99 protein-coding genes, 2 pseudogenes and 1 riboswitch (1 of these 102 running past the window's edge) are annotated in these 115343 nt (G+C 43.9%); of the genes and pseudogenes, 11 read left to right on the top strand and 90 right to left on the bottom strand.

The genetic code is table 11. The features are described from left to right. From AC04Q6_RS02585 to ptsP, 59 genes and pseudogenes are all read right to left on the bottom strand, one after another. On the bottom strand, positions 1-1900 hold the start of the coding sequence (locus AC04Q6_RS02585) for a leucine-rich repeat domain-containing protein (protein ID WP_147343298.1). The gene continues 3545 nt to the left of window position 1, outside the view; only the first 1900 of its 5445 coding nucleotides appear in the window; its start codon is at positions 1898-1900; the stop codon falls past the left edge of the window. Then, positions 1901-2074 carry a response regulator gene (locus tag AC04Q6_RS02580; RefSeq protein ID WP_476389507.1) on the bottom strand — a complete coding sequence of 58 codons (174 nt, stop codon included), beginning with the start codon at positions 2072-2074 and terminating at the stop codon, positions 1901-1903. Positions 2075-2396: 322 nt separating this feature from the next. After that, a pseudogene (locus AC04Q6_RS02575) lies at positions 2397-3113 on the bottom strand (sensor histidine kinase); the annotation flags it as partial. Between the two features lie 840 nt (positions 3114-3953). After that, positions 3954-4553: a bifunctional phosphoserine phosphatase/homoserine phosphotransferase ThrH gene (thrH, locus tag AC04Q6_RS02570; protein WP_476389526.1), complete on the bottom strand. Its 600-nt coding sequence runs from the start codon at positions 4551-4553 to the stop codon at positions 3954-3956. A gap of 229 nt (positions 4554-4782) precedes the next feature. After that, positions 4783-6174 (bottom strand): alanine/glycine:cation symporter family protein, encoded by a 1392-nt coding sequence (locus tag AC04Q6_RS02565; protein ID WP_118168571.1) that lies wholly within the window; start codon positions 6172-6174, stop codon positions 4783-4785. A 209-nt stretch (positions 6175-6383) separates the two neighbouring features. Next, on the bottom strand, positions 6384-7505 hold the full coding sequence (locus AC04Q6_RS02560) for an ISAs1 family transposase (RefSeq protein WP_118064820.1): 1122 nt from the start codon (positions 7503-7505) through the stop codon (positions 6384-6386). Between the two features lie 177 nt (positions 7506-7682). After that, the gene (gene mgtE, locus AC04Q6_RS02555) at positions 7683-9077 is read right to left on the bottom strand and encodes a magnesium transporter (RefSeq protein ID WP_118064150.1); all 1395 of its coding nucleotides are present in this window, start codon (positions 9075-9077) and stop codon (positions 7683-7685) included. 615 nt (positions 9078-9692) lie between these two features. Beyond that, positions 9693-10256 (bottom strand): Fe-S-containing hydro-lyase, encoded by a 564-nt coding sequence (locus tag AC04Q6_RS02550; RefSeq protein WP_021652987.1) that lies wholly within the window; start codon positions 10254-10256, stop codon positions 9693-9695. A gap of 1 nt (position 10257) precedes the next feature. After that, positions 10258-11100 (bottom strand): fumarate hydratase, encoded by an 843-nt coding sequence (locus AC04Q6_RS02545; protein WP_092068932.1) that lies wholly within the window; start codon positions 11098-11100, stop codon positions 10258-10260. Positions 11101-11150: 50 nt separating this feature from the next. Further along, positions 11151-12761: an FAD-dependent oxidoreductase gene (locus AC04Q6_RS02540; RefSeq protein WP_022426050.1), complete on the bottom strand. Its 1611-nt coding sequence runs from the start codon at positions 12759-12761 to the stop codon at positions 11151-11153. A 13-nt stretch (positions 12762-12774) separates the two neighbouring features. After that, on the bottom strand, positions 12775-13488 hold the full coding sequence (locus tag AC04Q6_RS02535; protein ID WP_330383239.1) for a 2Fe-2S iron-sulfur cluster-binding protein: 714 nt from the start codon (positions 13486-13488) through the stop codon (positions 12775-12777). A gap of 233 nt (positions 13489-13721) precedes the next feature. Next, complete coding sequence (locus AC04Q6_RS02530) at positions 13722-14576, bottom strand: FAD/NAD(P)-binding protein (RefSeq protein ID WP_119247937.1); 855 nt, start codon at positions 14574-14576, stop codon at positions 13722-13724. Continuing rightward, positions 14569-15606: a 4Fe-4S dicluster domain-containing protein gene (locus tag AC04Q6_RS02525; RefSeq protein WP_118071370.1), complete on the bottom strand. Its 1038-nt coding sequence runs from the start codon at positions 15604-15606 to the stop codon at positions 14569-14571. Before AC04Q6_RS02525 ends, AC04Q6_RS02530 begins: the two co-directional genes overlap by 8 nt. Positions 15607-15609: 3 nt before the next feature. Continuing rightward, positions 15610-16584 (bottom strand): 4Fe-4S dicluster domain-containing protein, encoded by a 975-nt coding sequence (locus AC04Q6_RS02520; protein ID WP_118071371.1) that lies wholly within the window; start codon positions 16582-16584, stop codon positions 15610-15612. Continuing rightward, positions 16572-17015 carry a hydrogenase iron-sulfur subunit gene (locus AC04Q6_RS02515; RefSeq protein ID WP_015524686.1) on the bottom strand — a complete coding sequence of 148 codons (444 nt, stop codon included), beginning with the start codon at positions 17013-17015 and terminating at the stop codon, positions 16572-16574. The genes AC04Q6_RS02520 and AC04Q6_RS02515 overlap by 13 nt, the downstream gene beginning before the upstream one ends. Then, on the bottom strand, positions 17006-18994 hold the full coding sequence (locus AC04Q6_RS02510) for a CoB--CoM heterodisulfide reductase iron-sulfur subunit A family protein (protein ID WP_059085575.1): 1989 nt from the start codon (positions 18992-18994) through the stop codon (positions 17006-17008). The genes AC04Q6_RS02515 and AC04Q6_RS02510 overlap by 10 nt, the downstream gene beginning before the upstream one ends. Before the next feature lie 4 nt (positions 18995-18998). Continuing rightward, positions 18999-19388 (bottom strand): 4Fe-4S dicluster domain-containing protein, encoded by a 390-nt coding sequence (locus AC04Q6_RS02505; protein WP_015524685.1) that lies wholly within the window; start codon positions 19386-19388, stop codon positions 18999-19001. Beyond that, positions 19385-20179: a CoB--CoM heterodisulfide reductase iron-sulfur subunit B family protein gene (locus AC04Q6_RS02500; RefSeq protein WP_021978211.1), complete on the bottom strand. Its 795-nt coding sequence runs from the start codon at positions 20177-20179 to the stop codon at positions 19385-19387. The genes AC04Q6_RS02505 and AC04Q6_RS02500 overlap by 4 nt, the downstream gene beginning before the upstream one ends. 434 nt (positions 20180-20613) lie before the next feature. Next, a complete protein-coding gene (locus tag AC04Q6_RS02495) occupies positions 20614-22053 on the bottom strand; it encodes a L,D-transpeptidase family protein (protein ID WP_119247936.1) in 1440 nt (479 codons plus the stop codon). Between the two features lie 217 nt (positions 22054-22270). Then, the gene (locus tag AC04Q6_RS02490; protein ID WP_021652999.1) at positions 22271-23515 is read right to left on the bottom strand and encodes a 3-isopropylmalate dehydratase large subunit; all 1245 of its coding nucleotides are present in this window, start codon (positions 23513-23515) and stop codon (positions 22271-22273) included. Positions 23516-23534: 19 nt separating this feature from the next. Next, positions 23535-24026, bottom strand: a complete 492-nt coding sequence (locus AC04Q6_RS02485; RefSeq protein WP_021653000.1) for a LeuD/DmdB family oxidoreductase small subunit — start codon at positions 24024-24026, stop codon at positions 23535-23537. 44 nt (positions 24027-24070) lie between these two features. Continuing rightward, positions 24071-25321 (bottom strand): 3-isopropylmalate dehydratase large subunit, encoded by a 1251-nt coding sequence (locus AC04Q6_RS02480; protein WP_118071372.1) that lies wholly within the window; start codon positions 25319-25321, stop codon positions 24071-24073. Positions 25322-25324: 3 nt separating this feature from the next. After that, on the bottom strand, positions 25325-25807 hold the full coding sequence (locus tag AC04Q6_RS02475) for a LeuD/DmdB family oxidoreductase small subunit (protein ID WP_021978214.1): 483 nt from the start codon (positions 25805-25807) through the stop codon (positions 25325-25327). A 139-nt stretch (positions 25808-25946) separates the two neighbouring features. Beyond that, positions 25947-27083, bottom strand: a complete 1137-nt coding sequence (gene fliB, locus AC04Q6_RS02470) for a flagellin lysine-N-methylase (protein ID WP_118063591.1) — start codon at positions 27081-27083, stop codon at positions 25947-25949. 140 nt (positions 27084-27223) lie between these two features. Continuing rightward, the gene (locus AC04Q6_RS02465; protein ID WP_334292212.1) at positions 27224-28606 is read right to left on the bottom strand and encodes an MATE family efflux transporter; all 1383 of its coding nucleotides are present in this window, start codon (positions 28604-28606) and stop codon (positions 27224-27226) included. Between the two features lie 126 nt (positions 28607-28732). Continuing rightward, positions 28733-29275 (bottom strand): collagen-like protein, encoded by a 543-nt coding sequence (locus tag AC04Q6_RS02460; RefSeq protein WP_476389506.1) that lies wholly within the window; start codon positions 29273-29275, stop codon positions 28733-28735. A 122-nt stretch (positions 29276-29397) separates the two neighbouring features. Next, positions 29398-30479: pseudogene (locus tag AC04Q6_RS02455) on the bottom strand (tetratricopeptide repeat-containing glycosyltransferase family 2 protein). A 104-nt stretch (positions 30480-30583) separates the two neighbouring features. After that, a complete protein-coding gene (locus AC04Q6_RS02450; RefSeq protein ID WP_186292804.1) occupies positions 30584-31231 on the bottom strand; it encodes an HAD family hydrolase in 648 nt (215 codons plus the stop codon). A gap of 18 nt (positions 31232-31249) precedes the next feature. Then, complete coding sequence (gene ribH / locus AC04Q6_RS02445; protein WP_006427673.1) at positions 31250-31723, bottom strand: 6,7-dimethyl-8-ribityllumazine synthase; 474 nt, start codon at positions 31721-31723, stop codon at positions 31250-31252. 29 nt (positions 31724-31752) lie between these two features. After that, complete coding sequence (locus AC04Q6_RS02440) at positions 31753-32970, bottom strand: bifunctional 3,4-dihydroxy-2-butanone-4-phosphate synthase/GTP cyclohydrolase II (RefSeq protein WP_021977316.1); 1218 nt, start codon at positions 32968-32970, stop codon at positions 31753-31755. Positions 32971-32988: 18 nt separating this feature from the next. Beyond that, positions 32989-33642: a riboflavin synthase gene (gene ribE / locus AC04Q6_RS02435; RefSeq protein ID WP_021977315.1), complete on the bottom strand. Its 654-nt coding sequence runs from the start codon at positions 33640-33642 to the stop codon at positions 32989-32991. Further along, positions 33624-34751: a bifunctional diaminohydroxyphosphoribosylaminopyrimidine deaminase/5-amino-6-(5-phosphoribosylamino)uracil reductase RibD gene (gene ribD, locus AC04Q6_RS02430; RefSeq protein ID WP_119247933.1), complete on the bottom strand. Its 1128-nt coding sequence runs from the start codon at positions 34749-34751 to the stop codon at positions 33624-33626. The genes ribE and ribD overlap by 19 nt, the downstream gene beginning before the upstream one ends. 269 nt (positions 34752-35020) lie before the next feature. Then, positions 35021-35135, bottom strand: a riboswitch (FMN riboswitch). 189 nt (positions 35136-35324) lie between these two features. Further along, entirely contained in the window at positions 35325-35591 is a 267-nt protein-coding gene (locus tag AC04Q6_RS02425; RefSeq protein WP_021977313.1) for a hypothetical protein, read from the bottom strand. Between the two features lie 305 nt (positions 35592-35896). Then, positions 35897-36835 carry a translation elongation factor Ts gene (tsf, locus tag AC04Q6_RS02420; RefSeq protein WP_119247932.1) on the bottom strand — a complete coding sequence of 313 codons (939 nt, stop codon included), beginning with the start codon at positions 36833-36835 and terminating at the stop codon, positions 35897-35899. Positions 36836-36871: 36 nt separating this feature from the next. Next, complete coding sequence (rpsB, locus tag AC04Q6_RS02415; RefSeq protein WP_021977311.1) at positions 36872-37615, bottom strand: 30S ribosomal protein S2; 744 nt, start codon at positions 37613-37615, stop codon at positions 36872-36874. 179 nt (positions 37616-37794) lie between these two features. Further along, positions 37795-38562, bottom strand: a complete 768-nt coding sequence (locus AC04Q6_RS02410) for a pseudouridine synthase (RefSeq protein ID WP_119247931.1) — start codon at positions 38560-38562, stop codon at positions 37795-37797. Further along, positions 38562-40745, bottom strand: a complete 2184-nt coding sequence (locus AC04Q6_RS02405; protein WP_476389505.1) for a hypothetical protein — start codon at positions 40743-40745, stop codon at positions 38562-38564. The genes AC04Q6_RS02410 and AC04Q6_RS02405 overlap by 1 nt, the downstream gene beginning before the upstream one ends. After that, a complete protein-coding gene (locus tag AC04Q6_RS02400; protein ID WP_021650396.1) occupies positions 40720-41622 on the bottom strand; it encodes an ABC transporter ATP-binding protein in 903 nt (300 codons plus the stop codon). The genes AC04Q6_RS02405 and AC04Q6_RS02400 overlap by 26 nt, the downstream gene beginning before the upstream one ends. Then, positions 41615-41989, bottom strand: coding sequence for a GntR family transcriptional regulator (locus AC04Q6_RS02395; protein ID WP_015524662.1), 375 nt, complete (start codon positions 41987-41989; stop codon positions 41615-41617). Before AC04Q6_RS02395 ends, AC04Q6_RS02400 begins: the two co-directional genes overlap by 8 nt. A gap of 329 nt (positions 41990-42318) precedes the next feature. Then, entirely contained in the window at positions 42319-43113 is a 795-nt protein-coding gene (locus tag AC04Q6_RS02390) for a CPBP family intramembrane glutamic endopeptidase (protein ID WP_418721266.1), read from the bottom strand. Positions 43114-43145: 32 nt separating this feature from the next. Then, positions 43146-43793, bottom strand: coding sequence for an HAD family hydrolase (locus AC04Q6_RS02385; protein WP_021977307.1), 648 nt, complete (start codon positions 43791-43793; stop codon positions 43146-43148). 45 nt (positions 43794-43838) lie between these two features. Then, positions 43839-44798: a hypothetical protein gene (locus AC04Q6_RS02380; protein WP_021977306.1), complete on the bottom strand. Its 960-nt coding sequence runs from the start codon at positions 44796-44798 to the stop codon at positions 43839-43841. Then, complete coding sequence (locus AC04Q6_RS02375) at positions 44785-46017, bottom strand: serine/threonine protein kinase (RefSeq protein ID WP_021977305.1); 1233 nt, start codon at positions 46015-46017, stop codon at positions 44785-44787. Before AC04Q6_RS02375 ends, AC04Q6_RS02380 begins: the two co-directional genes overlap by 14 nt. A 312-nt stretch (positions 46018-46329) precedes the next feature. Then, a complete protein-coding gene (gene argS / locus AC04Q6_RS02370) occupies positions 46330-48096 on the bottom strand; it encodes an arginine--tRNA ligase (protein WP_021977304.1) in 1767 nt (588 codons plus the stop codon). A 39-nt stretch (positions 48097-48135) separates the two neighbouring features. Continuing rightward, complete coding sequence (locus AC04Q6_RS02365) at positions 48136-49005, bottom strand: DegV family protein (protein ID WP_021977303.1); 870 nt, start codon at positions 49003-49005, stop codon at positions 48136-48138. A gap of 106 nt (positions 49006-49111) precedes the next feature. Then, on the bottom strand, positions 49112-50326 hold the full coding sequence (locus AC04Q6_RS02360; RefSeq protein WP_021977302.1) for a M15 family metallopeptidase: 1215 nt from the start codon (positions 50324-50326) through the stop codon (positions 49112-49114). A gap of 265 nt (positions 50327-50591) precedes the next feature. Then, complete coding sequence (locus AC04Q6_RS02355) at positions 50592-51860, bottom strand: zinc ribbon domain-containing protein (protein WP_119247925.1); 1269 nt, start codon at positions 51858-51860, stop codon at positions 50592-50594. Between the two features lie 98 nt (positions 51861-51958). Beyond that, positions 51959-53116: a glycoside hydrolase family 3 protein gene (locus AC04Q6_RS02350; protein ID WP_118063519.1), complete on the bottom strand. Its 1158-nt coding sequence runs from the start codon at positions 53114-53116 to the stop codon at positions 51959-51961. After that, positions 53109-53996, bottom strand: a complete 888-nt coding sequence (locus AC04Q6_RS02345) for a lectin-like protein (protein ID WP_021977299.1) — start codon at positions 53994-53996, stop codon at positions 53109-53111. Before AC04Q6_RS02345 ends, AC04Q6_RS02350 begins: the two co-directional genes overlap by 8 nt. 18 nt (positions 53997-54014) lie before the next feature. Then, positions 54015-54563: a hypothetical protein gene (locus AC04Q6_RS02340; protein WP_021977298.1), complete on the bottom strand. Its 549-nt coding sequence runs from the start codon at positions 54561-54563 to the stop codon at positions 54015-54017. Positions 54564-54611: 48 nt separating this feature from the next. Then, the gene (locus AC04Q6_RS02335) at positions 54612-56180 is read right to left on the bottom strand and encodes a M48 family metalloprotease (protein WP_118063515.1); all 1569 of its coding nucleotides are present in this window, start codon (positions 56178-56180) and stop codon (positions 54612-54614) included. Positions 56181-56221: 41 nt separating this feature from the next. Then, the gene (locus AC04Q6_RS02330; RefSeq protein WP_119247924.1) at positions 56222-59728 is read right to left on the bottom strand and encodes a hypothetical protein; all 3507 of its coding nucleotides are present in this window, start codon (positions 59726-59728) and stop codon (positions 56222-56224) included. An 11-nt stretch (positions 59729-59739) separates the two neighbouring features. Further along, the gene (locus tag AC04Q6_RS02325; RefSeq protein WP_021977295.1) at positions 59740-61194 is read right to left on the bottom strand and encodes a TRAFAC clade GTPase domain-containing protein; all 1455 of its coding nucleotides are present in this window, start codon (positions 61192-61194) and stop codon (positions 59740-59742) included. Positions 61195-61212: 18 nt separating this feature from the next. Next, a complete protein-coding gene (locus AC04Q6_RS02320) occupies positions 61213-61857 on the bottom strand; it encodes a hypothetical protein (RefSeq protein WP_118063510.1) in 645 nt (214 codons plus the stop codon). 14 nt (positions 61858-61871) lie between these two features. Continuing rightward, on the bottom strand, positions 61872-63797 hold the full coding sequence (locus AC04Q6_RS02315; RefSeq protein ID WP_476389504.1) for a hypothetical protein: 1926 nt from the start codon (positions 63795-63797) through the stop codon (positions 61872-61874). A 67-nt stretch (positions 63798-63864) separates the two neighbouring features. After that, on the bottom strand, positions 63865-64056 hold the full coding sequence (locus AC04Q6_RS02310) for a hypothetical protein (protein WP_476389503.1): 192 nt from the start codon (positions 64054-64056) through the stop codon (positions 63865-63867). Between the two features lie 9 nt (positions 64057-64065). Further along, positions 64066-68100: a tubulin-like doman-containing protein gene (locus tag AC04Q6_RS02305; protein WP_476389502.1), complete on the bottom strand. Its 4035-nt coding sequence runs from the start codon at positions 68098-68100 to the stop codon at positions 64066-64068. Positions 68101-68154: 54 nt separating this feature from the next. Continuing rightward, positions 68155-70872 carry a VWA domain-containing protein gene (locus tag AC04Q6_RS02300; RefSeq protein ID WP_476389501.1) on the bottom strand — a complete coding sequence of 906 codons (2718 nt, stop codon included), beginning with the start codon at positions 70870-70872 and terminating at the stop codon, positions 68155-68157. A 292-nt stretch (positions 70873-71164) separates the two neighbouring features. Next, entirely contained in the window at positions 71165-72781 is a 1617-nt protein-coding gene (ptsP, locus tag AC04Q6_RS02295; RefSeq protein WP_021977290.1) for a phosphoenolpyruvate--protein phosphotransferase, read from the bottom strand. A gap of 301 nt (positions 72782-73082) precedes the next feature. Here ptsP and AC04Q6_RS02290 point away from each other — a divergent pair, with 301 nt between their 5' ends. Continuing rightward, complete coding sequence (locus AC04Q6_RS02290; protein WP_118063583.1) at positions 73083-73325, top strand: ATP-binding protein; 243 nt, start codon at positions 73083-73085, stop codon at positions 73323-73325. 113 nt (positions 73326-73438) lie between these two features. On the opposite strand, the gene AC04Q6_RS02285 is transcribed toward AC04Q6_RS02290, so the two are convergent. Genes AC04Q6_RS02285 through AC04Q6_RS02270 form a run of 4 tightly spaced genes read right to left on the bottom strand, consistent with a single transcriptional unit; the run spans position 73439 to position 78906 of the window. Next, entirely contained in the window at positions 73439-74701 is a 1263-nt protein-coding gene (locus AC04Q6_RS02285) for an ABC transporter permease (protein WP_021977289.1), read from the bottom strand. A gap of 17 nt (positions 74702-74718) precedes the next feature. Continuing rightward, a complete protein-coding gene (locus tag AC04Q6_RS02280) occupies positions 74719-76785 on the bottom strand; it encodes a hypothetical protein (protein ID WP_118071392.1) in 2067 nt (688 codons plus the stop codon). A gap of 4 nt (positions 76786-76789) precedes the next feature. After that, on the bottom strand, positions 76790-77461 hold the full coding sequence (locus AC04Q6_RS02275; protein ID WP_118063498.1) for an ABC transporter ATP-binding protein: 672 nt from the start codon (positions 77459-77461) through the stop codon (positions 76790-76792). Further along, entirely contained in the window at positions 77458-78906 is a 1449-nt protein-coding gene (locus AC04Q6_RS02270) for an efflux RND transporter periplasmic adaptor subunit (RefSeq protein WP_021977286.1), read from the bottom strand. The genes AC04Q6_RS02275 and AC04Q6_RS02270 overlap by 4 nt, the downstream gene beginning before the upstream one ends. Before the next feature lie 218 nt (positions 78907-79124). Between AC04Q6_RS02270 and AC04Q6_RS02265 the strand changes: the two genes are divergently transcribed. Then, positions 79125-80375: a hypothetical protein gene (locus AC04Q6_RS02265; RefSeq protein WP_021977285.1), complete on the top strand. Its 1251-nt coding sequence runs from the start codon at positions 79125-79127 to the stop codon at positions 80373-80375. A gap of 114 nt (positions 80376-80489) precedes the next feature. Here AC04Q6_RS02265 and AC04Q6_RS02260 read toward each other — a convergent pair whose 3' ends face one another. From AC04Q6_RS02260 to AC04Q6_RS02185, 16 genes are all read right to left on the bottom strand, one after another. Then, positions 80490-81245 carry a TSUP family transporter gene (locus AC04Q6_RS02260; RefSeq protein ID WP_021977284.1) on the bottom strand — a complete coding sequence of 252 codons (756 nt, stop codon included), beginning with the start codon at positions 81243-81245 and terminating at the stop codon, positions 80490-80492. 5 nt (positions 81246-81250) lie between these two features. After that, positions 81251-83053, bottom strand: coding sequence for an aspartate--tRNA ligase (aspS, locus tag AC04Q6_RS02255; RefSeq protein ID WP_021977283.1), 1803 nt, complete (start codon positions 83051-83053; stop codon positions 81251-81253). A gap of 75 nt (positions 83054-83128) precedes the next feature. Next, on the bottom strand, positions 83129-84382 hold the full coding sequence (gene hisS / locus AC04Q6_RS02250; RefSeq protein WP_021977282.1) for a histidine--tRNA ligase: 1254 nt from the start codon (positions 84380-84382) through the stop codon (positions 83129-83131). Continuing rightward, positions 84315-84950, bottom strand: coding sequence for an HD-GYP domain-containing protein (locus tag AC04Q6_RS02245; protein WP_255820951.1), 636 nt, complete (start codon positions 84948-84950; stop codon positions 84315-84317). Before AC04Q6_RS02245 ends, hisS begins: the two co-directional genes overlap by 68 nt. A 21-nt stretch (positions 84951-84971) precedes the next feature. After that, a complete protein-coding gene (gene hemZ / locus AC04Q6_RS02240; protein ID WP_118071393.1) occupies positions 84972-86525 on the bottom strand; it encodes a coproporphyrinogen dehydrogenase HemZ in 1554 nt (517 codons plus the stop codon). Next, the gene (locus AC04Q6_RS02235; protein ID WP_021977280.1) at positions 86473-87102 is read right to left on the bottom strand and encodes an MBL fold metallo-hydrolase; all 630 of its coding nucleotides are present in this window, start codon (positions 87100-87102) and stop codon (positions 86473-86475) included. The genes hemZ and AC04Q6_RS02235 overlap by 53 nt, the downstream gene beginning before the upstream one ends. Before the next feature lie 22 nt (positions 87103-87124). Beyond that, entirely contained in the window at positions 87125-89455 is a 2331-nt protein-coding gene (locus AC04Q6_RS02230) for a RelA/SpoT family protein (RefSeq protein WP_021977279.1), read from the bottom strand. 77 nt (positions 89456-89532) lie between these two features. Beyond that, positions 89533-90057: an adenine phosphoribosyltransferase gene (locus tag AC04Q6_RS02225; protein WP_021977278.1), complete on the bottom strand. Its 525-nt coding sequence runs from the start codon at positions 90055-90057 to the stop codon at positions 89533-89535. Positions 90058-90204: 147 nt separating this feature from the next. Further along, complete coding sequence (gene recJ / locus AC04Q6_RS02220) at positions 90205-91923, bottom strand: single-stranded-DNA-specific exonuclease RecJ (protein WP_118071394.1); 1719 nt, start codon at positions 91921-91923, stop codon at positions 90205-90207. Between the two features lie 182 nt (positions 91924-92105). Further along, on the bottom strand, positions 92106-94523 hold the full coding sequence (secD, locus tag AC04Q6_RS02215; protein WP_118071395.1) for a protein translocase subunit SecD: 2418 nt from the start codon (positions 94521-94523) through the stop codon (positions 92106-92108). Between the two features lie 15 nt (positions 94524-94538). Beyond that, a complete protein-coding gene (scfB, locus tag AC04Q6_RS02210; RefSeq protein WP_021977275.1) occupies positions 94539-95903 on the bottom strand; it encodes a thioether cross-link-forming SCIFF peptide maturase in 1365 nt (454 codons plus the stop codon). A gap of 143 nt (positions 95904-96046) precedes the next feature. Next, positions 96047-96187: a six-cysteine ranthipeptide SCIFF gene (gene scfA / locus AC04Q6_RS02205; protein WP_015524633.1), complete on the bottom strand. Its 141-nt coding sequence runs from the start codon at positions 96185-96187 to the stop codon at positions 96047-96049. 82 nt (positions 96188-96269) lie between these two features. Then, complete coding sequence (locus AC04Q6_RS02200) at positions 96270-96620, bottom strand: TIGR04086 family membrane protein (RefSeq protein WP_021977274.1); 351 nt, start codon at positions 96618-96620, stop codon at positions 96270-96272. Positions 96621-96677: 57 nt separating this feature from the next. Continuing rightward, positions 96678-98372: an ICP22 family protein gene (locus AC04Q6_RS02195; protein ID WP_118071396.1), complete on the bottom strand. Its 1695-nt coding sequence runs from the start codon at positions 98370-98372 to the stop codon at positions 96678-96680. Between the two features lie 208 nt (positions 98373-98580). Then, entirely contained in the window at positions 98581-99174 is a 594-nt protein-coding gene (locus AC04Q6_RS02190; protein ID WP_021977272.1) for a YdcF family protein, read from the bottom strand. Between the two features lie 140 nt (positions 99175-99314). Beyond that, the gene (locus tag AC04Q6_RS02185) at positions 99315-100079 is read right to left on the bottom strand and encodes an N-acetylmuramoyl-L-alanine amidase (RefSeq protein ID WP_021977271.1); all 765 of its coding nucleotides are present in this window, start codon (positions 100077-100079) and stop codon (positions 99315-99317) included. Positions 100080-100346: 267 nt separating this feature from the next. Here AC04Q6_RS02185 and AC04Q6_RS02180 point away from each other — a divergent pair, with 267 nt between their 5' ends. The 3 genes from AC04Q6_RS02180 (at position 100347) to AC04Q6_RS02170 (ending at position 103125) form a co-directional block, all read left to right on the top strand. Further along, positions 100347-101324 (top strand): ABC transporter substrate-binding protein, encoded by a 978-nt coding sequence (locus AC04Q6_RS02180; RefSeq protein ID WP_021977270.1) that lies wholly within the window; start codon positions 100347-100349, stop codon positions 101322-101324. An 89-nt stretch (positions 101325-101413) separates the two neighbouring features. After that, entirely contained in the window at positions 101414-102328 is a 915-nt protein-coding gene (locus AC04Q6_RS02175) for an ABC transporter permease (protein WP_118071397.1), read from the top strand. 2 nt (positions 102329-102330) lie between these two features. Continuing rightward, complete coding sequence (locus AC04Q6_RS02170) at positions 102331-103125, top strand: ABC transporter ATP-binding protein (protein ID WP_021977269.1); 795 nt, start codon at positions 102331-102333, stop codon at positions 103123-103125. A 93-nt stretch (positions 103126-103218) separates the two neighbouring features. Here AC04Q6_RS02170 and AC04Q6_RS02165 read toward each other — a convergent pair whose 3' ends face one another. The 6 genes from AC04Q6_RS02165 to AC04Q6_RS02140 all read right to left on the bottom strand — a co-directional run bounded on the left by AC04Q6_RS02165 (position 103219) and on the right by AC04Q6_RS02140 (position 107769). After that, positions 103219-104151 carry a DUF5688 family protein gene (locus tag AC04Q6_RS02165; protein ID WP_021977268.1) on the bottom strand — a complete coding sequence of 311 codons (933 nt, stop codon included), beginning with the start codon at positions 104149-104151 and terminating at the stop codon, positions 103219-103221. A gap of 273 nt (positions 104152-104424) precedes the next feature. Then, positions 104425-104892 (bottom strand): low molecular weight protein-tyrosine-phosphatase, encoded by a 468-nt coding sequence (locus AC04Q6_RS02160; protein ID WP_118071398.1) that lies wholly within the window; start codon positions 104890-104892, stop codon positions 104425-104427. 215 nt (positions 104893-105107) lie between these two features. After that, positions 105108-106322: an integrase DNA-binding domain-containing protein gene (locus AC04Q6_RS02155; RefSeq protein WP_476389500.1), complete on the bottom strand. Its 1215-nt coding sequence runs from the start codon at positions 106320-106322 to the stop codon at positions 105108-105110. A gap of 104 nt (positions 106323-106426) precedes the next feature. Beyond that, positions 106427-106648 carry an excisionase gene (locus AC04Q6_RS02150; RefSeq protein WP_021650362.1) on the bottom strand — a complete coding sequence of 74 codons (222 nt, stop codon included), beginning with the start codon at positions 106646-106648 and terminating at the stop codon, positions 106427-106429. A 424-nt stretch (positions 106649-107072) separates the two neighbouring features. Continuing rightward, positions 107073-107345: a helix-turn-helix domain-containing protein gene (locus AC04Q6_RS02145; protein WP_015541278.1), complete on the bottom strand. Its 273-nt coding sequence runs from the start codon at positions 107343-107345 to the stop codon at positions 107073-107075. Beyond that, positions 107332-107769, bottom strand: coding sequence for an RNA polymerase sigma factor (locus tag AC04Q6_RS02140; RefSeq protein WP_005426505.1), 438 nt, complete (start codon positions 107767-107769; stop codon positions 107332-107334). Before AC04Q6_RS02140 ends, AC04Q6_RS02145 begins: the two co-directional genes overlap by 14 nt. Positions 107770-108273: 504 nt before the next feature. Here AC04Q6_RS02140 and AC04Q6_RS02135 point away from each other — a divergent pair. Further along, positions 108274-108633, top strand: a complete 360-nt coding sequence (locus AC04Q6_RS02135; RefSeq protein WP_015524620.1) for a helix-turn-helix domain-containing protein — start codon at positions 108274-108276, stop codon at positions 108631-108633. A 63-nt stretch (positions 108634-108696) separates the two neighbouring features. On the opposite strand, the gene AC04Q6_RS02130 is transcribed toward AC04Q6_RS02135, so the two are convergent. Beyond that, entirely contained in the window at positions 108697-109032 is a 336-nt protein-coding gene (locus AC04Q6_RS02130; RefSeq protein WP_005426510.1) for a hypothetical protein, read from the bottom strand. Between the two features lie 171 nt (positions 109033-109203). Here AC04Q6_RS02130 and AC04Q6_RS02125 point away from each other — a divergent pair, with 171 nt between their 5' ends. From AC04Q6_RS02125 to AC04Q6_RS02115, 3 genes are all read left to right on the top strand, one after another. After that, positions 109204-109467: a helix-turn-helix domain-containing protein gene (locus AC04Q6_RS02125; RefSeq protein ID WP_015541275.1), complete on the top strand. Its 264-nt coding sequence runs from the start codon at positions 109204-109206 to the stop codon at positions 109465-109467. A 94-nt stretch (positions 109468-109561) separates the two neighbouring features. Next, positions 109562-109735, top strand: coding sequence for a hypothetical protein (locus AC04Q6_RS02120; RefSeq protein ID WP_005426514.1), 174 nt, complete (start codon positions 109562-109564; stop codon positions 109733-109735). Continuing rightward, the gene (locus tag AC04Q6_RS02115; protein ID WP_019162149.1) at positions 109722-110060 is read left to right on the top strand and encodes a type II toxin-antitoxin system RelE/ParE family toxin; all 339 of its coding nucleotides are present in this window, start codon (positions 109722-109724) and stop codon (positions 110058-110060) included. Before AC04Q6_RS02120 ends, AC04Q6_RS02115 begins: the two co-directional genes overlap by 14 nt. 47 nt (positions 110061-110107) lie before the next feature. Here the strand turns inward: AC04Q6_RS02115 and AC04Q6_RS02110 are convergent, their stop codons facing one another. Beyond that, positions 110108-110467 carry an MmcQ/YjbR family DNA-binding protein gene (locus tag AC04Q6_RS02110; RefSeq protein WP_019162150.1) on the bottom strand — a complete coding sequence of 120 codons (360 nt, stop codon included), beginning with the start codon at positions 110465-110467 and terminating at the stop codon, positions 110108-110110. Between the two features lie 400 nt (positions 110468-110867). Between AC04Q6_RS02110 and AC04Q6_RS02105 the strand changes: the two genes are divergently transcribed. Further along, positions 110868-111209 carry a MobC family plasmid mobilization relaxosome protein gene (locus tag AC04Q6_RS02105; RefSeq protein ID WP_118063470.1) on the top strand — a complete coding sequence of 114 codons (342 nt, stop codon included), beginning with the start codon at positions 110868-110870 and terminating at the stop codon, positions 111207-111209. Beyond that, positions 111158-112537 (top strand): relaxase/mobilization nuclease domain-containing protein, encoded by a 1380-nt coding sequence (locus AC04Q6_RS02100; protein ID WP_118071399.1) that lies wholly within the window; start codon positions 111158-111160, stop codon positions 112535-112537. Before AC04Q6_RS02105 ends, AC04Q6_RS02100 begins: the two co-directional genes overlap by 52 nt. A gap of 23 nt (positions 112538-112560) precedes the next feature. Here the strand turns inward: AC04Q6_RS02100 and AC04Q6_RS02095 are convergent, their stop codons facing one another. From AC04Q6_RS02095 to istA, 3 genes are read right to left on the bottom strand one after another with little or no spacing between them, the layout of a single operon-like run. Further along, on the bottom strand, positions 112561-112812 hold the full coding sequence (locus tag AC04Q6_RS02095; protein WP_330636743.1) for a winged helix-turn-helix domain-containing protein: 252 nt from the start codon (positions 112810-112812) through the stop codon (positions 112561-112563). Between the two features lie 33 nt (positions 112813-112845). Next, positions 112846-113586 (bottom strand): ATP-binding protein, encoded by a 741-nt coding sequence (locus AC04Q6_RS02090; protein ID WP_235816130.1) that lies wholly within the window; start codon positions 113584-113586, stop codon positions 112846-112848. Further along, on the bottom strand, positions 113583-115208 hold the full coding sequence (istA, locus tag AC04Q6_RS02085; protein WP_118071400.1) for an IS21 family transposase: 1626 nt from the start codon (positions 115206-115208) through the stop codon (positions 113583-113585). The genes AC04Q6_RS02090 and istA overlap by 4 nt, the downstream gene beginning before the upstream one ends. Positions 115209-115343: the final 135 nt, after the last annotated feature.

The raw sequence follows: 115343 nt of genomic DNA, 5'->3' as shown, positions 1-115343 counted from the left end.
CAGCATCTTTTGACAGGCCATCGAAACATCCCTTTCCCAGTGTTGTGACGGTTGCCGGGATTTCCACATTTTTTCTTCCTGCCGGAACTGACAACAGTGTTTTTCCGTCCCTGCTGTAAAGAATACCATCAGAAATACTGAGATCCACATGGAGTTCATCTCCGTCTGCCACCTGATACTCCTGCAGATCCGGCAGATTCTCACTGATTGAGGAGATATCCATTTCCTGTACACCCTGTGTAATGGCAAATGTTTTTACGGATGTGTTTTTCTCATTTAACTTTACTTTGGTAACTCCCATGGGAACTGTCAGCACAGAATCTGTACCTGTGTACTTTTCCAGGACCTGATCTGCTGTATACTGCACTGTTCCTTCATTCTCTGTCACACGGCGGATCTTATATCCATCCGGAACCTCGCTGATATAATCCACCACATTTCTGGTTAAATAATCCCAGTTTGCGACAGGATAATAGAGGTACGCTCTTTCTGTATCCATCAGGGTATTGGAAGATGTCCACCGGAATCCCTGGAGCATATTTGTAAGATAACCATCTTTATTCTCAAGAAATACAATATTTTTGTAGTTGGCACTGATATTCTGCGCTTCATCGCTGTGAAAAGCTGTTTGGATCGCAGGATCTCCCAAGACCGCAATATACCGCTTATGTACCTCCACAAGATCTACATACTTTCCCTTCTTGGCATAATTATATGGAACTTCTGTATATTTCTTCAGAGCACTGTAAAACTCCTCTCCTTTGCTGTTTTCGAGCATTGTTCCCGGAAAATTCTGGGAATAGATCTTATTATCATTGGAATAGCTTACCATATAATTGAGTACCAGATTACTTTTCAATACGGTATAATATGCGCTTGCAGACATTCCTCTGTAAGAAAATGTAGCAAACCGTCCTCCTGCCTCAACCGTGGGAAGCGTTACACTATATCCGTCAGGGCCTCCATAATTCAGAACTTTTTCTTTTGTTTTGCCGTCTTTTTTAAAGGTTGCTGTAACTATGCCGTCTTCTGCCTGATAAGTTTCTCCGAAAGTATAATATTCTTTTGTAATTTCCGCACTCAGCTTAACAAGTTCTCCATCTTCCGTTATTACTGTATCTTTATCCGTCTTCCACGGATTTGGAGTTGGCGTTGGCGTCGCAGGCACTGGTGTTGGTGTCTCAGGAGCCTGTGTTGGCGTTGGTGTCGCAGGTATGGGAGTGGGCTCTGCCGGAGTTGGTTCTGCCGGAGCCTGTGTTGGCGTTGGCGTTGCCGCAGGCGTTGGTGTTGAAACCGGCGCACTGGTGGGAGCTGGCGTTACCGTGGGAGTTCCTCCGGTACCTGGAGTCGGTGTAGGAGTACCTGTAACTTTGGTCTGTGAGTTTCCTCCACCACTGCCGTTTCCATCGGAGCCGTTTCCATTCCCTGCCTTGTTTACAAAACTGCCATTTCCGTTGGCGCCATTACTGTTCTGGATCGTTTTCTCTGTGTTATCTGTATTATCGGCCTGAGAAAGTTCCACACCATTTGCAGCATTTTCATTATTCTGTGAATCTGCGGAATCATCTTGTTTCTGATCATTTGCACTATCTGTGATCCCAAAACTGCTGTTGTCCTTCAGATCTCCATTTTCCTGCTTTTTCAGCTGAAGTACCTGAAGATCGTCTCCGCTGGTTTTTTGCTTATCCTTTACATTATCACCGGCAATGTCTGTTTCTTCTCCATCACCGGCCACATAATCATATTCTTCTGATTTATAATTATTTTCGAATTTTTCGAATTTACCGGGGTTGAATACCGAATCCAGTTTTGATCCATTTATCAAAGCAGCTGCGGCAACTCCAATAACCGTAGCTCCTGTTACAGCCGTTAACGTTTTCTTTTTTGTTATTTTTTTCATTTAATGGCTCCTTACTGCCCAAAGCTGTTCCCCGATGATCCTGCGTACTTCATCGTAATCTACCGGTTTGCTGATGTGTCCATTCATGCCGGATTCCAGAGATTTTCTCCGGTCTTCCAGAAAAGCGTTGGCTGACATGGCAAGGATCGGAAGATCGGAATCTTCCCGTTTCATCTTCCGGATCACCCTGGTCGCTTCCCATCCGTCCATATTCGGCATCTCGGATATCCATGAGGATCACATCAAAAGTATATGGCCTACTTTCTTTAAACATTTTTACAACTTCCGCGCCATCGCAGGCTCTTGTAAGAACTGCACCTTCCATGGCCAGGATCTCCATTGCGATCTCTGCATTGATATCATTATCTTCCGCAAGAAGGATCCGGACTCCTTTCAGTGTGAATGCTTCTATCGCACGTGTCTTCGCAGGATCTTCCGCTTCCGTTATCTCCGTGCCCTCATTCTGTTCCTGCACTTCTGCTATCGGCAGGGAAAGATATACACTGAACTCGGTTCCCTTTCCCTCTTCACTTTCTACCAGAATCTGCCCGTTCATCAGACGTACCATGCTGTCTGCAATGGCCATTCCAAGACCACTTCCACCATAGTTATGTGCCGTAGATGCATCCTCCTGCTCAAACGGCCGGAAGATCTTGCTGAGGAAGTCTTCTTTGATTCCCTTTCCCGTATCACTGACACGGATCATAAAATGAAGATCATTTCCAATCCGGTCCATCTGCCGAAACAGAACCTCTACCGTTCCTCCAGGCGGAGTAAATTTATTGGCATTGGAAATGAAATTGATAATAACCTGACTGAGACGCATCTCATCACCAATCACGTATTTTACATCAAAATCCTGCATCTCGATCTTCCAGTTGATACCCTTGGCTTCTGCAGTACTGCGGAACATGGAATCCAGTTTATCAACCAGCTGTTCCAGCGAAAAGGGAATTTCTTCCAGCTGAACCTTGCCGCTTTCGATTCGGGACATATCCAGGATATCGTTGATCAGAGTCAGAAGAAAATGTGACAGATTTTCTGTTTTTGCAAGATATTCCTCTGCCGCTGCCGGCTGATTTAAATGGGTTTTCAGAAGGCTCAGCATACCCAGGATTCCATTCATCGGTGTACGGATTTCGTGAGACATCTGAGAGAGGAAGTCCGTCTTGGACTGACTTTCCTTTTGGGCAATAATAAGTTCCCGTTCCATTTCCTGGCGTTTTTCATATTCTTCTGTAATATCCGAAAGAATCAGAAGATAACCGCCATCCTTTTCACAGTACAGGATCTGTATCTGTCCACGCCGCAGTTCTTTCTCTCCGCTTCTGTGATAATTCACTTCACTGGAAAATTCCTGTTCTTTATTCCAGGCATTCAGCTGTTTTGCAATCTCTCTGGCTTCTTTTCGTACAATGAGACCTGTCATAAGTTCTGTATCCGTTTTCAGATCATCCGGTCGGATTCCTGTTACCAGCTCCAGATTCGGTGTCGCGTACAGCACCTTTCTGTTCTTCTCACTGACAAAAACATAAGCTATCTTCCGGTTGTTTTCGAAAGAGCTGTAAAATTTCTTTCCACCCCTCAGTTCTTCTCTGGCCTTTCTCGCCGCCTTCTTTTCTCTTCGGTAGAGATTCCAGAAAACAGCTGCCAGGATCATCACGCCCCACAGTACGATCATATAGATCAGATTGTTTTCAGTGTATTCCAGTACTGTTCTCATACAGTTTCTGCCCCGCCTCTTTTTCACTTTTATTGTTTTTTAAAATAAACCTATTTTATACAATTATACTCTTCTCTAATATAAAAAGCAAAAAAAGCAGGCACAAAATCGACATTATTTTTCTCTTCGTCGATTCTTCGCCTGTTTTTGGATCAAGCGGATATTCGCAATCCGCTTCGCTACGTAGCTCTACACCAAATAACTGCTCCGCAGTTTATCAGGAGGAGCTTGCACTCCTCCTGATACAAGCAAGTCCCCACCCACTGCTTATTGCTTTTCGCAACCCCGCAGGGGACTTACTTGATTTGGTTAAATGAGTTATTCTGAATATTATTTCATTGCATCTCTGATCGCGGCAAGCAGTTCATCATACTCCTCATAGGCCGGAATTTCCGGATGATCTGCACGAATCTGCTCTGTACTGCGGAAAAGAAATCCCGCTTTACTTGCCTGGATCATTCCAAGATCATTGTAGGAATCTCCGCTCGCAATGGTGTCAAATCCCATAGACTGCAGTGCTTTTACAGTCGTAAGCTTGGATTTCTCACAGCGCATCTTAAATCCTGTGATCTCTCCGTTCTCTGCCACTTCCAGAGTGTTACAGAAAAGTGTGGGACGGCCAAGTTTCTCCATCAGGGGAGTTGCAAACTGTGTAAAAGTATCACTGATCAGGATCACCTGGGAAAAAGATCTCAGCTCATCCAGGAATTCCTTTGCTCCCGGGAGAGGATCGATCTTTGCGATGGTCTCCTGGATCTCTTTCAGACCAAGGCCATGCTCTTTCAGGATGCCAAGTCGCCAGTTCATCAGTTTATCGTAATCCGGCTCATCACGGGTTGTTCTCTTAAGCTCCGGGATTCCGCTTGCCTCTGCAAATGCGATCCAGATCTCCGGTACCAGTACACCTTCTACGTCCAGCAGATGTAATATACATTTTCATATCCTCCTCTTCATCCAGCTGATCGCTGGTATTCACAGAGCCTGATCTATGTCTTATCCACATTACATATACACAACGTATATATGCATAGCCATCAGAACTCTTTATTCTTTTATCGCTTTACTTTGATATATTACCATATAGTTTCCGGGTCTGTAAACAGTTTTCTGGCGGACCATGACATTTTTCTGTCACAGTCCGCCGGACTTTTTATCTGTTTTATTTTTTCTTTTTCTCTGCTTCGTAAATCTTCAGTTCTTTCAGTGCTTTTTCCCCAAGAGGATATAACATGAAAATATTAAAGATCGTCATCAGACCAATTCCCACATCTCCCAGATCCCACACAAATGTATAGGCTGCGATCCCGCCGATAAACAGCATCACAAGGGCCAGTACTTTATACCCTGTCTGGGATGCCCAGTTGTCACCGAAAAGATAGGCCACATTGCCTCTTGCATAAAACAGGATTCCCAGGAATGTGGAAAAGCTGAACATAAACAGTGTTGCAGCAATAAAGATCACTCCAAACTGTCCCAGGTGATAATGCATGGCTGTCTGAAGAAGTTCCATTCCGGCAAGTCCCTGGACCAGATCTTCCGGGGCCAGAAGCATGATCATAGCTGTACAGCTGCAGATCACGATCGTATCCACAAATACACCCAGGGCCTGGACAAATCCGGCTTTTACCGGACTGTCACATTCTGCTGCCGCTGCTGCACAGGGAGCGGAGCCGCTTCCCGCCTCATTGGAAAAAAGACCTCTTTTTACTCCGTTCATCAGAACGACGCCAAATCCGCCGGCAGCAGCCTGACGTAATCCGAAAGCTTCTTCAAAGATCCGTTTAAATACTCCCGGCATACTTCCGAGATTTGTAAATATAATAAACAGCGTGATCACAAAATAAAGCACTGCCATTACCGGCACCAGAAGATCCAGAACTTTAACCGTTGCATTCTTCCGAAGCACGATCACAGCTGCGATCACTACCAGCACGATGGTAGTATACAGCGGTGGAATATCAAAAGCATTTTTGAAAGACGCTGTGACGGAATTGCTGATAACCTGACTGATCCCACACCAGCAGATCAGGCCGGAAATGGCAAACAGAACGGAAAGCAGAATCTTTTTTCGTTTTCTGCCCTGTTTTTCTTCCCAGTAGCGGTGGATATAGTAGGCAGGACCGCCCCTGTAGCCACCATAAAGAGGATCCTTTTCTTTATAGAGCTGTGCCAGGGTCGCTTCGATAAAAGCAGTGGAGGAACCGATCAGCGCCGTGATCCACATCCAGAATACCGCTCCTGCACCTCCTGCCGAGATCGCAGCTACCACACCGACCAGGTTTCCCATTCCCACACGGGTAGCTGTAGATACGATCAGCGTCTGAAATGCTGAAAGATTATTTTTGTCACTTTTCTTTTCTGACAGGGCTCGTACCATATCCGGAAAAAGACGGATCGGCAGAAGCTTTGTCCTGATGGTAAAATAGATACCGGTCGGAATCAGAAGCAGGATCAGAAGTGAGATTCCCAGCGTACTTCCTCCCGGAAGCGGAATCTTTACCAGATCTCCCCACAGAAATGTATAGACCTTTTCGATCATTGTTACTATCATGTTACTGTTTCCTTTCCCCAATCACCCCATGTGATCGTTTTGTTCTCTTTTTCTGCCCGTTGTTTGTATTTATTTCTGCAACGTTTTAAACGGGCAAAGCGTATCTTTTATTATAATAGCTTTCTGTTTGTATGTAAAGAAAAATCCCGAATCTTTCACGACAAACGCATGAATGGTTAGCAACTGCAAATTCTATTTTTTTCTACTTTTTAAGCTTCTAAAAGCTCTTCTAAATACTTAATTGGACGCAAACTTACTACGAACCTTTTCTTTCTCATTGACAACTTATGTCTTGATAGTTCTGCTGGTTTCAAAATACTCAGGCTCCATTTTCTTATAATGTTCAAATTTTGTGCCGCCATTTTATCGATTGTCGTATTTGCATCCTCCCGAAATGTTACATCCAAATGCCAATGCATACTTTCTATACTCCAATGACCTCGCACCGCTCGGCTGACTTCGTTGATATCCGTTTTTAAACTGCTTATAAAATATCGATATTCATACGTTATCTTTCCTGCTTTTTCTATTCGTTTCTTCTCCATTACAATGCTTCTCAGGCCTTTCCAATTCTTCTTTTGGCTCAGCCACCGGATATCTTCCGTCTGATAATACTCTCGGATCTCAATTTGCCCATGGGCTTTCTCACGGGTCTTCTTATATGCCCCCTTTTCGCGCATTTCTTTTTGAAACTCCTCATTCGAAAAGTATTCTTTTACATCTTCGTACATTGTGTATTGATTTTTCTTCAATGCCAGAACATAATCCGCTCGTTTCTGCCTGATTTTTCCTGCGATCGCTGTCTGCGTTCCCATTGCATCAATCGTAATGATCTGACCCTTTATCTGGATTTTTTCCAACAGCTCTGGAATCGCTGTTATTTCATTGCTTTTTTCTTTGACTGCTTTCTGTCCCAGACAAAATCCATCTTCCTTACTCCATGCAGAAACAATGTGACTTGCTTTTTCTTCTCCACGTTTATTCGAACACATCGTTTTTCCATCTATGCAGATGATCTTCTTCAACAGTTCTCCATCATTTTTATCCAGCCGCTCCTGCCATTTTCCATAGAGCTGCTGCAGAATTTCGGGCGATATCATCCCCATGACACGCCGGATCGTATCATGAGAGGGGATTCCGTTTTTTAGTTCAATATACTTTCGAAGATAATCCTGATAGCTTTCTGCAAACAATGCCATCTCAACCCAGTCATCCGCATTCGCAAGAGTTGCAAACAACACAATGACAAGAATATCCTTCAACGTATGACGAACCTTTGTCTGCTGACGAGTATCTTCAATGTATTCCATCCACTCTAATAATTCCTGCATAAATAACACCCCTTTTTCTTTTATTTTACTAGAAAAGGGGTGTGTTCACAATTTATTTACTCATGCGTTTGTCGTGCGAATCTTTCGATCCGGAATTTTTTTGTATCGGTAACTTTTCTGTTATCCGACAGATTTCTGATATCTGTCTGTTTTTATAAGCATAGCTGCATTTTACTCTCAGCCAGCCAGGTGGAACATCTCGATCAGGAAGATCCAGCTCATTCCATAGTATGTTATCACGGCTACAAGATCGTTCACCGTAGTGATCAGCGGACCTGAGGCTACTGCCGGATCCACACCAACCTTTTTGAAAAACAGCGGTATGCAGGTTCCCACTGCACTGGATACCAGCATGGCCACCAGCAGGGATAATCCGATACAGCCGGATACCGCATAGGCAAATACGAGAGTTTTTCCTTTGAATAAGAAAATATACAATCCGATCAGTACAAAAGACAGAATTCCGAGCAGACCACCGTTGCAAAGGCCGATCCGCATTTCCTTCAGCACAAGCTCTGCTTTCTGTCTGCCCGTCAGTGTCTCATCCATCAGTACACGGATGGTTACAGCCAGGGACTGGGTTCCAACATTTCCTGCCATATCCAGGATCAGAGACTGGAAACACATGATGATCGGCAGACAGGTAACTACTTTTTCAAATATTCCCACAACAGAAGATACCACCATACCAAGACCCAGAAGAACGATCAGCCAGGGCATTCTTTTTTTCATGCTTTCAAAAAGAGGTTCTTTCAGATCTTCCTCTGCAGTCAGACCAGCCAGCTTTGCATAATCCTCTCCCATCTCATCGTCTACCAGATCGATGATCCCTGCGGATGTGATCACTCCAAGGAAACGATTGTCATCGTCCAATACAGGAATAGAATCTTCAGAATAATCCTTCAGCCGTTCCATACAGTCGTCGATCTGCTCAGTACCATACACATATGGATAGGAAGTTACGATCAGCTCTTCCATAGGATGGTCCTGTCTTGCTGTGATCAGGTCCTTCAGATCTAGAGCTCCATAAAACTCCCCTCTGTCCGTCACTGCAAAGATCGTAGAAATATTATCATTATCTGCCGCCTGGGAAACCAGCTCACTCATAGCCTGCTTTACGGTCAGGTTTTCACGGATCACAATGCAGTTCGTTGTCATTCTGCTTCCGATCTCATCCTCATCAAAGGAGCGGATCATTTCAATATCTTTCCGCACCTGTTCATCCAGAAGCTGGATCAGAAGCTTGCGTTTTTCTTTATCGATCTGCTTTAAAACATCTGCCAGGGCATCGGTTTCCATTTTGGAAAGAATGGCTGCCGCTTTTTTTACATCCATCTCTTCCAGATATTGTACAGTTTCTTCTTCCTCCAGATATTCAAAAACATCTGCCAGCATACTGCTTTCCAGGATACGGTATAGTCTGCTGCGCTCCGCAGTGCTTAATTCTCTTAATACTTCCGCCAGATCGTTTTCGTGGAAATCCTGCAGCCTTTCACTTAAAACTGCCGGAGAAACACTACTTCGGATCAGACTCAGAATATCTTTTGAAAAATCCTGATTTCTTTTTGTCATTTTCTCATCCTCCTCACATAGTTTCGCACAAAACACGCACACCAAAAACAGACATGTTAAAGCATGTCTATGTGCTGTTTGATTTTCGATTGTGTTTCCTTGGGATTTGAATGTAAAACGGAAAGAAATAATATACGTCCGTTTTACTGTATGAATTCTCAGAATGAGAAGAATGAAAAAATGTATATTATGACACTATTAAAACAGAATGGAACAATCCCGTCCCTCTCTGCGCCTTCCATCTTCCATTCCGAGAGCTACAACTTCGCCCATGAGAATCACAACTGTCCATTCTGTTCACCTGCCTTTTTTCTTAAAATATTTTTTTCAACCCGGCCATTATAACGTCCCCGGCCGGGTATGTCAACCGTGTTTATGGTTAAATTTATCGTAAATCCGGGTAAAATTCCCCGCTCTGCAAAGTATCTCTTGTTTTTAGCTCAGCCATTTCCAATTTTGAAATCAAATTACACTTTTACATCCGAAGCAGTTTCGGTTAAATTAAAAAGTCCAACAATAAATGCTTCTGCACGGATCTTCAGCATTTACTGTCGGACTTTTATCCTTTTATTCCTTTTTGAAATATATCACAATATCATATTGTAGAGCAAAAGATTATTCTGCGTGCTCTTTCAGGTACTCTGCACGTCCCTCTTCGTAGAGGTTATTTCCCTCGCTGTCAATGATGACTACAAGCGGCATGTCTTCCACATAAAGCTTGCGGAGTGCTTCTGCTCCAAGGTCTTCGTAAGCGATAAGCTCTGCTTTTTTGATGCATTTTGCAAGAAGTGCACCTGCACCGCCGATGGCTCCGAAATATACGCCGTCATATTTTTTCATTGCATCTACGACTTCCGGAAGGCGGGCACCTTTTCCGATCATTCCTCTGGCGCCTACGGACATCATGGTCGGTGCATAGGCATCCATACGGCCGCTGGTTGTAGGGCCTGCGGAGCCGATGACTTCACCTGGCTTTGCAGGAGTCGGACCTACATAGTATATGGTAGCGTCTGTAGGGTCAAAAGGAATCTTTTCTCCTTTTGCAAGGGCCTCGCACATTCTCTTGTGACCTGCGTCACGGGATGTATAGATGGTTCCTGTCAATAAAACCTGGTCGCCTGCATGGAGAGTTCTTGCCAGCTCTCTTGTCAGAGGCAGTGTGATCTTTCTTCTTTCCATATTAAAGCACCTCCGTTTTATGACGTGTTACATGGCAGTTGATGTTAACTGCACATGGCATACCTGCGATATGGGTAGGCATAGTCTCGATGTTCAGACCGATAGCTGTGGTCTTTCCGCCAAAGCCCTGAGGTCCGATACCAAGCTTGTTGATCTTCTCCAGCATCTCTTTCTCAAGATCTGCATAGTAAGGATCCGGATTCTCTGTATTCAGAGGGCGCATCAGCGCTTTCTTTGCAAGAAGCGCACATTTGTCAAAAGTTCCTCCGATACCAACACCAACTACCATAGGCGGACATGGATTCGGACCTGCAGTTTCTACAACCTCAAGAATGAAATCCTTGATTCCCTGAAGACCTGCGGATGGTTTGAACATACGGATCTGGCTCATGTTCTCGCTTCCGAAACCTTTTGGTCCTACAGTAACTTTTACCTGATCTCCGGGAACGATCTCTGTGTAGATCATTGCCGGTGTATTATCGCCTGTATTTCCACGACGGACAGGATCTTTGACAACGGATTTTCTCAGGTAACCTTTGTCGTATCCGCGGCGTACACCTTCATTGATGGCATCATTTAAATCTCCGCCTGTAAAGTGGACATCCTGACCAATTTCAAGGAATACGCATGCCATTCCGGTATCCTGACAGATCGGAACATTCTCACTGTCCGCAATATCAAAATTCTCGATAATGTTATCAAGGACACCTTTTGCGATCTCGCCGTCCTCGCAGGCACGGCAGGTTTTGATAGCATCCTTCACATCTTCCGGGAGATGTTCATTGGCTTCGATACAGAGTTTTTCGATAACCTCTGTAAGTCTGCTTACTTCGATTTCTCTCATAATAGACTCCTTTCGCTTATCTCATATGTTTTTATTATCATAACATATTGTTAACGTTCGTGGCGGGCATATTTCGGCAGAAGCATAGGAGATACGTCTCCTGTATCAACTCCTGCATTTTTCAGTTCCTCTTCATATTTTCTGATATGATCCAGGTTCATTGTGCCAAGCTCTACCTCTTTGCATTTGGCAGCTGCTTTTTTACCTGCATTTCGTCCGAATACAATTACATCAAGAAGAGAGTTGCCCATCAGTCGGTTTCTTCCGTGGATTCCGCCTGCTGCCTCTCCTGCAACCAGAAGGTTCGGGATTTCTTTTGTAAAGCCGTCTCCGTTGATCTCAAGTCCACCGTTCTGATAATGAAGGGTCGGGTAGATCACGATCGGGACTTTTCTCATATCAATGCCGTAGTTCATGTACATACGGAACATGGCAGGGATCCTCTTTTCGATAGTTCCCTCACCGCCCAGGATCTCGATCATCGGAGTATCCAGCCATACACCTTTTCGTCCACCTGGAACTTCAACGCCACGGCCTTCCTCACACTCACGGATAACACCGGAAGCATTTACGTCACGGGTTTCCAGCGGATGGATATAAGCTTCTCCGTTTGCATTTACAAGCTGTGCACCAACGGAACGAACCTTCTCTGTTACCAGGGCACCAAGGATCTGTGACGGATAGATCGCACCTGTTGGATGATACTGGATAGAATCCTGGTAAAGAAGGGAAGCGCCTGCTCTGTATCCAAGTACGAGTCCGTCAGCAGTTGCTCCGTAGTGATTGGAGGTTGGGAATCCCTGATAATGCATTCTTCCTGCACCGCCGGTTGCAATGACAACCGTTTTTGCTCTTGCAACGGAATAGTCTCCGGTTTCCATGTTGAGAAGAACTGCACCGGCAGTCTGACCTTTTTCATCCTTCAGAAGTTCTACAGCGGAGGTGAATTCCACTACCGGGATCTTAAGATTTAAGACCTCATCACGGATAGTACGCATGATCTCTGATCCGGAATAATCCTTTGCAGCATGCATTCTCTTTCTGGAGGTACCGCCGCCATGTGTAGTGACCATGGTTCCGTCTTCTGCTTTATCAAACTCAACACCAAGGTCGTTGAGCCATTTGATCGCATCCGGGGCTTCCATTACCAGTCTTTTTACCAGCTCCGGTTTTGCTGCAAAATGTCCGCCTCCAAAGCAGTCCAGATAATGCTGTACCGGAGAATCATTTTCTTTATCTGCTGCCTGGATCCCGCCTTCTGCCATCATGGTGTTGGCATCACCGATACGGAGTTTTGTAACGATCATAACGTTGGCACCTGCGTTGTGAGCCTCGATGGCACAGGAAGAGCCTGCTCCGCCACCGCCGATGATCAGTACATCTACATCATAATCGATTTTTGTAAGATCGATTTTTTCGTTGAGCAGACGGCTTTCCGAATGGAGCATTTTTGTCAGTTCCAGTGGTGCTTTCTGTCCCTTGTTCGGTCCTACCTTGATCTCTGCAAATGCATCCGGGTTATAATCCGGATGGAATTTTTTGAGAAGAGCATCTTTCTCATCTGCACTCAGACGTCTTGGCTCTGTTGCCATACGCTCCGCTCTTGTAGCCTCTACCTTTTTGATGGATTCCATCATATTTTCTGGATATGGTGCATACATGTTTTACGCCCTCCTACTTCTCGATTTCTCTGCTGTTGTAAAGTTCCTGCATCTCTGTGATCGGCTTCTGCATGATCTTCTCGATCATATCGTCAAATTTGCCCTCGTGGATCTCTTCCACACGTTTCTCCAGATGCTCGCTTTTCGGTGCGATATATTTACCGGTGAGGCGTCTTGCCAGAAGGCCTACCATCGGATGGGAAATCCCTGCCGGACATCTTACGGAACAGCAGCCGCAGCTTACACAGTCAAAGGATTCCTCTGCACATTTTTCAAGCTCGCCTCTCTGCGCATATGCAATATACTGCATGACATTTAAGTCCTGTGTACAGGCCTTTGTGCAGGCATTGCATCCGATGCAGCTGTAGATCTCCGGATAAAGCTCCATCATTACCTGCTGGTTCGGCTTAAGATCTTCTATATTATAAAGTCTCTTGTCTGTAGGGAAGAACGGGATACTTGCCACATACATTCCCTCCTGCACCTGTGTCTGACAGGCGAGACAGGTTTTCAGCTCATTCTGTCCCTTGATCCTGTAGATGGTCGCGCAGGCACCGCAGAATCCGTGTCTGCAGCCGCATCCTCTTTTTAATGTATAACCGGCATATTCCATAGCTGTCATAATGGTCAGATCACCGGGAACGCTGTATTTTTTACCGAAAAAATATACGTTTACCATATTATTTTCCATGTTGGTGTCCTTTCTTTTATCCAAATCGTACGCCATGTGGAACAGCCATCTCACACGTGCCCGTCGCAACGCTCTGCTGAACTAAGTACTAACTGCGACTAAGGAGTTCAGGAGAGCCTTCACTCCTAAGTCTTCGTAAGTACTGGATTTCAGCGCCGCTAAAACCGCTCCTAAAATGGGCAGCTTAGCGAGATGGCTGTTCCACATGGCTGTGTACTGGCTATAACCAGCGCATATATTTGAAAGTTTCTTAAGGTGCAATCTATAACTTAGTACTCATTAGGTAATTCATCCACCTCATCACATCGGAATACCGGGCCGTCTTTGCAGACGTATTTGTCTCCGATGTTGCAGCGGCCGCATTTTCCCACACCGCATTTCATACGAAGCTCCAGTGTGGTATATACCTGATCTCTGGAGAAGCCCAGCTCTTCCAGTCCTGCCAGAACGAATTTGATCATGATCGGCGGACCGCAGACCAGAGCGGTCTTATTAGTATCAAAACCAATCTCCTTCAGATAATTCGGAACAAATCCTACATGACCGTCCCAGCCTTCCTGCTCGCGGTCAATGGTAAGATATACATTTACACCTTCTGTTTTCATCCATACTTCCTGGATTTCCTTAAGCTGCACCAGATCATCTGCAGAACGGGAACCATAGAGAATATCTACTGTTCCGTAATCCTCACGGTTATCCAGCACATAATTGATCACGGAACGAAGAGGTGCCAGACCGATTCCACCTGCGATGAACAGGAGATTTTTTCCCTTTAACTTATCTTCCACCGGAAAATGATTTCCGTATGGTCCGCGGACTGCGATCTCATCTCCAACCTGAAGGCTGTGGAGATAATCGGTAAGGGATCCGCATTTTTTGATGCTGAATTCCTGATAATCCTTTACAGTCGGAGAAGAAGTAATGGAAAACATACCTTCACTGACTCCCGGTACACAGACCATGGCACACTGTCCTGGCATATGCTCGAAAAGCTTTCCACCCTCCGGAGCTTCCACACGGAAGGTTTTTACATCCGGTGTCTCCTGACGGATATCTGTGATCACGCCAACCTTGGGGATCAGCGTATCCAGTGTATAATTTTTATGACAGGTACATTCACTCATTCTTTTCACCTCCCTGTTTTTCAAAGGCCTTGATGACTTTTACGATATTTAAAGATTCCGGACATTTCTCCACGCAGCGGCCGCAGCCAACACAGGAGAACATGCCGTCATTATTTAACGGATAATAAACAAGCTTATGCATAAATCTCTGACGGAATCTCTGCATCTGGCTGGTACGGTTGTTTCCGTGAGCCATCATGGTAAAATCAGAGTACATGCAGGAATCCCAGCAGCGGTAACGGTGAACACCGTGCCCTGTGTCGTAATCCTTAATGTCATAGCACTGACAGGTCGGACATACGAAGGTACAGGTTCCGCAGGCAAGACAAGGCTTGTACAGTTTCTCCCATACAGGAGAATTGAAACGGTCCATGTATTCTTCCTGCGCCCATCCTTCCAGTGAAAGATGTGTATATGGAAGAAGCTCGATAATACCACGGATCGCCTTCTTCTCCTCTTCTACCTTTGTCTCATCAGCATCTGCCAAAAGCTCCTTCACAGCTTCTGTCAGAGCATTTCCCTTTTCTGTGAGAGGCTTCCAGAAAAGCTCTCCCTCGATGATCCAGGCTGCAACATCTGCTTCCGGATCTGCAGCATCAATGCCAAATACTTTACAGAAGCAGCTTTCCTCCGGTTCATGACAGGCAAGCGCTACAATAGTTCCATGTTCTCTTCTTGCCTGGTAAAAAGTATCCACCGGATCCCCAAGGAACACATTGTCGAGAACTTTCACGCCCTGTACATCACAGGCTCTCATTCCGAATACGACAAAATTCTGGTCTTTTAGTGCCTGAGGCTCAATGCTGATATTTTTCCCATCTTTTTTACAGGTATAGAGATTTTCACTCTGCGGAAAGAAAGCATCCTTCGGTGATTTCACGGTTTTCAGTGTTTCAAGGGAAACTTCTGCATCCTCGCTCCATGCCTTGAAGTTCACCTGCTCACTTACCTTTACCGGTAAATATAATTCCTGGTCTGCGGCAATTTTCCGGAATAATGCCGGCAGATTTTCTACTGCGATCTTATACATACATTATCCCCTTTCTGCCACGATCCCTGGCTCTACATCCTCAAAGGTAAAGCTGGTAAGCGGACCCTTTGACTCCGCATCCTCGCCTGCCTGATACTCACCGTAAAACGCATCAATATCCTTGATAAACTTACGGTTAAACAGATGAAGGGGAATTCCCTGCGGGCAGACTCTGCTGCACTCGCCACAGTCCGTACATCTTCCGGCTACATGGAAGGCACGGATCACATGGAACATCTTTTCCTCAAAGGAATCCACATTTGCCTTCTGGGCGCTGTCGAATTTGTTGCTGTCAAAAACGCATTTGCGGCAGCTACAGGCCGGACATACATTACGACAGGCATTACAGCGGATACATTTACTCAGCTCGCTCTGCCAGAATGCAAATTTTTCTTCCGGACTCATTGCCTCGATCCGCTCAACTTCTGCGAAACGGTCAGCGTCCTTTGTCTCCTTTGACTCACCGATCAGTTCATCGTAAATTTTATGCTCTTTTCCTTTACATACATGGCAGCGTTCCAGCATGGCATCTTTGTATGCACAGGTTTTTTCTCCGTAAACAGTATCCACAGTCAATGTCTCTGCATCTCCGGTAATCTCTGCTCCGGAAATTCCCCGGATACCCTTGATCCCCATTTTGCGGATCTTTTCAATATCCAGCTTTCCTTTACAGCCAACACCTACGATATAGGCTTTCTCTCTGTCCACGCGATGCTCTTTTAAAAGCTGGTTAAAGCTGTATGTATCGCAGGGCTTCAGACAGACCATGGTTTTTCCTTCCAGCTTGGAAGCTTCGATCATATATTTGCTTAAATTGGCACCGCAGAATCCATCATAGACAAAATCCTCCAGAGATTCCGGTGTCTCAAAATAGGCCGGTTCCGGATTAAAGGCAAGATCTCCGGCTTTCCACCCAAGAACCCGGGCTACCGTGCCATCTGCAAGCAGTTCTTTTGCACGTTTTATCAGCTCCTGCATCTTATATCCTCCAATCTCACGTTTTTACCAAGTGAATGGATCTTTTCAACAAACTCATTCATAGTCTGTGAAAATTTCACGCCCTCTGCGGCAGATACCCATTCCACACGTGTTCTTCCGTTTTCCACACCAATATAATCCAGCATTGAAAACAGAAGTGTCATACGTCTTCTTGCATAATAGTTTCCGGTACTGTAATGACAGTCTCCCGGATGGCATCCGCACATGATCACACCATCGGCTCCTTTTTCAAAGGCACGGAGGATGAACATGGGATTGACACGGCAGGAACATGGAACACGGATGATCTTTACATCCGCCGGATAGCTCAAACGGCTGCTTCCTGCAAGGTCTGCTCCGGCGTAACTACACCAGTTACAGCAGAATGCCACGATCTTTGGTCTGAATTCTTCCTTTGTTTCTATCGACATATTGCATCCACCTCCGCGATAATCTGTCTGTTGGAGAAGCCCTGAAGGTCCATGGCTCCTGACGGGCAGGCTACTGTGCAGGCACCGCAGCCCTGGCAAAGTGCTGTATTGACAACCGCAACTCTTCTTGTCTCACGGATACCGTGATCGTTGACCTGTTTCTCCTCATAGGAAATCGCTCCGTAAGGACATACATTTGCACAGGTAGAGCATCCGTTACAGAGAAGCTCGTCGGATTTTGCCGTACATGGATTGGTGGTCAGCTTGTCCTTTGCAAGAAGTCCTATAGCCTTTACAGCCGCAGCTCCTGCCTGGGCAACTGTCTCCGGGATATCCTTTGGTCCCTGGCATACACCGGAAAGGAAAATTCCTGCTGTCGGTGATTCTACAGGACGAAGCTTTGCATGGGCTTCTGTAAGGAAATTGTTGGTGTCAATACTTGCAGTAAGCATGGTAGCGATCTTACGTACATCCGGATTCGGTTCAATGGCTGTTGCAAGAACTACCATATCTGCTTTCTTAAAGATCTGCTTATTATCAAGAAGATCCGAGCCCTGAACAAGAAGTGTTCCATCCGGCTGCGGGATTACTTTTCCTACCTGACCTTTGATGTAGTTTACGTTATACTGCTCAACTGCTCTTCTGTAAAACTCATCGAAGTTTTTACCAGGTGTACGGACATCAATATAAAATACCGTCACATTGGTATCCGGATATTTATCACGGATCAGCATGGCATGCTTAGCTGTGTACATACAGCAGATCTTGGAACAGTATGGCTTTCCACGGTCATCGGAGCAACGGCTTCCAACACACTGGATAAATACGATCTCCTTCGGTGCTTTTCCATCGGAGAGGCGCTCAAGATGTCCTTTTGTAGGTCCTGCAGCATTCATGATACGCTCCAGCTCCAGAGATGTGATCACATCCTTGCTCTGGCTGTATGCATATTCATCATATTTGTCAAGCTTGATGGTATCAAATCCGGTTGCCACCACGATCGCTCCGTATTTCTGTGTTACGATCTCATCCTGCTGATCGTAATCAATGGCTCCTGCCTGACATACTTTGGAGCAGACACCACATTTGCCTGTCTTAAATTTCAGGCAATGCTCTCTGTCGATCACAGGAACATTTGGAATTGCCTGTGCAAACGGAGTATAGATAGCTGACCGGTTGTTCAGCCCTCTGTTGAACTCATTGGGAATCTTTTTGGAAGGACATTTTTCCTGGCAGACTCCACAGCCTGTACATTTGTCCATGTTGACACTTCGCGCTTTTTTGCGGATATCAACAGTAAAATCTCCTACAAAACCTGCAACTTTTTCTACTTCACTGTATGTATAGATATTGATCTTTTCGTGAGCTGCAGCCTCCACCATTTTTGGAGTAAGGATACATGCGGAGCAATCCAGAGTAGGGAAGGTTTTGTCAAGCTGTGACATTCTTCCGCCGATACTTGGTGTTTTTTCCACAATATCAACTTCATAGCCTGCATCGGCAATATCAAGAGCCGTCTGGATTCCGGCGATACCGCCTCCGATGATCAGGGCTCTCTTTGTAACCTGGCTTTCTCCCGGCTGAAGAGGAGCATTTAAATTGACTTTTGCTACTGCTGCTCTTGCAAGGATCACGGCCTTCTCCGTAGCCTCCTGCATATCCTTGTGGATCCAGGAACAGTGCTCACGAATATTTGCGATCTCCACCATATATGGATTCAGGCCGGCCTTTTCCGCTGCTTTACGGAAAGTTGCCTCATGCATACGCGGAGAACAGGAACAGACAACCACTCCTGTGAGATTTTTTTCACGGATAGCTTCCTGGATCCTGGACTGTCCTGCTTCGGAACACATATACTGATAATCTTCTGCATGGACAACTCCTGGCTCTTTTGCAATGATCTCCACAACCTTTTTCACGTCTACCGTAGCGGCAATATTACTTCCGCAATGACAGACAAATACACCGATTCTCTGCACTTTCTCACCTCCTGTATCTTCTGAACGCACTTACAAGCAGCTGCTGAGGAAGCTCCGGATCAAGAAGCTCCGGAATTTCATTTGGTGAAAGATAGTCTCCGCCTTTTTCCCGAACAACCAGCTGTCTTGCCCCGTCAATGATCTTTCCGGGTTTTACGTCTCGCGGACAGCGCTCCACACAGGCAAAACAGGAAAGGCATTTCCAAAGGGATGCTGAATTTACAAGTGCTTCGATATTTTCATTGATCACGTAGGACACAAACTGATGAGGCTTGATATCCATCTCGTCAAAGGATGGGCAGGTAGCAGAGCATTTGCCACACTTCATACATTTCAGAGGATTGGTCCCGCTGATCTCCTTTATTTTTTCCGCAGCAGAATGGTTATCTCTCATTTTGCCACCTCCTCTTTGACGCCAAGGGCTTCTGCCAGAAGCTCTGTAAAATAGTAAACCGGCATTTTATTTCCGGAATTTTTATTCAGATTGTATTTGCAGAGCGGACAGGCAGTGATCAGCATATCTGCACCAAAGCCTGCTGCGCTTTCTTCAATCTTTTCACACATATTCTGTGACATTTCTTTTTCTTTCAGGGATATATATCCTCCACAACATTCATTTCTGTAAGGATAGATCACAGGCTCAGCGCCAAGGGCACGGATAAAATCCTCCATGATCCTTGGATTTTCCGGATCATCAAATGCCATGATCTTTCCAGGTCTCAGAAGCAGACATCCGTAATAGGCTCCGATCTTCTTTCCGGTAAAAGGATTTACTACTTTTTCTTTCAGTTTATCAAAACCGACTCTGTCCCGGAGAACTTCCAGATAATGGAGAACGGTTGTCTCTCCTTCATAGGGAGCTTCCAGCTGCATATAATTGTTGGCTCTGGTCCGGATATCTTCCACATTTTTCATATCATCATTGACACGCTTGATCACATGATGACAGGCTGAGCAGATCGTCACCAGATCCTGGCCTTTTTCTTTTGCCTGGTTCAGCGCACGGACGGAGGAAAGCTTTGTGGCGATCTCATCTGTGCCAAGGGGATAAACACCACCGCAGCACTGCCAGTCCTCGATCTCCTCAAGCTCAAACCCAAGGGCTGCGGCACTGGCTCTGGCATACTCATCCAGATCTTTGGCCTTTGTTCTCAGGGTGCAACCCGGATAATAACTGTACTTCATACTTTTCATTATCCTTTCTTAGTCTAAAATCTGACGGTTTAAATGCATCTTTTTTATCTAAATATTGTTTATTTTTTAACAATATATACATAAAAAAAGGAAACCTGACTAACACTTACTTGAGAATTTTTCTTAAAAGTACTCAAATAAAAGAGGTAAAACACTCTTCCTCCGCAATTAAGAAGTGTATTAGCTCGATTTCTTGAACCATCATAACACGATATTCTTATTTCTACAAGTCATTTCCGATAATTTCTTGTGTTTTTTTTAACACACTTTTGAAAATTCTTCTCATTACTGACACGGTGTTGTAATTTCCTGTGGCATAAAAAAGCTCCGGATTTCTCCGAAGCTTTTTTAATATAATCTCAGTCTATCTGACTCATCCGGCCAGATTACCCGGCTTTAGACCAGGTGACTGTTTTCTTTTTCAATCAGTAAATAATGATCGGGTATCCCGCATCAATCGTCTCATAGATCAGTGCCGCCTGATTCTTTGGCAGGTTGATACATCCGTGGCTTCCGTTGGTCTTATACCGGTTTCCCCCAAAAGAAGACTGCCAGGAAGCATCATGAAGGCCCTGTCCGTAGACAAAAGGCATCCAGTAATTGACCTTTACATCATATCCATATTCCGCGCTGGTCAGATTAAAAGGACTTGCCTTATAAGCAATGGGCCATGCACCACGGTATGTTTCCCGGCCCTTCACCGGTTTTCCGCTGACAATATCCGTTTCTGTCACAAGGTTTCCATCTTTATAAAGCCACAGATGCTGGGCATCCAGGCTGACTTCTATGTAGCTGCCTGCAAGATCGTCAGTTCCGTTTCTCTGATAACCGGTTTTGCTGTAAACGGGATCACGGGTAACTGCAGTACCACTTTTCAGATCTTCCACAAGCTGTGCGTACTCTCCGTCCTGGTCGATCCGGTATCCATACTCATTCCCCTCAATGGTCACGTCCGTTCCCGTTGAGGTATGGAAAGTACGGGGAACATAAATGGTATTGTATTTGTTGGCAAGATCGCTGATATAGGTTTTGATGGCATCTTCATCCAGAGTCAGGGTCTCACCTTCCGCTTTCAGCCAGGAACTGATGGTGTCTGCATCCAGCACAACCGTTTCACTTCCAAATGTGTATGTAACTGTAGTACTCCGGTATTTTTTCAGCTGACTGTTCAGACTTGTAACTTTATTTTCCATATCTTCTGTTGCTGTCACTGCCGGGCTGATATATACATGTTTGTTCAACGGGATTGTGATTGTATCTCCAAGAAGAGCTGTATCAAATGCCGCATTCAGATTTGTGTCCACGGTGGTCTCCAGTTTATCCGGATCAATCTCCGTGCCCTGTACCTGTTTCACAAGGATGAATTCTTTTTTCTCCTCATTGTACTGAATGGATGCATCGGTGGAAGATTTTCTTTCTTCCGTTCCGAAATTGGAAAGATCCAGAGCCTGTTTTTCCTGCTCCTCATCTTCCTCGATCTGGCATTCCAGATTTACGTTTTCTTCCTTTGGAAAAATCTTCCGGTTCTCTTCTCTCTGTTTCTGAAGGTCTGTAAGCTTATTCAGAAGATCTTCCTCATTGAGGCTGTACCCCAGATCTTTGAGCGTCATGCTGTAAACCTCCTTGTCATTTTCCTGAAAAGATACCGGCCGGTTTTCAAATTCCGCAGCAATTTTTTCTTCTGCCTGCTTTGCGTCCAGCCTGGAAACCTCCACTCCCCACACGGAAATTTTCCGGCCCAGTGTGTTGTGATCTGCCATGTATGTGTAGCCAAATAACCCGGCCACAGCCAGGATTGCTGCGGCAATACAGATCCCAAGTATGATCTTCAGTGTCTTTTTACTGATGGTTGATTTTTTCTCCATACCCTTATCCCTCGAGTCTTATGTATTATATGTTATGTTGTCACATTGGCTGTTATTATAATACAACGAATCCCCCTCTTCTGTAAAAATGATTTATCCAGGATCCGCCTGAACCGGTAAAAAAAGACAGACTGCCACTCCTCGCGAAAATCTGTCCTTTCATACGTTTCTTTTTTATGTTTCTGTCAGCAGTATTTCCGAACGGATCTTCTGCTGCTTATTCCGGCATTACGATCTTACCTGCGATCGCACAGGCTGCTGCAGTTTTCGGAGATGCCAGATAGATCTGAACCTTGGAAGTTCCCATACGTCCCAGGAAATTACGGTTGTTGGTTGCCACAACCTTCTCCCCGTCTGTCAGGATTCCGCCGGTTCTTCCACAGCAAAGTCCGCATCCCGGATGTGTGATGATGGCACCTGCCTCAGCAAGCGTATCCAGAATACCAAGTTCAATGGCCTGACGGTAGATCTTGCGGCTTGCAGGAGTTACGATCAGTTTTACAAAGTCTGCAACTTTTTTGCCCTTCAGGACTTCTGCTGCTGCCATCAGATCTTCCAGACGTCCGTTTGTACAGGAACCGATAAATACCTGATCGATGGTCTCACCCTGAAGCTCGCTGACATCACGGATCTTGTCCACCTGTGACGGACAAGCCATAACCGGTACAAAATCCTCTGCCTTATAAGTCATGGTCTTCATATAAACGGCATCCTCATCGCCTACAAGACTCTTCTGGAACTCATCAAGCTCTGTCTCACAGTAAGCGGCAGTCTTCTCATCCGGTGTGAAAAGTGCACATTTTGCACCTGCCTCGATCGCCATGTTTGCCATGGTCATACGACTTGCCACAGACATGTTCTCAATGGTGCTTCCGGAAAATTCCAGTGCACGATAAGTTGCACCATCTGCACGAAGGTCGCCAATCAGGCGGAGGATGATATCCTTGGACATCACATTCTCCGGAAGTTCTCCGTCGATCACAACTTTAATGGTTTCCGGAACTTTGATCCACATGGTTCCTGTTCCCAGGATGCTGGCCATCTCTGTATATCCGATACCGGAAGAAAATGCACCGACACATCCGTAAGTGGTAGTGTGGCTATCTGTACCAAATACGATATTGCCAGGTTTTACGTAACCGGCCTCTGTCATCAACTGGTGGCAGATACCGTCACTTCTGTGCACGTTTTTCATACCATATTTGGCTGCAAAAGCATCTCCCACATGGAAATGTCTGGTGTCGTCCTGCTGGCTTGCAGGTACAAGATGGTCATAGATCAGAACAACTTTGTCCGGATCCCATAGTTTCTGAAAGCCCATCTCCTCGAATTTGTCCGCTACAAACGGAATAAAGATATCATGGATCATCACTCTGTCAACATTGACCGTCACGATATCGCCAGGCTTTACTGCTTTGCCTGTGTTATGTCTGATAATTTTCTCAATGATCGTCTCACCCATTATTTCTCTCCTTTCCGTCTTAGTCCAGACCGTTCAGTTTGCGCATGGCTTTTACAAGTCCGCCAGCCTGAATAATATCCATCAGATTCTCCGGAAGAGAAGCAATCGGGTACTGTTTTCCGTTATGGTCTACATGCTCGTTCATCACAACTGTAACTTCATCTCCCTCTTTCACATTGTCGTGAAGATCCGGCTGTTCGATAAGAAGAAGGCCGTTGTTGATGGAGTTGCGGAAAAAGATCCGGGCAAAAGATTTCGCAATAACACACTGTACGCCCAGTGCTTTAATGATCTCCGGTGCCTGCTCTCTGGAGGAACCGCAGCCGAAGTTCTTTCCTGCTACAATAATGTCACCTTTCTGGATCTGTCCTGCCAGCTCCGGGCGAAGGGGACTGAATCCGTACTGTTTCATATCGTCAATGGTTTTCAGCGCCAGATACTCGGTCGGAATGATGATATCGGTGTCAATATCATCGCCCAGTACCCACACTTTTCCTGTAAATGCTTCCATATGTATATTCTCCTGTTTATTCCTGAATATCTTTTCTGAGGTTTTTATACTCTGTCTGCAGTTGCGATCTCACCTGCAATGGCAGATGCGGTAACCGTTGCCGCAGATCCCAGATAAACCTTGGAGCTCGGATGTCCGGCACGTCCCTTGAAGTTACGTGTTCCGGTGCTGATAAGAACCTCGTTCTCACCGATCACACCCTGGCAGCTTCCCCAGCATACACTGCAGTTCGGGTTCATCACAATAGCGCCTGCTTCCATGAAGATATCGATCAGGCCTTCTTTTAATGCCTGGCGGTAGATGGTCTGGCTTGCAGGAACGACCAGGAAACGAACGCCTTCTGCAACTTTTTTACCCTTGATCACCTCTGCGCCTACACGGAGGTCTTCAATACGGCCGTTGTTACAGGAGCCAAGAAATGCCTCGTTGATCTTGATGCCGCAGGTTTCCTCAGCCGGAACTACATTGTCAACGAAGTCCGGTTTCGCTACAACCGGGCGTACTTTGGAAAGATCGAAGGTGTACTCTCTTGCGTAAACAGCATCCGGATCGCTGTGATATACAGCTTTTGGTTCACGGCCATGCTCTTTCAGATATTCCAGAGCCTTGTCATCTGCCTCAAAGATTCCGGTCTTCGCACCGGCCTCAACAGCCATGTTGCAGAGAGCCATACGGTCGCTGATGCTTAATGTTTTGGCGCCTTCGCCGGTAAACTCCATTGCCTGATAATTACATCCGTTTGCTCCGATCTCTCCGATAATGGTAAGGATCAGATCTCTTGCATAAACACCCTCAGGAAGTTTCCCTGTCAGGTTGAATTTCACAGTTTCCGGTACCATAACCCAGGAAGTTCCGGTTACCATTCCATAAAGAAAGTCTGTACATCCTACACCGGTACCGAAAGCGCCAAGTGCTCCATAAGAACAGGTATGGCTGTCTGCACCAAAGATCAGCTGTCCCGGACGGACATAATTCTCGATCATGATCTGATGACACACGCCTTTTCCTTCCCAGAAATCAATGTTGTTCTCTCTTGCAAAATCTCTCATTTTTTTCTGGGACGCTGCTGTTTTCGGGCTGTCAGACGGTACGTTGTGGTCTACGATAAATACCAGTTTCTTTGTGTCTGCGATATGTGGATTTTTTAATTTGTTGTTGTACATGTCAACAGTCAGATGTGTGGTTCCGTCATTGCTCATCAGATGATCCAGCTGAACTGTATAGATATCTCCAGGTTTTACGCTGTCCACACCGGCTGCTGCCGCGATGATTTTTTCTGCGATCGTCATTCCCATCTCTTATTCCTCCTCACGGTTCAGAGAAGCGATAAGTCCTCCCTGATTCAGTATATTCTGCATGTATTCCGGCAGTTTTGTGCAGGAATAAGTCTTTCCGTTGGCAACCGCTGTTCCCTCGGACATATGAAGCTCCATGGTATCTCCGGTCTTCACATCATCCGGGAGGTCCTTACAGACAATTGCCGGAAGTCCGATATTGATGGCATTGCGGAAGAAAATACGGGCAAAAGATTTCGCAATGACTGCCTTTACTCCAAGTGCCTTAAGAACGCCCGGTGCCTGTTCTCTGGAAGATCCGCATCCGAAGTTCTCTCCTCCCACTACAAAATCTCCCGGTTTCACCTTCTTGGAAAAATCCGGATCCAGTGACTCAAATGTGTGACTCTTCATCTCATCCAGATTCGGCAGAAGCAGGTACTGGGATGCAATGATCTGATCGGTATCGAGGTCATTATGAAATTTAAAAATTGTTCCCTTATCCATAAAACAAGTTCCTTTCTGATTGTTATCCATTTCCGGGTTAACATTCCTCTGTTACCCTTTTCGTCCTATATTCTAACACAAAACGTCATATAATTAAAATGTATATTTTTAATACTTAATATAACTTCAAGTTATAAAGTCATTTTCCTGTGATCAGCGCAAAATATCCCCACTCCCACAGAAGTTCTTCAAAACTGTTCTCAAGATATTCCCGGATATCTTCTTCCTCATATCCGGTCATTCTGGAGATCACCACCATATAATCCCGGAGTGTTTCGTAGGGAAGTGCTCCCCGTCCCTCTTTCTGCCACCGGAGAAAAACAGCCTGGCGAATGGTGGCATATTCCATACCGATCCACTGCATATGAACCAGGGCATCTTCCAGATCTCCTTCTGATGTCAGAAGATCCGAATATACTTCGTTGGTAAGAAAGCTTCGGAGAAGATTTTCATATGCACGAAGTTCCCGGTAAAAATCCTCCCAGGCTTCCGTCATTTCCTCTTCCTCATACTCTTCCGATAATTCCTCCGCCAACTCCGTCACCGGCTCCAGATACTTCCGGTAAAGTCCTTCTTTCCAGTAATTTACAGCCAGATCCTGCAAAAGTTCATTGCATTCGTCCATAGTATCCAGAACAGGCAGGTCTATCTCGCTGATAGCTCTTTCCAGCTGGTGAATTGTCTTCTCTGAAAAATAATCTTCCACAAGCTCTGTGGTAAGCGGCGTGTTCCGGTGAAGTTCCTTCAGAACATAAAAACTTTCAAGAAGGGTTTCCTCCGGTGTTTTTTCAGGATCCATTATAAGATCCATAACCTTCCGGCGCACAAGAAAAAGCGGCTGTTCCTTTTCTTTTGGAGTTTCCGGAAAAGCGATTCTTTTCTTCTCCTTCCAGATGTCCAGGACAGCCGGGCAACAGGGCATCATGGTCGCTTCCTTATGATCCTGAAATTCATGGATCTCCCTTGGAAAAATCTGGCAGGTCTCTGAAAGCATCGAATCCCCATAAGCACTTACCAGATAGCACAGTCTGTTCTTTGCCAGGAAAGGACAGTCGTGCTCTTCCGTCATCTTCATGATCCGGCTGCCGTCCTTTTTCATGGTATAGGCCTGCAGGCAGCTTCTGTGTCCGGGCACCTCTGACGGCGGCTGGATGGTTTTCCAGTTTCTGTAGGTTTCATCATCTATGTTGATCTTCCATTCCCTGCAGCAGCTGATGGTGCATTTGTCTGCAATACAGGTAAATTCGTCGTAATAATCAGGTTTTAATAATTCCATGTTTCCTCCATATTCTTTATTTTTCAGCTCCAATGTCTCCTGTTTGCAAAATGGACATGAGCTGACATGTTTTATTTTTCCCCATAAACACAGAAAAGCGGAATTCTATCCGCTTTCTCTGATATTCTGTGTATTCGTTTTTATTCTGCATTCTCTCCCAAAAGTTGTCTGTGCACCTTCCGCCTTACAAACCAGAAACAGGTCACCTGCATGATGATCGTAATGATCCAGGATGCCGGATAGGAAATAAACAGTACTTTCAATGATCTGTGAACCGGGAAGATTCCGAAGATCCACACAATTCGAAGGCCGACCGTTCCGATAATAGACAGGATCATCGGCACACCGGAGCGTCCCATTCCACGCAGTGCTCCCGGAAACAGATCCATCTGTCCGCAGAGGAAATAAGTAACTGTGGTATAGGCAAGGATCTCCATTCCGCACTGGATAACCTCCGGATCTTCCGTATAGATTTTCAGAAGCTGCGGGCCAAAGAAATATGCTCCACATCCCATGGCAAAGGACACCACAAAGGACAGGATCAGACAATCCACCAGCACCCGGTCCATACGTTTCGGTTTCCGAACACCGTAATTCTGGCTGGTAAAACTCATACATGCCTGGGTAACCGAATTCACGGACACATACAGAAATCCAAAAATATTATTGGCTGCTGTATATCCTGCCATAGCAATGGAACCAAAGGAGTTTACAGAAGACTGAAGAAGTACATTGGAAAAATTGATCACTGTACTCTGAATCCCGGCAGGCAGTCCCACCTGGAAAATCTGCTTCAGGTACTCTCCCTTTATGGACAGTTTTGAAAAACGCAGCTGATAGCTTCCCTCTGTCTGATACAGACACCGAAGGACAAGAATGCAGGAGATCAGCTGAGAGATCACCGTTCCGATTCCCACACCGGCCACGCTTAAATGACACACGATCACGAAAAACAGATTCAAAAGCGCATTGGCACAGCCGGAAATGATCAGAAAGACCAGCGGCCGCTTGGTATCTCCCACAGCACGCAGGATCGCCGCACCATAGTTATACAGCATAAAAAACGGCATTCCCAGGAAATAAATACGCATATAAAGAGTAGAAAGATCGATCACATCGTCCGGTGTATCCATCAGTTCCAGGCAGATCCTGGCAAAGAGCACTCCCAGAAATGCCATGATGACCCCGCTGACCAGAGCCAGTAAGATCGATGTATGTACTGTTTCTGACATTTCTTCATCCTTACCGGCAGCATAAAATCTGGCTGCCAGCACATTGGCACCAAGAGAGATCCCGATAAAAAGGTTGGTAAACACATTGATCAGTGCGGTAGTGGAGCCTACTGCCGCCAGTGCCTCACTTCCGCTGAAACGTCCCACTACCACGATATCCACTGCATTGAACATCAGCTGCAGGATACCGGACAGCATCAGCGGCAGTGAAAACGAGATCAGCTTGTCCATGATCGACCCATTGCACATATCGATCTCATACTTGTTTTTTTTCACGATTTCATCCCCCATAATCATACTTACATAAAAATATTATAGCACCTTTCGTCGAAAAGCTACAATGAAATATTTTCATGGAGAATATGCAGCGGCTGCATAAAATACGCAGCCGCACAGTAACGTGTGTTTATCATTTCACTATCTTTCCAGGAGTCCTGCATCACGAAGGTTTGCAAGAAGTGCATTAAAATCCTCCACAATATCATCTACGCTTGTTGCATTTCCCACAGCAGCTGCCGGAGTTACTGTTCCGGCAGGACCGGTGGCTCCCGCTGCTCCTGCTGGACCAGTGGCTCCTGTTGGGCCGATTGCTCCCGCTGGGCCAGTGGCTCCGATTGCACCAGCCGGACCTGTTGCTCCCACCGGACCGGTGGCTCCCGCCGGACCCGTTGCTCCTGTTGCTCCCGTCGGACCTGTTGCTCCTGCCGGACCCGTGGCTCCCGTATATCCCTGTATTCCCGGTTCCCCCTGCGGCCCCTGCGGGCCCATAGGGCCAGGGACTCCCGGACAGCCTCTGGGGCCGGTTGGTCCTGTAGGTCCCACAGGGCCTGGGCAGCCTCTTGTTCCACATCTGTCACATCCACAGGAACTATGATTTCCATAACAGGACATACAGGACAAATCCTCATGACTGTCCTGCTGCATTTCCATTTCCTTACGTTTTCGATGCCTGAACAGCATTCTTCGATCACCTCATAGGAAAATAACTTTCCCTACAGTATATGACAACAGCTTTTACCTGTGCATAGGATCCCCGCAAGCCTGTACCCTGCCAGGAAAATATAATAAATATGTCTTTCTTTTTATGCCAGACCATATTTTTCCCGGAAATATTTCTGGTCATACAATACTCCCGAATCTTCCGGCTTCAGCTCCATTGCTTTCTTATGAAAAAAGAATGCCTGCTCCGGACATCCCATTTTATCATAACAAACGCAAAGCTGCATATATGGCACAAACCCATGATACTCAGCCATAAAAAATCCACCCTTTTTCTTATCTGAAGGCACAGTAAGCGCCTGCCCGTACCAGTAGGCAGCCTGTCTGGGCAGCTCTCTTTCCAGAAAGATCTTACCGACCTCACAGCAGATTTCCGCCCTCGGCACATCCATAGTCAGACTGTACAAAAAAGCTTCCAGTGCGGACTTTTTCTCTCCCATTTTCCGGTAGCACTGTCCAAGTACAAAACAGGCATCGATCTTATTTTCCAGCCATCCGGACGGATTTTTCAGGAACTCCACCAACACAGCCTCTGCCTCCGGATATCGCTGATGATAATACAGTTCTCTCCCATAATAAAGCTGATGTCTGGGTTCCAGCTTTTCTCCTCCTGCCAGCATTTTTTCATAAATGCGGAGATTACGGTCCGGATCACCTTTTCCACATTTCCGGTGCCGGATCACCACATCTGAATAGATGATGTTTCCCTCCGGAATCACAGTTTCATGAACTGCCCCATTCCATCTGAAATTTCTGGATGTTTTCATTATCCGCTCCCGAAAATAAGAAAATGTTGTTCTCCCGCTCTGGTCAAACCCTGCCGCATATCTCCATCATTACAACATCTGTTCCGGGATCCAGAGCTTCTTTAAGACTCTTCAGTTTTTCCAGATTTTCTTCAATTCAGGACATCATCCGCATCCATCCACATCCAGTAATCGGTGCGGACTTTTTCCAGAAGAAAATTACGCGGAGCAGAAAAATCGTCACACCAGGGAAAATCATACACCAGCGACGTATACTGCTCCGCAATCTCTTTTGTTCTGTCTGAAGAACCGGTATCTGCGATCAGGATCGCATCCATTACCTGAGAAACCGGCTTCAAGATTCTCTCAAGAACTGCTTCTTCATTTTTTACGATCATACAGAGACTGAGGGAAATCATATTTCAGGATCCTTCGGATTTTTATAATATTTATGCCATTCCCATCAGTCCTATACCTTCTGTCAGTGTACAGCTTCTGCTTTCGGATAAAGCTGAGCTCATCCTCATATCACCAACTGTGGTATATCCTCTATATGTTCTGCAAGATGATCTGCCCCGTTCAGCTCCCCTCTCTCACCATATCCATACAGGCATCCTATAAATGGGCTTTTGCAGGCTCTGGCACATTCCAGATCCTGCCTCCTGTCTCCGACCACCAGATAAGGACCTGTATATTCCCGAATGATTTCCTGCACAATCTCTGTCTTTGGACGGAATCCATACGATTCGCAGTCATAAAAATGATCGAACCATCGTTCCATCCCAAATTCCTTCCAGTGCGCCTCACGATAGGAAGCTTTACAGTTGCTTAAGATCACAAGATGATATCCCCGGTTCTTCAAGGCTGTAAGCATCTCCTCTGCTCCCGGATACCACACTGCCTTATGCTTCCTGATCTGTCTGACCATCAGTTCTCCTACCATCCTGCTCGCCTGCTCTTTATAACTCTGATCCAGCTCCGGCAAAAATGTATTCCACATCTCCTTACTGTTAAATCCCAGCCAGCCGGCAATTTCCGCCGAGCCTATCTCCCGTTCTTCTGCAGCCTTCTGTTCTGTCAGCCACTGATAGGTTTCACGAAATGCCGGTTCATAGATTCCAAGGGTATGATGGATCGTTCCATCATAATCAAATATGATCGTTTTTGTCATCATTTATTTCCCTATCTATTAGAGCTGCTTCATCAGATTGACCATCTCGATCGCAGATAATGCACAGTCATAGCCTTTATTTCCCGCTTTGCTTCCTGCACGCGCAATAGCCTGCTCGATATTCTCAGTCGTGATCACTCCGAATAAGACCGGGATCCCTGTTGCAAGTTCGACCTGTGCGATCCCCTTGGCAGATTCATTGCACACCAAATCATAATGTGAAGTATCTCCACGGATGACAGCTCCCACGCAGATAACTGCATCATATTTTCCTGACTGTGCCATTTTCTGTGCTGTAAGCGGGATCTCAAATGCTCCCGGCACCCATGCTGCAGTAATATTCTCTTCTTCTACTCCATGTCTTACCAGTCCGTCGACTGCCCCTCCCAATAATTTATTCACAATGATCTCATTGAATCTCGCTGCCACGATACCAACCTTCATTCCCTCCGGTGCTACTACTTTTCCTTCTACTAAATTGATCTGTCTCATTTTTTCTTCCTCCTGCTATTTGCTGTTTTTTATAAATTTATTTCTTTAAAAATATGACCCATCTTTTCCTGTTTCGTCTTCATATATTTCCGGTCATATTTTTGTACCGGAATCTCCAGAGGTACTCTCTCATTGATCTTCAGCCCGAATTCACCAAGCCCATAGACTTTATCCGGGTTATTGGTCAGTAATCTTAATGATTTCACACCAAGGTCTGACAGTATCTGTGCCCCGACCCAGTACTCTCTGAGATCCGGTGCAAACCCTAACTTCACATTAGCCTCCACGGTATCGTATCCCTGTTCCTGAAGCGCATAAGCTTTGATCTTGTTGATCAGTCCGATTCCTCTGCCTTCCTGTCTCATATACAGAATGATCCCTCTGCCTTCCGCCTCTACCTGGCGCATCGCTGTCTGCAGCTGCAGGCCGCAGTCACATCTGAGCGATCCGAATGCATCTCCTGTCAGACACTCCGAATGTACACGGCAAAGCACATCCTCACCATCTCCTATATCACCTTTTACCAGTGCCAGATGATGTTCTCCTGTAATGTCATTGATATAGCCATACATTTTAAAATCACCGTACTGCGTTGGGAGGTTTGCAGCTGCTTCCTCCTTTACATGCTTTTCATGTATTCTTATATAATCCTGCAGATCACGGATCGTAATAAATGTAAGGTTATGCTCTTTTGCCATTTCCCATAGCTGTGATGTACGCATCATAGTGCCATCTTCTTTCATAACTTCACAGCACACGCCGCATTCCTTCAGTCCGGCAAGTCTCATAAGATCTGTTGTTGCCTCCGTATGGCCATTCCGTACCAGAACCCCGCCTTTTCTGGAAATAAGCGGAAATACATGTCCCGGTCTTCTGAAATCCTCCGGTTTTGACTGATCATCCACACACTTCATAATGGTATAGGAGCGTTCTGCCGCAGAGATACCGGTGGTTGTATCTACGTGATCCACTGCCACGGTAAATGCTGTACTGTGATTGTCCGTGTTCTCAGCAACCATCGGAGGAAAGTTCAATCTCGCCGCAAGTTCCGCACTCATCGGTGTACAGATAAGACCCTTTGCATAGGTCGCCATGAAATTAATATTTTCCCGGGTTGCAAACTCTGCCGCACATATCAGATCTCCCTCATTTTCTCTGTCCGGATCATCTGTGACCAGAACTATTTTTCCTTTCTTAAGATCCCTGAGTGCCTCTTCAATTGTGTTGTACTGATAATTTTGTGACATACTGTATATCCTCCTGTTCTAAAACCCGAATTCTTCAAGAAACTCCATCGTAATTCCGGATTCTTTTTTCTCTTCTTCATTTTTTCTGATGCCAAGCAGTTTTTCTACATATTTTCCGATCACATCATTTTCCAGATTAACCAGATCCCCCGGCACCTTTTCCAAAAGGGTGGTTTCTTCTCCTGTATGTGGAATGACCGACACCTGAAAACCAGCTTCATCAATCCTTGCAACCGTCAGGCTGATCCCATCAATACAAACGGATCCTTTTTCCACGATCAGATGCAAAATCTGTGGCGATGTCTCAATCGATACCCAGATGGCATTTTCTTCCCGGAGCATGGAACGTATCACGCCAGTCCCATCAATATGGCCGCTTACTATGTGTCCTCCGAACCTGCCGTCTGCAGCCATTGCACGTTCCAGGTTTACCTGGCTTCCGGCCTTGCAGCTTCCAAGACTGCTTCTTCTGATAGTCTCTGCCATCACATCGGCGGTAAATCCGTCCGGCTGGATCGACGTAACTGTCAGACACACACCATTCACCGCAATACTGTCACCGATCCTTGTTCCTTCCAGGACCTTCCGGGCTTTCACTGCCAGGATCCCTGATTCTCCTGTCAGCTGTATATAACGGACTTTTCCTTTCTCTTCTACGATTCCTGTAAACATGATTCCTCCTGTTTTTTCTCACACACCTGACATCTTATCCGGATGTCCTCACCAATCTGGCAGATATCTGTATATTTCAGTTCCACTGCTTCAGACGGGAATTCAACTCCGATACCTTCTACCGGTGTCTTCCCGGCCACACCGCCAAACAGCTTTGGTGCCACAAAAGCCTGTACTTCCTTTACAATTCCGGCTCGCAGGGCACTGTCATTTAACGTACCGCCTCCTTCCAGGAGAATACTGTCAATGCCTTTGCTTCCAAGATCTGTCATCAGCTTCTTAAGGTCTATCTGATTCTTTTCATCCGGACAGTAAATGGTCTCAACTCCCATGGTATGTAATATTTTTATTTTTTCTTCTGTATTTTTCTGATCTGCATAAGCCACGATCGTCCGGTACTTTTCCGCACTTTTTACGATCTGACTGTCCGGCGGGATCCTGAGCTTACTGTCGCACACAATCCTGACAGGACTTTTCCATCCTTCTACCCGGACGTTTAACATCGGATCATCTGCAAGCACAGTTCCAATGCCTGCCATAATTCCCATGTACTGATGCCGCATATGCTGTACTTCTTTTCGTGCCGCTTCTCCGGTTATCCATTTTGATGCTCCTGTCTTCGTTGCGATCTTCCCATCCAGTGTCATGGCATACTTTATCACTACATAAGGAGTCTTCATAGTAATATAATGAAAAAACACCGGATTCAGCTGATCACATTCTTCTCTCATAAAATCTTCAACTACTGTTACACCGGCTTCCCTTAACATCTGTACACCTTTTCCCGCCACTTTCGGATTCGGATCCCGGGAACCGATCACCACTTTTCTTATCTTCTGTTCAATGATCGCTTCCGTACATGGAGGTGTTTTTCCATGATGACAGCAAGGCTCAAGCGTAACATAAATCACCGCACCTTCTGCTGATTCTGTAAGAGAAGCAATAGCATTACGTTCTGCATGAAGTTCTCCATACTTTTTATGATAGCCTTCCCCGATGATCCTTCCATCTTTTACGATCACTGCCCCTACCATCGGATTGGGATTCGTCCAACCTTCTCCTTTTTTAGCCAGCTGGATCGCTCGAAGCATATATTCCTGATCCGTCATTTTTATTCCTTCTTTCTTATTCCTGTTCTTTGCCTGGTAGGCCGAGGCTTTTAGCCCTGTGCAATCGGATTCACAGACAAGTGAGTGGTATATTTATTTCGAAAACGATGTACCAGATACAAAAAAATCCTGCAGAAATATCTGCAGGGTGGAATTGATCTGTTACATCTGATCGATAAATGAATGTCTGATTTCCTACATAAAAAGCTCTGAAATGGATCACCATCTCAGAGCTCTGATACTACATTCATTCAAAAAATCAACTGTACTATCATCTTCTTCCATCCAGACTGTACTGTCGGCCCCGGAATCTCACCGGATCATGCCTCTCGGCTCGCGGGCTTTACCGCCGGTAGGGAATCTCACCCTGCCCTGAAGATATCTTTTTGTTTATTTTAATACTTTATCTGTTATTTGTAAAGCGGAATTTTTATTTTACTCATTCCATGCGGAATATTAATTACTGGCAGGCAATCGTCGTATTACTATTCTCAGGCTTTGGTTGACAAACAGGCACGCAGGCAATGACCGATGGCCAGCACACAGAGCCTGTGCCTTGGAAGATGAATTTTTTTATCTGCAGTTTACTATTGCTTTTTGGGCAGCAGCAAAATCTTTTTCTAGTACATAAATACATGTTGTTTCATTCTTATGATCAATTCCCGATGCAAAAGTATGATAAAAAATCAAGAAAAAAAGATTATTGATAAATGTTCTTTTTTTCAATCTCGTTTCGTAAAGAATATTATTTTCATTCAACGCTTGTGTTAACCGCACGAGATGATCCATATTATCAGTTTCACATAATTTAATTTTTCCATTATCCTGGGTATATTTCATAAAAATCTCCATTCCGCCGCCTTTGGCTGGCGGCACAAATAGTGAGGAATTATAAGCGGAAACAGGCGCAGGCCGTGACATTTAGGCGTTTTGAAAGTATCGATTATCTCTGTCAATGCATGAGCATACTTATTTTGATGTGGCTGGAAGAACCAGAGAATATATTTGACAGAGTGTCCAAGATATTTGGATAAAGAAAACCGATGGCTTTGACTGTTATCAATCTACACCATCGGCTTTCAAGGTTTTTAAATACTTAAATTCAGACTTATTAAAATAATATAATGAAAACTTAAGTTAATGGATTATTTACCCATCTGTTTTGCAACTTCCTCAGCGAAGTTCTCTTCTTTCTTCTCAAGACCATCGCCTGTCTCGTAGCGAACGAAGCCTTTGATCTGGATCTTAGCGCCGTTCTCTTTTGCTACCTGCTCTACGTATTTGGCAACGGACTGTTTTCCGTCCTCTGCTTTTACGTATGTCTGGTCAAGAAGGCAGATCTCTTTAAGCTCTTTCTTGATACGTCCTGTGATCATTCCCTCGATAACCTTAGCCGGTTTCTGGGACTCCTTCGGATCGTTCTGGATCTGAGCCATAAGGATCTCTTTCTCATGCTCGATGTAGTCAGCGCTTACTTCCTTGTCGCTTGTGTACTGCGGTTTCAGAGCTGCGATCTGCATAGCTACGTTCTTAGCCATCTCTTTAACAGCGTCGTTAACAACATCTGTCTCAACGTCTACAAGAACGCCGATCTTTCCACCCATATGAGTGTAGGAAGCGATGAATCCGTTCTGCTCCTCAACCTGAGCAAATCTACGGATGTTCATGTTCTCGCCGATAACTGCGATCTGAGCTGCAAGAGCCTCTTTTACAGTCTTAGTTGTATCAAGTGCCCACGGCTCAGCAAGGAAAGCCTCGATATCAGCTGCTGTTGTGTTAAGTGCCTGTGCTGCAACATCTGCAACATAGCCCTGGAACTTCTCGTTCTTTGCAACGAAGTCTGTTTCAGCATTAACCTCAACAACGACTGCTTTCTTTCCATCCTCTGTTACCAGAGTCTTGCAAAGACCCTCTGCTGCGATACGGCTTGCTTTCTTCTGTGCTGTAGCAAGACCTTTCTCACGCAGGAACTCAACTGCTTTATCCATATCACCATCTGTAGCTGTAAGAGCTTTCTTACAATCCATCATTCCGGCGCCGGTCATCTCTCTTAACTCTTTTACCTGTGCTGCTGTAATAGCCATTGTTTGTTTCCTCCTGAAATATTCTGTTTATACGAATTATTCCTCTGTAGCTGCAAACTCCTCAGACTCAGCCTCGATCTCGCCGTCTGCCTCAGCAGTTCCCTGCTTAGCCTCGATAACAGCGTCAGCCATCTTGGAAACGATGAGTTTTACTGCACGGATAGCATCGTCATTTCCCGGGATCACATAGTCAAGCTCTTCCGGATCACAGTTTGTATCGCAGATACCGATAAGCGGGATTCCAAGTGTATGAGCCTCCTGTACGCAGATTCTCTCTTTCTTAGGATCTACGATAAAGATAGCATCCGGGATTCTCTTCATCTCTTTGATTCCGCCAAGGTTCTTCTGAAGTTTAGCAAGCTCTTTGCGAAGCTCGATTACTTCTTTCTTAGGAAGTACGTCAAATGTTCCGTCAGCTTCCATTGTCTCGATCTCTTTCAGTCTTGCGATACGGCTCTGGATTGTCTTGAAGTTTGTAAGCATACCACCAAGCCATCTCTCATTTACGAAGAACTCTCCACAACGCTCTGCCTCTGTACGGATAGCATCCTGAGCCTGTTTCTTAGTTCCTACGAAAAGGATGTGTCCACCGTTGGCAACGATATCTGCTACTGCATTGTAAGCATCGTCAACCATTCCTACAGACTGCTGAAGATCGATGATATAGATACCATTTCTCTCTGTGTAGATGTACGGAGCCATTTTAGGGTTCCATCTTCTTGTCTGATGTCCGAAATGAACACCTGCCTCTAAAAGCTGCTTCATTGAAATAACGCTCATGTCTTTTCTCCTTTTTGGTTAAATTCTTCCGCACAGGTCGCCTTCTCTCTGGACCCATCCTCACACCGTAGGGCACCATCCTTATAGAATCGCCGTGCGTGCTTATTTTTGCAACTTCTGAATTATAGCATAGGAAATCCCCTTATGTAAAGGGGATTTTTCCAATTTTTTTCTGTTTTTCAGCGGTTCCCGGCAGATTTCAGAAGCTCCAGCTCTTTTTCGGTGAGCGGACGATATTTTCCTGTCGGAAGATCCGCCGGGAGCGCCAGCGGTCCCATGGAAAGCCTTTTGAGATAGGTAACTTTTTTTCCCAGTGCTTCCATCATCCGTTTCACCTGATGAAATTTTCCTTCATGGATGGTAAGGCGGATCTCGGATTCCCATCTCTTACCGTTTTCCTCCGATCCTGTGTCGGATTCCCAGGTGGAAAGAATCTCAAGCCTTGCCGGGCGTGTGAGATCCTTTTCCCCGATATCCACTCCTTCTGCCAGCGCTCTGGCATCTTCTTCTGTCACTTTTCCGGATACCTTTGCATAGTAAGTCTTATCCACGTGTTTCTTCGGGGAAAGAAGCTCGTGTGCCAGAGGACCGTCATCTGTGATCAGAAGGAAGCCTTCTGTATCTTTATCCAGGCGTCCCACCGGAAAAAGTCCCTTTCTTCTGTCTTTCTCTTCAATGTAGTCGAGAACCGTTTTATCTCTGAAGTCCTCCGTTGCGCTGACACAGCCCGCCGGCTTGTTAAAAAGATAGTATACATATTCCGGTGCAGCATGAATTTCCTGCCCGTTCATAACCACCTGATCTTCTTTTGTTACTTTCAGTTCCGGTTTCTTCACAGATTTCCCGTTAACCTGCACCTGACCCTTCTGTATGTATTTTTTTACCTCGCTTCGTGTACCTGCGCCGGCATCTGCCAGAAATTTATCCAGCCGGACTGGTTTTTCCATTAATCATTTACCTCCCATTCTGTTACATGGGCTGCCTTTGCATCTGCTCTGATGAAATCCGGGATCTCACCGGCAAATGTCATATAAAGTCCGGAATCCCCGTCGGTGCTCTCCTGTCCTTCCAAAACCACTTCCATTGTGACATCTGCATTCCAGATAGTCCATCCGTTTACCAGCTGTGATGGGCGGATACACTTTTTCAGGGCTTCCAGCTGTTCCTTTTTATCGTAACGGACTTTATAACCGTTCTCTGTTTCTTCAAGATCCGAAACAGGCTCAATGTCGGAAAAAACCTCATCATCTTCGCCGGCAGCTTCGGAGCTGAAGTAATAAACATCAATATACTCAACAGACAGCTCATCCATGGAAAGAGGATATCCTGTTTCTTCCAAAATTGCAAGTGTTCTCTTATATGCCGGATACACCAGAACGGAGGTAGACACCCTCTCTCCTTCCTGAACAGCCGGTACATTCATTCCCCATTCATCCATGTATCCTTCTGACGGAATTCCCGTATAATCGAACATCAGCATTGCACATGGCTGGTCTTTTACTGTCTGACCGCCGTTTTCCAGAATGTCCTTTCTCAGCGCCTCTGCCAGCGCCTGACGCTTCTCTGCATTTTTCTCAAATAAGGTTTGAATATCTCCGTCACAGAAAATACCGGTGACCTCTTTCAGATACTGTTTGTCCAGCTGAAAAAATGAATATCTGTCTTCTTTCCATGTCTGCTCATCATACAGGGCTTCCATAAGATTCTGTGCCTGTGCAGAGGATACAATATAGCCTCTGCATACACTGAATCCCTGTTTATTTATGTAGCGCACATACATGCGCCTTCCTGATTTTTTTCCTTTTTCATTCTGAAGCCTGATATCCTTCAGACTGTTATATAATGCTTTACTTTTCATCACCGGCTGATTCAGCAGATCGGAACTATTGTCTGAGGTGGCAGTATACCGGATCTTATAGATTCCGTTTTCTTTTTTTTCCACATTGCAAAGCTGCTCTGTATATGAAAGATTGCTTACATTTATCACAACTCCCTGAAGATTGTCATAAGCCGGAAAATAACTGTCATATCCCAGAAGATCCATTTTCATGGTCAGCGCACAGATTGCCACAACACCTCCAAAGATCATAAGCTGCACTTTTCTGCAGAAAAATCTGCGAAAATCCATTTCGTAGATCACTTCCAGAATTCCATGGACCAGGATCGTTCCCAGTATCATTCCGAAGATCCACCATGCTGTTTTGGATGAATCTTCCGGGATCATATAAAAGATCAGACCGATCCCCAGTCCGGATGGTATTGTGATCAGGGCACTTAAGACCGGCTCCATCCAGGTATATACCAGAGCTTTTCCGGTATTCTCTGACCTTCGTCTGCAAAATGCCATCCAGGAAAGTGCTGCCATGATAAACAGCGTAAGGATCAGTATCAGCAACTGCTTTCCAAAGCTTCCGCTGCTGTATCTATCTATAAAGCTTACGATCACCATAAGAGGAGATCCCAGATTCCGCACTGCTGCCAGAATTCCGTAACTGCCCTCGTACCAGGTATCAAAAAATAAATGTCCGCTTAACTGCAGCATCACTGCCAGAATGATACTGTAGGTAAACAATCCTGCCCATGCAAGGGCTCCCATCAGCATGGTACCGGTGCAGGCGATCACCAGCACTGTGGAAAAATACACCAGAAGATACATCAGGAGATGGAGAACCAACAGGATCAGTGCCTTTTTCATAATGGAAAGGCTGTAATATCCTCTGGCTGCCCCGATGCATACCGCAGCAAATTCCATGATCACATATGGCACCAGATAATAAAGAACAGCCAACAATACTCTGTGCAGAAACAGTGCACTTCGCTTTACCGGAAGGCTGTGATAGAAATCCACTTTTCTCGGGGAATACAGATACCAGAAGCCGCTTACTGCTGCAAAAAATGCTGTTACCGCAGCCACAACTGCTCCTATTGTGAGAAAATCACTGCTCCACAGGCTGGAATACAGATAAGAAAGCTGACTCTGAGTATAACTGCGCCCATTCCATTTTCCCATCAGAATAAGTTCCGCTACCGGAAATGCAAGGAGAAATGCGATCATGGCAAATGCCGGGATCCATCTTTGTCCTTTAGAAGAGGATTTCATATACTCACTGGAATAAATTTTTGACTTCATAGCCTGCCACCTCCGTTTCGCTGATAAATATTTCTTCCAGAGTCAGTGGGAGCACTTCACAGAAAAGAGGATTTTTTGCCTGTATCTTCTCCATGATCTCTCTTCTTGTTCCCCTTGCAGTAATAAGCAGCAGGGAGCCCTGATGCTCTGTTTTCAAAACATCCAGCTCTTTCTTTAATTCTTCTTCTTTCTTTTTGTCAGTAAGTACACACTGGATCTTATGGATGTGGAATTTCATATCCTCCAGATCTCTGGAAAGGAGAATTCCTCCCTGATGAAGAAGCCCGATGTGATCGCAGATATCTTCCAGCTCACGGAGATTATGGGAAGCGATCACCGGCGTAAATTCACGACTCATGATCTCCGATGCAAAAATACTTTTTACTGCCTGGCGCATTACCGGGTCCAGGCCATCAAAGGTTTCATCACAAAACAGATATTTCGTTCCTGTACTGATTCCCAGGATCACCAGAAGCTGTTTCTTCATTCCCTTGGAAAAAGTACTGATTTTTCGTTTTCCATCCAGATGAAACTGCTTCATCATTGTCTCAAAACGTGCCTGCTGAAATCCCGGATAAATACAACGGTAAAATTCTGCCATGTCCAGAGCATTGTAATTTGCCGGAATATATGCATCGTCCGGGATGTAGAAAAAATGCTCTTTGATCCTTTCATTTTCAAAAACCGGTTCTTCATCCATCAGCACCTCTCCTCTGTCCTGACGGATGATCCCGGCCATGATACGGAGCAGAGTACTTTTTCCCGCACCGTTGGAGCCGATCAGTCCAAAAACCTCCCGTTCCCCGATATCCATGGTGACCTTATTTACTGCCTGTATCTTACCAAAAGCTTTGCTGCAGTTTTTTATCTCAATCATTGTTTCCCTCCTTATAGCATAAGCGGATCACACCGATCATTTCTTCCTCCCCTACTCCCAGAGCCATTCCCTTTTCTGTGATCTTTTTCAGCTCACTTAAGGTTTCTTCCATACCGATCTGCCTGATCCTGCTGCTGTCTGTGACAAAACTGCCTTTTCCCTTCACCGGACAGATCAGCCCCTGCTGCTCCAGTTCCATATATGCCCGCTGGATGGTATTGGGATTGATGGATAATTCCACGGCCAGCTGCCGCACAGACGGCATCTTGGAAGATGGCTCCACAGCTCCTGACAGGATCAGCATCCGGAATTTCTCTACGATCTGCTCGTAAATGGGACGTCTGTCCTGATAGTCCAAGAATAACATACGACGCTCCTTTCTCTGTAATCTGTGTATTAAGTGTATTAATTCTTTTAATACACTTATGATAGCACGTGATACCCGCCTGTACAAGAAATGGTCTCTTAAATAAATATAAAATCTGTATAAACTTATTCCCCGTAAAAGACTTCCTGTATTTTTCATAAAAAAAAGAATCTGCAGCGGCATCACTTCTACTATGATCCCACTACAGATTCTCTGCGAAGCAGTTATTTATATTTCACCCTGTCTGATCCGGGGTCAGGGGGATATTTGCAATCCCCATTCGGGTCAAGCGGATATTCGCAATCCGCTTCGCTACTTGCTTGATTTGGTTAAACAGCCCGGTAACCACGCTTTTCTCCTCTGCGTACAAAATACTGATATCCTCCGATCATCACCACTGCGAAGATCCCATAGATCATCAGAAGACTTCCTGCTCCTGTTTTTTCCACCAGCGTCTGGGCATATTCACTGAAAATAAGGATCCAGGTATTGGCCCCGATATGCATCAGCACACTGGTCCACTTATTGCCGCCCATCTCCAGAAACCACGCAAAAAGAGCTCCCAGGATAAACGCATACACAGCCTGCAGGACATTTCCATGATAGATCCCGAAAAACGCGGCAGAGATCACAGCGGAAACCAGTACGGAAAAATGATCCCGAAGCCTGAGATAAACCAGCCAGCGAAAGATCATTTCTTCCGCGACAGGCGCTACGATTCCCATCCAGAAGACCATCATAAAAAGGCTTTTCCCTGAAGTGATCTTCGTCATGGTCTCCCCGTAACTGGACGAGATCCAGTTCTGCAAGATCGCCACCAGCACATTGGCATACTGGGCAAATCCTGCTCCTGCCCCGAGAAGAAGCAGCATTTCAGGAACAGAAAGCCTCTGCTCTTCAATAGAAGTTAACCCACCGATCAGCCTTCCTATGCGGTCTTTCCGGTAAAAATATACTGCCGGAAACATAACCAGCACTCCGGTAACTCCGGTGATCACCAGAGTATAACTGTAATAGGATTCCTGTGCGTTGCTGACATGATCCACCAGCCAGAGAAGCACGGCACTTCCCAGGATCTGTCCGATAAGATAATGGATTCCTACCGGATAAAGTTCCCTCCACACCAGTCGAAAAATATTCTGTCTATGCAGAGGGGTCAGTCGAAAAAATTCAGAAGCTCATCTGCAGAAGCTACGATCTGAAGAGGCTGGGCCGCTTCCAGTTCTTCTCTGCTGCCATATCCATAAGATACCGCCACACACTGGATCCCACATCGTCTGGCTCCAAGAATATCATGTTCCCGGTCTCCCACCATGATCACCTGGTCACGGTGATCGGAAAGATTCATTCTCTCCAGAGCTTCCTCGATCACCTGGGATTTGGAAACTTTCGGCCCATTGAGATCTGTTCCCGCGATCACTTCAAAATAACGGCTCAGATTAAAATGATCCATGATCTGTGTTACATAAAAAGTAGGTTTCGCAGAAGCTACTGCCAGCCGGTAGCCACGGCGTTTCAGCTCCGCCAGGGCATTTTCCACGCCTGGATAAACTGTATTCTCATACATTCCTTTTTCGGAATACCGTTCCCTGTAGTATTCGATTCCTTTCTGCGCTGTCTCTTTATCAAATCCCGCATATTTCATAAACTGATCCAGAAGTGGCGGTCCCACAAAAACTTTCAGCGGCTCCAGATCCGGCGCTGAAACACCAAGTTTCTCCAGTGCATACTGTACAGATTTTGTAATTCCCTCTCCGGATTCTGTCAGCGTTCCGTCCAGGTCAAAAAAGATTGCCTTATACATAAATTCCTCCTGTTGTGTAAAAAATCAGTAAGTATGCCTATTGTATCACTGTTTTTCTGTTAAGTCCATGCTTTCATAATACAGCTTCCCGGATTTCACAAAACCCAGAAGTTCTGCTTTCCAGGGTTTCCTGGTTTTTTCCGGTAATTCTGCCAGAAGTTTTTTCCCATGCCAGTAAAAATCGCACTCTTTTCCGTTGATCCGAAATGAAAGGATCTGAAACGGAATATCCGGGCGGATTTCTATCTGAATCCTGTTGCCATCTGTTTTTGTATGAATCGTTGGTTTTTGCTCTTTTTTCTCTTTATCAGGCATTTCTGTTGGTTCTGTCTGGTAGTAAGATAATGCCGGATTCTGGTCCTTTGCTTTTTTTGATGCACCTGAAGCCGGTTTTCGAATTAATCCCGGAGTCGGTATTGCAGATGGACTTGCCGCCAATGTCTGTGTGAGAACCGGTGATTTTGTCGGCACTGGCGTTTTTGTTGGTACCGGCGTTTCCGTAAGATTTGCTTCATTCACAATAGTTATCCCCGGATTTTCATTTTCCCGAATATCCGGTTCCTGAAATTCGTATCTTTCTTCGCTGCCACCGGAATTTTCTGCTGCAGTATTTCCGTTTCCCACAGAGTTCTCTTCCGGAGAATGTACTTCTTCTGCCTGGAAGTCCGAACTCCATCGCGCTGAATCCTCCTGTCCATTTTCTGTTCCTGCCCAAACAGAGGAATCTTCCATCAGATTTTCATCTTCCCGGTTCTCATTACCGTCATTTTTTTCTGTTCCTCCATAACTTTTTTCCCAGTCTTCCGGCAGCTGTCCGGTTCCTTCTCCCACATCCATATCAAATCCACCGGTATCAAGACTATTCATCTCCGACATATCAAATCCATAAACGAGAATGGAACTGATCATCCAGCTGCATAAAATCAGCAGCGACAAAACAGCAGGACAGATTCTCCCACAGGATTTTCCGGTTTTTTTCGATTTTCGCTGATCATTTTTTCTCATTGATCTCCTCCCAGAGTTTCAGATTCCTGCTTTCGCCTTCCTCCAGCAATTCTGTTTTTTCTTTCTTTTTGTAATCTTTCCACAGCTTTTGGCTGGCTTCTTTCTGCCCGATTCGAAGGAGAAACATTCCATACTCTCCATAAACCACACGATATTCCGCATCATACAGAAGAAGATTTTCATAATACAAAGCCGCTTTTTCCGTTTCATCCAAAAACTCCGCATTCCATGCCAGCAACAGCTCAATACGGCGCTGCTGTTCTTTTTCCCTATAATTCCTGCTTAAATCCTGCAGTTTCTTTTCCGCTGTTGCACAGTACTTTTTCCGTTCCCCCGAGTTTTCCGGATACTGTCTGGCCTCGTAATACAGATCTGTTACTTCTGAAATCGCCACAGAAAACTCTTCCCGTTTCAGTAATCCAGCTGTCAGAAACAATATTCCTATCAGAACCCCTGCAGCAACTGCTTCCAGAAAACGTTTTCGCCAGGTAACTGTTCGATATCGGATTTCCAGTTTCTGGATTCTTTTCTGAACTGCTGACATATCCAAATATCTGTATTTTTCCTGTTTTCTGGTACATCGAAACAGAAACCAGAAAAATTCCGGATATAAAAAACACTGCCATTTCTTTTTTCCACAAAGCTTTTCCATGGTTTTTCCCAGGGCATAAATATCACTTCTGGGGCTTAAGTAACCCTGATACTGCTCCGGTGCCGCATATCCTTTCGTTCCTTCACAGATCCGTTTTCTTTTTCCATGATCGAACATGGCGCTTCCAAGATCGACCAGATACAGGTGCCCGGTTTCAGAAAGCATCAGATTATCCGGTTTCAGATCTCCGTAGCAGACCGGCGGTTTACGGTTATGGAGATATTCCAGTACTCTGGTAATCTCCTTTCCTCTTGCAAGCGTTTCCTGTATGGAAAAATTTTTTTCTGAACAAAGAATTTCTTCCAGAGACTGCCCCTTAATATACTCCATAATCAGATAGCAATCTTCTTCTGTTTCCACACAATCTACAATCTTTGGGATTGCAGGATGATCCAGACGCTGCATTAGCATAACTTCTTTTTTCTTTATGATGGGTATTTCCTTCACAGCGCGAAAAATACCGAGTTCCATGTCCCTGGCCAGATACAGACTTCCGCCTCCGCCATGTCCAATCCGTTCTATAACGTAATAACGTTCTTTCAGTATCGTTCCGATCAGACAGATCACCTTCCTCTCATTTCTGTCAGATAATAATTGTGATCATATTTCTTATTAGTTTGGGATTATCCGGTGAATTCCGGTTTGAGATAAATAAAATTAGACAAATAACCGCAAACGAACATGTACGATTCATATTCATTCAGGATGGATTTCATTATAGCATGTCATGTTTCTTTTGCAAAGAGCTTTTACCCAATAAAAACAGAATAAAAAAACAGCCCGCCGGATACAGCTGACAAAAAATTTTCTTCCTGTCCCTGTATCCTGGCGGGCTGTCATTATTTATAATGCTTATACCTGGATCTTCAAAACTGTACTTTACATACGATCCGGTGCAGAGAATCCAAGAAGATCAATGCTTGTTTCAAGCACTCTTCTTGTAAGCTGGAGCAGCTGAAGGAAAGATTCCTTCTGTGCCTGATCTTCTTCGCTTAAGATCTTTGTCTCATGATAGAAGCTGTTGAATGCGTTGGATACCTCATAGATATACGCACAGATCTTATGGGGTGCTTTCTCCTCAAAAGCATTCTCAACCATTGCTGCAAAGCCGGAAAGCTGAAGCATCAGGTTCTTCTCGCTGGCATTAACTGCCGGAAGGATCTTACCTGCGCTTAAATCTCCTCCCTCCTGTACATAGCGGTTGAGAATGGATTTGATACGCACGATGGTATAAAGGATGTACGGACCTGTATTTCCCTCAAAGGAAGTAAAGCGGTCTACATCAAAGATATAATCCTTGGTTGCCTGGTTGGAAAGATCGCCGTATTTGATTGCGGAAAGTCCTACGATCTTGGCAGTCTCTTTGGCATCTTTATCTTTTACACTACGGTTCTCCACGATCTTGCGGTACATTTCCTCATCAATATCTGCGATTAGATTTTCCAGACGCATAACGCCGCCTTCTCTTGTCTTAAAAGGCTTGCCGTCTTTTCCGTTCATGGTACCAAAACCAAGGAAGGAAAGCTTGGTCTCCGGTTTTACAAGACCGGTCTTTCTTGCGCAGCGGAATACCTGAATAAAGTGGAGTTCCTGACGTTTATCTACAACATAAAGGATCTCATCCGGCTGGAAAAGTTTCATACGCTCTACGATGGTAGCAAGGTCTGTGGTCGTATAAAGGGAAGCTCCGTCAGATTTCAGAAGCATGCACGGAGGGATCTCCTTGGTGTCGCTCTCTTCTTTTACATCTACAACAAGAGCACCCTGATCCTCATAGGCAAATCCACGTTTCTTCATATCCTCTACCATATCCGGAATGTACGGCTGTGCATCGGATTCTTTTTTCCAGAGGTCAAAGTCTACGTTCAGGTTTGCGTAGTTTCTCTTAAGGTCTGTTACAGATACATTCATAATGTGGTTCCAGAGAGCCATGTATCCAGGTTTGCCCTGCTGAAGGAGATGTGTTGCCTCCAGTGCCTCATTACGATAAGCCTCGTCCTCTTTGGACTTGCCGCTGGCACATGGATAGATCTCTTCCAGTTCGCTGATAGTAAATGGTGCTTCTGTGGGATATTCACCTGTAAAGCTGTCATCAAAATATACCAGCTCCGGTTTCCGGTGTTTCAGCTCTGTGATGATCAGTCCCATCTGAAGGCCCCAGTCTCCAAGATGCACATCGCCGATGACCTTATGTCCTACAAAACGTCCGATACGCTTGATACTCTCGCCGATGATCGCAGAACGGAGATGTCCTACGTGAAGGGGTTTGGCTACGTTTGGTCCGCCGTAGTCGATGATGATCGTCTTCGGGTTCTTGGCAGTTTCAACGGAAAGCTTCTCATCTTCTGCCATCTTATTCATATATTCCGCAACGAATTCCGGCTTCACATCCAGGTTGATAAATCCAGGCTTTACAACTTCTGCTCTGGAAAAGATCTGGCTGTCTGAGAGCTGTGCTACCACATCATCCGCGATCATAAACGGAGCCTTGTGGTATGTTTTGGCTCCTGCCATGGCACCGTTACACTGATATTCACATAAGTCCGTTCTGTTGGAAACAGTAACTTTTCCGTAAGACGGATCATAACCTGCTTTTTCAAATGCTGCGGAAAGTTCTTCCGCCATCTGTTCCATAATCTTCTTCATGTTTCAAACTCCTCATATCTTTGTTTCTGTATTTTATGCTTATAACGTCACTTTTCTTGAACATGCGACTGCAAGGGCACCATAACCGATATGGCAGGCAACACTTAAGGAAAGGGGATCCATATGTATCTCCATTCCCGGAAATACCTCCTGGATCTCTTTTTTAAATTCTTCTGCTTCTTCCAGATTTCCTGTATAAGCAGCCTGAAGACACATCTCACCGTCAGATGCGTATTCCTTAAAACGTGTTTCCCAATCATTCTTCATTGCCTTCAGCATGGCACGTTTGGCCTGCTTCTTGCCACGGACCTTGGCGTAGGCATCCAGCTTCTCTCCCTGGATCTGAAGTACAGGCTTCAGGTTCAGAACCGTTCCGATGGCTGCTGCTGCCGGTGTGATCCTGCCACCTTTTTTCAGATATTTCAGGGTGTCAAGTGTGATATAAATACTGGAATCGAGTTTCTGATCTGTAAGGATCTTTTTGATCTCTGCGGCACTTTTTCCTGCCTCGGCAAGCATCTTAGCATCCATTACAGACTGTCTCTGTGTTACGGAAATCCGCTGATTGTCCACTACCTGAACACGACCATTATAATCAATAGCAAGTCCCATTGCAGTAGAACAGGATGCACTCAATCCGCTTGACATCGGAATATGAACGATTTCCTCATAATCTCTCAGAAGCTTGTCCCACAGATCACAGAGATCAGCCGGACTTGGCTGAGATGTGGAGATCGGTTCATCCTTCTTAAGCTTCTCATAAAACTCTTCCTGTGTGAGAGTTACACCTTCAAGATACATTTTTTCATTAATATAAAACGGCATCGGTATCACATAAACGCCAAGCTCTTCGGCCTGGGCCTGTGTGATACCGCTGTTGCTGTCTGTCACAATGGCGATTCTGCCCATTCTCTATTCCTCCCAGTATCCATCTTATCTCTAAAAAAAGTCATAAAATCAGTGTAACATATTTTTCACAGCATCTCAATCCAAAATTTTTCTCTGTTTTTTCAGGTTAATTTGCACTTTTCTCAAAATGCTGGAAGTCTTTTGGATTACCCCAATCTCCTCCCCAGGTAAAGCCAAGTTGTGTAAAGATCTGATAACAGATATCATCATGGGTGATCACATGAGGCAAACCGCTGGATCGATCCAGATACTGCTGGGCATTTCCGTGTGCACAGCTGCCATAGCCGTTATTATATGTTACATATGGATTTTGCTGGGAATTAATATCGATAGCCCGTCCAAACGCATGTTTTGACAAATTCCCACTGCCTGTAGCATTTCGAAAACAAAATGCGGAAGTATTATTGTGTTCTATGGAATTGTAATCACTGCTGTCTCCGTCTCCTGCCCAGTAATTATCGATCAGAACCATCTCCTGGATCTGATATTGCTTTTCATACAACTGCTTGAATGCACTGAGAAAATCATCTACAATCTGAGCATTTACGATCAATTCTCCAACCTGTACCTGTCCCTCAAAATTATAGTGAAGGACTTTCAGATAACGAAGATCCGATAATGCGACATAATCATTGGCATAGTAAGATTTCCCGATGATACGGTTGTAGATCTCATCGCCCTCCACGATCTCATATGCCTGAAAATATTTATCCAGATCCGTTGCGGAAATCTGTGACGGATCTACAATTTCCTTCACTGCCAGATCTGTAATTCCCGCACTTGTTTCTCCGGGTGTAAGTGCACCGTTCTCTTCTGTCTGAGGTGTTGGCGTTGTCTCCGGTGCCAGTGGCGGTCCTGCCACCTCCCCGGTCTGTGTAGCAGCTTCTTTTTTTTCTTCCGGAGCCTCCGTTGGTGTTGGGGACGGTTCTTCTGGTGTTTCTGTCGGAGTCACGGTCGGAACTGGTGTCGATGTTGGCTCCGTTTTTTCTACGGTCTCTTCTGCTCCGATTTTACTTTGTCTAAAATCCAAACTGTCCGAAGCCTTATGTTGTGACAGATCCTTCTCTCTGCTTCTCATCGAAAAAAATATAGTACCTCCTGCCAAAGCTACAATAGCAACAATAATTATAATAATAGGATTTCTATGTTTTTTCCCACCCTGCATATTATTATTAAAATTACTTTCTGGTTCTCGTTCTAATCCATCATTCTGAGACTGAGGCCGTCTCCAGTAGGTATTTCCGCCTTCAAACTTTTGTCCACATTCCGGACAAAAAACACTTTTATCCGGAACCTCACAATTACAATTAAGACATCTCATGCTCTTTCTCCTAGCATTTAAGCGGACATTCATATTTCACCTTTATTACTTGCTCACAAACAAATACCGTTTTGGTTAAATATTTATTCCGCTATTTTTATAGTCAGAATGCGTCTGACACTTCATCAATTCTTACTTTGTCTACTGAAGATACTCACCCCACAGACGATCTGTAAAAGAATCAGAATAATCAGCACAATGACCTGTATAACTATTGTTCTATTATTGTTCTATTATTTTTCATATTTTACCTCTGTCTGTCTCATTATTCTACCAATACTCGAACATCTGTAATACATGTGTCATCCCAGCTGGTGCCCTGATGCACGCCATCAATTCTTATCTGGATGGAAGATGCCTTAAACGGATGATTCAGCATTACATAAAATTCTTCCCAGGAATCCGGAAAATCCATCTGAAAGGAAAGGTCATCCAGTGTGATCGTTAATTTTGAAGGTCTGTTGTTTCCATAATAATATTTACCAGATTTCCAGTTTCCAAGTTTAAGGGCAATACATCTCACTTTTTCATTTTTATATTTAAAATTTGCTGTAATGCTCTCCCCGATTCCCGGTCCGTCAATACCTTCTTCCCAGTTCGTATCGGTATTATTGTCAAATGCAAGCAACGGATCATTGGAAACTCCGCTTGCCTGTTTGAGTTCTGATGATGCACTTGCTGATTCTATATATGCTTCATGGATATTGCTGAAATCTACAGAGGATTCACTCACAAGAGAAGCTGTTATTGCTGATGCAGGATAAGCCTCAGGCGTAGGAGTAGGCTTCGGTGTAGATGTCGGTTCCGGTGTTGCTGTTGGTTCCGGTACAGCTGTTGGTTCTTCCGCTGATCCAACTTCTGACACATCACTCCCCGAAACATCTGTATTTCCAATACTGTAATCCGAACTGTCCGCAACTTTCTGTATGGTCTCATCCTTCGCCCTGCTTCTCAGTGCAAAAAATGCTGCGCCACCTACAGAAGCCACAATGGCAACAACCGCAATTATGATAATGAGCGGATTCTTGTTTTTTCTTCCACCCTGCATGCTGTTATCAAAATGATTCCCTGCTGCCATTCGCTCCGGTCCATTATTCTGAGACTGAGGCTGTCTCCAGTATGTATTCCCGCCATTTTGCTGCCCCGGATAGGGCCCGCCGAAATTCTGGGACTGATTTCCATAGGAACCTCCAAAATTCTGATTCTGAGAAGGATTTCCATAGAAGCCTCCCTGATTCTGAGACTGATTCCCATAAGGATTTCCATAATTTCGAGGTGAGGTTCCATAAATATCTGAAGAATTCTGAGGCTGATCCCAAAGAGAATCTTCCGTATCCTCAGACCGATCATTGTATGTATCCTCTTTATTCCGCTGCTGATCTCCATATACATCTTCCGCATCCTGCTGCTGATCATTATATGTTTCTCCGGAATTTTCTGCCTGACTGCCATTTACACCTTCAAGCTTTTGTCCACATTCCGGACAGAAAAGACTTCCTTCCGGAACGTCGCAATTGCAATTAGGACATCTCATACTCTTCCTCCTAACATATCAAGCGGATATTCGCAATTTACCTTCACTGTCTGCTCATAAGCACATAACTGCTCTGCTGTTCTGGGTCAATCGGATATTTATTCCGCTGTGTTTATTTTGTTTTTTACTGCCAGAATACGTCTGACAGATTCGTTGATTCTTTCTTCTGTTATTGTTCCATTCTGCACAGCATTTCTGACACCCGCATATGCCGCCGAAAAATCAGCAGGCATCAGGATCATATCTGCGCCCGCCTGTACCGCTCTTACAGCGGCATCTCCTGATGCATACTCATTGGCAACTGCTCCCATATTCATTGCATCCGTAATGACCAGCCCCTGAAATCCCAGCTGATCTCTCAGAATTTCTGTACATATGGTATAAGACAGACTTGCAGGCGTGTCATCTCCTGTGATACCCGGGCAGGAAATATGTCCCATCATCACAAAATCAGAGCCTGCTTCTATACCTTTCTTAAATGGAATCCACTCACAGTTTTCCAGTTCTTCCCTTGTTTTATAGACATAGGATTTTCCTTCATGACTGTCTTCATAAGTATCCCCATGTCCCGGAAAATGTTTCAGGGTAGACAGCATTCCTTTCGTATGCAGCCCTTTTACCTCTGAAGCTACCATAGCCCCATCGATTGAAGGGTCACTTCCAAAAGAACGGCTGCCTATTACTGTATTCTGCGGATTTGTCAGTACATCCGCAACCGGAGCGAAGTCTACATTAAATCCCAGTTCACTTAAATAACTGCCAATCTGACATCCGGTCTCATACGCTTTCAGGCTGTCTCCAGTCTGTCCGATCGCCTGCATGGAATCATATACCGGTGTTTCCATAATTCCACTTTTTGCAATCCGGCTTACAATACCGCCTTCTTCGTCTACTCCCACAAAGATCGGTACTCCACCTGTCTCCTGTGACATCTGCTGATAGCCTGCGATCAGATTTTTTACCTGATCATAACTTTCAATATTGGCAGACATCAGAATTATTCCTCCCACCGGATAAGCCTCATAGGCTCCTCTTGTTGTATCTCCTGCGCTGACTGCATTCCCTGCCAGAGTTTCCGGGGTGATAAAAAAAAGCTGTGCTATTTTTTCTGCCAGAGACATCTGCTGTATTTTCTCTTCAACGTTTTCTTCCTGTACCGGGTCTGCTTTCACCTGCACATGGGTAATCCCGGATGTACAGATGAAAGTGATACCTGCCAGCAAAATCGCTGCGAATCTTTTTTTTCTGCTATTCATATTCACATATATATCCTATTTTACCTGAAAAAGATGGAACAACACTTAAAATATCATCCGGCACATCATTCATATACCAGCCTCCATCATTGGATAAGAGATCCAGTACATGTTCTTCTACTCCGTCACCATAAAAGCTCGGTTCACCGGCAAACCAGCAGGAAGTTGTATGAGCCGTCCAGCTTGCACCGGAATTCAGTGCTTCTCCGAACAGTTTATTATCATTGTCTGCCCAGTAGTATTCATACTGATCCATCTCACGCCTTCCACTTATATAGAACTGTTTTTTCGCATAGTTCGTATTTGACTGGAGAAGATTTATGATTGCTGCATATTCCTCCTGGGTATTGATTCTTACAAGATATCCACCTTTTTGTCTGCACCGGTCAAATGCCTGCGTCCAGGTACAGTCTTCTATGACAACTTCATAAGTATGTATCTGTTTTTCTGTATCCGGAGCTTCTGTCGGTGTCGGAACAGGGGTGTTGGTCGGTACTGGGGTGTTTGTTGGTTCAGGTGAAGGTGTCGATGTACTCACCGATGTTGGAATCAATGTAGGTTCCGGCGTCTTTGCATTTTTTGTCACTTCTGACTTTTTCGCCGCTTCTGCTACGGACATATCATCCAGCTGTTTCTGCTTCGCTGAAAGCGCGCCGGGCAAAGCGATCCTGTCTGTTTTTACTGCATATACTGCTCCGCCTGCGATCACAGCAACGCCTGCCACTGCCGCAACTGCTACAGCAACAGGAAACTTCTTTTTTTGTGGAGCCGCATAATTCCCACCACTTTGGGGAAAACCTGTCTGTCTTATCTTTACTCCACATTCCGGACAAAAGATGCTGTCATCCGGTATGTTTTTTCTGCATCTTGGACATTTCATAGTTTATTCCTCTGCCTGTTATGCGTTTCCATCAGAAGTAGTTTCCTCTGAGTTTTCTTCCTCCCCGGAATCCGATTCTGCGGCTCCGGCGTCATCCACTCCGCTTTCATCACTTTCTTCGGTCACTTGTGAATCCTCAGAATTACCATCATCTGTGACATTATCCGCGCTTTCATCATTGTTTGTTTCCTGACCATCTGGCGCTGCTGTTTCATCACCTGGTGTTCCCTGATCCGGGTTCTCCGGTTCATTCACTGGTTCTCCCTGGCCGTTGGAATCTGCCGGATTCTTTCCCTCAGGTTTCTTCTGCACTGCAGCATCAGGATCATTTTTTCCCTGCTTATCTGATGGCTGCTGTTTCTTTTTATCTGCCGTATCTTTCTTTTTGTCATTGCCTGCCTGCGCAGGTACCGGCTCTCCTGTCGGTTTTTCCGGAATAACTTTCTGCTCTGTTTCCTGCATGTTCTCCTTTGGGGCGATCGCGGTTTTTACCAGACTTGCAGTACCTGCAAGTGCCATTACAGTAAACACAATAAACAGAATGTTTGTTACTTTATTCTCTCTCATTTCATACCAGCCTCCTTTACGTCCTTTTCTTTTTGCTGTATCCGTTTATTAACGGTAATATCCTGCCCCTAACTGCTGAAGTCTGGCAATTCTGTCGTGGCTGTCCGGATGTGAGCTTGCCAGTGCGGCAAACAGCCCGGAAGCTTTCTGCTCATGTGTACTGAAATAATCAAGTAATGCACACAGCTGGTCTCCATATCCAAGCTGAAATGCAAACTCATCGGCCTCAAACTCATTTCCACGGCTGGATTTCATGACAAGCAGTGTTCCAAGACCTGTCCATATCCTGAGAAGAAGATTCACTGTTATTACAGCGAGAAATCTTGAAAAGATCATAAATAAATGCGTAATAAAACCATCTTCGCCACCCATAAACAGACACATGATCGTAGTAATGATATCAAAGAACCAAAGGCCGATATTAAAGAATGTAACAAGCATATTTACAAACATATTACCAACCGAGATCAGCAGGATAAGATCTGTATCTTTATGTGCAAGATGTCCGAATTCATGTCCCAGTGTCGCCCGGATCTGCTCATCCGGCATATTCAGAAGGCCTCTTGTAACACATACTGTCTTTCGTCCCGTTGCAAAAGCGTTCGGACTGTCATCATCTGTGATATACAGCTGAATGCTGGAATTCAGAGAAGGATCTTTCTGTTTTGCTTTCGCATAAACTTCCCGGAATATCGGTTCCAGACGGTTGATATCCTCTGCACGTTTCAGTTTTTTACATCTTGTCTGAAAACGAAGGTACCATTCTCCGATCGGTGACAGTGCGATCGTAACAGATACAAGATATAAAACAATTCCGATCACAATTCCAAGCGGAATATTGTCTGGTACAAACAACACCGTAAATCCGCAGACAAGTGCCACATTCAGGATCAGATAAATGATTACGGAAATATTGGACTTTCGAAACATCCTTGTAAGGAAATCAAAAAGATAAAATCCACTGGATCCGCTGCTTACGCTGACACCTGCATTTGATGTATTCTTTGTTTTTACAGGTTTTTTATTTGTCTGGCTTTTTGTTGGCTGCGAAGTATTGATTCCCGTGTCTGCCATCTGCTGGTTCGGGCTGTTCTGATCCACTCCTGACGGACCCGGATTTCTCTGCTGATTCCAGTTTCCCTGTACATTGATCTGCCGGAGTTTATGGTTCCGGGGTCTGCTTTGGGAAGACTGATTATGTATTTCCTGGCCTTCCGGTGACTGTTGGCTACGGTTATTCTGAGTACTTTCCAGCTGTGTACCCCAGTTATTCTGATTATTTTCTGCCTGTGTACCCCAGTTATTCTGATTATTTTCCGGTTGTGAAGTCCAGCTATTCTGAACATTTTCCGGCTGTGGGGTCCAGTTATTCTGAACATTTTCTGGCTGCCGGTTTTGATTTCCCTGGCTACTTCCCTGCGGTGGTCTCCAGTATCCCTGACTGCTTGCAGCCTGGCGTCCCCAGATTCCCTGGTCATCGGATGGCTGCCCCCATCCATTTCCATTATCCTGGGAGGCCTGGTTATTTCCGCCAAGCAGATCTGAGCCACAGCCCGGACAGAATCGCTCTGATCCGGTCCGCAGTTTTCTTCCACAAAATCTGCAGAACTTTGCCATACTCTTCCTCCTTTTTTTATCTGTATCGAATATACAGTTCTTTATCTCTCTCTTCTTTTTAACGCAATAATGTTATGGATAATGATAACAATATCACCTGTGATTCCAACCAGGATCAGTCCAATACTGATAGCCATGGTAATCTTGTCAGGAACCAGAAGACAAAGTACCAGAGATATGGCAACGCCGACCAGAAGTGCGACTACAGCCGCTATGATCAGAATTATCGGTGAACTCTCATCCTCTTCATCCATTTCTTCATCTTCATCGAGCTCATACCGTGTCCTTGCCGAACCCGGATATGGTCTTCTCTGCTCCGGTCTGTCATAAGATTCCCGGTACTCTCTCCTGGACACTCTTCCACCGTATCTCTTGCAGTAAATACTCTTCCACTCATCGTCAAGACGGTTCAAAAATCTTCCAAGATTAAGTTCTCTGGCAGTATCCTCCTTCAAAAGCTGGTAAGATGCCGCAACATCATTGTTTGCAAAAGCTTCGGGTTCTCTTGCTGCCAGACGTAAAATTCCATTGCCGGCTGCATTTCTTATGGCATCTGCTTCAAAAAGCTGAAGCCTTTCTGTATAAAGCAGTAATTCCAGAGCTACACGAACAGCCTGGACAGGCGTATACTCTGTACCATAAATCTTCCGCAGCACATTCTCCAGATTAAAGTCTTTTTTTCCTTCCATCATCATGATCAGCTGCTCCTGGAGCAGGGCAAAAAAGTAACGATACTCTGGCCGTTCTTCTCTCTTAAGTCTTTCATCAACTGGCGTCAGATACGCTGAGATATCCTGGCTTTTCAGGATTATATTCTGCATTTTTTCCAGATTTTCCATATCCTGACTGTAATAAATGCACCACAGAACATTAAGACGCTTCCAGTCTTTCGAGAAAATCTTCCGGCGATCACATTCCTGGATCATATTTTTAAGGAAGCCAACCTGCGCTGCATTTAATCCGAACACCTGTATTGCATTCATCTTTGCGATCAGAGATAAAAATTTATTCTTCAGCTTCCGCTCAATTCCTGAATTCTCACCAAATATCTTCTTATAATTTAAAACCTCATCCTGAAATACTTCACACCAGGCAGCAAGTTCATTATTTCCCTGCTTTTTTTGGCACTGATGTCTCAGCATATTGAAATATGCATTTACGATCACACTGTATGTCTGTTCATTCAGCCACTGATTTTCTTTCACACCGCTTAAAAATACTGCTGTCTGATCCAGATTGGCAAGGACATATTCGGAAAGAACCATTTCCTGTCCACCATGGATAAACCACTCTGTAATGATCGCCCATCGCTGTTCTACTGTCAGCTGTTCCAGAAGGAGTCCCTTTCTGTCATCTTCCGCATGCGCATATAACTCGTACAGAATCATGGATACATAAGGTTCCGGACAATCTGCCAGATCAGAAAGTGCCTGCTGGATCTCTTCCATATCCGAATATCCGCCTGGTTTCCGGCAATTATAGATTTTTGCACATTCCGATACACAAATCGCTTCCTGTATGATCGCCTTTTTTGCCGGCACATGCATCAGCCATTCGTGCAAATACTTTCCTGTTTCATGGAATACCATTGCCTCGCATTTTTCTCCCAGCTCCGCAACGATGTATTCAAACAGAGGTCTCCATTCTACGTTCAGGAACTGTCGGTCTCTGAATGTGGCAAAATAGATCAGGTGCCATACTGCTTCTGTATTCAGAACCGTTTCTTTTGAACTGCACTGCTCTTTAAAACAATTCCACAGCACATCGGATCTGTGTTCCTGTCCTGGAGTTTTTTTCAGTTTCTTCTCTTCCTGGCTTAAAAGACCATGCGCCTGTTTACGCAGATTGCCGTTTCCATAAAACAGCTGAAAAAACAGATTTCCATAAATTTCTTCCATGTTTTCATCTGTGATCTCAGAATAATTTAACGGACGGCTTAATGCTCCCATCAGCTGTGAAGTATACTCCCATTCATCTGTGCTCACACACTTTCTGTACCAGTCCTTCAACAGTGAAAAAATATTTGCTTTCACCGGACTGGAATGGGAAATCTGATCATCTTCACATATTTCGATCAAAAACGTTCTGAGGAAATCTTTTTTGTACCATTCTGCCTCTGTCTGCTCTCTGACATTCTTCAGAAAATCCAGGAATTTCTCTTCTGCCAGAGCATTTTCGCTCTCAAGAAGCTCCCTCAGAAGCTGTGCAAGAACTTCATCTGTCTGGTCAGATGCCAGATCCTGTATCAGGCATACCATGATCTCATCCTGACAGTTTTCAGGATAGATATTCTGCTGGACCAGTTCTATGAGATCCTTCTTTATGTTATCCGAATATCCCGGGTCCTGTGCTTCGCAGCTGAGCATTTCCCTGAATATCGATGCAGCATATTCTGTCCAGTATCCTGCTATATAGTAGGATACTCCAAGTATAAGCTGTTCTCTGGATCTTTTGTCTGCAAAATTCTGCTTCCGATTATCATTCAGTCCAAATATAAGGTTAAACATTTCCGGTGTATTCGCATTTTCATAAACCCGTTCCTGTCCGAAAAACTGAATGTATTGCCTGTTAAATTCCGCTTTTTCTTCTTCCTTCTGCAGGGTATCCCATATGAATCTGCCATAGGATGTATCCAGATCTCCACTCACATAACTTTTTTTGTTCTGAAGGTCAATGATAGAATATTCACTGTTTACCCATTCTTTTGCAAATCCACTTTCCATAAATATCAGCTGATACCCCTTCAGGACAGAAGCCTCCGGATTTGCTCCTCCGCAGGATACTGCACTGATATTCTGACTGATGAAATCCGGCAGAACTTTCAAAGTTGCCGCAATGATCTGCTCAGCATAACCATTTCCACCGGCTGCATTCCATGCAGGGCGGAACTGATCTGGCAGTACAACCAGAACTTTGTCATTCTCATGGCCCCTGTAATCCATATATCCAACTCTCTGGACAATGCTGCTGATATAATCAATAAAAAGTTCCTGTGTAAAACCTGCACGTTCAAAAACAGAAATTTCCGTTTTTTTCTGTGGATTTTTAAACAGGGAATACTCCGGATTTGCTTCGATACGCCCACGGGCACCATTTCTTTTTGACTCTTCAATTCGCGCCTGTACCGATGGATAAGGTTCAAAATTCTGCAGATTGAGTGCATATTCCGGTTCTCGTAAAAAGCGTCCCTTATCTTCCTCTGCCAGAATGTAACTGCTGCTGTATGTAAAATCACGGAACTCGCCGGAACTTCTTTCACCGGACATATTTCCTTCTGCTTTCAGTCTGTATGCACGACTTACTACTGTAAGCTGCTGATTCAGCCTCTTGATCTTCAGAACGCCTCGATATGTTCCGGTGATCTCCGAAGGAACAGGCCGGATATCCTCCAGTGTTCCTACTGCTTCACATTCTCTGGCTACAAGCTTCGCCTGATCTTCTCTGGCAAACATATCTCTGCTGATGGTGACTGTCGTACTGTCTCCCTTTGAACCGGAACGTGAAAAATATCCTTCTGTACATCGGGAATATATATGTTGTCCTATCATGCTGTTTCCTCCTAACGTCTATGAAACCAGGAATGTTTTTTTGGCGGTTCCGGAATCTGCTCATCCCAGTTTTCCGCAAAATTTCTTCCCCATTCATTAACCACCCTCTGTGGTGCATCATAAAATTCTCCTCTGAAGAAAGGAGGTACAAAATTCAGTCTCATCAGAAGATAAAGCAACGGTTCTTCCACACGGATCGGATGGATCAGACGGAAATTATCAAGATTATCTCCGCTTACCTTTACAGCTGCTCCCAGAGCGGATACAGAAATATAATATGGACTGAAAAATGTCTGATCCAGGAAATTTGATAATCCTCTGGAAAGATACTGGATACACGCTCTGGTAGACTGATTCATAGGATTAAAATAAGTATCCTCCAGATTGGAATCCGGAATCATCTGAAATCTCGGTGCGATCACTGGCTGATTCAGCGGAATTCCCAGCTGCTGGTAATTTTTGTACAGAAGATCAGTTTTGGTCAGTGCAACAACACTTGGCCTCTGAATCTGTCCCATATCTCCGGTAACACAATCCAGGATTGATGTTTTCATGCCGGAAATCGCTTCTTCCAGCTGATCGATATCACGGTTCATATACTGTTCCGGAAGCCGATTGTACACACCCTCCAGAGTCTCCGGATCAACCATCATGATAAATCCATCCGACTCCTTAAACTGGGGAACATTGATATTGGAAAGATCCTCATTTCGTTCTCCGTTGAACATCTCGCCTCGCATATCAATCAGACCCAGAATACATTTCTTATTAGACTGTGCAGATCCTGGCATTGCGGTATAATCTGCCTGAAGAAGATACGGAGTTTTTCTGTCCTCCTGTGTTGTCGCCGGAAGTCTGTTCTCTCTTCTTATGTGTGAAGCAAACTGTTCATATTCCCTTCCTGTAACTCCCAGAGTCTCAAAATGAACAAAGCCCTGCGGAAGTCCAAAATTTCCTCCGCTCAACATCATGTGTAAAACTGTAAGATATACTGTTTTTCCTGCGGAGCTGGGTCCCATAAGGCTCACCAGGTACATCGGCATTTTTCCTGCCTGAGGGATCAACTGTGAATGACAATGCGGACAGTAGAACTTTCTCACGATTCCACTTACCTTTTCCTCACCGATCTCCAGATCTTTCACCTCTACAGCCTGCACCAGTTCTGTATTTCTGCACTCATCACTGACTGCATACTCCGGAGAAATGGTTACCGGATACACCTCTTCATTTGTGATCACGCTCTCACTTCGAAGCTGTGCAAGACTTTTGTACTGAATTTCAATATGCTTCTCTTTCAGCACAAATTTATTTGCTCCAGATTTTCTGTCATTAAGCTGAATATCATCAGACTGCCGGATTCCCTCAAAATTATCTGACCTGATCTCATCCTTCGTAAGCTTCACGCATCGTTCTGCTTCTCTGATGGGACGCAGGCACTGTATACATTTTATCGGATAATAACTCATATCTGCCTCCTGCTCCTTTTATTTTTTATGAAAAATCGAAAACAGTGAAAATTTTCCTCCTGTGTCCTGTTTCGAACGTGGTATCTGAATCGCTTCTCCACTCAGTTTTATATTTTTTTCTTTTGTCTGCACCTGTGGCAATCCCGGCAGTTCCGGGAAATAAAGATTTCTGTATTCATTGATTCCCGCGCGGATCTCATTTGGAATTTCAAATCTCAGGATCGTTCCTCCCCAGAAATATTCATAATACAATAGTCCCTCCGGGATTTCTTTGTCACTCTGAAGCAGTAAAGTGTGCCCTGCATTTGTACAAACCCAGTTCCATTTCACTGTGGCAATTCCACAGTATACATTTATAAGATACTGTTCCTGTGACGCAAGTGCCATGATCTCTCTTCCGGAAAGTTCTCTTCTGGAGTCTGTCACAAATATAAGAAAACGTGTACTGTTGATACTTTCCATATCCAGATTATCCGACTGAAAAGAGACTTCCATGCAATGATTGATGCACTGCGAATAACTGATCATTACCGGAATACTCACATTCTCTTTATAAATCCACACGAAATATGCATTTTCTTCATTTTCAGATATTGTCCATGAGAAGCGGAACCGGCCATAATCCATCTGTCTTCCTTTTAAGTCTTTTAATGCTATTACCATTACTTTCTCCTTTGTTACTCAGAGTATATGCGGTTCTCTGCAAAACGCCCGGAAATACGGACGATCTCGATACGGTCATCCTGAGGGCAGCCTTTAAAACTGATATCATAAGTGGGCTGATTCCGCAGACAGCGGCACAGGAGATTTTCTTCATTTCCCATCACAAATAATGTCTGATGACTGCTTGCCTGAAATCCTCCGATAAGTCTCACAGGAAATTTCCAGTTCTCTTCCAGTTTTTTAAAAAACTGTGTGGAATCTCCCTGTACAAGATTTGTCAGGCGTACCTTCATATATTCTTCACGGTTTTCAAGACTTCCCGCAACGATCCGGTTACAGATCTCCAGCAGATCATTTCCGGTTCTGTTTTTCTGATCTTTTTCATGATCCTTAAAAAAGCCTGCTATGATCTTCTGATATTTATGAAATATATGGATCACTTCATGGGGATGATTATTATTATATTCTTCCATCCATCGTCTGGCTTCTTCCTGTGCATCTGCCACAAATCCTCCGCCGGTGTTAAAAAGAAGTTCTGTCTGTCCCAGTCTTTTTTCCTGGTTGCTGACAGCCTGCTCCATAGATTGAAAGACATCATCCAGCACTTTCTTTTTCTGGCGGAACCTTTTCATGTTTTCTTTCTCCGGCGCCAGTCCTTCTGCAATGATCTTCCTTGGAGCCTGACGGATCTCTCCTGCAAGCCACTGTTCACAGGACTGTCTCATGTCCGGATAAAACATCCCCTGACGTACATCAATCAACGGACTGTTTTCCAGGATCTTCTGTGATCTTTCTTCCAGAATGCCAAGATGATTTACTGCCCCATTGAGTTCCAGCAGATATTCATCAACAAACGAATCCCACCATTCCTGTACCACCTCTGCTGTAGCCTTAATGGGATGAAGATAATAATCGTTGGCAAACTTTTTCAGCCGTTTTTCCAGTTTCTGCATATCATTGCCAGGAATCACACTGTATATTGGTGATGTACATATTTTTCCATCTGGTCCATGAGGTATTTTTTCCATTCGCTTTTTCCAGGATGCACTTTCAAAATACTCGTACTTCATTTTATCAAATGCTGTAGTCCGCCTTCTGCCGGCACTTTTATAATATTCATGTACTGCCAGTAAGCGATTCAGTGTAAGAGATTTTACCGGTTCACATACAGAAATGGCTCTTGCCGTAAAAAAATATTCTTTTTCATTACTCCTGACCGGAAGAAGAACACCCTGGGTTTTTTCTTTATCTTCACAGTCTGTATCCTGAAATATCATAAGCATGATTATCGTTTTGATCTTCTGTTCCAGATTGATCTTATGTCCGTTCTCATTGACATCAGAAAGTACGCAGCATGGACAGCAGCATTCCAGATAATTTTTGCGGCCATTTTCCATGATCCGGTCCATTTGGCGGCGCAGCATCTGTACTTTATATTTTGTGAGATCTACATTATAACTTTCCACCATCAGAAACGGATGCCATTCCACAGAAATCTGGCGTTTTCTCATTTCTATCTGCATCATGATCCAGGAATCCGCCACTCTCTGTTCATCTTCTCTCTGACACAGACAGTCCATAAGAAATACCGGACATATCAGGATTTTGTCAAATCGGACATCCAGATAATCCTGCGATGCCTGATTGATCCTGCCTGCAAAAGCATGAAATGCCTCTTCTCCTGTTGTTCTTTCCCAGTCACTGATGATCTGGACAGTTCTGATATCCGATACGATCTTTTTTATTTCCTCTTTAAAAAGCAGCTCTGCTTTTCTGCAGCTTGTCTCGCTTCCTATCACCCAGATAAACACCAGTGTTTTCAGAGATACAAAGTTCTGGCTGTTAAAAGTTTTCTGTTCTTCTGCATCATTAAGAATACTCTCCAGTTTTTTTTCGATCACTTCTGTATTTTTTTCTGCCTGATACAGACTTTCTTCCATTCAAGTCTCCTCCCACTTATGTTATATTTCAAGGAAATCCGGCCTAAGCCGGATCTCCTTTCTCTTCTCAGATATTATTATTTGGATCTTCCCCGGAAGGATTTCCCCATGATGGCATTCCGGCATCTCCCGGCTGAGAAACCGGCTGGCTTCCTGGCATTCCGGTTCCTCCCTGAGGATAGCCCGGCTGACTTCCCGGCATTCCTGACATTCCGGTTCCTCCTGGATAACCTGGCTGACCTCCCGGCATTCCTGGCATTCCGGTTCCTCACGGATAGCCTGGCTGGCCTCCCGGCATTCCTGGCATTCCGTTTCCTCCCGGATAGCCTGTCTGGCTTCCCGGCATTCCTGGCATTCCATTTCCTCCCGGATAGCCTGGCTGGCTTCCTGGCATTCCCGGCATTCCGGTTCCTCCTGGATAACCTGGCTGACCTCCCGGCATTCCTGGCATTCCGTTTCCTCCCGGATAGCCTGGCTGGCTTCCCGGCATTCCGGCTCCTGCAGGATAATATACGATCATCTGCTGCATTTTTGTATCAAAAACCTGCTGACCTGGCTGCGGCTGTGCGATCGGCTGATAGGTCATCGGATCCAGATATCTCGGCACTTCCGGCTGATACATAACCTGCTGGCGCATCTTCGTATCAAAAACAAGCTGGCCCGGCTGCGGCTGTGCGATCGGCTGATAGGTCATCGGGTCCAGATATCTCGGCACTTCCGGCTGATACATAACCTGCTGGCGCACCTTCGTATCAAAAACAAGCTGGCCTGGCTGTGGCTGTGCGATCGGCTGATAGGTTGTTGGATCCAGATATCTCGGCGGCTCTGCCTGATGATTTACAGGCTGCTGTTCTTCTGTCCGATGAATATCATGATGATCCCACTCCTGATGGTGGTCACTCAGCTTTGACTGCTCGTCTATTGGAAGCATTCTGGTCATTTCCTCAATGATTCCCTGATAAAAATCCAGTTTATTGATACATTCTGCTTTTTCATCCGGTCCTGCATTATAGAGTTCCTGACGTACCGTTTCTACCTGTTCCTTATATTCCGGAATATACTGCTCCCGGATTTCTTTATAATGTTCCTCTCTCTGTCCCATACTGTCTTTGATACGCGCTCTCAGATTTGTATACTGTGTATCAATTTCTGCACGCATCTTCTTATCCAGAAGTTTACAGAGTTTCCGATACACCTGATATTCCCGGTAGTCCGGAGCCATTTCCTGTCCAACCATCAGCGTGATCGGCATCGGATCCATGTCTGATCTTTTATATACCACATCCATGATCTCATTTTCATAGATCATATGAGCTACTTTTGCGTATGCATAATATTTCGGATAATAAAGTTCATCTTCCAGCTGCTGGATCTTTTCTGCAAGCTGGCATTCTCGTTCCAGCTGTCTCATTACCTGCGGATATCTCAGGATATTTTCACGGATATTATCTTTTTCTCTTTCCAGCTTATTTCCCTGTACCTGATTGTTTTCGGAATTTCCGATGCTGCGCAGATACGTACCAAATGGTTTCAGAACCAGCTCTTCTCCGGAATCCCATACTGCCATCTTGATCTTTGTCAGCTGCTCGATCTTCTTAAGAATTGTCGGCGCATTTAAATTGGCCTTGCTTACAGATGCGGCAACTTTTTCATTGGCTTTTTTGAGGACAATATTTCCATTATGTTCTGTGATCAGGTCCAGCTTTACTGCTTCATCAAAAAGTTCTCTGTATTTTTTATTATTTTTTCTGGTCCGTTCACAGGTATAAATTCCATGCCAGGAAGGTTCTACATACGGAGACGGCAGATAATCACGCCACTCTCTGATCAGATGTTTACCCATTCCTGCTTTACCAAGCATCTGTTCCTCATATGCCTCTTCCATCTTTTCAAGGAAATCATTGGAATACAGTGGAAATCCGCTGGCAACCTTGACAATATAAAATCTGCTTCTCTCATCACTCTGCTTGATAATGACTTTTGTACTTAAATTTTTTGCTCTAATATGTGCCACTGCGGTCTGATAGATTACCGGGCAGTCACTTGGAATGGACAGAATGGAAAATTCATCTGTCTTTCCATCAAACTGTGCACTTTTTTTATACATGGCATAGGACTTGTCAAGAAGATGATCGATGCAGTCACCGATATATTGGTTCAGGCTCTGTCCTGATTTCAGTTTCGTAGACATAATATTTTCCATGTTGATCGTAAGAAGTTTGCTGAAATGCTCAGAAATAAATCCGGAAATAAATCCTGGAACATCTACAGTTCCTGCAATGTTCTCATCAACGTTGTCAATATCTCTGCCGATCCACTTGTGGATATTTTCTGCCAGACTTCCAAGGAAAGAATTTTCTGCCGCAAGAACCGCCGCATTGAATTCCATCTGCTTCGTATGTTCAAACTGCAATGGGCGGATCAGAACATCCGTATCTTCCTGCACAACAGCTTCCTGTGCCTTGATGATCTCCACATTGTCATGGAATATCTTTGGAAGCTCAAACAGTGTATCTGTCAGAGGTTTCAGAATATTATCATAGTATAATTTCAACCGTCCCTGAAGAATCTCAATAACTTTTACGATCTCTTCATTTAAAAATGCAGATTCTTCATTTCTGTACCATCTTTCAACAGAATCCAGATAATCTTTTGCAGCCTGTTTTTTCTTTCCAAATCCCGCATTCGTTCCCATGACATACATCTGCTGCATTTCTTCCTTCATTCTCTGGGACTGGCCTGCACACTGGCCTTTCAGTTCATTGCAGTAATTCTTAAATCCTTCCAGCATATGATAGAGAGAATAACTTTCCTCTGATTTCACAAAGTATCTCAGATATACAGGACCTGTTTTCTTATTCTGAAGATTTGATTTAATGTAATTTTTCAGTTTTCCTTCCAGATAGCTTGGAAGATTTCCGGATTGTTTTACTACCGCACGCTGAAAATCCGCAAGCCAGTTATAAGCGGCATTATACGGTGTGTTATTTGGCCAGATATCCTTATAGTCAAACTGCTGCAGTGCCGGTCTCGGAATAACCTCTCTGTACAGCAGACTTCGGATATTATCTTCTGTCATTTCCAGATCACGATATACTGTGACATTAAATTCTTCCTGCGTTGGACGATTTCTGAACATTCCCTGATCCAGACGTTCAAATACACGTGCAGCAACCAACGTTGAAATCTCTGTATAAGGAATTTCAATCTTTGCGGCACCAACGGACAGGTATTTATAGCATGCCGGATACGGAGCCCTTGTCTCCAGTGCGGTCATATATCCCTGAATGTTATTGTACATCTGTGTCATTGCGGTATTACCACCATCACCGCCACCGGCTTCTCCCGCAACGTAAGCAAAAATATTCTCCGCAACAGAACGCAGGATCTTTTTGTAACTGAACTGGTGACCGTGGATATCTGAAGCATCCAGAAGATGGCAGAAATCAAATGGTGCTGCAAATTCATTTAATTCATAGCCAGGAAATTTCTGATGGTAACGTTCCATATGCTCACTGGAGTTCATCCAGTAATCCAGTTCTTTCAGGCAGGCAAAACCGTTTGCACGCAGAGATGTATCTGCACCACCATTTAACTCATTGACATCTGTCATGATCAGATAGCCCAGGATATTTACATTTGGTATGGATTCTTTAGCCACTTTTCTTAAAATATAGGCCATATCCAGAAATGTACCTGCACCGGTACCACCGGAAATACCGCTGAATAAGATGATTCGGATATCATTGATCTGTGTATTGCTGATAAGACTGCTGATCTTGCCCTTAATATCTGCAACTACTTTTAAGATGTTATTTGCCAGAAGCATACGTCCGATCTGGCGGATTCCACCTGCACCATCCGCACCTGCAATAGCATTTACATCTTTATCAAACCACTGCCAGTATTCTACACCATTGTCTTTCTGTTTCAGGACATTCTCGATAACCTTGTCTACCGCATCCACAGAAATATCACAGAACTCTGTTCCACGTCTGTCAAAATGTGCGGTACCATATGCAAGATTTTTGGTTTTCTTATCGGTATCAATTTCCAGAAATCCAATATTTTTCGGTGTGTCCGCAACAGGTGTGTTACTTTCATCAGTAGGAAGGATCATTCTATTGGTGATCTGATCCTTAATGCGGATCAGTGCATCCGCACCACTTCCTCCAAGTCCTACAAACAGCACTGCCTGTTTTTCCTCAGGCGCAACTCGTGCGCCTGCGTAATAAATACCGCCATTCTGGCCAAGGCTCAGTGCCTGCTCCAGTAAGCTGATCGTTCTTTTTTCTTTTGCCATAACATGTCCTCCGTTTAAGGATTATTTTATACCGTTTATAAAAAATAACTGCGATCAGAAAAAGTCATCTCCGCTTCCGTCACTTCCGGAACCGCCAAAGTTAAATCCTCCGTTTCCTCCCGGCTGGGTATTTCCCTGGCTGTCGCCACCAAAGCTGCCACTTCCGAAGTCGTTTCCTCCCTGGTTGTTTCCGCCTCCGAAACCGTTTCCTTCCTGGCCGTTTCCTCCGCCGAAGTCATTTCCGCTTCCGAAACCATTTCCACTTCCGAAGTTGTTTCCTCCCTGGCTGTTTCCTCCGCCGAAGTCATTTCCGTTTCCGAAGCCGTTTCCACTTCCGAAGCCATTTCCTCCCTGGCTGTTTCCTCCGCCGAAGTCATTTCCTCCTCCGAAACCGTTTCCGCTTCCGAAGCCATTTCCTCCCTGGCTGTTTCCTCCGCCGAAGTCATTTCCTCCTCCGAAACCGTTTCCGCTTCCGAAGCCATTTCCTCCCTGGCTGTTTCCTCCGCCAAAGCCATTTCCGCCTCCGAAACCGTTTCCGTCTCCGAAACCATTTCCACTTCCGAAACCGTTTCCTCCACCGAAACCATTTCCTCTCTGGCCACCATATGGACTGCCAGTATGGCTGATATCAAAATCACTTCCTCCAGATCCATAAATAGATCCGGACATTTTCTGTTCTTTTCCGACGATCAATGTCAGCACACTTCCACCCTGCTCAGATGGGCTGACATACTGAATGGAAATTCTGTCGCCTTTTCTGACAGATTTTTTTACACCCTTTTCAGTGTCGATCTTCTGATTATCAATCTGGATCATGCCTGTTGTCTTTGGAAGCACACAGACTTCAATTCCATCTTTTAATGCTTTCAGCTTGATATTCTGTACCAGAGCCTGAAGGCCTGTACGCATAAACACTTCATTATATGTATTTCTTGCTACCTGATCCTCATTGATCACAGTCCCTAACAGCACTTCGGATTTTTTGCCCGGCAAAGTCATAGATACGCTGCCTGGTGTCAGGCTCTGAAGAGCAGGCGGCAATGTGAGCTGCATAGTGAGCAGATCACGGAATTTCGGTTTCATTGCACGGAAAATGAAGAAAATTGCAGCGATCACTGCAAGGATCAATACCAGTACTCCGATAACGATCGTCCATACGGATTTTACGTTTACCCGCATTGTAAATCGTGCGCTCTGTCCATATTCATCCGCAATACGGAGATTTACATCCTGACTACCATTTTTTAACGGAACGATCTGGAATGTTTTGGTATCTGGATTAAAGGAAACCTTCGCATTTATTTCACTGTCTTCTTCAATATCACAGTTAATCTTGGATGTTGCGTCGTATGTAGTGATCTCGTCCAGAGGAATTTCCTTGGTCTTTCCGAATGGTTTTCCCAACAGTGATACTTTTTTCACATCTCCGCTTTTTACAGATAACGGAGTACTTTTTATGATCATCTTGTATGGGGTTGTTTCTTTTGAGAAACTTTCATTTCTTCCATTAAGAACTACTTTTACTGTATAATCACCCGGCTTCTCTGCCTTCATGGTGTATTTGAACCTGTAGCTGTCTGTATCCATAGGGATCTGCTGTTCTTTTCCACTGGCATCTGTGATAATACAGGTAGCAGTTGCACCATACAGAAGATCATCATCTGAAATTATCTGATCTCCGCATTTCAGAAGTGCTGTCATATTGATATCATCACCTGTTTTCGGTGAAGATTTATCCACATCCAGAGTAAGGTTCATATCAAATGTGGTCAGCAGATTGATCTTGATCGAATCCTTTGCGTCGCCTGCCACACTTACAGTCCATTCACCTTTCTGCGGATTCTTAACCTTAATGGTCATATAACGTTTATCAGAAGATACCGTGATATTGTGTTCTTCATCCTGAGGTACTTCTTTTCCGGAAGGATCGATGATCTTCGGATCTGACACACCTTTTTCTGTAAGAATTACAATATTAGCCGCGTAAACGCTTGCATTGTCAACAGTAAAGTTTGTTGTATATCTTCCTGTTTTGGAATCATACTGGGAAGGAAGTTCCGCACTGCCGCCCTTTGTGTGGTCATTATAAATGTCTTCAATAATACCATTCAGCTGATCTGAAGATTTTGTTTCATAGAATTTACCGCCTGTCTTCTCGGCAATATCGTTCATTGTAGCGGAATCCAGAGAACCATCATAATTCAGTCCGATGGTATATACCGGAAGGTTCAGAGATACTGCCTCTTTGAGAGTCTTGCTCAGTTCTTTCTGGGATTCTTCTACTGTACGTGGTCCTTTTGGAAGATCTGTTCTTCCGTCGCTGAGCAGAACGACCATCGGATTTCGTCCGGAATTAAAAGCCTTTCCCTCTTTCAGAAGTTTTACGGCTTCTGTAAGTCCCAGTGCGATATCGGTATCATTATTGATATCATATTTGATCGCTTCCATGCCTTTTTTGAGTGTATCTTTTCCGGTGCTCAGATCGGTAAGTCCCACACTGTCAAGAATAACATGGGAATAATATACATAACCGGCTCTTGTGCCCTCTGCACTGGATGCACACAGTTCTGTAAAGAGCTTTCCGGCAGTCGGTGCCATGTATTCCGGGTCTGCCCGCTCCATGGAACCACTTCCGTCGATGACATAAATGACATCCAGATTCAGATTGTCTTCTGTCGACGGTGTTGCTTCTTCTGCTTTTACCGGTATTCCTGTCACACAGGTAACAACCAACAGCAAAAGCATTACTAAAAAACGCGCTGTCTTTTTCATGTTTTCCCTCCATTTTCCCTTTTATCTGTGCCTATTTTTCTTTAAAATTATCAATATTGCACAAATAAACAGCATATTTTTGAATACTGATATAATATATATACTTAATTATACTTCATCCTCAATTGCCACGCAATGTTACAGTGCTATTATTTTCGACTATTTATGCCTTATTTCGAACAAATTATGCCTTTTACTTTTTTAATGCACTATAAAAAAGCAGACGAAATTTTTTTTATAAAAAACTGCCACTTTTAACTAAAGTGACAGCTTTTTTTGCAACAATAATATTCTATTCCATCTCTCTTACGATCTTTCTGACCGGAAGAACAAAGGTCGGAGATACGGACAGTTCATCCAGTCCCATCTCCACGAATCTTTCAGTAAGTGTGGTGTCTGCGCCAAGCTCACCGCAGATTCCTGCCCAGATACCTTCTTTATGTGCATTGTCCACAACCATCTGGATCATACGGAGGACAGCCTCATGATGAGAATCATAAATGTTGTCCAGTTTTGCGTTCTGACGGTCGATTGCCAGAGTGTACTGAGTCAGGTCGTTAGTTCCGATACTGAAGAAATCAACTTCTTTTGCAAGAAGGTCACTGATCATAACAGCAGCCGGTGTCTCGATCATGATACCCTGCTCCACATCATCACGGAACGGGATACCCTGCTCCGTAAGCTCTGCTTTCACTTCTGCTACGATCGCTTTGATCTGTTTTACTTCTGTTACGGAGATGATCATCGGATACATGATGGAAATATTTCCGAACATGCTTGCACGGAAAAGTGCACGCAGCTGTGTCTTGAATACTTCCGGACGGTCCAGACAGATACGGATCGCACGATATCCCATAGCCGGGTTCTCCTCATGTGCCATATTGAAATAATCGATCTGCTTGTCTGCTCCGATATCAAGGGTACGGATGATGACTTTCTTACCGGCCATGTTCTGTGCTACTGTCTTATAAACCTGGAACTGCTCTTCCTCTGTCGGATAATCTTCTTTCTCCAGATATACAAATTCGCTTCGGAAAAGTCCGATACCTTCCGCATCATTGGCAAGTACGTTGGCAACATCGCCGGTACTTCCGATGTTTGCATAAAGATGAAGCTTACGGCCGCTCTTGGTAACAGTCTCTTTTCCTTTCAGTTCTTTGAGCATTGCACGCTGTGCAAGTTCATCTGCACGCAGGTCTTCGTATTTCTTAAGGGTTTCCGCATCCGGATCAACGATCAGATTTCCGCTCTTTCCGTCTACAACTGCCATTTTTCCGTCCATGGACTCGTCGTATTCGATATTGATCAGTGCCGGAATGTTCATAGTTCTTGCAAGAATGGCGGTATGTGAGTTGGAAGAACCTTTTCTTGTAACAAATGCAAGTACTTTGCTCTTATCCATCTGTACGGTCTCACTTGGTGCAAGATCCTCAGCAACTACGATCACCGGTTCAGATGCCTCAAGTTCTCCATCTCCATGGCCGGAAAGTACACGTACCAGACGGTCAGAAATATCCTTCACATCAGCCGCTCTTGCTTTCATATAATCATCGTCCATCTGTGCGAACATTGATGAGAAGTTGTCGCCAGTTGTTGCAACCGCATATTCTGCGTTTACAGACTCTGTGCGGATAATGTTGTGGATGGAATCAAGATAGTCATCATCATCAAGCATCATCTGATGAACTTCAAAGATTGCCGCTCCGGACTCTCCAACCTCCTGAAGAGCCTTGTCATAAAGCTTCTGAAGCTGTGCCACAGCCTGCTCCTTGGCTGCCTCCACACGCTTTACCTCTTCTTCCGGATCCTCCACGTGAACACGTTTTACACTGGTGTCAACCTTCTGGAGGATTGAGATCTTGCCGATTGCAATACCGGAAAATACAGATTTACCTTCCAAAACCTTCATGAAATTATCTCCTTCTGTTTTAATATTTGCCCACTTATGGTGTATTATATCACACTATCCAAAGATTCTGCCATGATTTTTTTATGATCTGGAAAAAACCTGTAAAAATTCCATTTATGCTTTCTTTTTTTGCCATATATACAGCAAAAGTGACAAAATAAACGCTGCCATTCCGCGAAAAACACATTGTACCTGTTCTGCCTGGATGGGTGTCTTCGGAAGTACCAGATACCACTGGAAATTTTTTTTAACTTCTTTCCATTTTTTCGTCCAGAAGCCAAAATCTAACCACTGATCCGGAATCCAGTCTTTTTATGCCTGTACAGCTCAGATCCCGAATAAAAACGGTTCTCTGGGTCTTGTTATCCTCCACCCTCTGGATACACTGGAACATCAGATATTTTCTCAAAGAGCAGCTTTTGGGCTGGGGCTTTCCATTGCAAATGAAATCATTTCTCTCCAGAAGGGAAAGATCACTGTCTCAGAGACTCCCGGAGGCGGCGCCACATTTACAGTAATCCTTCCAGAACAGTCACTTTCTTGAATCCATAAAATATTGAGGCATAAAAATACCGGCCTCCAATCGTCAGATCTTCAGATCTGACTTTTGGAAGCCGGTACATTGCTGTAAAAATGTATGCGTTTTTTTATTTGTATTTACTCACTTCGAAGTGCATCGATAGGATTCAGGTTGGCTGCTTTCACAGATGGAAGAAGTCCGAAGATCAGGCCGATCAGCATGGAAAATACTACAGAACCAATAATGGCTGGTATGCTGATGGCCGTTGGTGCCCCGGACACCTGCGCCACTACTTTTGACAGGATGATACCAAGTACCACTCCTATGATTCCTCCGATACTGGTCAGCACCGAAGCCTCCGTCAGAAACTGCCCGAGAATAATATTTTTTCTTGCTCCAATGGCCTTTTTCAGACCAATCTCACTGGTACGCTCTGTGACAGATACCAGCATGATATTCATAACACCGATACCACCGACAAGAAGGGAGATACTTGCGATCCAGATCAGCTGCTGATTTGTGCTTTCACTGAGTTTCTGCAGATTTTTGACCTTCTCCATGATATCTTCTGCTTTATATTTGAAATTGGATTTATTCTTCTCATTCTGGATTCCTGTATTCAGGACATCTTCTGCCGCTTTTCCCACTGAACTCATATTATCTGTACTGTCCGCACGGACTGTCACATTCTGAGGCTGATCAAACTTAAATGCCACAGGCCAGGTTGTATCCGGGATCATCACACTTCCCATAATAGTCTGAGAATATTCCTCATACTCGGACAATGTATTGATCTTAGGCATATTATCCTCGCTCTGAGTGATCACGCCTACGATGATATAAGGTTCTGCTCCGATCTCGATGGTCTTTCCTACCGGATTTTCACTTCCAAAAATATTCTGCGCAGCATTGGAGTCCACCAGTGCAACCTTTCGATAGCTGTCATAATCCTTCTGCACAAAACCACGTCCGGACTGGACCAAATATCCCATCGTTTTCAGATAACTGTTATCAATACCATATACTGTTCCGCCCTGAAAACTTGTATTTTTATAATAAACACTTGCGGACTGACTGCTGTAGTAAAATGTAGAACTGATCACATGGTCCAGATCTCCAATGGCTGTTTTCTGCGAATCGGAAATGACGGGCGGTGTGGCAGAACTTCCATAGGAGCCATAGTCCATGTCATAAGTGCTGTCTCCGTCATAGAGCAGCACCTGCACAGTATTGTTTCCGGAACCGATCAGGTCTTCCTTTATCTGTTCACTGGTGCCCTTAATCGTAGATACAATTGCAATAATAGATGCAATACCAATAATAATACCAAGCATGGTCAGAAAGGATCTCATCTTATGTGACCATATTCCCTGAAATGCCAGGCGTATATTTTCAAGCATGAAATTTCTCCTTCCTGTTATTCATTATACATATCATCCAATGTTACTTCTTTTGTCTTGGCACCTTCCTGTACCGTATTTCCGTAAGGAAACGCAAGAAGATCATCCGACTTCAGACCTGAAGTTACAATGGCATAGTATCCGCTGTTTACGATACTGCCCACAGTAACCTGCTGTTTTTTCAGAGTTCCTTTTACATCTTTATAAACATAACTGGTTCCATTTTCTGTGCGGATAAAGGCCTTCATCACAACCAGGCTGCCTTTGGACAGTTTATTTGATTTCAGAGATATTGTCACATAATCCTGATCTGTAAACTGAAGCGACTGATCAGTGATCTCTGCATTAAAGGTATAGTAAGATACATTGGGATTGGAATCTCCTCCATAATAAAAATTATTGGAAGAATCCACCGGATAGTCTGAAACATTTAATACCTTTGCCTCAAAACTGCCGGAATCATAACTGGTACACTGGAGAAGAGTCCCCTCTTTCATCTGATCCCGCATCAGCTCACTGACTGTTCCGGTAACATAGAAACCATCTTTGCTCTTTACCTTCAAAAAAGCATCTCCATTATAGGAACCGGTTGCTTCATCTCCAATATAGGCAACGGTTCCATCCAGCTTGCTTGTCACAAGTTTATTTTTTACTTTATTTTCCAGTTTGGTGATATTCAGATTACTCTCTTCAATATCCAGTTTCAGGCTTGAAACCTTATTTTTCTGGATCTTGATGGCATCTTCTCTGGTCATGGTCGTACTGTCCGTACTGTCATCTCCGTCACCACTGTCATCCGGAATTTCATCGTCATCACCAGTATCATCGTACTTCATTGCATCATCCAAAGTAAATTCTGTCTCTGCATACATATAAACAGGATTTTCCAGAAGACTTCCATCGATCAGATAATATCCTGTACAGGAAAGTTTTCTGTCTTCAAAATCCGCAATGGTATCATTCTCATGAAATTCCAGCTGAAACCAGCTGCCACCTTTCTGAACTACTTTTGTTCCGTCTTCACTGTATCCTGCCATCCGGTTAAAAAATGAACCCATGACAGTAACCTTGCCTTTTGCACTGCTCACCAGAAAAACATACGGATCATCTTCTGTTCCGGTTCCTGTAAATGGCTGAGATGTATAATCCAGTTTCTGATAAAACTGCGGTTCTCCATCTGTGATTCCCGGAATTTCTTCTTCTGTTGCATTCGGATCAGGAAGTTCATTCGGCCCCAGTGTCGGTGTCGGCGTAGGTGATACGGAAGGTGTACTGTCATCTCCTGCATTCAGATCCGGCGTTTCACCATCTGTAATATCATCTACCGCAGGATCCTGATAAGACGGATCCATGATAAGACCATCATCAGAAGAATCCTCATCTTCATCCAGCTGCTCACCGTCTGAAGTTTCCCCTGCTGCTGCCTCTTCCCCAGCAATGACATCTGCTTCCTGAGACTCTTCTGATGCGGAAGCTGTATCTGTAAACGCACTGAGAAGCAACGGCTGAGATGCCGACGCAAGATAACTTCCATCTACTGCAGTTCCCAGAGAACCGGTTGTGGACTGCATCTCATCATCACCGCTTCCATCAGAAGGAATATCCGTGCTTGTCATATTACTGTCACCGGTATTTCCATCTGTAGAATTCAGCTCTGTATCATCTGTGCTGTCCGTACTGTCCTCAATAGGTCCTCCGTTCTGAAGACTTGTCAGACGGTTCTGGGCTTTTGTAAGATCCTGTTCCTGTTTCTGCAGTTTCAGCTTTGCAATATTCAGTTCCATCTCTACAAGCGTCATATCAAAGGAGATCAGATTGTCTCCTTTTTTTACATCATCACCCTGAGAAACGTAAATCTTCTCAATGATCATATCTTTATCCATATTTACATTCTGCGCAACATTTGTGGTGATGGTTCCATCCAGCGTTGTTTCCGAATACCAGTCTGTCATAAGGTTGCTGACACTTGTTACCGGTACTTCTGTCACCTTGGATTCTTTTACATGCATAAGACCTGTATAAATACCAGCTGATGCCAGTGCTGCGATCAATACACCGACAATTATTCTCTTCACCACTTTCATGTTATCACCTCTTTTCCTGCAGCTCACCATCACGGATCATAACAACTCTCTTGGCGTGTGCCGCAATTTCCGGATCATGCGTGATCATCAGTACAGATACTCCCTCATCATTCAGCTTCTGAAAAAGTTCCATGACCTGTGCTCCGGATTTTGTATCCAATGCTCCCGTAGGTTCGTCTGCAAGCAAAAGTTTGGGATTGTTTACAATCGCCCTTGCAATGGCAACTCGCTGCATCTGACCACCGGAAAGCTGATTCGGCTTAAAATTAACCCTGTCAGCAAGTCCTACACGCTCCAGCGCTTTCAAAGCACGTTCCCTGCGTTCTTTCTTTGGGACTTTTGCATAATTCAGAGGCAGCTCAACATTTGTCAGCGCACTCTGTCTTGGAAGCAAGTGAAAACTCTGGAACACAAAGCCTATGGTTTTCAAACGAAGATCTGACATTTCATTCTCCGTGCACTTTGCAATATCCTCTCCATTCAGGAGAAAAGTTCCTTTCGTAGGTTTATCCAGACAGCCGATAATATTCATCAGTGTGGTTTTTCCAGAACCGGATGGTCCCATGATTGCTACATATTCACCCTCTTCCATCGAAAAATTCACATCTTTCAATACTGGAACTGTCATTTTCCCCTGCTGGTAATCTTTATATATTCCCTTTAAATCCAAAATCATTCCGTCGGTGCTCCTTCCATTGGAACGAGGTCATCTTCCGGAGAAAGCCCTTCCGTTGTGCTCATATCTCCATCCAGACCGCTGTCTTCGACCATATCAGGTTCTGATCCATCGCTTTCCATATCGCTGTAATCTTCATCAGAAACATCCTGGGAATCTTCATCAGAAGTATCCCACATAGCCGCAGTTGTCTGATCAGCGGTTCCCTCTACAACAGACATTCCCTCTTTAAGTTCCTCTGTCGGGAATGCGATCCTGTCTTTCTCTGTAAGCCCGTCCGCAATCTCGTATTCCGCTAGATTTTCATCATACTGTCCAAGTACAACATCTCTCTTTTCCAGTTTGTTCCCACTGCCTGCAACCCATACATAAGGGCTATCTGTATCCGCATCCACAATAAAGTAATCATTCAGCCAGATACCTGCTTTATTATCATCCTGTCCCTCATCCGGTTCAATATAAACATGCTGTCCAAGCATCAGACCATCCGAAGAATCCAGATTCACATAAAACGGATATGTACTGGAGGAAGTCTGATCATCACCAGTACTGGACATTCCAAACATTGCAGCATCTGAGCTGCTGTTAGTAGCCGAATTATCCATATCAACGGACCCCATTGTCCCTTTCCAGGTTTTTGATGCGTCTACCCTGGAGCGGATGATCACTGGCGTTCCCTCTATGATCGAATCCCGGTTTACTTCATTTACCGTTCCCTTTACACGGTAAGCCCCTGTACTCAGGATCGTAATAAATGCATTGCTGGAACTATCTCCAGAGCCTGAGTCCGATGAATCCGCAGTTCCTTCCGTCAAAGTATCATCTACCCCATCAGAACTGTCGCCCCCCATCTTGGAAGTATCGATCTTCTGGACTACACCATCAATTTCACTTCGCACCTCAGTATTCTGCGTTGCCTGGGAAAGCTTTTCGATTTCTGCCTGTTTACTCTTCTGATCATACTCATTCTTCTTGAGATTCATTTTCTGAGTTTCGATCTCTATTGTATAAGAAAGCTGGTTATCAGCTGTAGCTTTCTTTTTCTCAGCTTCCAGAGTCGTAATCTGATCCGAAATGCTTAAAGCTTCGTTTTTCAGCCGGTCCAGTGCCAGCTGTGCTTCCTGCAGACTCTGCTGGATACTTCCCAGATCATACTGAAAAAGGAGCTGACCCTTTTTCACTTCTTCACCGGTCTTTACCTGTACTTCTTTTACTTTTCGCCCGCTCTCGATCTTTACCTGCACAGTTTCCTGCGGTTCCACCACGCCTGCATAACGATTCTCCACACCGGAATCCATTTCTGAAAGCTTGCTTATCTTCGTTACATATACGGTATCACTGCCGCTTACAGTCCCCATATGATGACTGTAGTAATACCAGCCACCTGCTCCAATACCGGCTGCCAGTATAATAATTCCCAGGGCAATTAAAATACGTTTTTTCATATATTTCCTCTTTTCTCAGCATTATGCCGAAACTACAAGTTGCTTCAAACATCATAGCAGATTAAAGAGAAAAAGAAAAGTCTTTGAGGAAAACGATGCAAATTTCACAAATTTTTCACCATTTTTTTATAAAAATAGTATAGTTTTATGCGATTTTTGACTTTTGAGGCGATATCTGATAAAATAAGATGTAAATTTTTTTGAAAGGAAAGAACGATATGAAGACAGTGAAATATCTGCTGGCTTTCTTCTTTGTTTTTCTGGCAGTCTCCATAACCGGCTGTTCCCACCTGGCAAAAACATCTGCGGAGAAAGCGATCAAAAAGGATCTGGATCTTCTTAAAAATCTGGATTCCGAAACGACCATGAAATACATATCGTATCAGGAACTGTTTCCAGATTCTGATGATAATACGGAACTTTCTGATGATATAAAAGAAGTCTTTTCCCTCTTCTTCCAGAATTTTGATTACAAAATACTGGATATATCCATTGACCAGGATCAGGAAACTGCTTCTGCACACCTGCGGCTTACCACTCTGGATTCCCAGGCGCTTGCGAAAGATTTCATTACCCAGAGCCTTAAAGATGAAATCTTAAAAGCCGCTTCCAGTGAAAAAAGCACAGATAATGATGGGAATTCTCTGGAGCAGCGTTATCTGCATCTCCACAAACTCCTAAAAAAAGGTTCCTATAAAACCATAGACCGAAATGCTTCCATTCAGCTGATCAATCATGGTTCCTCTTCCGAACCGGACTGGGATATCACACACAGTTCTTCTCTGGAAAATGACCTGGTTGGAGGTCTGATCACCTATTTATCCGATCCGGATCTTGTCCCAGCTGATGAAACCCTGGCAATTTATCTGAAAACCCTGCAGGAAATGGATGTTCAGCAGATGTCCAATTACCTTGGTCTGGACTCCATCCTGAACACTTCAGACCCAGCAAAAAATGCCATTGCATCCGCACTTATGGAACAGTTTCACTCCTGTTTTAACTATAAAATAACAGACAGTTCCATCTCGGGCTATCTTGCTCAGGTCAGTGCACAGCTGACTACTTTTGACAGTGATTCGATTCTCTCTCAATATGAAAAAGAACTAAATACCTATCTTGGTTCCGCTGATGCAGTGATTGACGGCTCTCAGAAAAGATATGACAAATCTCACGAACTTCTTCTTGACAGTATCAAGAACAACGAATCAACCATAACTGCCAACGCTGTTTTTCACCTGATAAATGACGGCGCTTCCTGGAAACTCGAAGATGCCGGAACCGAACTTGGCAATGCTATTTTTGGAACACTTACCGCATCTCCTGTCCCTGAAGATATGACAGAGGATATTTCTGACGATCAGGGCACCGGAAACGAAGAGGTCTCTGATGAAGACAATAATTCCGGTGACAATGAAACGGAAACAGAAGAAGTCGATGATAATGTCGATGATTCCGACAGTGACGAATAAAATTAATCCGGCAGATGTTCGCAACTATACAGGGGACTTCGCTGATCCAGTAAAAAACTCCCATTTGAATTTCCTGGTCATACAGACTGAAACGGAAAACAAATGAGAGTTTTTTTATACTCCGGATATGATTTTTATAAAAAGCAGTGCAAGTACTATAAGAATAATAGGCCGGATGATCCGGCTTCCGTTTTTCATAACCATGCCTGCCCCTGTATAATGTCCTGCAATAGAAAATACAGATGCTGCAATTCCAAGCATGATCACGATCTTTCCGCTGAGCAGAAATACCACAAGAGCCGCTACATTGGAAGAAAGGTTGGTAACCTTCATGGTACCGGACGCTTTTGCCACACTCATTTTTCCAAGTCCTGTATACAGAAGCAGGAGAAAGGTTCCTGTCCCGGGGCCATAAAAACCATCATAGCAGCCCACAGCAAGAGAACACAGGGCACAGATCAGAATCTGTTTCTTTCTGGCGATCTCTCCGCCTTTTTCATCCATATTCTTCTTACGCAATACATAAAAAGCAACTACCGGAAGTACCGGGATCAGCATATAACGCAAGATTTTATCACTGGCAACAAGTGCTACATGTGCTCCCATTGTTGATCCCAGAAGCGCCATCGGGATACACGGGAGTACCAGAATCCAGTCTACAAATTTATTCTTACACAGACGTACCGTAGAGATCAGAGTTCCCGTTGCTGATGACAGTTTGTTAGTAGCAACGGCATTATGTATGGGAACTCCGGCCAAAAGATAAGCAGGCAGGGAGATCAAGCCTCCCCCGCCTGCTACAGCATCTACAAATCCGGCAAGAAATACAAGTGGACAAACGATCAGAAATGTATAGATTGTCGGCTGCATGATTTTTATTCTTCCTCTTCTTCCTTCGCAGGCTCAAGATCAAGTCCCAGCTCGTGAAGCTGTGCCTCACTTACCTGACTTGGTGACTGAGTCATCAGACAGGAAGCATCCTTAACCTTCGGGAATGCGATAACATCACGGATGGTATCTGCTTTTGCCATAAGCATAACAAGTCTGTCAAGACCGTATGCCAGTCCTGCGTGAGGCGGAACTCCGTATTTGAAGGCATCCAGAAGGAAGCCGAACTGCTCATGTGCAGCTTCTTTTGTGAAGCCAAGTGCCTCAAACATTCTCTCCTGAATATCATCCTGATGGATACGTACACTACCGCCACCGATCTCATTTCCGTTAAGAACGATGTCGTATGCTTTTGCACGGACCTTTCCCGGATCTGTGTCAAGAAGCGGCAGATCCTCTTCCATAAGCATAGTGAACGGATGGTGCATCGCTGTGAAACGGTTCTCCTCCTCGCTCCACTCAAGAAGCGGGAACTCTGTTACCCATACAAAACGGTACTCGTTCTTGTCAAGAAGATCCATCTGTTTTGCAAGCTCAAGACGAAGGGCACCAAGTACATCGTATACCAGTTTTGTCTTGTCTGCTGCGAAAAGGAGCAGGTCTCCCGGCTTACCGTCCATGGCTTTTACAAGGGCATCCATTTCCTCATCCTTCATAAATTTGGCAAAGGACGATTTTCTGGTTCCGTCCTCTGCGATGGCAATGTATGCAAGGCCTTTTGCACCGTAGCCTTTTACGAACTCAACAAGTTTGTCGATCTTCTTTCTCGGCATTGCGCCCTGGCCTTCTGCGTTGATACCACGAACGCTTCCGCCATTCTCAAGAGCACCTGTGAATACACCGAAACCGCAGTCTTTTACGATATCGCTGACATCATGAAGCTCCATGCCGAAACGCATATCCGGCTTATCAGAACCGAAACGGTCCATAGCTTCCTGCCAGGTAATTCTCTGGATCGGAAGTTTTACATCGATGTCCAGAACTTCTTTGAACAGGAATGCAAGATATCTCTCATTAACATCGATAACATCGTCTACGTCTACGAAAGAAAGCTCCATATCGATCTGTGTGAACTCCGGCTGACGGTCAGCACGAAGGTCCTCATCACGGAAACATCTTGCGATCTGGATATAACGGTCAAATCCGGAGCACATCAGAAGCTGTTTGTACAGCTGCGGAGACTGTGGAAGTCCGTAGAAGCTTCCCGGATGAACACGGGATGGTACCAGGTAGTCTCTGGCTCCCTCAGGAGTACTCTTTCCAAGCATCGGTGTCTCGATCTCAAGAAATCCCTCGTTTGTGAAGAACTGTCTTGTAAGCTGAGCAACCTTGCTCTTCATCATGATGTTTCTCTGAAGATCCGGTCTTCTTAAGTCAAGATAACGGTATTTCAGACGGATCTCATCTTTTGTCTTGCTATTCTCCTCGATCGGGAATGGCGGTACATCTGCCTCAGCAAGAACACGGAGGGATTTTACGCGAAGCTCGATCTCGCCTGTTGCAAGATTCTCGTTTACAGCTCCTCCACGTTTTTCTACAGTACCGGTTACGGCAATGACAAACTCGCTACGGAGCTTGCCAGCTTTTGTAAAGCCTTCCTCGTCAATGCTGCCATTCTCAAAAATCAGCTGCATGATTCCGGAACGATCACGAAGGTCTACAAATACAAGACCTCCTTTATTTCTGGCTTTTGCCACCCATCCCATTAATGTTACTTCTTTTCCGACCATCTCTGTGGTCACTTCTGCACATCGGCAGGTTCTGTGCAGTCCCTGCATGCTTTCAGCCATCTCTTTATCCTCCTCAGACTACTCTGATCGCAGTCTTTTTATTTTACTCTGATATCTTTGTTCATCAACAGATATTTAGTCTCTGTTGAAAAATTCTACAAACTCTGTATAACCATCTGCTGCCAGCTGGTCTTTCTGGAACTTTTTGTTCTTCTTCATAATAGAGATATTGATCTGTGTACCGGCACTTCTCTCCTCTGTTGCCTGTTTCAGGATGTTCAGAAGTTTGTCTGCAGGCATATTCTTCTCGATCAGGTATGCTTTCTTGCCATTCTTGGTCGGGATCTCATAACCTCTCTCAAGAAGCAGCATAACGATTCTCTCAAATCCGATGGAGAAACCGCAGGCACAGGTATTATTTCCTGTGAACTTGCCGATCATCTCATCGTAACGTCCGCCACCGCCGACGCTTCCACCGAACTCGTCCATGGAGATCTCGAAGATCGGGCCTGTGTAATAGGACATTCCACGTACCAGTGTCGGGTCAAAGGACATCTTGAAATCTGCAGTTTTTACAGATTCTACCGTATTGATAATGGTCTCAAGGTCCTCGGCGATACCTGCCTCCAGAACATCGGAAAGTTTCTCTTTAATATAACGGACACCCTCAACATCGTTGGTGATCTCACGGAAAAGTCCCAGATAAGTGTCAATGCTCTCTTTTGCAAATCCCTCTTTCTCAAGCTCCTCAGCAACACCCTCAATGCCGATCTTATCCATCTTGTCAAGGATGATAAATACAGTGTCAAAGCTCTCTGCCGGGAATCCGCTGTACTGAGCCATTGCCTTCAGGATTCTTCTGTCATTGATACGGATGGTAAAGTTGTGGAAATCCAGTTTTCCGAGAAGTGTTGTTGTTGCAAGTACAAGCTCAATTTCAGCCAGGTAAGTCGGCTCACCCAGGATATCGATATCGCACTGCATAAACTGACGGAAACGACCTCTCTGCGGACGGTCAGCTCTCCATACATTTCCCATCTGAAGTGCCTTAAACGGAGCCGGAAGCTCATTGGCATTGTTGGAATAATATCTGGAAAGCGGTACAGTCAGGTCATAGCGGAGACCGGAATCTGTCAGATCGTTCTCTGTTTTTGCAGTATCCAGTTTCAGTTTTTCACCTCTCTTCATGATCTTGAAGATCAGTTTTTCATTTTCACCGCCCTGCTTGCTGCAGAGATTCTCAATATGTTCTACACAGGGAGTCTCGATCGCGGAAAAACCAAAGGTTCCGTACGTCTCTCTGATCATATTCATCACATAGTTACGGATTGCCATTTCCTTCGGTAAAATGTCCTTCATTCCTGTAACCGGTTTCTTTTTTAATGCCATAGTTTCCTCCTTTATGAATCACCCTCTGAAATGCAAGAAACACCTGCATGTCAAAGTTTTTAATCTCATCGATCATCAGTCTTAAAACTTCATCTTTTTCCAGAGCTTTCCGATATGGTCTGTCCATACTCAAAGCCGCATATACATCACATACTCTCAGTATCCTTGCACCCATAGGAATATCCTTTCCGCTTCTGTTGCTGGGATATCCGCTGCCGTCAAAATTCTCATGATGGTAAAGAATACTTTCCAGAACATAATCGGAATATCCCTGGTCCTTCAGGATCTCATAACCTAATGTGGAATGCATACGGACATACTTCAGTTCTTCAATGACCATCGGATTCTGTTCCTGTCCGTTGATATATCCTTCCAGCTTCAGCTTGCCGATATCATGAAGCATTCCGGCAATGGCCAGCTGATAACATTCTTCCTTACCAAGGCCAAGCTCCTTTGCCACATCATAAGCAAGATTGCTGACAACAACTCCATGTTTCAGTTCTGCGGAAAGATCCATTTCCAGAATCCGGTCCTGCGTAGTCTCATTTATCTTCTGTACGCTTTTCAAGGATCTGTCTCTCCTTTCCGTCTACAGCCATTTTTCAATGCCTGTGCGTTTTCTCTCGATCATCTCATCAATACGTGCGATATAATTGGTAACATCCTTTACGTTCTCCACACGCTCAATCCGCTGTCCGTGATCAAACACCAGCTTGGAGGAACCACCAGCACCCAGTGCGATGATCGGCTGCTTTTCCTCCATAATCAGTATATTGTAAATCCCTGCTTTGTCAACCTCAGAATAACCTACATTCTCGAAATTTCCCTTCATATTCTTCTGTCTATACAGATAATAAGGGCCCATTCCCATCTCATAGGCAGTTTTCATGGTCAGGTTCATGATCTCCTGATTATTTTCGAAAGTCATCTCCTGGTATTTGTCGCGGAAGATATTCAGTCTTGCCGCACGCTTCACAGCAAGAGAATGTACAGTCAGGCTATCCGGCCCGAGAGCTTTTACCTCGTCCAGTGTATGCTGCACTTTCGTGATATCCTCACCTGGAAGGCCCACGATCAGATCCATGTTAATGTTGTCAAACCCGGCTTCTCTTGCCAGATGAAATGCATTTTTTGTCTGCTCTACCGTGTGACGTCTGCCGATAATATCCAGGGTTTCCTGATTCATGGTCTGTGGATTTACGGAAATTCTGGTAACCGGAAATTCCCGGATCGCCTGAAGTTTTTCCAGAGTGATACTATCCGGTCTTCCTGCCTCAACTGTAAATTCCTCCAGTTCCTCACAGGGAAAATATTCCGTGATCGCGCCAAGAAGTCTCCGAAGCTGATCCGGTTCCAGAGTGGTAGGTGTTCCACCGCCAATATAAACCGTATCCAGTTTCCGATTTTTCATCATCTGGGAAACAGCCTGGATTTCTTTGACCAGTGCATCCAGATAATCTTCTACATATTTACGCCATTTTTCCAGTGGATAGGAACTGAAAGAACAGTACAGACAGATACTTGGACAGAAAGGAATTCCCACATAAAGGCTGTAACCGTTCTCATAATCGATATTTTTCAGGATATCCCGCTCACGGTTGGCAATGGTAACTGCAAGGGCTGTTTTTTCCGGGCTTACCAGATACTGTTCTCTCATATATCTGGCGATCTCTGTATTCTTCATTCCGGATTCCAGCATACCCATCGCCATTTTTACAGGACGGATACCCGTAAGATTTCCCCATGGAAGTGTCTTTCCTGTAGCTTTGGAAAGCATCTGATAAAGGGCATATTTGATAGCGTCTTTATTTTTTCTGCGGGTATCATGGGCATCATCGCAAGAAATAAGGGCATCCGAAGCTTCTCCACTGGATTGCCCTTCCATCACAGCCCCGTGAGCTGTCTTTTTCTCTATTCCGTTATCGTAACTGATGGTATAACCTTCTTCATCACGGGAAACCCGGAAGCGGATATCATAATCCGCATCATCCTCCTCATAAAGAGAAGTGATCTCATTTCCGGGATAAAACGCTTTGATCAGCTCATACACATCATGTTCAAAATCTCTGTTCTGAAACAAAATGCCAATCTTATACAAATGGATTATACCTCTTTTCGTAACCAATGGTTGTGGATGTGTCATGTCCCGGAAATACCTCTGTATCTTCCGGCAATGCGTCCACAAGCTTATGAAGACTCCTTACGATCTCCGCAGAACTTCCGCCCGGAAAATCGGTTCTTCCAACAGAGCCACAGAACAATGTATCTCCGCTGAAAAGTACGCCCTCATCCTCAATATAGTAGCAGCAGCTTCCCTTGGTGTGTCCCGGTGTATGGAACATCTGGATGGAAAATCCGGCTGCTTCAAAAATCTGACCGTCATCCAGAAGAACATCCGGCTTAATGGAACAGGATCTTCCATAAACAGCAGTCATATTTACTGTGGGCTCAGCCAGCATTGCTTCTTCCTGTCTGCAGGCATAAACCGGGATCTGATATTTTTCCTTCACTTCCTTCACAGCCATGATATGATCAAAATGGCCATGGGTCAGAAGGATTCCCACCGGTTTTCCCTGCATAAGAGCTACTTTCTGAAAAACCTTCTCCGCATAGTCTCCCGGATCTACGATCAGCAGCTCTCCGGTCTTCTTATTCTTCAGAAAATAGCAATTGGTAAACACCTGCCCCAGCACGCACTGCTGCATTTCAAGCTTACTCATAAAATTTCCTCCGTTTATCGGGTCAGCCCGTTGTTCTTTCTACGTCAAGAACACTTTCAACCTGACGGATCTTCTCGATCAGGGAATTCAGTTCCTGTTTACTGCATACATTAAAGGACATGGAGATCGTCGCACGTTCCTGCTTGTTGGTACGGCTGTTGATGGAACGAAGATCGATCTTCCGCTCTGTAAAGATCTTGGAAATATCTACCAGAAGTCCGGTACGGTTGTTTGCGTAAACCTGGATCTCTGCTTCGTATTTCTCAGAATCTGCCTTATCCGGCATCTGCCACTCTGCCTCAATGAGACGTTTCCTGTCGATCTCCGGCATATTGAGGACATTCACACAATCCGTACGATGAATGGTGATTCCTCGTCCTCTTGTAACAAAGCCCACGATCTCATCTCCGGGAATTGGACTGCAACATTTGGAAAAGCGGACTGCCACATCGTGGATACCTTTTACCACAATGCCGCTCTTGCTCTTGGCAATGTGCAGCTTCTCCTGTGACTCGGAAGCAGCTTCCAGAACCTGCTCATCTGTAAGATTCTTCTTGTGCTCCCGCTCATAGGCTTCTACCAGTTTATTGAACACCTGGCCTTCCTTCAGGCCGCCATGTCCGATAGCTGCCAGTACGGAATCCCAGTCACGGAAACCGTATTTATGCATTACGGATTCCATATACTGCGGCTTGGTGTACAGGCCTGGTTTAAATCCTTTGGTCTTGGCATACTGGTTCAGCATGTCTTTACCTTTCAGGATATTATCTTCTTTCAGTTCTTTCTTAAACCACTGGTTGATCTTGTTCTTAGCCTGTGTACTCTTTACAATCTTCAGCCAGTCACGGCTTGGGCCTTGAGAATTCTGGGATGTGATGATCTCAATACGGTCGCCGTTTTTGATCTTGTACTCAATAGGAACCAGTTTACCATTGACTCTGGCGCCTACCATCTTATTTCCTACTGCACTGTGCACGCTGTATGCAAAGTCAATCGGTGTGGAACCATTGGGAAGAGTCTTAACATCACCCTGGGGAGTGAAACAGTAAACACTGTCTGCAAAAAGATCCAGGTCGTTTTTCAGAAGGCTCATGAACTCCCGGTTATCGGACATGTCTCGCTGCCACTCCAGGATCTGGCGCAGCCAGTTCAGCTTCTCCTCCTCGCTCTTGCCAGGTTTCTTGCCATCGGAAGTTTCCTTATATTTCCAGTGGGCTGCAATACCATATTCTGCGGTTTTATGCATTTCGAATGTACGGATCTGGATCTCGAAAGGCTGTCCGTTGGGGCCAATCAGTGTTGTATGCAGAGACTGATACATATTGGCTTTCGGCATTGCGATATAATCTTTAAATCTGCCCGGGATCGGCTTGTACATCTCATGGATAACACCAAGTGCTGCATAACAGTCTTTTACGGTGTCCACAATGATACGCACGGCAAACAGATCATAGATCTGATCAATGGTCTTGTCCTGGTTAACCATTTTCTTATAAATACTGAAGAAATGTTTCACACGGCCATCCACCTGCGCCTTGATGTTGGCATCTTCCATGTGCTGCTTTACCTGCTTCACAATAGAATTGACAAACGCTTCACGGGCACTTTTACGAAGGGCTACTTTTTCTACAAGGTCATAATAAACATCTGGTTTCAGATATTTAAGTGAAAGATCATCCAGCTCTACCTTGATCTTGGAAATACCAAGACGCATGGCAATGGGAGCATAAATATCCATGGTCTCTCTTGCCTTCTCCTGCTGTTTCTCCGGTCTCATATACTGCAAGGTACGCATATTATGAAGACGGTCTGCAAGTTTGATCAGAATAACGCGGATATCTTTGGCCATTGCAAGGAACATCTTCCTTAAGTTCTCAGCCTGGACCTCTACCTTATCCTTGGAATAGGACAGCTGTCCCAGCTTGGTAACACCATCTACCAGAAGTGCTACCTCAGAACCGAATTCCTTTTCCACTTCTTCATAAGTCATCCAGGTATCTTCTACTGCATCATGAAGAAGACCTGCCACAATGGTCTCCTTATCCAGCTCAAGATCCGCAAGGATGATCGCTACACAGAGAGGATGAATGATATAGGGCTCACCGGATTTACGTTTCTGATCCTTGTGTGCCTCACTAGCCACTTTATAGGCCTTTTCGATCATGGAGATATCTGTAGACGGATGATATTTCTTCACGCTTTTTATCAGCTCCTGATAAAGAACCTCAGGGCTTGTAAAATCATGCATGGATTTTACCGCCGCATCTGCCTTCCGGACAGATTCCATTTTTTCTTTTTCTTCTTCCTTCTGTATTTCAATGTTCTGTTTTTCCGTATTTTTTGTCTCTGCCATTAAATCCCACCTGCCTGTGCACAATTTCATACTGCCGTATGACTACAACAGTTCACATCCCCTTCCACCGACAAAAATTACTTTCCGTCGTAACAGATCACAGATGCTACATCATAGCCTTTCAGACGCTCACGTCCTTTCAGGCCTGCAAGCTCCATGAGGAAAACAACTTTCACAACGATGCCGCCAAGCTCTTCCACAAGCTTAATAGCTGCTTCCACGCTTCCGCCTGTAGCGATCAGGTCATCTACGATTACAACCTTCTGTCCTGGCTTGATAGAATCCTTATGCATCTCGATCGTTGCACTTCCATATTCCAGATCGTAAGTTCTGGAAATGGTCTCACATGGGAGCTTTCCTGCTTTACGTACCAGAACGAATGGTTTATGGAGATTGTATGCGATCGGCATACCAAAGATAAATCCTCTGGATTCAAGGCCTGTGATCACATCGAAATCCACACCTTTCAGACAGTCCTGCATGGAATCGATCGCAAGCTGTAATCCATCCGCATCCTGGATGACACTGGTGACGTCACGGAAAATAATCCCTGGCTCTGGAAAGTCCGGGATACTTCTTACATATTCTTCTATTTTTTTCATAATAACCTCCAATGGTTTAATTTGTCAATCAGATGATAGATAGTATAGCACTTTTTCTGTAGGGAATCAATGTGCAACCCGACAGAACTCGCAGAATTCCGACAGGCTTTGGATTGCATATTGCCCAGTGTACAGCCGAATCTCCTTTTATTCCGTAAGATAATTTCGGATCACAATCTGCAAAGTCTCTCTTCCCTGGTATCTGTTGATCTCCGGATAATAGGTTACCGCAATAGAGCTGCTGTTTTTTACCTGATTTACAAATTCATCTGCTTCTCCAAAATAGACCGCTTCCATCACACAGCCGGTGCTGTCTGAGAGCTGAAGTTTGGCCACATTCCTATTTTTACCAAGAACACGGCTGCTTAAAACATGAAGTCCTTTCTGGGCAAAGATCGGCTTGGTATTTCCTTTTCCAAAAGGCTCCAGCAGCGATATCTCTTCCACAAGTTCCTTATTAATATAAGAAACCGGCATTGGCACATCAATAACAATCTTTGGCATCAGATCTTTTTCTGTCAGCGTACAGTTTTCGTTTAACCGTCTGCGGAATTCTTCCACATTTTCTTCTTTGATAGAAAGTCCGGCAGCCATGGGGTGTCCTCCATACTGCTCCATCAGATCCCCACATTTTACCAGTTCCTCAAACATGGAATAGCTTTCTATGGAACGGCCGCTGCCCTTTACCATTGTTTCCCCTTTTGTCAGAACAAAGACCGGTTTATTGTACTTTTCCCGGATACGTCCTGCGATAATTCCGGCAAGGCTTTCGTGACAGTCCGGTAAATAGATCACAAGAACACGGTCCTGTCCGATTTCTGTCTCTTCCACAATACGGATCGCTTCTTCTTTTCCTTCTTCGGTAAGAGCTTTTCTGCTCTGATTCAACGCGGTCAGATCACCGGCAAGTTTTGCCGCTTCCTCTTCCGTCTCCGCACAGAGAAGTTTCAAAGAGCGTGCAGCGGTATCCAGTCTTCCGCTGGCATTGATACATGGCCCCAGCACAAATCCCACATGATAAGCAGTGATCGGCCCATCTTCCAGACCGTTGGCACGGATCAGTTCACTGAGACCTTTGTTGGAAGTGTGAGAAAGTCTTCTCAGCCCTTCTTTTACGAGGATACGGTTTTCCCCCTGAAGATCCATGACATCTCCTACTGTGGCAATGGCCCCCAGTTCCAGAAAGTCCTCCAGCTCTTTTGAGGGAATACCGCAGGCTTCATAGAGAGCTGTCACAAGTTTCAGGGCAACCACTGCCCCGCAGAGTCTTTTTTCCGGATAATTACAGTCCGGCTGTTTGGGATTTACAATGGCATCGGCTGGCGGAAGGATCAGCTCTCTGCCGGCTTCTGTTTCTTTATAGGGAATCTCATGATGATCGGTTATGATCACTGTTATTCCTTTTTCCTTTGCCATCGCAATCTCATTGTACGCCGCAATTCCGTTATCACAGGTAACAATTACGTCAATCCCATCGTTCACTGCTCTTTCGATCAGGTGCTCGTGGATCCCATATCCGTCAGCCACCCTGTCCGGAATATATGTATCTGCCAGTGCACCTACTCGCTTCAGTCCTTTAATGAGGATGAACGTGGACACTACACCATCAATATCATAATCTCCGATAATACGGATACGCTTTTTTTCTTTTATTTTATTTCGCAGGATTTCCACTGCTTTATCCACATCTTTCATTAAATGTGGGGAAGCCAGTTCTTCTACGGTTCCGTAAAGGTATCTGCGGATCTCCTCTCTGTCCTGTACATCCCGGTTCCGGATCAGTCTGGCGATCACCGGATCAATTCCAAACTCTTTCCCAATTGCCGTAAAATCTGCCCGTTTTGCGGCAACAACCCATCGTTCCATGTTGTTTCCTCCTCGATGCTTTGTCGCTTTCTTCCTTCAAAGCGACACAATAATAATATTGTAACCCATAATCCCGTCTGGCTGCAAGTTTTTTGTGACGCACAAGAAAACACCGCATAAAAAAAACGTTCCGCCGGGAAATTATCTTTCCCGATACGGAACGTTTCTGTTATTTGGCAGTTTTACTCGGATTTCTCCTCGTCGCTCTGCTGTTTTGCTGCTTCCTGCGCCGCAAGACGCTCAGCAACTCTTTTACGGTTTTTCTTCTTTGGCTGCTGCGGGGCTGCCGGCTGTCCGGATGGCTGTTTTGCCTTTTTCTCAGAGGAAGTCTGAACGGACGCTGCTGCAGCTGCCGGTGCGGCAGTACGGTTCTTTCTGAAAGTCTTCATGGTGTACCACAGAGCACCTGTGATGCATACAGAAGAATATGCTCCGCCAATGATACCTACCATCAGAGGTGCTGCAAATTCTTTAATAGAGGAAACGCCCATCACATAAAGAATCGCAACCATAACGAAAGTTGTAAGAGATGTGTAAATGCTTCGTGTCAGAGTTTCTGTAACACTGGTGTTTACGATCTCTTTCAACTTCTCATCTTCGACTTTCTTTCTGCCCTTCATATTCTCACGGATACGGTCGAAGATGACGATGGTGGCATTGATAGAATAACCTACGATCGTCAGCATACACGCGATAAATGTATTTCCTACAGATGTTCTGGAAATAACATAAAATGCAAGTACAACCAGGACATCATGAAGAAGTGCAAGTACCGCACTGCTTGCAAAGCGGATATCCTTGAAACGGAACCAGATGTAAAGAAGCATGAAGATCGCAGCTACGATAACGGCTACGATAGCATCTCTTCTCATCTCATTGCTAACGGTAGCGGAAATATTCTCAGATGTGATCAGGCTTGTGTCTACATCAAAGTTTTCTTCCAGTGCCTTGTTCAGTGCTTCACGTTCCTTAAGGTCCAGAGAACGTGTTTTGATCACTACCTGATTGGTTCCCTGAACTTTGGTCGGCTGTACGTTCTTATCTCCTGTCACGGCCTCAACAACCGGTGTTACCTCAGAGTCGATCTCCTTGATATCCATCTCTTTGTTGAAGGTTACATTGGTAGAAGTACCGCCGGAGAACTCCAGACTGTAATTCATGGCTTTATCACCGATCACATTGCTGTGGATCAGCATTCCCACAGGTCCGCAGAGGATCAGGATAATGGAAATGGTAAAGAAGATCTTTCTCTTTCCAACAAAATCCACAACCTTACGCTCTTTGGCAACGCCGTAGAATTTCGGATCACGGACACCAACTGCGTATACTGCATTGATCACAAATCTGGACACAACCAGTGCTGTAAACATGGAGATCACGATACCCATTGCCAGTGTATAAGCAAATCCCTTAACGGAACCGGAGCCCAGCCACATCAGCACGCAGGCTGCGATCAATGTTGTGATGTTTCCATCAAAAATAGCGGAAAACGCTTTGCTAAATCCACTCTTGATCGCTGCATGGACCGAAAGACCTGCCGCGATCTCCTCACGGATTCTGGCGTAGATGATAACGTTGGCATCCACCGCCATACCAATGCCCAGAATGATACCTGCAATACCCGGAAGCGTAAGGGTGATATCAAAGGCATTCAGTGTGATCAGCATTAAAGTTGTATAAAGGACCAGGGCAACAGATGCAACCAGACCAGGAATGCGGTATGCGATGATCATGATCAGCATAACGATCACAAGACCGATTGCTCCGGCTTTCACACTTGTAGCAATAGCTTCCTCACCAAGCTGTGCAGCAACTACGCTGGAACGAAGCTCGGTAAGCTCAAGGCTTAAGGAACCGATTCTTATGTAAGAAGCAAGGTTCTGTGCCTCTTCTGTGCTTGCCATTCCGGTGATCTGAGCTTTTCCGCCGGAGATCTCCTCATTTACATTCGGAGCACTTAAAACCTGATTGTCATATACAATTGCGATCTGCTTGCCAACATTTGCCTTGGTAGCTTCCGCAAATTTGGTTTTTCCATCTTTTGTAAGAGTCAGGCTGACTGCGTATTTCTGGGAGCTTGTGGATGAATCCTGATAAGCACCTCCCTCAGCATCTGCAACGTCTGTACCTTCCAGTACAACAGAACCGGCCTTCTGGATATCCTCGATGCTTCTTGCAAGGACATATCCGCTCTCGCTGTTTCCTGTTGTAAAGTTCTGGTTTCCGTCTGCATCTGTCTGATCGATGAAATACAGGGAACCTGGTTTTCCAAGTTCTTCCAGGATCGCATTTGCATCTGATACTCCCGGAATCTCAATGGTAATACGGTTGGAACCTTCCTGATACGCCTGTGCCTCAGTACTGTACTGAGAAACACGCTGCTGCATCTTGTAAACAGTATCGGACATGTCTTCCTTGCTCGGATTGCTGTCCTTGGCCTGGTATGTGATGCTGACACCGCCGGCAAGATCAAGTCCGGTGTTGATGTTCTTAGCCGAACCTGTACCTGTAGGGCCAATGCCTACCGCAGCCACATAGCAGAAGAATACTGTGACAATCGCTGTCAGAAGCAGCACTGCAATTCCTCTACTTTTCTTCATTTTCTTTTTCCTCTCTTATTCCGCCAAAGCGGCTTTTATCATGATAGCGCACTCCACACGCTTCCTCTGGAGTTCGCATCCGATCTTATAATTTCCCCGGATATCTCCCCCGAAATGATAGCCGTTTGCCGCACAGCCGCCGCTGCAGTAGAATCTGGCAAAACAGTCTTTACAGTCCGGTTTGGTGTAGACGTTACATCTTCCGAAATCTTTTACGATTTCAGGTTTTGTGATTCCCTCGTCTACATTACCCATGAGGTACTGTTCCTCACCGACAAACTGATGGCATGGATAAAAATCTCCCCACGGTGTGACAGCCAGGTACTCAGTTCCTGAGCCACATCCGGAAAGACGTTTGTATACACACGGACCACCGGTAAGGTCGATCATAAAGTGGAAGAAGTTGAATCCTTTTCCCTCTTTTTCTCTTTTGATCATTTCTTTTGCAAGAATGTCATACTGTTCCAGGATCTGAGGAATATCCTCCTCACGGATGGCATACTCTTCTGTATCTGCTGCTACAACCGGCTCCACAGAGATCTGTTTGAAGCCAAGGTCAGCCAGATGAAGAACATCCTGGGAAAAATCAAGATTATGATGGGTAAAGGTTCCTCTTACATAATACTTGTCCTGATTTCTGGACTCCGCAAATTTCTCGAATTTCGGCATGATCAGATCATAACTTCCTGCACCTTTACGGAACGGGCGCATGTAATCATGGACTTCTTTTCTTCCGTCCACACTTAAAACTACATTTCCCATCTCTTTGTTACAGAATTCCATAACCTCATCATTTAAAAGAACGCCATTGGTTGTCAGTGTGAAACGGAATTTCTTATTATGAAGCTTCTCCTGCTCTCTTCCATATTTCACAAGATCCTTTACAACCTGCCAGTTCATAAGCGGCTCGCCACCAAAGAAATCCACTTCCAGATTCTTTCTGGAACCGGAATTGGCGATCAGGAAATCCAGTGCCTTCTTTCCAACTTCAAAGGACATCAGCGCACGTCTTCCATGATACTCTCCTTCTTCCGCAAAACAGTATCTGCATGCCAGATTACAGTCATGGGCAATATGAAGGCAGAGAGCCTTTACAACGGTCTGACGGTTCTTGGTAAATTCGTCAATGATATTCTCATAAATATCCTTTGTAAAAAGCATTCCCTGTTCCTTTAGCTTCTTACATTCAGTTACTGATGTTTCCACATCTTCTTTCTTAAAACGGTCGCCAAGCTTCTCGGCAATAGCATCCGCTTCCATGCCTTCTTCCAGATACGGCAGTACCTCGTAGGTTACTTCATCTACAAGGTGGATACAGCCGCTGTTGATGTCCAGCACGATATTATATCCATTACTCTGATAACGGTGAATCAGACTCATCTTCCCGCAATCCTTTCTAAAAATCTTTTATAACCCGACAAAACGCGCCCTCCGGCGCGTTTTGCTGGATACCTGTTACTTTCAGATAAAACAAGTGAAGCAGCGGGTCTCCCGCTGCTTTCCACTCATTCAACGGCTGCTTCTTATTTATGCTCGCAGCTCTGGTTTCCTACTGTACAGGAAGTCTTGCAAGCAGACTGACAGGATGTCTGACATTCGCCACATCCACCCTTCTTAACCGTGTTCTGAAGGTTCTTTGTATTTAATGTCTTGATATGTTCCATGATATATCCTCCTTTATGTATTCTATTCTCCGCCTAGTATAGCATAAAATTGTCGATTTTCAAAGCATTTTTTTGCAAGCTTTTACGACAGCATTCCCCCGATGGCTCCGCCGCCCAGGCACATAAAAAAAGTAGTCACTGCATGGATAAAAGTCATATCCCATTTTCCCTGTGCCAGAAAAGATACCAGAAGCAGTAGAACATAATAAGACAGCCCTGTAACAATTCCCCACAGATAACGGTTCTTACGCATAATTCTGCCGGCGGCAAAACCTCCGGCCAGGCAGGACACCACATAAATAAAAACAATTCCTGCAGCTGCCGCTCCTTCGCCCAGCTCAAACTGAAAAAGCAGAAAAGCCAGAAGCAAAAGAAAAAGTCCTGTCAGCCCATAAGACAGTAATAATGACCACAACACTGTTTTTACACGCATAAAAAGCCCTCCCAGTCTCATTATACGGGAGGACTTTTACTCTTATTCTTATTAATTTTATTTCTTTCTCTTTTTGAGGAATACCGCCACACCGGCTACAACTGTCGCTGCCACAAACAGAATTACAAAAGGAAGAATCTGTGTCGTATCTCCGGTATTTACCTGTTTCTTGGATTTCGCCTGTGAAGACTGGTCTTCGGACTCACTGCTCTCAGTACCGTTCTGTGAAGAAGAGTCTGTCAACTCTGCTGTTCCGGAAGACAGATCTTTGGATGTATCCATTTCATCTGTGCTTTCACCGCTGTCATTGGAAGTATCAGTCGAACTGCCTGCTCCCGTATCTGTGGAAGAAGTATCCGCTGCCGGTGTCACTGTCACACTGCTGTCGCTTCCCGCATCCGGTCCTACCAGAGATTTACTTCCCGCAATACCGAACGGACTGAAAGAATGCGTACTGAAAGTCATGGTATCTCCATCCACACTCGGGATGATCGTTTCCATAGCGCCATTGTCAAGAAGGTGCTCAATAGAATATGTATAGCCTGCTTTTACCGGCACGGTTACACTGATGTATTCTCCATCTGGAATCTCATATTCTGTATTTTTCTGAGTATCCCAGAGTTCAAATTCATAGGATTTAAAGATCGCAGCATCCTCTTCATTGGTAAACTGGTAGTCATCACCTCCGGAAACACGGAACTGCACATACCACGGAAGGTCAATACCGGATACTGTGATTCCATCACAGGTATGATTCTGTACAGCAGTTGCAGCTTTCTCCGCATCTGTCAGATCAGTAGCCGCATTCTGAGGACGTTTATCTTCTGCATCGTCTTTTCTGTCAAAAATATTATCCTTGTTATCTTCCGGTTTTTCTGTGATCTCTGGGATTTCTGTTGTATCCGGGGTCTCTGTTACCTCTGGAGCGTCATCTTTATTATCTGCTTTACTATCTGCAGGATCAGAATCTGCGGTGCTATCATCTGCTGCAGGAGTTGTGCTCACTTCCGGTGTTTCTGTTACTTCCGGTTTCTCATTGTCCGGCGTATCGTCTTCTCCAGCCGGTGTTGCGGTTGCCTCCGGTGTCTCCATTATCTGGGGTTTCTGGTCCGATTTGTTCTGGCCATCTGTATTCTGACCATCCTTATCACCAGAAGAATCTGTATCTTCTTTATTCTGATCTTCAACAGCACTGCTGTCTTCCGAAGTATCTTTCTGGTCTCCGCTCTCGTTGGAATTATCTTCTTCTACTGTTTCTTTGTCAGACGTATCTGAGCTGTCCTCATCACTGTCGGAAGTATTCTTTTCTTTTTCATCGGATTCCTCATATTCATAAGAATCCCTGTCCTCATCGCTCACATACTCCTCTGAAGTGCTGTCAAGACTGCTGACAACAACAGTTACATAACCGGTGATCGTTCCTGAAGCGCTGTCCCATCCTGGAAGTCCGGAAAGATCTGCACTGGTTGACGGTTTAAATACAACCTCACAGGACTGCACACGTTTCTCCGGGATATAAGATCCATCCACCCAGGAAAGTGTTCCATATGAATTAGATGGAAGTGCAATATTTCTCAGTGCAGTTGGACTGTCAATCGTAATATTGTCCGGAATCACAGCCCCGGATTCAACACCGGAAGTGCTGTCCGCATATGCCGGGAATGCCTGTCCCCCCATCAATGTCATAGATAACGCCGCTGCTGCCAATATCGAAAAGCTTCTGCTAAAAGTAATCTTTGTATTCTTTTTCATAATAATCTGCACCTCTATATTCAAAATCTTCGTTTTATATTTGTTATTTATCTGAAAATTCTTTTACATAAAATATCGAACGCATTTATCACGCGCCCGAATTAATATTTCTCCAAAAATTAATATCTTGTTAATCTTTCGTAACAGATATTTCGTTTTTTCGTCAAAAGCATTATAACACAATTCTTTTTTTTACGACACCCCCAAATTAATTTTTTTTAAGCATCACAGAAAACTGTTTGATTATTCGTGTCATTTCTCCCATTACTTCGTCAATTCCCTCATTTGTCTCACTCCAGTTACTTTTATCAACCGAATCCACACAACATGAACATACAAAAAAATCTGTGTCCGGATAAAGCATTTTATAATACATTAATGCACGTCTTGCATGGCAGGCTTTACAGCAGAGAATCGCCTTCTGGATATTCAGGTGCTCTCTGTCTGTTACCTGCCTGGAGTAGATTGCATTTTCATAAGTAAACGTAGCCTGATCCTCTCTCAGAATAGCTTCCCTGGGCACTCCATTTTTCATAAGGACATCTCTTAAAAATTCCCATTCTGTCTTATAAGCCCCGGTATAATATTCTTTTTTTTCCAGCACTCCTGCAAATTTTCCAGCTGTAATACTGTATCTCCCGCTTGGAAGTATCTTCGGCGCCATTCCACACCTGTACAGCTGTGCCGCCTTTTCGGCCATCTGCGGATATCCGTTTCCGGGAACAAATATCACATCCGCTTTTTCCGGTTTATCTTCTATAAATATAAAATCTTCGATCTGTTTTAAAAATTCCTCATACATTCTCTGTTTTCCTTCCCTGTTGTATCTCAAACAGAAATATTCTTTTTGCAAAAACAAACATTTCTGATCTTCTTCATTTTTGTGTATCATATCATGCTTTCTCATGGATACTGTTTCAGATTCTATCCGGATCTCCTGTTTTATCTTGTAACGATCACGGTACTGTACCCATGGTCTCTGAGACGTTGCTCCATATTCACCGCATTACCAAGCTGCAGATATGCACCCACCTGAACTTTATAAAGATCATTCTCCTTCAGGATAAATGCCGGAAATCCCTGATCTGTCAGCTGATACAGCATCCGGTCCGCATTTTCTCTATTTCGAAAAGCCCCGGTCTGTACACGATAATATAACGGAGCATCTACTTTTTCATCATCCAGGGTACCCAGTATCGCATCTGCAATGCTTTTGGCAATCTCTTTAAACTTCTCATCAAAAAGCTGATTATCCTTCTCCGAATTAATAAATCCGGTTTCTATCAAAAGTGCCGGCATTTTAGTTCTTCGGAGAACAACAAGCCCTGGTCTTTCCTTTACTCCCAGTTCCTGAAATCCCAACTCGCCAAGTGCACCTACAATATTCTGTGCCATCTGGTACTTTATGCCTTTCTTATCATAAACCAATACCTCAACTCCGTTGTATTGTCCAGATTGCGGACTGCTGTTTCTGTGAAAAGAAATAAAATAATCAGCACCTGTTTCATTAGCTATCCTCGCTTTTTCAAAAGGAGTCTGATAAACATCCGTAGTTCTTGTATACACCACGTCTACCCCATTATCCTCCAGAATCCTGCCCACAGCAAGTGCCAGTTTCAGATTATCATCCTTTTCTTTACGATCTTTATAAACAGCTCCCGGATCTTCCCCACCATGGCCTGCATCCAGAACAATCTTATATGCCATATTTTTCTCCCTACAAAAATATCCAGTCATAATAAGATATGAATCTGTCTTTTTCCTGTGCATAAGTTTATCATTTTATTTTACCGGACAGATATTTATGACCATACAGAGGATTTTCCCGGATTTGTCCTGAATATTTTTTTCAATCAACGCATTTTCACGTTAATTCTTCTTGACTTTTAAGTGCTAAAGCGTTATACTAACACAATCAGTGTTGCTTTTTTAATATTCAAAAAGATGCAACTATATCGTGAGGAGGAAAACAATATGAAAAAGCGTGTTTTAACAGCTGTACTCGCAGCAGCTCTTGTAACAGGAACCTGTGCTGCCACAGTAAGCGCCAAAGAAGAAAAAACTTACACCATCGGTATCTGTCAGCTGGTTCAGCATGATGCACTGGATGCCGCAACCAAAGGTTTTGAGGATGCTATCACCGAAAAGATGGGTGATTCTGTAAAATTTGATGAGCAGAATGCACAGGGTGATTCCAATACCTGTTCTACGATTATCAACAGCTTTGTTTCTGAAGGAACTGACCTGATCCTCGCAAACGCAACCGCATCTCTTCAGGCTGCTGCTGCAGGAACTTCCGATATCCCGATCCTTGGAACAGCCGTTACAGAATACGGTGTCGCTCTCGGAATTGATGATTTCGACGGCACAGTAGGCGGAAATATTTCCGGTACTTCTGACCTTGCTCCACTTGATGAGCAGGCAGATATGCTCCATGAACTTTTCCCGGATGCGAAAAATGTCGGACTTCTCTACTGCTCCGCAGAGCCGAATTCCCAGTATCAGGTAGATACAGTCAAGGATGCTCTTGAAAAACTTGGATATACATGTGAGTATTATGCATTCTCCGATTCCAACGATCTTTCTTCTGTTGTTACTACAGCTGCCAATGACAGTGATGTAATCTATGTACCAACAGATAATACAGTTGCTTCCAATACAGAGATCATCAACAACATCTGTCTTCCGGCAAAAGTTCCGGTAATCGCAGGTGAGGAAGGTATCTGCCAGGGATGTGGTGTTGCAACTCTTTCCATCAGCTACTATGACCTTGGATACAAAACCGGCGAAATGGCAGTCAGCATCCTTCAGGATGGCGAAGATATCTCCAAAATGCCGATTGAATATGCACCAAAATTCACAAAAGAATACAACAAAGACATCTGTGACGAGCTTGGTATTAAAATTCCGGATGGATATGAAGCAATCGAAACAGATAAAACAGCTGAATAATCGGTAAAAAACCTATTATACACTGATACAGCGAGAAGGGAGTTCCCCTTCTCGCTGTTCGTGCATAAAAAAGAGGAGGATAATTTAACATGCAGATTATGAGTTTAATAACCGCACTTCCAGGAGCTGCCGCACAGGGGCTTATCTGGGGAATCATGGCGATCGGTGTGTACATTACATTCCGCATTCTTGATATTGCGGATCTTACCGTTGACGGAACTTTATGTACAGGCGGCGCTGTTTGTATCATGATGATGCTCAGCGGACACAATGTATGGGTGTCCATGCTGGCTGCAACAGGAGCCGGACTTCTGGCCGGTCTTGCCACCGGTATTTTTCATACCTTTATGGGCATCCCGGCTATCCTTGCCGGAATCCTGACACAGCTTTCCCTTTACTCTGTTAACCTGAAGATCATGGGAAAAGCAAACCAGGCGATCAATGTTGATAAATTTAATCTTCTGGTATCCCTTCGACGTGTTAAAGGTGTTTCCTTGACACAAAACACTCTTTTTATTGTAGCCATTATGATCGTTATTCTGATTGCGATTCTTTACTGGTTCTTTGGAACAGAGCTTGGCTGTTCCTTACGTGCTACCGGATGTAATCCAAGCATGTCCCGTGCACAGGGTATCAACACCGACCGTAACAAAGTCCTTGCTCTGATGCTTTCCAACGGACTGGTTGCTCTTTCCGGAGCTCTTCTTACACAGTACCAGGGATTTGCGGATATTAATATGGGACGTGGTTCCATCGTTATCGGTCTTGCTGCCGTTATCATCGGTGAAGCAATCTTCAGCCGTATTTTCCGCAACTTTGCACTGAAGCTCTTAAGTGTTGTATTTGGTTCCATTCTTTATTATCTGGTACTCCAGGTTGTTATCTGGATGGGAATTGATACGGACCTTCTGAAAATGCTTTCTGCCCTTGTTGTTGCACTGTTTCTTGCATTTCCATACTGGAAGGGCAAATATTTTACAAAAGCCAAACAGGGAGGTAAATAATCATGCTGAAATTGATTGATATACATAAAACATTTAATCCGGGTACTATCAATGAAAAAGTTGCCTTAAATGGCGTGGATCTCCATCTGAACGAGGGCGATTTTGTTACTGTTATCGGCGGAAACGGTGCCGGTAAATCCACTATGCTGAATGCAGTTGCAGGTGCCTGGCCTGTAGATTCCGGAAAGATCATCATCGGTGGAACCGATGTCACAAAACTTTCCGAATATAAAAGAGCCGCGTATCTTGGCCGTGTATTCCAGGATCCTATGACCGGAACTGCTGCAACTATGGGAATTGAAGAAAATCTCGCTCTTGCCAAACGCCGCGGAAAATCCCGCCTTCTCCGTCCGGGCATTACCCGCCAGGAACGGGAAGAATACCACGAACTCCTGAAGATTCTCGGTCTTGGTCTTGAGGACCGGCTCACTTCCAAAGTCGGACTCCTCTCCGGTGGCCAGCGTCAGGCATTGACACTTCTGATGGCAACCTTAAAAAAGCCTCAGCTTCTTCTTCTGGATGAACATACCGCAGCTCTCGACCCAAAAACTGCTGCCAAAGTCCTCGAGATCACCGACATGATCGTAAACCGTGATCACCTGACAACCATGATGATCACCCACAACATGCGTGATGCTATCACTCATGGCAATCGTCTGATCATGATGTGGGAGGGAAAGATCATTCTGGATATCCAGGGTGAGGAAAAGAAAAAACTTACTGTAAAAGATCTTCTTGACAAATTCGAAGAAGCCAGCGGCGAAGAATTTTCCAATGATTCTGCTCTTCTCAGTTAAAATTTCTGCAGAATCTATATAGAAAGAACCAAGATGGATTTTATTCCTGCAGACAGGATTTCCATCCTGGTTCTTTTTTGTTTATCTACGTTTCTATTTCACTTCTACAGAAAACTCCCCGGTACGTCGACTATATCGGTAAATGGACGATGTCAGATAATCTTCTTCCGGAGTTGCTTTTTTGACTGTATCCAGGAGAACCTCTTTCAGCTCTTCGGGATAAACTTTATCTGTGCTATGTACCATTACTTCATGAATGCTGGTAAACACAAGATACAGATCAGACTCCAGAAGCTCTGCAAGACGTCGGGCTACACCTGGAAGAAAGATTGCTGCTGCTCCATTAGTACGTTTTTCTGTGCTGAGACAATTCCCTGATATCCCTTTATTCGGATGATAGGATCCCAATATGTCCATAAAATTATCTCCCCTGTATTCCTTATCAAAAAGCATTTTTTCCCAGTGATATATTCTGGGTGGACTGATAAAATATGTATTTACCAGTGCTGCCTCAAAAACTATATCCGGATCTTTTTCCCATTGTTCCAGAAAATGTTTTTTTACTTTTGTACTAAGAATATATCCGTCTTTTTCTCCTGCCATATAATAAAGCACAAGCGCTATATCCCCGACTTTATGATGGATCGTATCTTTCAGGACATCTCTGTTTTTATCTGCATTAAGAAGGCGGATAAAAAGTTTTCCTTTCACTTTTTCGTAATTCTCCAGTTGCTCTATGTCACAGATAACACAGTTTTCTCTGGCTTTTTTTATTTCACATACACAGTCATGAATGATATTTTCCAGTTTGTGCTCTTTACAGTACCGCTCATAAAGTTCTTCCGTATGTAATCCACAGATCTGGCGCGACTTTTCAATATCTCCGCACTCCACAAAAAGCCTGTCTCCTGTGCAGCCATACTTTTCGCCTTTTTTTGCAAAGTAAATCTTCTCCTCTTCCATATCCATAGCAGCAAGAAGAAGCCTCCTCAGATCTGTGATAAACATTTCATAGCCTTTTTCCATATTTAATTCCTTTCTGTGAAACAATGCGGACGAATGTCCTGATTTGATGGTGCCAGCCCTCAACAGGTCGGCAACCTCTGAATTGAATTATTGAATGAATAGAATAAATATATATCTTTGAGTTGTCTGCTGTATAGAACAGTATAAGAGAAGTTTCTGAATTTGTAAAGAAGTTTTCATCGACAGAAAAAGCAGCTTTCGCTGCCTTTTACTGTCAAATCTTTTATATTATTTCACATTTATGTCTCATCAGAGGATCCTGTTGATGTCCTGTTACTGAATTTCTCCATGTTCCTTCAGATATTTCAGAAATCCCTCACATCCTTCCAACACATCTTCATAAGTTTCATCAAAATTTCCCGTGTACCACGGATCTGCAATATCACGTCCAGATCCTGAAAAAGTGAGAAATTTATAAATCTTATCTTCCGGATCATTTCTCAGCACCCGGTTCAGATTCCGTATATTTGCAGTGTCCATACCGATAATATAGTCAAATTTATTATAATCCGCCCATGTGATCTGTTTCGCTCTGTGCGGAATCAGTGGGATTCCCACTTCACGAAGTTTCTTTACAGTTCCTCTGTGCGGCGGATTCCCAATCTCCTCGGTACTTGTCGCAAAACTGTCGATCAGGAACTGCTCTGAAAGACCGAGTGTTTTTACTTTGTAGGTGAAAACACTTTCGGCCATGGTTGAGCGGCATATGTTGCCGTGGCATACAAATAACACTCTTATCATTGCTTAAAACTCCTTGAAATGCTGTATTTACGCTGTTTACAGGCATTTTCCGATAATCTTCAATCCTGTCATTTTCCTGTATATCACAGCATAAATTCGTATATTTTCTTATCCAAATTTAGTAACTTCTTAGTAATAACCAGCCTAGAAAACAGGCTCTCTAAGAACCTTATAATCAGATTATTTTTAATTCTTTTTTCTATTATTTTATCATACTATGCCAGTTTTGCAATCCTATTCATCTCTTCTTTTGCATCAATTAATCCCAGATGCGTATATACATTTAACGTAACCCCTATATCAGAATGTCCCATTAAATATTGGAGTGCTTTCGGATTCATTCCAGCTTTCGCCATATTGGAACAATATGTATGCCTACATACATGAGGCGTGATCTTTGGCATTTGTTCCTCATGAGTACGATTATACTTTCCTAACGCCCACTGAAAATGTTTTTCCCAATGGAGTGCTACCTCAGGCATATCTTTTTTATCCAGGAATAAAAATCGACTATATCCATCTATAATCGGCTCAACCCTTACTTTTTTACGGTTTTTCACAATCTGTTCAAAACATTCATAAACTTCATTTGTCATCGGCAACATTCGTGTTCCACTTGAAGTTTTGGTATCTTCAATGACGTACTGCATTCCTCTGGTTCTCTGAAGCTGATGATTCACATTGATTTTTCTCTCCTGAAGATCAATATCTTTCACTGTCAATCCACAAAACTCAGAAATACGAAGTCCAGTCTTAAACAAAATAAACATTCCATTATAGTATTTTGAGTAATGGTCATCATTTCGGATAAACTCCAGAAATAACTCTTCCTGTTCTTTTGTAATTGCCTGTCTTGTAACACTGTCATTTACGACAACTGTACATAATTGAAATTCAAAAGGATTCTTGCGCAGTAAATCATCTTCAACTGCCATCTGAAATGCAGGTCTTACAATTCCACGCACACTGTGAATGGAACTGTATCCTCTTCCATCTGCTTGCAGCTTAATAAACCATGCTTTTGCATCCGACAATTTTATTTTATCTATTCTTCTGGTTCCGAATTCTTCTTTTTTTATTATATTGATCACAAAATCATAGTTCGCCTGAGTATTATGACGAACCCCCTTTTTTTGTCCAATATATTTTTGAACCAAATCCAAAACTGTTAAATTTCCTCCGTAAGGTACTATACCATCATGTAAATCTCTTTGGATATTTTTTTCTTTTTCCCTTAGAGCTAAGCATGGTCTGCATCCAGTTGGCAGAGAATCTGTTGGCTCTAATTTCCAACTATACAAAAACTTCTGCTTTCCATAACAATCTGTATATACAAACGCATATCTTCCATCTTTTCTCTGACTTTCTCCGTTTCGTAAAATTCGACCTTTTTTATCTCGTCGTTTTTGGTCACGTTTTGTTTTACCCAAACGTCTTCGCCCCTTTCTACGAAGAAGCCCTAGCACGATATAGGTATTATATCATACCAGGGCTAACATTTCCACTTTAAAGTGCTAAATTGTTCGTATATTTTTTACAAAGACGTAGTCTGATCCAGAAAGGCCTCAAATTTCTTACGGTTAATCAATGACTTACACCCCACCTGGACTGTAAAGCAACATTCTGAATTTAGATGTTCCGAAATAAGCATCCTTATTTTCTTTTCACCTATTCCGAAATATTGCACTGCTTCATCCACCGTAAGCATATATTTTTCCCAAATTGGAATCTTACCTTTTTCAATTTTAATCGCCACTCTTCTCTCCTCCTTTTCTCTTTGGACAAAACATTTTTATCTGCCCATGACAATTTACAATTTTATACACTGTCATCGGCAGATAAAATTACAATACAGGTGGCAGTTCAGTACTCTGCCCACATCGGTTTTGCACCGTCATTAAATATGACCAGATTTTTTCTGGAAGTATCATTATCACAGATATGCTTCGTCGCCCTGTGCAGCTGCTACACATTTTGTCAAATTCTTCTCGCTCCATACCTTTACTTCAATGTTATATTTCAGCATTTCCTCGTATTTACTCCATTAACAGAGCAGATATATCATGGCGGATTTACCTAGTGGCTCTACATATCTTCACGTCCTGTATGTAAAACAATATACAATTTTCAAGGTACAAAAATTCCTGAAGGGGAAAAGGAATCTATATTAAATACTCCCTTTACTGATTACTTTTCCTTACATATGATTTCGTATCAAATCCCAAGGTCTTAGTAATCAGTTTTGCTTCCAGGCGTTGACGCAGAGTTTCATCTACACAGTAATGCACCTGTCCAAATTCGTCAAACATTTTTCTGGTAGCCAAAACTGTTATGTACCCTTCATAATGCTTCAACACTGCCTGGATTGCCTCAGTATCACCAGTTGATGCTGCCTCAATAACATGGAATGGCAGCAAATCAAATGCGCATTTCTGTTTTTTACTTTTTTTCATTTGCAGATTCCTCCATATTTTTTCTCATCAGTTCCAGTGATCGTCTACGATGCTCATTAATTGTGCTGCGTACAAGATTCATTTCTCTGGCAATGTCTGCATCACTCATATCCATAAAATATGATAATAACACAACATTCCTTTTCTTTTCAGTAAGTGTCTGCAGTGCTTCAGCAATCAATGCATCTTTGACTTCTATGTCGTAACCCAGGACCTGAAAACGATGTGTTTCCATTTCATGCTCATCCATTATAAAAAGTCTGCTCAACTCCTTTTCTGATAATTCTGACAACATCACTTCATACTTCTGGCGATATGCCATATGCTTTTCATAATTAATAACTTCACTTTTCAATGCCAGCTTGCACAGAGAATCAAACTGATGTCTGACTGTCTGCTCATCTTGAAAAGAGGATTGCTCCATAAGAGTTCACCTCCTTCCCCGCCGGTAGGCAATAAGCAAAGTTCTTGCTTCCCCTTCACACATATCCCAAACGGATGAGTGCATTTGTCGGGGTGTGGGAAGAAATTTTTAAAAAATTTCTTAATAAATACGAGAAAATTGTTTTTCCTGTATTTTGAGGTATATAAAAAACGTCCTAATGGGTAGTTTTTAGCCCATCGGACGCTATTTATATCAAAAGATAATATTTTGCCATCATTTTTTGTGGCATATAATTCACTTTTTGAGGTAAAGAAATTTATTTGCTTTTTTGAACTATTTATCTATTTCATCCGTCACGTAATGACGGATATGATACCAGACAATAAAATTCTTAATCTTTCCTATACCTCCGGATCTGTTTTACGGAAATTCAGAATTTTATATGTCTTTTAAAAAGTGAAATATCACCCTCTTTTTTAGTGAAATATTAGTTCATTTTCTTTCAAGAAAGGGAACTATACACTAAACATGGAGGTGTATCATATGCCAAAACAAACAGATAAAGAACTGGGATTGTTTTTTAAGAACGCCCGACACGAGCAAAAATTGACTTATGAAGAATTAGCTGAAAAAGCAGAAATGTCCAGCCGATATTTAAAGGAAATTGAAAATGGGGGCCGAGTTCCGAGTTTTCATAAAATCAGAAAACTGGTACGCGCTTTAAATGTTCCTCCTGAACCATTGTTTTATCCAAACAATCATACAGATAATCTTGATTATCAACGCCTGCTCATGTACCTGTCAAAATGCAACGATGAGCAAATTACCGCTATCCTTGCCATCGTAGAAGCATACCTGCGCACATACAAAATTCCTACAGACCACGATAAACAAGATCCCTGAAATTCATTTGAATTCTATCTGAATTATTCTGAAGAAGCGGTATGGTTTCCCATACCGCCACTCTTAACGTGCATATTTTTCTATCATTCTCTTAACATTCGTGGATTTCTTTATTGCCCCTATATTAATAAGAAACTCAACTACATCCATCATTCCCTGGTAATAAGCCCGCTGCTCCTCTTCATAATGGAAATGTTCTAACTGATCCAGATATTTATTCCAGAAATTCTGCTCACGCTCTGGGATTTTTTCCAGATGTAGTGGCAGCTTCTTTTGTATTTGTTTCAAATTCTTCTCTGCTTCTTTCCATTCTTCCGGCTGTACTGTATATTCTCTTTCTCCGGAGTCACAGCGCAATTCCTCAAATAAATTCGATACTGCTTCATAAAATTCATTCATCTTCTTTCCACCTCTCATTAGAATTATTTCTCATTACAGGCAGCATTATCATTTTCTTATTTCAAAAATCAAATAAACTTCCCAAAAACTTCATCTTTAGAAGTATAGTAACAATATTTTTCCTTAAAATCAATAATAATACTTCATCTTTAGAAACTTTTGAGGATCAGAATGATTATTTATTGGGATAAAAAAACGAACAGTAAAAACAGAATAGGACAACGGGTAAAAGAATTACGAAAGGCTCATAATCTTACTCAGAAAACACTCGCTGCCAAATTACAACTTGCAGGATATGATTTTAATGATCTGGCAATCCTGCGAATTGAACAAGGCACACGTTTCGTTCCCGACTACGAAGTTGTCGCACTGGCCGAAGTATTTAATGTTTCCTGCGAATATCTTCTTGGTCTGACGGACGCTCCTGCAAAATAATTCAATTGTATTGCTGCCCATTCTATGCTAAACTATGGATAGATACTTCTGAACAACATACACTATTTATAAACCGTATGATTGGAGTGATTTCATGGAATTAACAAAAAAAGTCCCTACAACCGATAAAAACCAGGAAAACAATCATCTTCTCCGCATGTTAGACCGGGGAATTGATGATATGGAAGCTGGTCGTGAATTGCCACTGGAAGATGCTTTTCGCAAAATCACAGAATTAAGGGATGCACGAAGAAATGCAAGAATATAAAATTATTTTAACCTGGGAAGCAATTTACGATGTCACAGACATTGCAGATTATATTGAAGAAGAATTCGGCCAGCAACGTGCTGACCGTTTTCAATCTGATCTGAAAGAACAAATGCAGAATTTAGGCCAGTTCAGTACTGCCTTTCCCCGAACTCAAATTCTGTACAGAGGATATTCCATACATAAAAGATCTTTTCCGCCATCTATTATTTTTTATATTATAATGGAAGAAACAAAAGAGATTCATATTCTCCGAGTGTTGCGCCATGAACGAGATTGGGAAAATATCCTGTTGCAAAGATCAACTTATACATATCCAGAATGAATACCTGGGAGCCAATCAGAGATTTTTCTGAAAGGCTTCCTTTTTTATTACTTCCCACTGTCAATTAAATCATAACTCATATCCAGAAAATCCAGCGTCTTAGCTTCACTGACAGAATCATCCAAAAGAATCGTAATCCAGTGTTGCTTATTCATATGATACCCCGGTAAAAATCCATACGTTTGAATAATCATCCCAACCAGATCAGGATCACATTTTACATCCAGGATGTCAATGTTTCCATCTTCTTCTAATCCCAGTATTTTCTTTTCCACTACCATAATTATAGCATACCATTTTCCATTTTTATGTCGAAGCACCGCAGAATCAGGATCTTTTTTCCATAAATATTCCGGTTCAGTTCCATATTGCTCTTTTACATATTGAAAAATTTCTTCACGTTTCAAATTTATCCCTCACTTACGATTTCTTTCTCTGATTATACGCTATCAGGATTGTATTCTCAACCACTTCTCACAGTTCTATTTATGTTTTATAGCTTTTGCATAGCCTGCTTTGCAGGCTACACCCCAAAAGAAGCAAGCACTGCCAGTGTCATGACACCTGGCTCATTTTGTCAAATTCCCTTTCCGGTTCATTCTACCAAAATGTATCAGGGAGTATCCCTGGCCCTCTCATATTTTATAATTTCTTAATTTGACGCTTTCACCCAGTCCTGTTAAAATAACTTACAGATACATCTGTCCAAACCAACAAAAAACCAAGTACCATAACTGTCATAGCCGAACTGGTTAGACAGTTTTTTTGTACTCTTTTTTATAGAAAAAAACGAATTGGAGGATTTCAATGAGCAAACGTACCAGAATTCATCCCGTACAATTTTATTTGAATGATGACGAACAATACATTTTAGAAGAAAAATATCGTCTTTCCAGGATGAAAAGCAAATCTGCCTTTCTACGGAAAATGATCTTATATGGATTTGTATATGAAGTAGACTACTCTCATATCCGAAAAATGAATACCCTGTTGGGCAATATCAGCAGCAATTTGAATCAGATCACCCATCGTATAAACAGCACCAATGCAGTTTACCAAAAGGATCTGGACGATATAAAGGAGTTAATGGAAAAAATATGGCAGTTACAAAAATCCATGGTATCAAAACAACCGTTGATAAAGCAATAGAATACATCTGCAATCCAGATAAAACAGACCAGAAACTATATATTTCTTCCTTTGCCTGCTCTCCTGAAACAGCAGTTCTTGACTTTAAATACACTTTGGATCATACACATGACTGCAGAGATCCGCACAATACAAATAAGGCATTTCATCTGATTCAGGCATTTTCCCCTGGTGAAGTTTCCTATGAAGAAGCCCATCAAATTGGCAAAGAACTTGCGGATCGCTTACTGGAGGGAAAATACTCCTATGTTCTGACAACACATATTGATAAAGGTCATGTACATAACCATTTAATTTTCTGTTCTGCAGATAATATCACTTTTTCTCATTATCATGACTGTAAAAAGAATTACTGGAAAATACGAAATCTCAGCGACACTTTATGCCAGGAACATAACCTGTCCACAATTATGCCAGATGGTAAAAAGGGAATGAAATACAATGAATGGGCTGCAAATAAATCTGAATCCAGTAAAAAAGCGCAGCTGCGAAAAGATATCAACCAGACAATCCGAATCGTTTCCACTTATTCAGAATTTCTTACATTTATGGAAGCTAAAGGATATGAAATAAAAAACGCAAAATTTGGCGAAAACAGCAGAAAATACATTACCTTTCGTTCTCCCGATATGTCCCGTCCAGTGCGTGGAAGTGCTAAATCTTTAGGAAAAAACTTTACTAAGGAACGTATCAAAGAACGCATTAATAATAAGCTTCACAGAACTACTGTTCCTTCTGTTCGTAATAAGTTAATAGACACCAACACTCCCAATATAGCAGGAAACATTGGATTTCAGAAATGGGCAAATAAGGAAAATTTAAAAATTGTCTCTGCTGAATATAACAAGATGTTCACACATAATCTACATAATTTTTCAGAACTTGAAGACCGCATAGCCTTGTTACATATGCAGCAAAAAGAGGTAAATACCTCTGTTGTTTCTCTCGAGTCTCAGATACGCCATCTTCGAGAAATGCTAAAATATGCCGAACAATATCAGAAAAATAAAATTTACGACGACCATTATAAAAGCTCCAAAGATCCAGATCGTTATTTCCGTAAATATGAATCTCAAATTATTCTTTTCACGGGTGCTGAACATATTTTACAGGAAAATGGTATAAACCTGAAACATCTTAATTCCAATAAGTTGCAAGAGCAAATTGCAGATCTTATTTCCAGAAAGGAATCACTAAATACTCAATACGTTTCCTTTAAGCAAGAAATAAAAGAGTTGGAATTGATACATCAAAACCTGTCCAAATATCTCAAACAGGATGCTCCTGAAATACAAAGATCTTCTCATAACCAACTCCCTTCTTTGTAAAACCATAATAATAGGCAGCGATTTCACTCGCTGCCTAAATTCCCATTAAACCGATATCCTACACCTCGTACTGTTTGTATATATAATGGTTGTCCAGGATCATCTTCTATTTTTTCTCTGATATTGCAGATATGTCGCATAACCACATTATAATCACCTGAATAAGGTTCATTCCATACCAGATCATAAACCATTTCTTTTCCAAATATTCTACTGCAGTTTACGGCATCCAGCGGTCGCCATTCTGTTTTAGAACGGCCGTTTTCCGAAACCAACGGCCGCCCATTTTTTAGTTAGAAGATTACCGCTTATCGTGTGTTAATCTTAATCGTGTAGTGTTTTGTAGCTCTCTTCATGATGGAATTGGCAGATACCTCATCGTTGAGAATCATTGCTTTCCAGTTATCCGGATCACGCTGTGAGCATACGATGGTGCTTTTTCTCTGCTCGTTCCGCTTCTCGAGAAGCTCAAAGAGGATTTTAATCTCTCTTTCGTCAGTGATTGTGTGGAGCAGGAAATCATCCAGGATGATCAGCTCCCATTTGAGATACTTCTTCATCTTGCGGGCATATTTATCGTAATCTTGCTCTTTAAGAGCTACCATGCTTTCCAGAAGTTCCTCGCTGTGAAAGTAACCGACGTTATATCGGTTGCAGGCCTTTATGCCGATAGCTTTTGCAAGGTAAGATTTTCCGGAATCTGATTCTCCGAGAATACAGACATTGTAACCTCTTTCAATAAAGTCAAAAGAGGAAAGCACCTCTGTTATACCAGCAGGCAGATACTCCCGCTTGTCAGAGTCCACACAGCCTGACAATTCTTCAGGTGAGCCCTTCAGATGTGCAGCTGTTAAGCGATTCTTTAATGTCGTGCTGACCTTTTCCTGAAACTGTGGTCCAATCAGTTCTGCAATAAGCGTAAGTCGATCCATTTCCAGAAATCCGGGTTTGTGATACAGATCATCCAATGTAGCTGCCATAGTGGAAAGCTTAAGTTCGTTCAGTTCATCAACGAGTTCATTTATCAGTGCAGTTCCTGTAAGCATCATTCATCGACCTCCTCTCGCATCTGATCAGCAAGAGCCTTGCTGCGTGATAAAAGAGTGTCGATACTGGAAGCTTCCGGTGGCATTACGTACCCTCCTCGTACCGGTTCTTTCTTTGTAGGTGTGGAATGACGGTATCCTGCCTCTCCGAGATCATCTGCTACAACAGATATCGTATTTTTAATAAAGGTATATTTTTGCTTATTCAGAGCAATCGCTTGCTTACAGCACTCCTCCAGAGCCTTATTGCTATACTTCTTTGTAAAGTTCAGAATACCTAAGCACATACGATAGGTCTGTACTTCGTATGGTCTGGATTTGAGGATCGTCCGGATAACAGTTTCTGTATTCCTGCCAATGAGCTGCGCTTTCTGGATAAAGTAAGGACCATTCCACAGAGTGAATCCTTTATAGTTATCTGGCAAGTGTTCAGGATTGGTTGACCACTGTCCTTTGCGGGTAGCTCTGGGCCATTCACAAAGGAACTCTCCGGCAAGAGAATAAATACGAACAACAGTTGAAGATGCCTTAATAGATACTTTCTTATGCAAAAACGCTTTATCTACGCTATAATAAGCATTGTCAAAGCGTACGTGGAAGTCACTTGACACCTTTGCCGTTTTTCTCTCTATGTACTCGTAATGCATGGAGGGGAGCGGCATCAATTCAAGTTTCTCTTCTTCCCAATAGTAGTATCTATTGTGTTCTTTCTTCTTGAATGGCTCTTTATTCAGAGCCTCCAGTTCCTTCCAGAGATCCTTATTAAACTGTTCCAGTGAGAAATACTGGCGTTCTTCAAGTTTGTGGAAGAGGCCCTTCTCGAGAATGCCTACTGCGTTTTCTACAGAACTTTTGAACTTCGGCTTACGAACCTTCGCTGGAAGAATAACGGTGCCATAGTGGTCAGCCCAGTCAGCATAATCTTTGTTTAGTTCAGGTTCAATCCAGTCTTGATTAACGATAACAGCTTGTTTACAGTTATCACAGACTACTAATGCAGGAACTCCACCAAAGTAATTCAATGCATGATTATTGACATCAATCCACTGTGGCTCCTTCGTTGAGAGCATTCCTTCTGCATAGATATACTGTGAATAAGGCAGGATAGCTACAAAAACGACGATGGTCATAATCTCACCGGTAAGAGGATCTGTCATGGAGAACGTCTGTCCAGCAAAGTCAACTTCCATCTTTTGCGCGACAACAGCATCAAAGTGGGCGGTCTCATAATTCTCTTCACACCACTTGTTGTAGAGCTCACAATACTGGCTGTATTGATAGAAACGAGTGCCTTCTTCTTCGCACTTTTTCTTATAGCGGTTCCAAAGAAACATGAGTGTCATGTTTTTACGGGTAGCCATAAGCTTGGCAGCCTCTTCATAATCAGGTAACTCGATGTTCTCATTTCGACCTCCTGATCCAGGTACAGATCCATACACCTTCAGGGCAATACCATAGTTAGTGATGCCTGCTGGTAATGGATAGCTCAGATCTTCGCACTTCTTGAATGCTCTCAAGAAGTCATTAACGCCAGACTTGCTGAAACCAGTCTGACGAGCTATTTCGCTACCGGACATTGATAGCGCGTAGTGTTTGATAATGATGTCCTTGTAATCCAACTGCATACATTATCCTCCTTAAAATGATGTATTCACCATCCCTGAGATGGCTACTATCATTATAAGGATTAGATTACACAGACTGGACTGGTAGCAATTCGGCTGTTCAAAAACGGAATGCGACCGTTTTGCTCCGCAAAT

The sequence above is a fragment of the Blautia sp. HA9023 genome (genome assembly GCF_056504095.1).
Note: the sequence above shows the minus strand (reverse complement) of the source record. Positions and strands in the feature narration are given on the sequence as shown.

Excerpts from the sequence above, each read along its gene's own strand:
- AC04Q6_RS02485 (WP_021653000.1), bottom strand. The coding sequence starts at position 24,026 with ATGGAAGCATTTACAGGAAAAGTGTGGGTACTGGGCGATGATATTGAC.
- AC04Q6_RS02550 (WP_021652987.1), bottom strand. The coding sequence starts at position 10,256 with ATGGAAAGAAGAAAGATCACACTGCCTCTGACAAGAGAGCTGGCAAGA.
- AC04Q6_RS02400 (WP_021650396.1), bottom strand. The coding sequence starts at position 41,622 with ATGATTGAGATAAAAAACTGCAGCAAAGCTTTTGGTAAGATACAGGCA.
- AC04Q6_RS02545 (WP_092068932.1), bottom strand. The coding sequence starts at position 11,100 with ATGAGAGAAATCGAAGTAAGCAGACTTACAGAGGTTATCGAAAAACTC.
- AC04Q6_RS02560 (WP_118064820.1), bottom strand. The coding sequence starts at position 7,505 with ATGCAGGAATTATTAGAGTGGATGGAATACATTGAAGATACTCGTCAG.
- AC04Q6_RS02340 (WP_021977298.1), bottom strand. The coding sequence starts at position 54,563 with ATGAGAGAGAATAAAGTAACAAACATTCTGTTTATTGTGTTTACTGTA.
- AC04Q6_RS02145 (WP_015541278.1), bottom strand. The coding sequence starts at position 107,345 with ATGAAAAAAAGTAAAAAACAGAAATGCGCATTTGATTTGCTGCCATTC.
- ribE (WP_021977315.1), bottom strand. The coding sequence starts at position 33,642 with ATGTTTACAGGAATCGTAGAAGAGAAAGGAAAAGTCCGTTATATACAG.
- AC04Q6_RS02200 (WP_021977274.1), bottom strand. The coding sequence starts at position 96,620 with ATGCGTGTAAAAACAGTGTTGTGGTCATTATTACTGTCTTATGGGCTG.
- AC04Q6_RS02355 (WP_119247925.1), bottom strand. The coding sequence starts at position 51,860 with ATGAGATGTCCTAATTGCAATTGCGACGTTCCGGAAGGAAGTCTTTTC.
- AC04Q6_RS02135 (WP_015524620.1), top strand. The coding sequence starts at position 108,274 with ATGCCAAAACAAACAGATAAAGAACTGGGATTGTTTTTTAAGAACGCC.
- AC04Q6_RS02565 (WP_118168571.1), bottom strand. The coding sequence starts at position 6,174 with ATGATAGTAACAATGATCGAAAAGGTCTATACATTTCTGTGGGGAGAT.
- AC04Q6_RS02185 (WP_021977271.1), bottom strand. The coding sequence starts at position 100,079 with ATGGCATATAAGATTGTTCTGGATGCAGGCCATGGTGGGGAAGATCCG.
- istA (WP_118071400.1), bottom strand. The coding sequence starts at position 115,208 with ATGCAGTTGGATTACAAGGACATCATTATCAAACACTACGCGCTATCA.
- AC04Q6_RS02360 (WP_021977302.1), bottom strand. The coding sequence starts at position 50,326 with ATGAGATGTCTTAATTGTAATTGTGAGGTTCCGGATAAAAGTGTTTTT.
- AC04Q6_RS02490 (WP_021652999.1), bottom strand. The coding sequence starts at position 23,515 with ATGGGTGAGACGATCATTGAGAAAATTATCAGACATAACACAGGCAAA.
- AC04Q6_RS02345 (WP_021977299.1), bottom strand. The coding sequence starts at position 53,996 with ATGAAATGTCCAAGATGCAGAAAAAACATACCGGATGACAGCATCTTT.
- AC04Q6_RS02105 (WP_118063470.1), top strand. The coding sequence starts at position 110,868 with ATGAGCAAACGTACCAGAATTCATCCCGTACAATTTTATTTGAATGAT.
- rpsB (WP_021977311.1), bottom strand. The coding sequence starts at position 37,615 with ATGAGCGTTATTTCAATGAAGCAGCTTTTAGAGGCAGGTGTTCATTTC.
- hisS (WP_021977282.1), bottom strand. The coding sequence starts at position 84,382 with ATGGCATTAAAAAAGAAACCGGTTACAGGAATGAAGGACATTTTACCG.
- AC04Q6_RS02225 (WP_021977278.1), bottom strand. The coding sequence starts at position 90,057 with ATGAAAAAAATAGAAGAATATGTAAGAAGTATCCCGGACTTTCCAGAG.
- mgtE (WP_118064150.1), bottom strand. The coding sequence starts at position 9,077 with ATGACAAAAAGAAATCAGGATTTTTCAAAAGATATTCTGAGTCTGATC.
- AC04Q6_RS02180 (WP_021977270.1), top strand. The coding sequence starts at position 100,347 with ATGAAAAAGCGTGTTTTAACAGCTGTACTCGCAGCAGCTCTTGTAACA.
- AC04Q6_RS02300 (WP_476389501.1), bottom strand. The coding sequence starts at position 70,872 with ATGAAAAAGACAGCGCGTTTTTTAGTAATGCTTTTGCTGTTGGTTGTT.
- AC04Q6_RS02125 (WP_015541275.1), top strand. The coding sequence starts at position 109,204 with ATGATTATTTATTGGGATAAAAAAACGAACAGTAAAAACAGAATAGGA.
- AC04Q6_RS02465 (WP_334292212.1), bottom strand. The coding sequence starts at position 28,606 with ATGGGGGATGAAATCGTGAAAAAAAACAAGTATGAGATCGATATGTGC.
- AC04Q6_RS02190 (WP_021977272.1), bottom strand. The coding sequence starts at position 99,174 with ATGTATGAGGAATTTTTAAAACAGATCGAAGATTTTATATTTATAGAA.
- AC04Q6_RS02505 (WP_015524685.1), bottom strand. The coding sequence starts at position 19,388 with ATGAGAGATAACCATTCTGCTGCGGAAAAAATAAAGGAGATCAGCGGG.
- recJ (WP_118071394.1), bottom strand. The coding sequence starts at position 91,923 with ATGGAACGATGGGTTGTTGCCGCAAAACGGGCAGATTTTACGGCAATT.
- AC04Q6_RS02165 (WP_021977268.1), bottom strand. The coding sequence starts at position 104,151 with ATGGAAAAAGGCTATGAAATGTTTATCACAGATCTGAGGAGGCTTCTT.
- AC04Q6_RS02380 (WP_021977306.1), bottom strand. The coding sequence starts at position 44,798 with ATGAGAAAAAATGATCAGCGAAAATCGAAAAAAACCGGAAAATCCTGT.
- scfA (WP_015524633.1), bottom strand. The coding sequence starts at position 96,187 with ATGGAACATATCAAGACATTAAATACAAAGAACCTTCAGAACACGGTT.
- AC04Q6_RS02460 (WP_476389506.1), bottom strand. The coding sequence starts at position 29,275 with ATGCTGTTCAGGCATCGAAAACGTAAGGAAATGGAAATGCAGCAGGAC.
- AC04Q6_RS02410 (WP_119247931.1), bottom strand. The coding sequence starts at position 38,562 with ATGGAAAAACCAGTCCGGCTGGATAAATTTCTGGCAGATGCCGGCGCA.
- AC04Q6_RS02315 (WP_476389504.1), bottom strand. The coding sequence starts at position 63,797 with ATGGAAGAAAGTCTGTATCAGGCAGAAAAAAATACAGAAGTGATCGAA.
- AC04Q6_RS02450 (WP_186292804.1), bottom strand. The coding sequence starts at position 31,231 with ATGACAAAAACGATCATATTTGATTATGATGGAACGATCCATCATACC.
- AC04Q6_RS02520 (WP_118071371.1), bottom strand. The coding sequence starts at position 16,584 with ATGCAGGAGCTGATAAAACGTGCAAAAGAACTGCTTGCAGATGGCACG.
- AC04Q6_RS02230 (WP_021977279.1), bottom strand. The coding sequence starts at position 89,455 with ATGGCAGAGACAAAAAATACGGAAAAACAGAACATTGAAATACAGAAG.
- secD (WP_118071395.1), bottom strand. The coding sequence starts at position 94,523 with ATGAAGAAAAGTAGAGGAATTGCAGTGCTGCTTCTGACAGCGATTGTC.
- AC04Q6_RS02540 (WP_022426050.1), bottom strand. The coding sequence starts at position 12,761 with ATGTATGCACCATATCCAGAAAATATGATGGAATCCATCAAAAAGGTA.
- AC04Q6_RS02425 (WP_021977313.1), bottom strand. The coding sequence starts at position 35,591 with ATGAAATATACCCAGGATAATGGAAAAATTAAATTATGTGAAACTGAT.
- AC04Q6_RS02195 (WP_118071396.1), bottom strand. The coding sequence starts at position 98,372 with ATGAAAAAGAATACAAAGATTACTTTTAGCAGAAGCTTTTCGATATTG.
- AC04Q6_RS02305 (WP_476389502.1), bottom strand. The coding sequence starts at position 68,100 with ATGGCAAAAGAAAAAAGAACGATCAGCTTACTGGAGCAGGCACTGAGC.
- AC04Q6_RS02580 (WP_476389507.1), bottom strand. The coding sequence starts at position 2,074 with ATGAAACGGGAAGATTCCGATCTTCCGATCCTTGCCATGTCAGCCAAC.
- AC04Q6_RS02235 (WP_021977280.1), bottom strand. The coding sequence starts at position 87,102 with ATGAGTAAGCTTGAAATGCAGCAGTGCGTGCTGGGGCAGGTGTTTACC.
- AC04Q6_RS02175 (WP_118071397.1), top strand. The coding sequence starts at position 101,414 with ATGCAGATTATGAGTTTAATAACCGCACTTCCAGGAGCTGCCGCACAG.
- AC04Q6_RS02480 (WP_118071372.1), bottom strand. The coding sequence starts at position 25,321 with ATGGGAATGACGATCGCAGAAAAAATCATCGCGGCAGCAGCCGGTGTG.
- AC04Q6_RS02275 (WP_118063498.1), bottom strand. The coding sequence starts at position 77,461 with ATGATTTTGGATTTAAAGGGAATATATAAAGATTACCAGCAGGGGAAA.
- AC04Q6_RS02335 (WP_118063515.1), bottom strand. The coding sequence starts at position 56,180 with ATGGCAAAGTTCTGCAGATTTTGTGGAAGAAAACTGCGGACCGGATCA.
- AC04Q6_RS02365 (WP_021977303.1), bottom strand. The coding sequence starts at position 49,005 with ATGGGCAGAATCGCCATTGTGACAGACAGCAACAGCGGTATCACACAG.
- AC04Q6_RS02395 (WP_015524662.1), bottom strand. The coding sequence starts at position 41,989 with ATGTTATTCTTGGACTATCAGGACAGACGTCCCATTTACGAGCAGATC.
- AC04Q6_RS02170 (WP_021977269.1), top strand. The coding sequence starts at position 102,331 with ATGCTGAAATTGATTGATATACATAAAACATTTAATCCGGGTACTATC.
- fliB (WP_118063591.1), bottom strand. The coding sequence starts at position 27,083 with ATGGAATTATTAAAACCTGATTATTACGACGAATTTACCTGTATTGCA.
- AC04Q6_RS02265 (WP_021977285.1), top strand. The coding sequence starts at position 79,125 with ATGAAGACAGTGAAATATCTGCTGGCTTTCTTCTTTGTTTTTCTGGCA.
- AC04Q6_RS02270 (WP_021977286.1), bottom strand. The coding sequence starts at position 78,906 with ATGAAAAAACGTATTTTAATTGCCCTGGGAATTATTATACTGGCAGCC.
- AC04Q6_RS02100 (WP_118071399.1), top strand. The coding sequence starts at position 111,158 with ATGGCAGTTACAAAAATCCATGGTATCAAAACAACCGTTGATAAAGCA.
- AC04Q6_RS02525 (WP_118071370.1), bottom strand. The coding sequence starts at position 15,606 with ATGTATAAGATCGCAGTAGAAAATCTGCCGGCATTATTCCGGAAAATT.
- aspS (WP_021977283.1), bottom strand. The coding sequence starts at position 83,053 with ATGGCTGAAAGCATGCAGGGACTGCACAGAACCTGCCGATGTGCAGAA.
- AC04Q6_RS02090 (WP_235816130.1), bottom strand. The coding sequence starts at position 113,586 with ATGATGCTTACAGGAACTGCACTGATAAATGAACTCGTTGATGAACTG.
- tsf (WP_119247932.1), bottom strand. The coding sequence starts at position 36,835 with ATGGCTATTACAGCAGCACAGGTAAAAGAGTTAAGAGAGATGACCGGC.
- AC04Q6_RS02500 (WP_021978211.1), bottom strand. The coding sequence starts at position 20,179 with ATGAAGTACAGTTATTATCCGGGTTGCACCCTGAGAACAAAGGCCAAA.
- AC04Q6_RS02515 (WP_015524686.1), bottom strand. The coding sequence starts at position 17,015 with ATGTCGATAGAAACAAAGGAAGAATTCAGACCAAAGATCGTGGCATTC.
- argS (WP_021977304.1), bottom strand. The coding sequence starts at position 48,096 with ATGAAGAAGATTATGGAACAGATGGCGGAAGAACTTTCCGCAGCATTT.
- AC04Q6_RS02320 (WP_118063510.1), bottom strand. The coding sequence starts at position 61,857 with ATGGTAATAGCATTAAAAGACTTAAAAGGAAGACAGATGGATTATGGC.
- AC04Q6_RS02260 (WP_021977284.1), bottom strand. The coding sequence starts at position 81,245 with ATGCAGCCGACAATCTATACATTTCTGATCGTTTGTCCACTTGTATTT.
- ribD (WP_119247933.1), bottom strand. The coding sequence starts at position 34,751 with ATGACGGATCAGGAATATATGCTTCGAGCGATCCAGCTGGCTAAAAAA.
- ptsP (WP_021977290.1), bottom strand. The coding sequence starts at position 72,781 with ATGAAGGTTTTGGAAGGTAAATCTGTATTTTCCGGTATTGCAATCGGC.
- AC04Q6_RS02130 (WP_005426510.1), bottom strand. The coding sequence starts at position 109,032 with ATGAATGAATTTTATGAAGCAGTATCGAATTTATTTGAGGAATTGCGC.
- AC04Q6_RS02310 (WP_476389503.1), bottom strand. The coding sequence starts at position 64,056 with ATGCCAGGAATGCCGGGAGGTCAGCCAGGTTATCCAGGAGGAACCGGA.
- AC04Q6_RS02140 (WP_005426505.1), bottom strand. The coding sequence starts at position 107,769 with ATGGAGCAATCCTCTTTTCAAGATGAGCAGACAGTCAGACATCAGTTT.
- AC04Q6_RS02535 (WP_330383239.1), bottom strand. The coding sequence starts at position 13,488 with ATGGCGTACGATTTGGATAAAAGAAAGGACACCAACATGGAAAATAAT.
- AC04Q6_RS02160 (WP_118071398.1), bottom strand. The coding sequence starts at position 104,892 with ATGATAAGAGTGTTATTTGTATGCCACGGCAACATATGCCGCTCAACC.
- AC04Q6_RS02350 (WP_118063519.1), bottom strand. The coding sequence starts at position 53,116 with ATGAATAGCAGAAAAAAAAGATTCGCAGCGATTTTGCTGGCAGGTATC.
- AC04Q6_RS02285 (WP_021977289.1), bottom strand. The coding sequence starts at position 74,701 with ATGCTTGAAAATATACGCCTGGCATTTCAGGGAATATGGTCACATAAG.
- AC04Q6_RS02530 (WP_119247937.1), bottom strand. The coding sequence starts at position 14,576 with ATGAGTGAATGTACCTGTCATAAAAATTATACACTGGATACGCTGATC.
- AC04Q6_RS02495 (WP_119247936.1), bottom strand. The coding sequence starts at position 22,053 with ATGGAGAAAAAATCAACCATCAGTAAAAAGACACTGAAGATCATACTT.
- AC04Q6_RS02440 (WP_021977316.1), bottom strand. The coding sequence starts at position 32,970 with ATGTCACAAAATTATCAGTACAACACAATTGAAGAGGCACTCAGGGAT.
- AC04Q6_RS02280 (WP_118071392.1), bottom strand. The coding sequence starts at position 76,785 with ATGAAAGTGGTGAAGAGAATAATTGTCGGTGTATTGATCGCAGCACTG.
- AC04Q6_RS02405 (WP_476389505.1), bottom strand. The coding sequence starts at position 40,745 with ATGAAGTCAAAAATTTATTCCAGTGAGTATATGAAATCCTCTTCTAAA.
- AC04Q6_RS02475 (WP_021978214.1), bottom strand. The coding sequence starts at position 25,807 with ATGGATAAGGGAACAATTTTTAAATTTCATAATGACCTCGATACCGAT.
- AC04Q6_RS02120 (WP_005426514.1), top strand. The coding sequence starts at position 109,562 with ATGGAATTAACAAAAAAAGTCCCTACAACCGATAAAAACCAGGAAAAC.
- scfB (WP_021977275.1), bottom strand. The coding sequence starts at position 95,903 with ATGAGTCTGATTCACCGTTATCAGAGTAATGGATATAATATCGTGCTG.
- hemZ (WP_118071393.1), bottom strand. The coding sequence starts at position 86,525 with ATGACACATCCACAACCATTGGTTACGAAAAGAGGTATAATCCATTTG.
- AC04Q6_RS02385 (WP_021977307.1), bottom strand. The coding sequence starts at position 43,793 with ATGTATAAGGCAATCTTTTTTGACCTGGACGGAACGCTGACAGAATCC.
- AC04Q6_RS02330 (WP_119247924.1), bottom strand. The coding sequence starts at position 59,728 with ATGATAGGACAACATATATATTCCCGATGTACAGAAGGATATTTTTCA.
- AC04Q6_RS02325 (WP_021977295.1), bottom strand. The coding sequence starts at position 61,194 with ATGAGTTATTATCCGATAAAATGTATACAGTGCCTGCGTCCCATCAGA.
- ribH (WP_006427673.1), bottom strand. The coding sequence starts at position 31,723 with ATGAGACAGATCAATTTAGTAGAAGGAAAAGTAGTAGCACCGGAGGGA.
- AC04Q6_RS02115 (WP_019162149.1), top strand. The coding sequence starts at position 109,722 with ATGCAAGAATATAAAATTATTTTAACCTGGGAAGCAATTTACGATGTC.